This is a genomic window from Nocardia takedensis NBRC 100417, assembly GCF_000308695.1.
Classification (GTDB): Bacteria; Actinomycetota; Actinomycetes; order Mycobacteriales; family Mycobacteriaceae; genus Nocardia; species Nocardia takedensis.
This window is the reverse complement of record NZ_BAGG01000081.1, coordinates 1-98,145: the sequence shown is the minus strand read 5'-3', so window position 1 is coordinate 98,145 and position 98,145 is coordinate 1. Positions and strand designations below refer to the sequence as shown.

91 protein-coding genes and 1 pseudogene are annotated in these 98,145 nt (G+C 70.2%); 60 read left to right on the top strand and 32 right to left on the bottom strand.

What is annotated here, in order from left to right; all coding sequences use genetic code 11:
• The 6 genes from ON30_RS17110 to ON30_RS17085 all read left to right on the top strand — a co-directional run.
• Positions 1 to 733 (top strand): AAA family ATPase (locus tag ON30_RS17110; protein ID WP_040708364.1); only part of this gene is annotated, 733 nt, incomplete at its 5' end.
• Positions 734 to 813: 80 nt separating this feature from the next.
• A complete protein-coding gene (alaS, locus tag ON30_RS17105) occupies positions 814 to 3,477 on the top strand; it encodes an alanine--tRNA ligase (protein WP_040708361.1) in 2,664 nt (887 codons plus the stop codon).
• On the top strand, positions 3,477 to 4,037 hold the full coding sequence (gene ruvX, locus ON30_RS17100; protein WP_040708360.1) for a Holliday junction resolvase RuvX: 561 nt from the start codon (positions 3,477 to 3,479) through the stop codon (positions 4,035 to 4,037). Before alaS ends, ruvX begins: the two co-directional genes overlap by 1 nt.
• Positions 4,034 to 5,620, top strand: coding sequence for an endolytic transglycosylase MltG (locus tag ON30_RS17095; protein WP_040708359.1), 1,587 nt, complete (start codon positions 4,034 to 4,036; stop codon positions 5,618 to 5,620). Before ruvX ends, ON30_RS17095 begins: the two co-directional genes overlap by 4 nt.
• 4 nt (positions 5,621 to 5,624) lie before the next feature.
• Positions 5,625 to 6,464, top strand: a complete 840-nt coding sequence (locus ON30_RS17090) for a shikimate dehydrogenase (RefSeq protein WP_083911456.1) — start codon at positions 5,625 to 5,627, stop codon at positions 6,462 to 6,464.
• A gap of 48 nt (positions 6,465 to 6,512) precedes the next feature.
• Complete coding sequence (locus ON30_RS17085; RefSeq protein ID WP_040708355.1) at positions 6,513 to 6,983, top strand: B-4DMT family transporter; 471 nt, start codon at positions 6,513 to 6,515, stop codon at positions 6,981 to 6,983.
• A 176-nt stretch (positions 6,984 to 7,159) separates the two neighbouring features.
• Here the strand turns inward: ON30_RS17085 and aroB are convergent, their stop codons facing one another.
• From aroB to ON30_RS17065, 4 genes and pseudogenes are all read right to left on the bottom strand, one after another.
• Positions 7,160 to 8,281, bottom strand: a complete 1,122-nt coding sequence (gene aroB / locus ON30_RS17080; protein WP_040708353.1) for a 3-dehydroquinate synthase — start codon at positions 8,279 to 8,281, stop codon at positions 7,160 to 7,162.
• A 1,405-nt stretch (positions 8,282 to 9,686) separates the two neighbouring features.
• Positions 9,687 to 10,205: pseudogene (locus ON30_RS40635) on the bottom strand (shikimate kinase); the annotation flags it as partial.
• Complete coding sequence (aroC, locus tag ON30_RS17070; protein ID WP_040708351.1) at positions 10,202 to 11,410, bottom strand: chorismate synthase; 1,209 nt, start codon at positions 11,408 to 11,410, stop codon at positions 10,202 to 10,204. The gene aroC and the pseudogene ON30_RS40635, both read right to left, overlap by 4 nt.
• A 123-nt stretch (positions 11,411 to 11,533) precedes the next feature.
• Positions 11,534 to 11,965: a prepilin peptidase gene (locus tag ON30_RS17065; protein WP_040708350.1), complete on the bottom strand. Its 432-nt coding sequence runs from the start codon at positions 11,963 to 11,965 to the stop codon at positions 11,534 to 11,536.
• A 212-nt stretch (positions 11,966 to 12,177) separates the two neighbouring features.
• On the opposite strand from ON30_RS17065, the gene ON30_RS17060 reads away from it, so the two are divergent.
• The 5 genes from ON30_RS17060 to ON30_RS17040 all read left to right on the top strand — a co-directional run bounded on the left by ON30_RS17060 (position 12,178) and on the right by ON30_RS17040 (position 15,460).
• Positions 12,178 to 13,305: a M24 family metallopeptidase gene (locus ON30_RS17060; protein ID WP_040708349.1), complete on the top strand. Its 1,128-nt coding sequence runs from the start codon at positions 12,178 to 12,180 to the stop codon at positions 13,303 to 13,305.
• 53 nt (positions 13,306 to 13,358) lie between these two features.
• Positions 13,359 to 13,922, top strand: coding sequence for an elongation factor P (efp, locus tag ON30_RS17055; RefSeq protein WP_040708348.1), 564 nt, complete (start codon positions 13,359 to 13,361; stop codon positions 13,920 to 13,922).
• 2 nt (positions 13,923 to 13,924) lie between these two features.
• A complete protein-coding gene (gene nusB, locus ON30_RS17050; protein ID WP_040708347.1) occupies positions 13,925 to 14,434 on the top strand; it encodes a transcription antitermination factor NusB in 510 nt (169 codons plus the stop codon).
• On the top strand, positions 14,431 to 14,697 hold the full coding sequence (locus ON30_RS17045) for a YciI family protein (RefSeq protein WP_040708346.1): 267 nt from the start codon (positions 14,431 to 14,433) through the stop codon (positions 14,695 to 14,697). Before nusB ends, ON30_RS17045 begins: the two co-directional genes overlap by 4 nt.
• Positions 14,698 to 14,905: 208 nt before the next feature.
• Entirely contained in the window at positions 14,906 to 15,460 is a 555-nt protein-coding gene (locus ON30_RS17040; RefSeq protein ID WP_040708345.1) for a DUF4334 domain-containing protein, read from the top strand.
• A 10-nt stretch (positions 15,461 to 15,470) separates the two neighbouring features.
• On the opposite strand, the gene ON30_RS17035 is transcribed toward ON30_RS17040, so the two are convergent.
• The 4 genes from ON30_RS17035 to ON30_RS17020 form a co-directional block, all read right to left on the bottom strand.
• Positions 15,471 to 16,703 carry an ArsB/NhaD family transporter gene (locus ON30_RS17035; protein WP_051029455.1) on the bottom strand — a complete coding sequence of 411 codons (1,233 nt, stop codon included), beginning with the start codon at positions 16,701 to 16,703 and terminating at the stop codon, positions 15,471 to 15,473.
• Positions 16,704 to 16,899: 196 nt separating this feature from the next.
• Complete coding sequence (locus tag ON30_RS17030; RefSeq protein ID WP_040708344.1) at positions 16,900 to 17,619, bottom strand: HD domain-containing protein; 720 nt, start codon at positions 17,617 to 17,619, stop codon at positions 16,900 to 16,902.
• 42 nt (positions 17,620 to 17,661) lie between these two features.
• Complete coding sequence (locus ON30_RS17025; protein WP_040708343.1) at positions 17,662 to 18,288, bottom strand: alpha-ketoglutarate-dependent dioxygenase AlkB; 627 nt, start codon at positions 18,286 to 18,288, stop codon at positions 17,662 to 17,664.
• Positions 18,289 to 18,321: 33 nt separating this feature from the next.
• Positions 18,322 to 18,882, bottom strand: coding sequence for a TetR/AcrR family transcriptional regulator (locus tag ON30_RS17020; RefSeq protein WP_040708341.1), 561 nt, complete (start codon positions 18,880 to 18,882; stop codon positions 18,322 to 18,324).
• 183 nt (positions 18,883 to 19,065) lie between these two features.
• Between ON30_RS17020 and pyrR the strand changes: the two genes are divergently transcribed.
• The 18 genes from pyrR to ON30_RS16930 all read left to right on the top strand — a co-directional run bounded on the left by pyrR (position 19,066) and on the right by ON30_RS16930 (position 40,554).
• The gene (pyrR, locus tag ON30_RS17015; protein WP_051029453.1) at positions 19,066 to 19,695 is read left to right on the top strand and encodes a bifunctional pyr operon transcriptional regulator/uracil phosphoribosyltransferase PyrR; all 630 of its coding nucleotides are present in this window, start codon (positions 19,066 to 19,068) and stop codon (positions 19,693 to 19,695) included.
• The gene (locus tag ON30_RS17010; RefSeq protein ID WP_040708340.1) at positions 19,692 to 20,651 is read left to right on the top strand and encodes an aspartate carbamoyltransferase catalytic subunit; all 960 of its coding nucleotides are present in this window, start codon (positions 19,692 to 19,694) and stop codon (positions 20,649 to 20,651) included. The genes pyrR and ON30_RS17010 overlap by 4 nt, the downstream gene beginning before the upstream one ends.
• A 40-nt stretch (positions 20,652 to 20,691) precedes the next feature.
• Entirely contained in the window at positions 20,692 to 21,993 is a 1,302-nt protein-coding gene (locus ON30_RS17005) for a dihydroorotase (RefSeq protein ID WP_040708339.1), read from the top strand.
• On the top strand, positions 21,993 to 22,490 hold the full coding sequence (locus ON30_RS17000) for a PH-like domain-containing protein (protein ID WP_040708337.1): 498 nt from the start codon (positions 21,993 to 21,995) through the stop codon (positions 22,488 to 22,490). The genes ON30_RS17005 and ON30_RS17000 overlap by 1 nt, the downstream gene beginning before the upstream one ends.
• Positions 22,487 to 23,614 (top strand): glutamine-hydrolyzing carbamoyl-phosphate synthase small subunit, encoded by a 1,128-nt coding sequence (carA, locus tag ON30_RS16995; protein WP_040708334.1) that lies wholly within the window; start codon positions 22,487 to 22,489, stop codon positions 23,612 to 23,614. Before ON30_RS17000 ends, carA begins: the two co-directional genes overlap by 4 nt.
• Entirely contained in the window at positions 23,614 to 26,952 is a 3,339-nt protein-coding gene (carB, locus tag ON30_RS16990; protein ID WP_040708332.1) for a carbamoyl-phosphate synthase large subunit, read from the top strand. Before carA ends, carB begins: the two co-directional genes overlap by 1 nt.
• 61 nt (positions 26,953 to 27,013) lie before the next feature.
• Positions 27,014 to 27,838, top strand: coding sequence for an orotidine-5'-phosphate decarboxylase (gene pyrF, locus ON30_RS16985; RefSeq protein ID WP_040708389.1), 825 nt, complete (start codon positions 27,014 to 27,016; stop codon positions 27,836 to 27,838).
• Between the two features lie 570 nt (positions 27,839 to 28,408).
• Positions 28,409 to 28,729, top strand: a complete 321-nt coding sequence (gene mihF / locus ON30_RS16980) for an integration host factor, actinobacterial type (RefSeq protein WP_040708330.1) — start codon at positions 28,409 to 28,411, stop codon at positions 28,727 to 28,729.
• 8 nt (positions 28,730 to 28,737) lie between these two features.
• Complete coding sequence (gene gmk / locus ON30_RS16975; protein WP_040708327.1) at positions 28,738 to 29,319, top strand: guanylate kinase; 582 nt, start codon at positions 28,738 to 28,740, stop codon at positions 29,317 to 29,319.
• A gap of 64 nt (positions 29,320 to 29,383) precedes the next feature.
• Positions 29,384 to 29,659 (top strand): DNA-directed RNA polymerase subunit omega, encoded by a 276-nt coding sequence (gene rpoZ / locus ON30_RS16970; RefSeq protein WP_040708326.1) that lies wholly within the window; start codon positions 29,384 to 29,386, stop codon positions 29,657 to 29,659.
• Positions 29,660 to 29,711: 52 nt separating this feature from the next.
• The gene (gene coaBC / locus ON30_RS16965) at positions 29,712 to 30,938 is read left to right on the top strand and encodes a bifunctional phosphopantothenoylcysteine decarboxylase/phosphopantothenate--cysteine ligase CoaBC (protein WP_040708323.1); all 1,227 of its coding nucleotides are present in this window, start codon (positions 29,712 to 29,714) and stop codon (positions 30,936 to 30,938) included.
• Between the two features lie 255 nt (positions 30,939 to 31,193).
• Positions 31,194 to 32,405 (top strand): methionine adenosyltransferase, encoded by a 1,212-nt coding sequence (gene metK, locus ON30_RS16960; RefSeq protein ID WP_083911450.1) that lies wholly within the window; start codon positions 31,194 to 31,196, stop codon positions 32,403 to 32,405.
• Positions 32,406 to 32,492: 87 nt separating this feature from the next.
• Positions 32,493 to 35,171 carry a primosomal protein N' family DNA-binding protein gene (locus ON30_RS41130; RefSeq protein ID WP_245554086.1) on the top strand — a complete coding sequence of 893 codons (2,679 nt, stop codon included), beginning with the start codon at positions 32,493 to 32,495 and terminating at the stop codon, positions 35,169 to 35,171.
• Positions 35,172 to 35,365: 194 nt separating this feature from the next.
• Positions 35,366 to 36,010, top strand: coding sequence for a PadR family transcriptional regulator (locus ON30_RS16950; protein ID WP_040708320.1), 645 nt, complete (start codon positions 35,366 to 35,368; stop codon positions 36,008 to 36,010).
• 129 nt (positions 36,011 to 36,139) lie between these two features.
• Positions 36,140 to 37,114, top strand: a complete 975-nt coding sequence (locus ON30_RS16945) for an esterase/lipase family protein (protein ID WP_040708319.1) — start codon at positions 36,140 to 36,142, stop codon at positions 37,112 to 37,114.
• A gap of 154 nt (positions 37,115 to 37,268) precedes the next feature.
• Positions 37,269 to 37,832 (top strand): peptide deformylase, encoded by a 564-nt coding sequence (gene def, locus ON30_RS16940; RefSeq protein ID WP_040708318.1) that lies wholly within the window; start codon positions 37,269 to 37,271, stop codon positions 37,830 to 37,832.
• Positions 37,832 to 38,755, top strand: a complete 924-nt coding sequence (gene fmt, locus ON30_RS16935) for a methionyl-tRNA formyltransferase (protein ID WP_040708317.1) — start codon at positions 37,832 to 37,834, stop codon at positions 38,753 to 38,755. The genes def and fmt overlap by 1 nt, the downstream gene beginning before the upstream one ends.
• A 275-nt stretch (positions 38,756 to 39,030) precedes the next feature.
• Positions 39,031 to 40,554 (top strand): RsmB/NOP family class I SAM-dependent RNA methyltransferase, encoded by a 1,524-nt coding sequence (locus ON30_RS16930; protein ID WP_083911455.1) that lies wholly within the window; start codon positions 39,031 to 39,033, stop codon positions 40,552 to 40,554.
• 221 nt (positions 40,555 to 40,775) lie between these two features.
• On the opposite strand, the gene ON30_RS16925 is transcribed toward ON30_RS16930, so the two are convergent.
• Positions 40,776 to 41,684, bottom strand: coding sequence for an RNA polymerase sigma factor SigF (locus ON30_RS16925; protein ID WP_051029452.1), 909 nt, complete (start codon positions 41,682 to 41,684; stop codon positions 40,776 to 40,778).
• On the bottom strand, positions 41,684 to 42,106 hold the full coding sequence (locus ON30_RS16920; RefSeq protein ID WP_040708314.1) for an ATP-binding protein: 423 nt from the start codon (positions 42,104 to 42,106) through the stop codon (positions 41,684 to 41,686). Before ON30_RS16920 ends, ON30_RS16925 begins: the two co-directional genes overlap by 1 nt.
• A 133-nt stretch (positions 42,107 to 42,239) precedes the next feature.
• On the opposite strand from ON30_RS16920, the gene rpe reads away from it, so the two are divergent.
• The 5 genes from rpe (at position 42,240) to ON30_RS16895 (ending at position 46,052) form a co-directional block, all read left to right on the top strand.
• Positions 42,240 to 42,893: a ribulose-phosphate 3-epimerase gene (gene rpe / locus ON30_RS16915; RefSeq protein WP_040708386.1), complete on the top strand. Its 654-nt coding sequence runs from the start codon at positions 42,240 to 42,242 to the stop codon at positions 42,891 to 42,893.
• A 188-nt stretch (positions 42,894 to 43,081) separates the two neighbouring features.
• The gene (locus ON30_RS16910; protein ID WP_040708311.1) at positions 43,082 to 43,690 is read left to right on the top strand and encodes a riboflavin synthase; all 609 of its coding nucleotides are present in this window, start codon (positions 43,082 to 43,084) and stop codon (positions 43,688 to 43,690) included.
• Between the two features lie 85 nt (positions 43,691 to 43,775).
• Positions 43,776 to 45,020 (top strand): bifunctional 3,4-dihydroxy-2-butanone-4-phosphate synthase/GTP cyclohydrolase II, encoded by a 1,245-nt coding sequence (locus ON30_RS16905; RefSeq protein ID WP_040708310.1) that lies wholly within the window; start codon positions 43,776 to 43,778, stop codon positions 45,018 to 45,020.
• A 37-nt stretch (positions 45,021 to 45,057) separates the two neighbouring features.
• Positions 45,058 to 45,534: a 6,7-dimethyl-8-ribityllumazine synthase gene (gene ribH, locus ON30_RS16900; RefSeq protein ID WP_040708308.1), complete on the top strand. Its 477-nt coding sequence runs from the start codon at positions 45,058 to 45,060 to the stop codon at positions 45,532 to 45,534.
• Positions 45,534 to 46,052 carry a PH domain-containing protein gene (locus tag ON30_RS16895; protein WP_051029451.1) on the top strand — a complete coding sequence of 173 codons (519 nt, stop codon included), beginning with the start codon at positions 45,534 to 45,536 and terminating at the stop codon, positions 46,050 to 46,052. The genes ribH and ON30_RS16895 overlap by 1 nt, the downstream gene beginning before the upstream one ends.
• 193 nt (positions 46,053 to 46,245) lie before the next feature.
• On the opposite strand, the gene ON30_RS16890 is transcribed toward ON30_RS16895, so the two are convergent.
• Entirely contained in the window at positions 46,246 to 48,189 is a 1,944-nt protein-coding gene (locus tag ON30_RS16890) for a gamma-glutamyltransferase family protein (protein WP_040708306.1), read from the bottom strand.
• 219 nt (positions 48,190 to 48,408) lie between these two features.
• Here ON30_RS16890 and ON30_RS16885 point away from each other — a divergent pair, with 219 nt between their 5' ends.
• The 8 genes from ON30_RS16885 (at position 48,409) to tpiA (ending at position 57,231) form a co-directional block, all read left to right on the top strand.
• Positions 48,409 to 48,813, top strand: a complete 405-nt coding sequence (locus ON30_RS16885) for a hypothetical protein (protein WP_040708305.1) — start codon at positions 48,409 to 48,411, stop codon at positions 48,811 to 48,813.
• 58 nt (positions 48,814 to 48,871) lie between these two features.
• A complete protein-coding gene (gene uvrC / locus ON30_RS16880) occupies positions 48,872 to 50,899 on the top strand; it encodes an excinuclease ABC subunit UvrC (protein ID WP_040708304.1) in 2,028 nt (675 codons plus the stop codon).
• A 113-nt stretch (positions 50,900 to 51,012) separates the two neighbouring features.
• Positions 51,013 to 51,951, top strand: coding sequence for an RNase adapter RapZ (gene rapZ, locus ON30_RS16875; protein WP_040708302.1), 939 nt, complete (start codon positions 51,013 to 51,015; stop codon positions 51,949 to 51,951).
• Complete coding sequence (locus ON30_RS16870; RefSeq protein WP_040708300.1) at positions 51,948 to 52,994, top strand: gluconeogenesis factor YvcK family protein; 1,047 nt, start codon at positions 51,948 to 51,950, stop codon at positions 52,992 to 52,994. The genes rapZ and ON30_RS16870 overlap by 4 nt, the downstream gene beginning before the upstream one ends.
• Positions 52,985 to 53,968 (top strand): DNA-binding protein WhiA, encoded by a 984-nt coding sequence (gene whiA / locus ON30_RS16865; RefSeq protein ID WP_040708298.1) that lies wholly within the window; start codon positions 52,985 to 52,987, stop codon positions 53,966 to 53,968. The genes ON30_RS16870 and whiA overlap by 10 nt, the downstream gene beginning before the upstream one ends.
• A gap of 221 nt (positions 53,969 to 54,189) precedes the next feature.
• Positions 54,190 to 55,209, top strand: a complete 1,020-nt coding sequence (gene gap / locus ON30_RS16860; protein ID WP_040708296.1) for a type I glyceraldehyde-3-phosphate dehydrogenase — start codon at positions 54,190 to 54,192, stop codon at positions 55,207 to 55,209.
• 3 nt (positions 55,210 to 55,212) lie between these two features.
• Positions 55,213 to 56,442 carry a phosphoglycerate kinase gene (locus ON30_RS16855; protein WP_040708294.1) on the top strand — a complete coding sequence of 410 codons (1,230 nt, stop codon included), beginning with the start codon at positions 55,213 to 55,215 and terminating at the stop codon, positions 56,440 to 56,442.
• A 3-nt stretch (positions 56,443 to 56,445) separates the two neighbouring features.
• Positions 56,446 to 57,231: a triose-phosphate isomerase gene (gene tpiA / locus ON30_RS16850; RefSeq protein WP_040708292.1), complete on the top strand. Its 786-nt coding sequence runs from the start codon at positions 56,446 to 56,448 to the stop codon at positions 57,229 to 57,231.
• Between the two features lie 166 nt (positions 57,232 to 57,397).
• Here tpiA and ON30_RS16845 read toward each other — a convergent pair whose 3' ends face one another.
• Complete coding sequence (locus ON30_RS16845) at positions 57,398 to 58,261, bottom strand: META domain-containing protein (RefSeq protein ID WP_245554085.1); 864 nt, start codon at positions 58,259 to 58,261, stop codon at positions 57,398 to 57,400.
• 35 nt (positions 58,262 to 58,296) lie between these two features.
• Here ON30_RS16845 and ON30_RS16840 point away from each other — a divergent pair, with 35 nt between their 5' ends.
• From ON30_RS16840 to ON30_RS16830, 3 genes are all read left to right on the top strand, one after another.
• A complete protein-coding gene (locus tag ON30_RS16840) occupies positions 58,297 to 59,931 on the top strand; it encodes an MFS transporter (protein WP_051029450.1) in 1,635 nt (544 codons plus the stop codon).
• 58 nt (positions 59,932 to 59,989) lie between these two features.
• Complete coding sequence (gene secG / locus ON30_RS16835; protein ID WP_040708285.1) at positions 59,990 to 60,223, top strand: preprotein translocase subunit SecG; 234 nt, start codon at positions 59,990 to 59,992, stop codon at positions 60,221 to 60,223.
• Between the two features lie 104 nt (positions 60,224 to 60,327).
• A complete protein-coding gene (locus ON30_RS16830; RefSeq protein ID WP_040708282.1) occupies positions 60,328 to 61,257 on the top strand; it encodes a LysR family transcriptional regulator in 930 nt (309 codons plus the stop codon).
• Here the strand turns inward: ON30_RS16830 and ON30_RS16825 are convergent, their stop codons facing one another.
• Genes ON30_RS16825 through ON30_RS16805 form a run of 5 tightly spaced genes read right to left on the bottom strand, consistent with a single transcriptional unit; the run spans position 61,258 to position 66,470 of the window.
• Positions 61,258 to 62,070, bottom strand: a complete 813-nt coding sequence (locus ON30_RS16825) for a carbohydrate ABC transporter permease (protein ID WP_040708281.1) — start codon at positions 62,068 to 62,070, stop codon at positions 61,258 to 61,260. It abuts the gene before it with no gap.
• On the bottom strand, positions 62,060 to 63,049 hold the full coding sequence (locus ON30_RS16820; RefSeq protein WP_063719898.1) for a carbohydrate ABC transporter permease: 990 nt from the start codon (positions 63,047 to 63,049) through the stop codon (positions 62,060 to 62,062). The genes ON30_RS16825 and ON30_RS16820 overlap by 11 nt, the downstream gene beginning before the upstream one ends.
• A gap of 4 nt (positions 63,050 to 63,053) precedes the next feature.
• Positions 63,054 to 63,938, bottom strand: coding sequence for a metallophosphoesterase (locus ON30_RS16815; RefSeq protein WP_051029449.1), 885 nt, complete (start codon positions 63,936 to 63,938; stop codon positions 63,054 to 63,056).
• Complete coding sequence (locus ON30_RS16810) at positions 63,935 to 65,308, bottom strand: ABC transporter substrate-binding protein (RefSeq protein WP_040708378.1); 1,374 nt, start codon at positions 65,306 to 65,308, stop codon at positions 63,935 to 63,937. The genes ON30_RS16815 and ON30_RS16810 overlap by 4 nt, the downstream gene beginning before the upstream one ends.
• A gap of 40 nt (positions 65,309 to 65,348) precedes the next feature.
• Entirely contained in the window at positions 65,349 to 66,470 is a 1,122-nt protein-coding gene (locus tag ON30_RS16805) for an ABC transporter ATP-binding protein (protein WP_051029448.1), read from the bottom strand.
• 204 nt (positions 66,471 to 66,674) lie between these two features.
• On the opposite strand from ON30_RS16805, the gene ON30_RS16800 reads away from it, so the two are divergent.
• Entirely contained in the window at positions 66,675 to 67,379 is a 705-nt protein-coding gene (locus ON30_RS16800) for a DUF8020 domain-containing protein (protein WP_040708279.1), read from the top strand.
• Between the two features lie 666 nt (positions 67,380 to 68,045).
• On the top strand, positions 68,046 to 68,324 hold the full coding sequence (locus tag ON30_RS16795; protein ID WP_040708277.1) for a YggT family protein: 279 nt from the start codon (positions 68,046 to 68,048) through the stop codon (positions 68,322 to 68,324).
• Between the two features lie 12 nt (positions 68,325 to 68,336).
• On the opposite strand, the gene ON30_RS16790 is transcribed toward ON30_RS16795, so the two are convergent.
• Complete coding sequence (locus ON30_RS16790) at positions 68,337 to 68,651, bottom strand: putative quinol monooxygenase (RefSeq protein ID WP_051029447.1); 315 nt, start codon at positions 68,649 to 68,651, stop codon at positions 68,337 to 68,339.
• A 184-nt stretch (positions 68,652 to 68,835) separates the two neighbouring features.
• Positions 68,836 to 69,684, bottom strand: a complete 849-nt coding sequence (locus tag ON30_RS16785) for an SDR family NAD(P)-dependent oxidoreductase (protein ID WP_040708275.1) — start codon at positions 69,682 to 69,684, stop codon at positions 68,836 to 68,838.
• A gap of 144 nt (positions 69,685 to 69,828) precedes the next feature.
• On the opposite strand from ON30_RS16785, the gene ON30_RS16780 reads away from it, so the two are divergent.
• The gene (locus tag ON30_RS16780; protein WP_245554088.1) at positions 69,829 to 70,764 is read left to right on the top strand and encodes an alpha/beta fold hydrolase; all 936 of its coding nucleotides are present in this window, start codon (positions 69,829 to 69,831) and stop codon (positions 70,762 to 70,764) included.
• Here the strand turns inward: ON30_RS16780 and ON30_RS16775 are convergent.
• The 7 genes from ON30_RS16775 to tkt form a co-directional block, all read right to left on the bottom strand.
• Positions 70,761 to 71,234, bottom strand: coding sequence for an SRPBCC family protein (locus tag ON30_RS16775; protein ID WP_040708272.1), 474 nt, complete (start codon positions 71,232 to 71,234; stop codon positions 70,761 to 70,763). The two genes, ON30_RS16780 and ON30_RS16775, sit on opposite strands and share 4 nt — an antisense overlap.
• A 22-nt stretch (positions 71,235 to 71,256) precedes the next feature.
• Positions 71,257 to 73,671: a thiamine pyrophosphate-dependent enzyme gene (locus tag ON30_RS16770; RefSeq protein ID WP_373282562.1), complete on the bottom strand. Its 2,415-nt coding sequence runs from the start codon at positions 73,669 to 73,671 to the stop codon at positions 71,257 to 71,259.
• A 234-nt stretch (positions 73,672 to 73,905) separates the two neighbouring features.
• Entirely contained in the window at positions 73,906 to 74,643 is a 738-nt protein-coding gene (gene pgl, locus ON30_RS16765) for a 6-phosphogluconolactonase (RefSeq protein ID WP_040708270.1), read from the bottom strand.
• The gene (opcA, locus tag ON30_RS16760) at positions 74,636 to 75,544 is read right to left on the bottom strand and encodes a glucose-6-phosphate dehydrogenase assembly protein OpcA (protein ID WP_040708373.1); all 909 of its coding nucleotides are present in this window, start codon (positions 75,542 to 75,544) and stop codon (positions 74,636 to 74,638) included. The genes pgl and opcA overlap by 8 nt, the downstream gene beginning before the upstream one ends.
• The gene (zwf, locus tag ON30_RS16755) at positions 75,541 to 77,097 is read right to left on the bottom strand and encodes a glucose-6-phosphate dehydrogenase (protein ID WP_040708269.1); all 1,557 of its coding nucleotides are present in this window, start codon (positions 77,095 to 77,097) and stop codon (positions 75,541 to 75,543) included. Before zwf ends, opcA begins: the two co-directional genes overlap by 4 nt.
• A 3-nt stretch (positions 77,098 to 77,100) precedes the next feature.
• Complete coding sequence (gene tal / locus ON30_RS16750) at positions 77,101 to 78,234, bottom strand: transaldolase (protein ID WP_040708268.1); 1,134 nt, start codon at positions 78,232 to 78,234, stop codon at positions 77,101 to 77,103.
• Positions 78,235 to 78,240: 6 nt separating this feature from the next.
• A complete protein-coding gene (gene tkt, locus ON30_RS16745; RefSeq protein ID WP_040708267.1) occupies positions 78,241 to 80,382 on the bottom strand; it encodes a transketolase in 2,142 nt (713 codons plus the stop codon).
• A 442-nt stretch (positions 80,383 to 80,824) separates the two neighbouring features.
• Here tkt and ON30_RS16740 point away from each other — a divergent pair, with 442 nt between their 5' ends.
• The gene (locus ON30_RS16740) at positions 80,825 to 81,757 is read left to right on the top strand and encodes a heme o synthase (RefSeq protein WP_085999347.1); all 933 of its coding nucleotides are present in this window, start codon (positions 80,825 to 80,827) and stop codon (positions 81,755 to 81,757) included.
• Between the two features lie 16 nt (positions 81,758 to 81,773).
• Here the strand turns inward: ON30_RS16740 and ON30_RS16735 are convergent, their stop codons facing one another.
• A complete protein-coding gene (locus ON30_RS16735; RefSeq protein WP_040708265.1) occupies positions 81,774 to 82,754 on the bottom strand; it encodes a quinone oxidoreductase family protein in 981 nt (326 codons plus the stop codon).
• A gap of 60 nt (positions 82,755 to 82,814) precedes the next feature.
• Here ON30_RS16735 and ON30_RS16730 point away from each other — a divergent pair, with 60 nt between their 5' ends.
• Positions 82,815 to 83,180, top strand: coding sequence for a hypothetical protein (locus ON30_RS16730; RefSeq protein ID WP_040708264.1), 366 nt, complete (start codon positions 82,815 to 82,817; stop codon positions 83,178 to 83,180).
• Positions 83,181 to 83,192: 12 nt separating this feature from the next.
• On the opposite strand, the gene ON30_RS16725 is transcribed toward ON30_RS16730, so the two are convergent.
• Entirely contained in the window at positions 83,193 to 83,426 is a 234-nt protein-coding gene (locus ON30_RS16725; protein WP_157183759.1) for a hypothetical protein, read from the bottom strand.
• 212 nt (positions 83,427 to 83,638) lie between these two features.
• Here ON30_RS16725 and ON30_RS16720 point away from each other — a divergent pair, with 212 nt between their 5' ends.
• Together ON30_RS16720 and ON30_RS16715 are read left to right on the top strand one after the other, a co-directional pair.
• Positions 83,639 to 84,130 carry a MarR family winged helix-turn-helix transcriptional regulator gene (locus ON30_RS16720; protein ID WP_040708259.1) on the top strand — a complete coding sequence of 164 codons (492 nt, stop codon included), beginning with the start codon at positions 83,639 to 83,641 and terminating at the stop codon, positions 84,128 to 84,130.
• Positions 84,123 to 85,772, top strand: coding sequence for an MDR family MFS transporter (locus tag ON30_RS16715; RefSeq protein ID WP_051029446.1), 1,650 nt, complete (start codon positions 84,123 to 84,125; stop codon positions 85,770 to 85,772). Before ON30_RS16720 ends, ON30_RS16715 begins: the two co-directional genes overlap by 8 nt.
• Positions 85,773 to 85,836: 64 nt before the next feature.
• Here ON30_RS16715 and ON30_RS16710 read toward each other — a convergent pair whose 3' ends face one another.
• The 4 genes from ON30_RS16710 to mptB form a co-directional block, all read right to left on the bottom strand.
• Positions 85,837 to 86,808, bottom strand: coding sequence for a COX15/CtaA family protein (locus ON30_RS16710; RefSeq protein WP_040708257.1), 972 nt, complete (start codon positions 86,806 to 86,808; stop codon positions 85,837 to 85,839).
• Positions 86,809 to 86,882: 74 nt separating this feature from the next.
• On the bottom strand, positions 86,883 to 87,674 hold the full coding sequence (locus tag ON30_RS16705; RefSeq protein ID WP_040708254.1) for an ABC transporter permease: 792 nt from the start codon (positions 87,672 to 87,674) through the stop codon (positions 86,883 to 86,885).
• A complete protein-coding gene (locus ON30_RS16700; RefSeq protein ID WP_040708252.1) occupies positions 87,671 to 88,603 on the bottom strand; it encodes an ABC transporter ATP-binding protein in 933 nt (310 codons plus the stop codon). Before ON30_RS16700 ends, ON30_RS16705 begins: the two co-directional genes overlap by 4 nt.
• Positions 88,604 to 88,657: 54 nt before the next feature.
• Complete coding sequence (gene mptB / locus ON30_RS16695; protein ID WP_063719897.1) at positions 88,658 to 90,523, bottom strand: polyprenol phosphomannose-dependent alpha 1,6 mannosyltransferase MptB; 1,866 nt, start codon at positions 90,521 to 90,523, stop codon at positions 88,658 to 88,660.
• A 273-nt stretch (positions 90,524 to 90,796) separates the two neighbouring features.
• Here mptB and ON30_RS16690 point away from each other — a divergent pair, with 273 nt between their 5' ends.
• From ON30_RS16690 to ON30_RS16655, 8 genes are all read left to right on the top strand, one after another.
• Positions 90,797 to 91,603 (top strand): helix-turn-helix transcriptional regulator, encoded by an 807-nt coding sequence (locus ON30_RS16690; protein ID WP_040708250.1) that lies wholly within the window; start codon positions 90,797 to 90,799, stop codon positions 91,601 to 91,603.
• Positions 91,600 to 93,057 (top strand): Fe-S cluster assembly protein SufB, encoded by a 1,458-nt coding sequence (sufB, locus tag ON30_RS16685; RefSeq protein ID WP_040708249.1) that lies wholly within the window; start codon positions 91,600 to 91,602, stop codon positions 93,055 to 93,057. Before ON30_RS16690 ends, sufB begins: the two co-directional genes overlap by 4 nt.
• Positions 93,057 to 94,265 (top strand): Fe-S cluster assembly protein SufD, encoded by a 1,209-nt coding sequence (sufD, locus tag ON30_RS16680; protein WP_040708247.1) that lies wholly within the window; start codon positions 93,057 to 93,059, stop codon positions 94,263 to 94,265. The genes sufB and sufD overlap by 1 nt, the downstream gene beginning before the upstream one ends.
• 34 nt (positions 94,266 to 94,299) lie before the next feature.
• Positions 94,300 to 95,145, top strand: coding sequence for a Fe-S cluster assembly ATPase SufC (gene sufC, locus ON30_RS16675; RefSeq protein WP_051029445.1), 846 nt, complete (start codon positions 94,300 to 94,302; stop codon positions 95,143 to 95,145).
• A 1-nt stretch (position 95,146) separates the two neighbouring features.
• Positions 95,147 to 96,409, top strand: a complete 1,263-nt coding sequence (locus tag ON30_RS16670; protein WP_040708246.1) for a cysteine desulfurase — start codon at positions 95,147 to 95,149, stop codon at positions 96,407 to 96,409.
• A 3-nt stretch (positions 96,410 to 96,412) separates the two neighbouring features.
• Complete coding sequence (gene sufU, locus ON30_RS16665) at positions 96,413 to 96,895, top strand: Fe-S cluster assembly sulfur transfer protein SufU (RefSeq protein ID WP_040708244.1); 483 nt, start codon at positions 96,413 to 96,415, stop codon at positions 96,893 to 96,895.
• Positions 96,892 to 97,284 (top strand): metal-sulfur cluster assembly factor, encoded by a 393-nt coding sequence (locus ON30_RS16660; RefSeq protein ID WP_040708242.1) that lies wholly within the window; start codon positions 96,892 to 96,894, stop codon positions 97,282 to 97,284. The genes sufU and ON30_RS16660 overlap by 4 nt, the downstream gene beginning before the upstream one ends.
• 155 nt (positions 97,285 to 97,439) lie before the next feature.
• Positions 97,440 to 97,859 carry a DUF4189 domain-containing protein gene (locus ON30_RS16655; protein WP_245554084.1) on the top strand — a complete coding sequence of 140 codons (420 nt, stop codon included), beginning with the start codon at positions 97,440 to 97,442 and terminating at the stop codon, positions 97,857 to 97,859.
• Positions 97,860 to 98,145: the final 286 nt, after the last annotated feature.

Sequence of the window (98,145 nt, the reverse complement as noted above, 5' to 3'; positions counted from 1 at the left end):
CACCGAACCGGCGCTCGCGCACCTGGTGCGGATCGCGGGCGGCGACGCGCGCCGCGCCCTCACCGCGCTCGAGGCGTCGGCGGAATCCTCGCTGGACGGAACCGTCGACGTCGACCTGGTCGAGGCGAGCGTGGACAAGGCCGCGGTCCGCTACGACCGCGCGGGCGACCAGCACTACGACGTGGTCAGCGCGTTCATCAAATCCATCCGCGGCTCGGACGTCGACGCGGCCCTGCACTATCTGGCGCGGATGCTCAGCGCGGGGGAGGACCCGCGATTCGTGGCCCGCAGGTTGGTCATCTCGGCCAGTGAGGACATCGGCATGGCCGACCCGAGCGCGTTGCAGACCGCCGTCGCCGCCGCGCAGGTGGTCCAGCTCATCGGCATGCCCGAGGCGCAGCTCACCCTCACCCACGCCACCATCCACCTGGCCACCGCGCCGAAGTCCGGCGCGGTGCCCGCCGCGCTGGGCGCGGCGATGGCCGACATCGGCGCGGGCAAGGCCGGACTCGTGCCCCCGCACCTGCGCGACGGTCACTACGCGGGCGCGGCCGCGCTCGGCAACGCCCAGGGCTACCGGTATCCGCACGACGACCCCGACGGCGTACTGGCCCAGCAGTATCCGCCCGACGAACTGGTCGGCGCCGACTACTACACCCCGACCGACCACGGCTACGAACGCGAGATCGGCCCCCGCGTCGCGAAGTTGCGCCGCATCGTGCGCGGCGGCTGACTCCGCCCGGGTCCGCCGCGCGCCGTCCGGCCACCGGGCGATGGAAAATGGGGTGCGCGCGAACGGTAGGCTGGATATCCGTGCAGACCCACGAGATCCGACGGCGATTCCTGGACCATTTCGTCCGTGCCGGCCACACCGAGGTCCCCAGTGCCTCGCTGATCCTGGCCGACCCCAACCTGCTGTTCGTCAACGCGGGCATGGTGCAGTTCGTCCCGTTCTTCCTCGGTCAGCAGACCCCGCCGTACGCGACGGCGACCAGCGTGCAGAAATGCGTGCGCACCCTCGACATCGAGAACGTCGGCATCACCACCCGCCACAACACCTTCTTCCAGATGGCGGGCAACTTCTCCTTCGGCGACTACTTCAAGCGCGAGGCCATCGCGCTGGCCTGGTCGCTGCTGACCGACAGCGTCGAGGACGGCGGCTACGGCTTCGATCCCGAGCGCCTGTGGGTCACCGTCTACCTCGACGACGACGAGGCCGAGCGGTTGTGGCTCGAGATCGGCGTGCCGCCCGAGCGCATCCAGCGCCGCGGCATGGCCGACAACTACTGGTCCATGGGTATTCCCGGCCCCTGCGGCCCCTGCTCGGAGATCTACTTCGACCGCGGCCCCGAATTCGGCCTCGAGGGCGGCCCCGAAGCCGACGAGGACCGCTACATCGAGATCTGGAATCTCGTGTTCATGCAGAACGAGCGCGGCAAGGGCACCGGCAAGGACGATTTCGAGATCCTCGGCCCGCTGCCGAAGAAGAACATCGACACCGGCATGGGCGTCGAGCGCGTGGCGTTCCTGCTGCAAGGCGTGGAGAACGTCTACGAGACCGATCTGCTGCGTCCGATCATCGACAAGGCCGAGGAGCTGACCGGTCGCTCCTACGGGGTCGAGCACGCCGACGACGTGCGCTTCCGCGTCATCGCCGACCACGCCCGCACCGCCGCCATGCTCATCGCCGACGGCGTCAACCCCGGCAACGACGGTCGCGGCTACGTGCTGCGCCGCCTGCTGCGGCGCATCGTGCGCTCGGCTCGCCTGCTGGGCGCGGAGAAGCCGGTGATGGCCGAGTTCATGAAGGTCGTCAGCGAACTGATGGCGCCGTCCTATCCGGAACTGGCCACCGATTTCGGTCGCATCGAGACGGTCGCGGTCGGCGAGGAGACGGCCTTCCTCAAGACGCTGACCACCGGGTCGGTGCTGTTCGACAACACCGCCTCGGCCGTGAAGGCCGAGGGCGGGGCCACCATCGCGGGCTCCGACGCGTTCACCCTGCACGACACCTACGGCTTCCCGATCGACCTCACCCTGGAGATGGCCGCCGAGGCCGGTCTCTCGGTGGACGAGGAGGGCTTCCGGTCGCTGATGGCCGAGCAGCGCGCGCGGGCCAAGGAGGACGCGCGCTCGCGCAAGCAGGGGCACGCCGACCTCACCGTCTACAAGGAACTCGTCGACCGCGGGGCCACCGAGTTCACCGGCTTCGACGAACTCACCTCCGAGGCCAGAGTGCTCGCGCTCATCGCCGACGGCGTGCGCGTGCCGGTGGCGAGCCAGGGCCAAGACGTCGAGGTCATCCTGGACCGCAGCCCGCTCTACGCCGAATCCGGCGGTCAGATCGCCGACCGCGGGTCGATCACCGCCGCCGGGCTCAAACTGCGCGTCAACGACGTGCAGAAGATCGCCAAGAAGCTGTGGGTGCACAAGTCCACCGTGGAGCAGGGGCAGATCACCGAGGGCGACACCGTGCTGGCCCAGGCCGATCCGGCGTGGCGCAGCGGTGCCACCCAGGGCCATTCGGGCACCCATATGGTGCACGCCGCGCTGCGTCAGGTCCTCGGCCCCAACGCCGTGCAGGCCGGTTCGCTCAACAAGCCCGGCTACCTGCGCTTCGACTTCAACTGGCAGGGCCAACTCTCCGACCAGCAGAAGGCCGATATCGAGGCCGTGTCCAACGACGCGGTCGGCGCGAACTTCCCGGTCAACACCTTCGTCACCGATCTGCCCAAGGCCAAGCAGATGGGCGCGCTGGCGCTGTTCGGCGAGAACTACGGCGACGAGGTCCGCGTGGTCGAGATCGGCGGCCCCTTCTCGATGGAACTGTGCGGCGGCACGCACGTGCAGCACTCCTCGCAGATCGGCCCGATCACCCTGCTCGGCGAATCCTCGGTCGGCTCCGGCATCCGGCGCGTCGAGGCGTTCGTCGGCCTGGACTCCTACCGCTACCTGGCCAAGGAGCGCGCGCTGCTGGCAGGCGTCGCCAGTTCGCTCAAGGTGCCCAGCGACGAGGTGCCCGCGCGGGTCGAGCAGTTGGTGGAACGGCTCAAGGTCGCCGAGAAGGAACTCGAGCGCACCAAGATGGCCGCCGTGCTGTCCTCGGCCGCGTCCTTCGTGGAGCGGGCCGAGCGGATCGGCGGCCTGCTGCTGGTCGCCGTCGCCGCCCCGGAAGGCGTGCAGGCGGGTGATCTGCGCACCCTGGCCACCGACATCCGCGGTCGCTTCGGCGCCGATCCGGCGGTGGTGGTCCTGCTCGGCAACGCCGACGGCAAGGTCCCGTTCGTGGTCACCGTCAACAAGGCCGCCCAGGACCTCGGTGTGAAAGCCGGTGACCTCGTCGCGAGCTTCGGGCCCAGTATCGCGGGCCGCGGCGGCGGCAAACCGGAGATGGCCCAGGGCGCGGGCACCGACCCCTCGGGCATCGCGGCCGGACTGGCCGCGGTGCGCGCGCGGGTGGCCGAACTCGCCGGCTGATGGCGGGCCCGGACATCCCGGAACGGGCCGCGGCGGACCGACCGGACGCCGCGACCGATCCCGGTCGCGGCAGGCGGGTCGCCGTCGACGTCGGCAGCGTGCGGATCGGGGTCGCCTCCAGCGACCCCGACGGCATCCTGGCCACGCCGGTGGAGACGGTCGCGCGCGCCGCCAAGACGCGCGGCGACGCCCCCTCCGCGGATATCGAGAGAATTGCCGAAATTGTGCGGGACTACGAGGCCGTCGAGGTGATCGTCGGCCTACCGCGGACACTACGCGGGGAGAAAGGGACCGCCGCCGACCTCGCCCTGGCATTCGCCGAACGTTTGCGGAATCGCATCGATCCCGTGCCGGTCCGGCTTTCCGACGAACGTTTGACTACCGTGTCAGCTGCACGTGCATTGCGGGACAGCGGAGTTCGCGCGCGTGGCCGACGGCAGGTGATCGATCAGGCGGCGGCCGTGTCGATCCTGCAAGGATGGTTGGACGAACGGAGTGCGGTGTTGAAGTCGGTCGAGGAGGCGTCGGTGCGTGACGCGTCGTTCGGAGACGATGCATGACGGATCGGTGGCAACGGGCCGAGCAACGATACCGAGAGCGCGAAGGCGACCGGCGCTATCGGCGTGACGAGCGGGCCTGGGCCGAACACGAAGCCCGCGCCAGACACAGGAGGGCCGCACCGGACGACGAAGACGACTGGGACGACTACGACGACGAGACGACGGTCATCCCGCGCTACACCGACGAGGACCAGTACTACGCCGAGGACCCCGGCGAGTACGACGACGATCCGGACTACGACGAAGACCCGGAACCCCCGCCCCCGCGCGCGCGGACCCGTCCGCGCAGGCCCGATCCCGACGCCGAACCGGCCCGCGCCCCCCAGCGCGCGCGCCCGCAGCGCACCGGGCCGCGCCGCGAAGCCGCCAAGACCGGCTCCGGGCGCGCGGGCGAACGACGCAGGCGCTCGCGGGCGGCCGAACGCAAAGCCGAGGAACGCAAGAAGCGCAGGCGCACGGTCTGGCTGATCAGCGCCGTGGTGGTGCTGTTGCTGATCGGCGGCGTCGGCTACGGGGCCAAGAAGTTCATCGACTCGATGGCCGGGCCGGAGGACTACGCGGGGCCCGCGGGCCCGCTGGTGGTCGTCCAGGTCCACCCCGGCGACACCGCCCGCCAGATCGCCTCGACCATGGTCGAGAAAGACGTGGTCAAGAGCAGCGGGGCCTTCTACGAGGCGGCCGTGCGCAACACCAACATGAGTTCTGTGCAGCCCGGCTACTACGCGCTGCCCAGCAAATCGCCCGCCGACGAGGCGGTGTCGGCCCTGCTCGGCAAGGGGTCGCGGGTCGGCAACCTGGTGGTCTCGGAGGGGCGGTTGCTCCACGATCAGCACGACGTCAACACCGGGGCCCGCAAGGAAGGCATCTACACCAAGATCGCCGCCGCGAGTTGCGTCGGCACCGGTCCCGAACAGAAATGCGTGAGCGCCGAACAACTCGCCGCCGCGGGCGCGGGCTCGGACCTGTCCGCGCTGGGCGTGCCGAAGTGGGCCGAATCGGAGGTGCTGGCCGCCCCCGACCGCAAACGCCAACTCGAGGGACTGATCGCCGCGGGCACCTGGGATTTCGATCCCAGCGGCACCCCGCAGCAGATCCTCAAACAGCTCATCAGCGCCAGCGCGGCGGGCTACGAATCCACCGGCCTGTTGCAGTCCGGCGCGTCCACCGGGCTCTCGCCCTACGAGACCCTCGTCGCGGCCTCCCTGGTCGAACGCGAAGCGCTGCCCCAGGACATGGGCAAGGTCGCGCGAGTCATCGTCAACCGACTCGAGGTCGGCCAGCAATTGCAGTTCGACTCCACGGTGAACTACGCCCTCGACACCACCGAGGTCGCCACCACCGACGCCGACCGTTCCACCCGCACGCCGTGGAACACCTACGCCATGACCGGACTGCCCGCCAACCCGATCGCCGCGCCCTCGCTGAACGCGCTGCGGGCCATGGAGAATCCGGAGCCCGGGCCGTGGCTGTACTTCGTGACCATCGACATGAAGGGCACCACCTTGTTCACCCAGAGCTACTCCGAGCACCTGCGCAACATCGACAAAGCCCACGAGAGCGGAATCCTGGACAGTGGGCGGTGAGCCGGTGAGCGCCGACGCCCAGGTCCGCAAAGCGGCGGTCCTCGGCAAGCCGATCGCGCATTCGCGGTCGCCGTACCTGCACCTGGCGGCCTATCGCGCACTCGGCCTGCCCTGGACCTACGAGCGCATCGAGTGCGACGCCGCCGCGCTGCCCGCCTTGGTCGACGGCCTCGGCCCCGAATGGGTCGGGCTCTCGGTCACCATGCCGGGCAAGGAGGCCGCGCTGGCCCACGCCGGGGAACGCACCGAACGCGCGGTCCTGGTCGGGTCGGCCAACACCCTGGTCCGCACCGCCGACGGGTGGCGCGCCGACTGCACCGACGTGGACGGCGTGCTCGGCGCGCTGCGCGAAGGCGGGGTCGGCACGCTCGAACGGGCCGTCGTCCTCGGGGCGGGCGGTACGGCGCGGCCCGCGCTGCTCGCGCTGTCCGAACTCGGCGCGCGCGAGGTCACCGTGCTGGCCCGCGACGCGGGACGCGCCAGCGGCGCCCGCGAACTGGCCGAACGTCTCGGCCTGCGCGTGACGGTCGCCGGCTTCGACCGCGCGACGGTCCACGAGGTCTGCGCGGCGTCGGGCGCGGTCGTGAGCACCATCCCGTCCGAGGCCGCGGCGGTCGTCGCGGAGTCGGTGGCCGCCGCGCCGGTGGTGCTCGACGCCATCTACAACCCGTGGCCCACCCCGCTCGCGGTCGCCGTCGCCCGCGCCGGACACACCGTGGTCGGCGGTCTGCGGATGCTGCTCCACCAGGCATACGGGCAGGTCGAACAATTCACCGGTCGCCCCGCGCCGCGCGCGGCGATGGAACAGGCGCTGGACGAGTCCACCGCCACCCGACCTTTCTGATACCGGTTCCAATTCTGTCGCGAGGAACCGGGAGTTAAGGTGGTTGCCATGATCTCTTGGGTACTACGAGCCGTCGTGCTCGGCGCGCTCGTCGTCGGCCTACGCACGGCCCTCGGCTTCGCGATGGTGTACTGGCCGACGCAGGGCGCGTGGATGCGCCTGCTGTGCCTGGCCACCCTGCTCGTCGTCATCGTCGCGTGGGGCATGTTCGACGGCCGCCACGACCGCGTCGCCCACCCCGACCCGGAACACGGCCGCGACCTCACCGTCCTGTGGCTCAAAGCCGCCGTCGTCGGCGGTGTCGGCAGCGGGATCGCCGCCTGGATCCTGGACTACCTGCCCCGTTTCGACCTCGGCGACAACGGACTGCTGTTCGAGGTGACCGCGGGCGCGTCGTTCATCGTCCTGCTGATCTTCATCCCGGCCCTCATCGGCGTCGGCATCGGTCGACTGCTCGCTGGACGCTCCGCCGAGGGCAAGACCGCGCGTCCGCCGCGCAACCTGCCGGTCGCGGTCTGAGCCGCTATCGCGAACCCGCCCGGGCGAACGCGCGGCGTCGAGTCACGTGACTTTCCTCGTCCGACCTCGGTCTGGTCGGGCGAGGAGACACCACGGCGGGAACCGCGACTCCGTCTCACGACCGTGCGGGGCGTGCCTCACGGCACGCCCCGCACTTCGTCGTTCCGGTGGGGTGACTACAGCAGGACCGCGCCGCCCCTCGGGCTCTCCTCCCGGGCGATCGCCGAATACGCCGCCGCGAGCAGGCTCGGATCGGGGCCTTCGAGCCGTTCCGGCTTGGCGAGACCGTCCAGGACCACGAAACGCAGCACACCCGAGCGGGTCTTCTTGTCGGTCTGCATCGCGTCCAGCAGTTGGGGGAGCGCGTCCGCGTCATAGGTGGTCGGCAGGCCGACGCTCGCCAGGATCGCCCGGTGACGGTCGGCGGTCGCGTCGTCCAGGCGACCCGCGAGCCTGCCCAGTTCCGCCGCGAACACCAGACCCACCGACACCGCCGCGCCGTGCCGCCAGCGGTAGCGCTCGCGCCGCTCGATGGCGTGCCCGAGGGTATGCCCGTAGTTCAGGATCTCGCGCAGGCTCGATTCCTTGAGATCCGCGGCGACCACATCGGCCTTCACCTGGATCGCGCGCCGGATCAACTCCGGCAGCACCTCGCCCGTCGGATCCAGGGCGGCCTCGGGATCGGCCTCCACCAGATCCAGGATCACCGGATCGGCGATGAAACCCGCCTTGATGATCTCGGCCATGCCCGCGACGATCTCGTTGCGCGGCACGGTCTCCAACGTCGCCAGATCCACCAGCACCGCCGTCGGCTCGTGGAAACTGCCGACCAGGTTCTTGCCCGCCTCGGTGTTGATCCCGGTCTTGCCGCCCACGGCCGCGTCGACCATGGCCAGCAGCGTGGTCGGCACATGCACGATCGCGACCCCGCGCATCCAGGTGGCCGCGACGAACCCGGCCAGATCGGTGGCCGCGCCGCCGCCGAGGCTGACCACCACGTCGTTGCGGGTCAGCCCGATCCGGCCGAGCACCTCCCAGCAGAAACCGGCGACCGCGAGATCCTTGCCCGCCTCGGCGTCCGGGATCTCCACCCGGTGCGCGTCGAGACCCTTGTCCACCAACGCCTTGCGCACCACCTCGGCCGTTTCGGCCAGCGGCGGCTGATGGAAGATCGCGACCGTGCGAACCCCCTTGGTCGCACCCGTCACCGACTCGACGAGCTCCCCGAGGAGCCCCCGACCGATGATCACCGGATACGGGTCGGCGGTCGCCACCTGGATACGGCTCGGCTCTGTCACGAATTCTCCGATTCTCTCGATGCGATCCGACGCACTCTCGTCACGATCCGACCCGGAACGGCCACTCGGCGCCCGACGGTCACGACCGTCGCTCCGAATCGGTGAGCGTCTGCGCGGCCCTGGCCCGCGCCCGCCGCGCCCGTTGCCTACGCGCCCGCCCACCCGACGAACGCCGCCCCCCGGACTGCTCCTCGGCCGACTCCCCGCCTTCGCCCCGCGCTTGTTCCGCTGCGGAATCCGCGACGCTCGCCCGCGCGGACCGAGGCTCCGAGACGCGCTCGGTCGATTCTCCGACCTCGCCCCGCGTTTCCTCTGACACGGATTTCGCGTCGCCTACCCGCGCGGGCCGAGGCTCCGAGGTGCGTTCGGTCGATTCTCCGACCTCGCCCCGCGTTTCCTCTGACACGAATTTCGCGCCGCCTGGCCGCGCGGACCGAGGCTTCGAGATGCACTCGGCCGCAGCGGTGTTCGCGCCCGACGCCGTCGCGAGTGCGACGCTGCCCGATCTGTCGGCATTCGACATCGTTGCGGCCGAGACGGCTTCGATCGAAGCGGAGTCAGCCGGGGTCGCTTGCCACCCGGCAGAGGCCGATGCGCTCGGAATCGCGGCCGGGGACGTGCCGCCCGCTGTCGGCGCGGCGGCGTGACCGCGCTCGGACTCGCGCTGGCGAGTCGTGGTCGCGATGTCCGGAGTGGCCGGTGCGCCCGCGGGGCGTCGGACTCGGCGCGAGCGGGAGCGCGATGTCGGATCTGGGTCGCCCCCTTCGGGGCGAACCGCGGGCTCGGTTGGTTTCGAGCGGGCGGATGTGAGTGTGTCGGACGGCGTTTCGGGGATGTCACGGGTGGTCGCAGGCGGCGTCGGGTCCGTCGCAGATGCCGCCGTCACGGATGCCGCCGTCACGGATGGCGGTGTCACGGATGCCGCTGTCGCGGATGCGGCCGATACGGATGCCGCTGTCGCTGAGGGCGTTGTCGCGTGTGCCGCCGGCGCAGAAGTTGCGCTCGTGGACGGTGCTGTCGTGGACAGGGCTCTCGCGGATGGTGCTGTTGTGGGCGAAGGGGTCGCGGAGGAGGCGGTGGAGCGGCGGCGGGGTCGGCGGCTCCCGGTGCGCTTCTTGGCGGGTGCGGGGGAATCGCTCTGTGGCACTGCGGTGTTCGCGTCCGGGCCGGTTTCCGGGGTGGGGCTGTTCGGCGTCCGGGCGACTTGTTCCGAGGTCGCGGAGGAGGGGCCGCTCTCGGCCGGGGAGGGGGTGTCGGAACCGTCGGGGTCGGCGCCTCGGCGGCGGGCCGCCGCTCGTGCCCGGGCGCGGCGGCGCGCGCGGGAACGCCTGCCGCTCTGCGGGGCGGCGGTCTCGTCGACGGCTTCCGGTTCGACCTCGGCGGTCGGGACGACCGACTCCATGCCGAGTCGACCCAGGATCATGCGGACCACGCGGCCGGGGCTGCGACCGTCGGTGCGCACGCGCACGGTGGCCACCTCGCGGTAGAGCGGGCGGCGCAGACGCATCAGTTCGCGGTACTTCGCGCCCGGGTCGGCCCCGTTGAGCAGCGGGCGCTGGGTGCTGGCACCGGTGCGGCGCAGCCCTTCGGCGACGCTGATCTCCAGGTACACCACGGTACGACCGCGCAGCAGTGAGCGGGTGCTCTCGGACAGGACCGCGCCGCCGCCGAGGGAGACCACGCCGCGTTCGGCGAGGATCGCCCGCCGCACGACCCGCTCCTCGATCCGGCGGAATTCGGGTTCGCCGTCCTCGGCGAAGATCTCGGGGATGGTGCGGCCGGTCTCGTCCTCGATTCCGGCGTCGGTGTCGTACAGGTCGACGCCCAGTTCCCTGGCGAGTTTGCGTCCGATCGTCGACTTCCCGGCCCCCGGCGGTCCGACCAGCACCACGCGGGGGGCACGCGGGTCGGTCTGCACGATCATCGCGACCGACTGTCCGCCGGAACGTGTGGACGGGTGCCGATGCGCTTGACGTAGCTGTGGACGTTGTCGACCGTCTCGGTCAGCGAATCGCCGCCGAACTTCTCCAGCGCGGCCTGCGCCACCACGAGCGCGACCATCGCCTCGGCGACGACGCCCGCCGCGGGCACCGCGCACACATCGGAGCGCTGGTGGATGGCCACGGCCTCTTCGCCGGTGGTCATGTCGACCGTGGACAGGGCGCGTGGCACGGTGGAGATCGGCTTCATCGCGGCGCGCACGCGCAGCGGTTCGCCGTTGGTCATCCCGCCCTCGAGCCCGCCCGCGCGGTTGGTGGACCGCAGCACGCCGTCGGGGCCGGGCCGCATCTCGTCGTGGGCTTGGCTGCCGCGCCGCCGCGCCGTCTCGAACCCGTCGCCGACCTCGACGCCCTTGATCGCCTGGATGCCCATGAGCGCGGCCGCCAGTCGCGAATCCAGGCGCTCGGCACCGCTGACGAACGACCCGAGGCCGACCGGCAGACCTTCCACGACCACCTCGACCACGCCGCCGAGGGTGTCGCCGTCCTTCTTGGCGGCCTCGATCTCGGCGATCATCGCCGCCTCGGCGTCGGCGTCGAACGCGCGCACCGGACTCTCGTCCACGGCGGCCAGATCGGCGGCGGTGGGAATGACGCCGGTGGTGTTCGCGGCCCCGCCGATCGAGACGACGTGCGAGACCACCTCGACACCGAGGGCTTGGCGCAGGAAATTGCGCGCGATCGTGCCCGCCGCGACCCGCGCCGCCGTCTCCCGGGCACTGGCCCGTTCGAGGACGTTGCGCGCGTCGTCGAAGTCGTACTTCAACATGCCGGAGTAGTCGGCGTGACCGGGGCGCGGCCTGGTCAGAGGGGCGTTGCGGGCGAGATCTGCCAGTTCGGCCGCGTCGACCGGATCAGCGGACATGACGGTGGTCCACTTGGGCCATTCGGAGTTGGCGATCTCGATGGCGACCGGGCCGCCCATGGTGCGGCCGTGGCGCACGCCGCCGACCATCGTGACCTTGTCGGCCTCGAATTTCATCCGGGCGCCGCGGCCGTATCCGAGCCGCCTGCGGGCCAAATTCGCGGAGATATCCTCGGACGTCACCTCGACGCCCGCGACCATCCCCTCGAGAATGGCGACGAGGGCGGGTCCGTGGGATTCTCCAGCAGTTATCCAGCGCAGCACGGGTCCATCCTTCCATGTCGGTGCTCTTTCCAGTGCATCCGGTCGACCGTGATCGGGGGCACGCCACGCGGTAGCCCACCCCTCGGTTCATCGCGCGAGTCGCGCTCGGGCGCAACGCGCGGCTCAGGGCGGTATCGCGAGGACGGCGAGCAGCGTCGCCAGACACATCGACGGCCCGTGCGGCACCTGTCGCTCGGCGCGTCGGGCCGTGAGCAGCGCGATTCCCGCGGCGGCCGTGAGCAGCGGGGCGGCCAGCGCCGCCGCGACCCAGGCGCGCGCCCCGTCCATCGCGGCGACCGCGCCGAGACCGAAGGCGAGTTTGACATCGCCCGCACCGAGGGCCGCCGGGACGGCGAGGTGCACGAGCAGATAGCTCAGGCACAGCAGCGCGCCGCCCACCGCCGCGACGCGTAGCCGCCCGGTGTGCGCGGCGTGCAGCAGGACGACCAGCGCGCCGATTCCGGTGAGCGCGTTGGGCAGTCGGCGGACCCGCAGGTCGAACCAGCACAGCGCGGCACACCAGGTGAGCAGCAGGGCGATCGCCACGGGAGTCATGCGATCCAGCCTCGCCGAGCGCCGCGGCCGCCGCCGGTCCGAACGGGAATTTGTGGAGTAATCAATCACCTGTGGACAACCGATGTTCCACCCCAACGTTTTCCGCTCGCCGCCACGCGCGCCGACCAGCCCATCGGCGGCGCGGCGCGGTCGGCGGCCGCGGTCCCGCGCTCGCGACACCGGCACGGTGACGGGGCGGTAGCTTGGAACCCATGTCTGCTGAGGATGCGAGCCGTGGACCCGACTACGCGGCACGGCGGGGCGCGCTGCGCAGTCTGCTGGTGCAGAACGAGGTCGACGCGCTGCTGGTCACCGATCTGGTGAATATCCGCTATCTGACCGGCTTCACCGGTTCCAACGCGGCCTTGCTCGTGTACTCCTGGGACAGGTTCGGGGCCGAGGAGCGCACCGTCATCGGCACCGACGGTCGCTACCGCGCGCAGGTCGCCGCGCAGGTCCCCGATGTGCGGGCCGAGATCGCGCGGGCGCCGGGCAGGCGGGTCACCGAACTGGCGGGGGAGTGGAAGCTCGGCCGCGTCGGCTTCGAGAGCCACAGCGTCACCGTCGATCAGCACCGGGGTTTCGTCGAGCAGCGCACGGGCCTCGAGTTCGTCGGCGCGCCCGGTCTGGTCGAACAACTGCGGGCGGTCAAGGACTCGTACGAGGTCGAACAGTTGCGGCGGGCCTGCGCGGCCGGTGACGCCGGGTTGGCGAGTCTGCTCGAGCGCGGCGGGCTGCGTCCCGGGCGCACCGAACGTCAGGTCGCGCGCGACTTGGAATGGGCGATGTACGAGCACGGGGCCGAGGCCATCTCCTTCGAGACGATCGTCGCGGCGGGCGCGAATTCGGCGGTGCCGCACCATCGGCCCACCGACGCCGTCCTGGCGACGGGCGATTTCGTGAAGCTCGATTTCGGCGCGGTCGTGGGCGGCTACCACTCCGATATGACCCGGACCTACGTCCTGGGCGCGGTCGCGGATTGGCAGCGCGATGTCTACGAGGTGGTGGCGCGGGCGCAGCGCGCGGGTTGCGCGGCGCTGGCCCCCGGTGTGAAGGCCGCCGACGTGGACGCGGCCTCGCGCGCGGTCATCGAGGACGCCGGACACGGCGAGTTGTTCGTGCACGGACTCGGTCACGGTGTCGGATTGCAGATCCACGAAGCGCCCGGAATCGCCAGAACGGCTACCGGTACACTCCTGTCTGGTGTGGCGGTGACCGTCGAACCAGGTGTGTACTTTCCCGGCCGCGGCGGTGTCAGGATCGAGGACACGCTCGTGGTCCGCGAGGGGGGCCCTGAACTGCTCACCCGCACCGGCAAAGACTTGACCGTCGTCGACTGACGCCGGTTGCCCGAAGACGAACGAAGCAATACGAAACAGGAGATCCGAGGACAGTGGCGGACACCAGCGACTTCAAGAACGGCCTCGTGCTGAAGATCGACGGTCAGCTCCAGCAGATCATCGAATTCCAGCACGTCAAGCCGGGTAAGGGCCCCGCCTTCGTGCGGACCAAGCTGAAGAACGTCGTGTCCGGCAAGGTCGTCGACAAGACCTTCAACGCGGGTGTCAAGGTGGAGACGGCCACGGTCGACCGTCGGGACATGACCTACCTGTACCACGACGGCAGCGACTACATCTTCATGGACGGCGAGACCTTCGACCAGATCTCGATCGCCGAGCCGACCATCGGCGGCGGCGCCCGCTTCCTGCTGGAGAACATGGCCGTCCAGGTGGCCGTGCACGAGGGCGCTCCGCTGTTCGTCGAGCTCCCGGTCTCGATCGAACTGGTGGTCCAGCACACCGACATCGGCCTGCAGGGCGATCGCTCCACCGGTGGCACCAAGCCCGCCACCCTGGAGACGGGCGCGGAGGTCCAGGTGCCGCTGTTCATCAACACCGGTGACAAGTTGCGCATCGATTCGCGCGACGGCAGTTACCTCGGCCGGGTCAACGCCTGACGGTGGCGGAACAGCCTGCGGACAAGAAGTCCACGTTCAAGAAGCTCGGCGCGCGGCACAAGGCGCGTCGTCGGGCGGTCGATCTGCTCTTCGAGGCGGAGGCCAGGGATGTCGATGTCGCCGACCTGCTCGGTGAGCGGGTGGAGTTGGCGACGCGCGATCAGGCGGTTGCCCCGGTGCACGCCTACACCCACACGCTGGTCGAGGGCGTAGCCGACGATCTGGATCGCGTGGACGGCACGATCGAGTCCTACCTTCAGGACTGGGCGCTTTCGCGGCTGCCCGCCGTGGATCGCGCGATTCTGCGGATCGCGGTGTGGGAATTGTTCCACGCCACCGACGTCCCCCCGGTGGTGGCGGTGGACGAGGCCGTGGAGTTGGCCAAGGAGTTGTCCACCGACGATTCGCCGTCCTTCGTCAACGGTGTGCTCGGGCAGGTGGTGCTGGTCGCGCCGCAGGTGCGCGCCGCGGCCGCCGCCACCCGCGCTCCCCGCCAGGAGAACCAGGAATGACCAGGAAGTACCTGGTCATGGTGATGCGGACGCCGCAGTTCGACGAGGCCGTGATCGAACCGCATCGCCGTTTCCTCGCGGATCTGCTCGAACGCGGTCAGCTGTGCGAGAGCGGTCGGTTCACCGATGGCACCGGGGGCGCCTACGTGGTGTTCGCCGACAGTCTGGCCGCCGCGGAGGAAATTGTCTTCCAAGACCCCGTGCATACCACCGGATCGTCGGAGCTGACGGTTCACGAGTGGGAGATCACCGTCTCCGGTTGACCCCTCGCGGGACTCCCGCCGGTGGGTGTACGGAATCCGGCGGGAGCCCCACGGGACCCCGCGCACCGCGTGGACGCGGTGGCTGTGCCGCGTGGGCACCCTTGAATCCTGGTTCCTGAACCGCACTCGAGGTAAAGGGTGTGTCGCGTCACAACGTGAGAGATGACTAGAGTTGTTCTCGCACAGCATCACGTGAGGAGAACGGGATATGACGACCAACGAGGTCGAGTCGGCCACCGCGGAACTGGCCGCGTTGCAGTCCTCGGGGTGCACGCCCGAGCAGGCATGGGCGCTGTTCGACAGCCTGCCCGCCGCACCCGTGGCCGAGATCGTGACCGGCCGCTGGAAGGGGTCGGAGATCGAGACCGGCCATCCGTTCGACGGGGTGCTGGGCGCTTCGGGATGGTGGGGCAAGCAGTTCGACTCCGCCGATTTCGTGCATCCGCTGCTGTTTTCCGACGGGACCGGCAAGATCTTCGCCGTCGACCCTCGTCGTGTGCCGCTGTCGCTGACCGACAAGATTCCGCTGCCCGGTGTGCGCGCGGTCCGCAGATCGCTGCGTGTCGTCGGCCCCGCGCTGCGCACCAAGCGTCCGACGGCGCGGTTGCGCTCGATCGAGCATCGCGGCGTGGTGACCGCCGCGATGGTCTACGACCACCTGCCGATCATCGATCACTTCCGTCGGGTCGACGCCGACACCCTGTTCGGCGTGATGGACATGCGCGGTCTGCGCGAGCCGTACTTCTTCGTCCTGCGTCGCTGAGCGCGTCGGCTCAGCCGAACAGCAGCAGCGCGGTCACCGCGGCGGTCGTCGCCGTGACCGCGACGACGCATCCGGTGGTCACGAAGCGCCCCATCGGCACCCGGACGCCGTGGGTGCGGCAGAACTCCAGGCACAGCAGGGTGGCCAGGGAGGCCCACGGGGTGACGACCGGGCCGACGTTCGTCCCGATCAGCAAGGCGAGCAGGTGGTCGCGGTCGCCGGTCGGGATCACCGCTTCGCCCGCCGTGTAGACCGGCAGGTTGTTCGCCACGTTGGACAGTGTGGCCCCGGCCGCGGCGGCGCGATAGGTCCCGGCCGCGCCGTCGTCCGCGCCGATGAGCGCGTGCATGAGGTCGCCGAGGCCGTGTCGACTCAGCGTCGGCACCACCAGGAACAGCCCGACCACGAACACCAGCAGCCGCCACGGGATCAGCGCGAACCGCAGCGCCGAGCGGTCGAGCAGCGCGAAGGCCAGCACCGCGACGGCGGCGGCCAGGACGGCCGCGATCTCGACGCGGTCCCCGAACAGCGGGATCGCGGCGACGAACAGCAGGCACGCCGCGGCGGTGACGCGGAACAGCGCGCGCTGCCGGGCGTCTCTGGCCGGTGCGCCGTCCGGGATGTCGTAGCGATCCGACCCGCGCTCGCCGCGCCGCCAGTAGAACAGCCACAGGCACGCGGCCGTGGCCGCCATCGAGGCCAGTTGCGGCGCCCACATCGTCGCGGCGAATTCGCGGGTGCTCAGCGCGACCCGATCGGCGGCGAGCAAATTGGTCAGGTTCGACACCGGCAGCAGCAGGCTGGCCGTATTCGCCAGCCACAGGGTCGTCATGGCCAGGGGCAGCGGCGCGATGCGCGCCGGTCCGGCCAGGGCCAGCAGGACCGGGGTGAGCAGTACCGCGGTGGTGTCGAGGTTCAGCAGGGCCGTGGTCGCCGAGGCGAACAGGACGCACAGCGCGAACAGCGCCGGGTAGTTGCCCCGGGCGAGCACGGCGAGTCGGCGGGCCAGCGCGTCGAACACCCCGGCCCGGTTGGTGAGTTCGGCGAGCACGATGACGGCGGCGAGGAAGACCAGCAGGGGGCCGATCCGGCGCATGTTCTCGGCGGCCTCGGCGCGCGGCAGCAGACCGGTCGCCACGCACAGCACTCCGGCGACGAGCAGTGCCGCCCGCACGATGTCCAGCACCGGAATCCGCCGCCGCGCGCCCTCGGGTTCGGCGGCGGAGCGGAGCGGTTCGGGCACCAGGGGATGATCCCAACCCGAGCGGCGGGCCGTGCGCGCGGGGCGAACGGCCCGGTCTTGCGGTGGTTCGCCGCCTGGGGCGTCGGCCTTCGGCAGCCGCGGAGGTGCGGACCGCCCACGCCGCATGTCCGCGAGTTCCGCCCGCGGGCCGTGGTGTCGGTCTTCGGCGGCTGCGGAGGTACGGCCCGCCCGCCGCTCAGGCTGTCTCGGGGCCGAGGATGGCCTCGAACCGTTCGTCGGCACGGGCGAGTTGTTCGAGGATGTGCTGTTTGACGTGTTCGGCCAGCGGGGTGTCCGCCCGGGTGACCAATTCGCGGTAGACGTCGGTGAGCGGACGGTATTTGCGGGCGAGGTAGCTCATCGCCGAACCGGTGGCGTAGAGGATGCCGACGCCGTTGTCGGTGAAGTCGGACAGTTTGACCACCCGCGCCCAGGGGGAGCGGTCGAGGTTGTGCGCGATGTGTTCGCGGTATTGCTCGTGCTTGTCGCGCGCCGGGTCGCGGAGAGGGTTGGTGACGTCGGCGACCAGGTCGGCGACCCGCGTGCCGAACCGGTCGGCCAGTGCGGCCAGCGCGCCGGAGCGCGGATCGGCGGCGTCGGGGTCCGCGAGGTCCTTCGGATGGTCCTCGACGGCGTCGTGCAGCAGTCCGGCCACCACCAGGTCGCTGTCGCGGACCTCGTAGTGGCTGATGATCCGGATCGCCACGCGCAGCAGGTGGTTGAGGTAGGGCTCGCGGCCGTACCGATCCTCGCGGTGCAGGTCGGCGGCGAGTTCCAGTGCCTCGGTGACTCGTTCGGTGTCGGGGAGATCGGCGATCTCCAGCAGTAGTCGTTCGCGCAGTCCGGTTTCGCCGTAGACCTCGCTGATGGTGTGCAGCGGCATCACGGCAAGAACCCCCGCCCCTGGATCGCTCATAGGCGTCAATCTATCCGTGCTCGGTGTCGATCGCGTGGCGGGCTAGCGCACCCCGCGCGGACGGAACTGGATGCTGATGCGCGGCCCGGCGGGCCTGCGGGTCTTGGGGACCGCGTGTTCCCAGCTGCGCTGGCAGGAGCCGCCCATGACCAGCAGGTCACCGTGGCCGACGGTGTAGCGCACGCTCGTGCCGCCGCCGCGCGGGCGCAGCAGCAGTGCGCGGGGCGCGCCCACCGACACGATGGCGACCATGGTGTCGTGGGTCGCGCCGCGGCCGATGGTGTCGCCGTGCCAGGCGACGCTGTCGCGGCCGTCGCGGTAGTAGCACAGGCCCGCGGTGCGGAACGGTTCGCCGAGTTCGTCGCGGTAGTGCGCGCCGAGCGCGTCGCGGGCGCGGGCGAGACAAGGGTCGGGGAGTTCGTCGTCCTCACCGTAGAAGGCGAGCAGGCGGGGGACGTCCACGACGCGGTCGTACATGGGGCGGCGTTCGGCCTGCCACGGCACGCGGGCGGCGAGGTCGGCGAAGAGTTGGTCGGTTCCGCCGAGCCAGGCGGGGCGCAGGTCGACCCAGGCGCCGTCGCCGAGTTCGGTGCGGCGGGTCGGGGTGAGCGAGCCGATCTCGACGTCGCCGAAGCCGTCGAGCAGCGACCCTTGCAGCGGAGTCGACATGCGGGCGACTTTACACTGTATCGAACATATGTGCTAGCACTCGTCCGTGTCGAGGATGCCCAGGGCGATCCGGGTCGCGGCGGCGTGGGACTCCGCGTCGCTCAAACGCAGATCGCCCATCATCGCCAGACTCCAGCTCAGCGCCAGCAGGGCTTGGCGCGCGCGGAAGACCGCGAGCGGCGCGTGCTCGGGCGCGGTCATCAGGTCCGCGAGGGTGCGGAACTGGTAGCGCAGACCGTCGCCGACGCCGAGATGGCGGAAGGCGGGCTGGTTCTCGTGCCAGAAACGCACCATGTCGCGCCCGAGCCCGTGCAGGAGATCGCCGTAGCGCAGCAGGATCGCGCGGGCGCGCTCGGGCCCCGGCTCGGTCTCGCCCGCCCACGCGACGAGGTCGTCCACGCCGCGGCGCAGGTCTTGCGACAGGCTCGCGACGATGTCCTCTTTGGTGCGGAAGTGGTAGTACAGCGCCGCTTTGGTGACCCCGAGGCGTTCGGCGATCTCGCGCAGCGAGGTCTTGTCGTAGCCCTGTTCGGAGAACAACTCCATCGCGACGGCGCGAATTCGTTCCCGCGTATCGCTGCGACGTCCATCCATGGGTCCTCCGTTGTGGCTCGGCGGTCGAAGCCTAGCGCCCGCCGACCGGCGCGAGCGCGCCCGCGCGTGGCCGGGCTCACACCCGGCTGTACCTGGTGAAACCTGTCCGTCGAGCGCTGTTAGGCTGCAAGCCGTAAGACATCCTTTAACGGACCGTCCGGTGAGGCGGGGAAGGAGGTCGGCATGGCTGTGCCCGGAGATCGGGCTGCCAGGTCCGGCGGTGCCGAGGGTTCGCAACGGCACACCCCCGAATGGGTGGCCGCGGGCCGCGAACTGCTGTCGCCCTCGGATGTGGGGCGCACCGTCGCCCGCATCGCGCACCAGATCATCGAGAAGACCGCGCTGGACTCCGGTGCGGCCCCGCGCGTGGTGCTGATCGGAATCCCCACCCGCGGTACCACGCTCGCGGCGCGGCTGACCGAGAAGATCGAGGAGTTCTCCGGCGTGCGTCCCGCGCTCGGCTCCCTCGACATCACCCTCTACCGCGACGATCTGCGCAGTCGCCCGCACCGTCCCCTGGAACGCACCTCGGTCCCCGACGGCGGGATAGATGACGCGCTCGTCGTACTGGTCGACGACGTGCTGTTCTCCGGTCGCACCGTGCGCTCGGCCCTGGACGCACTGCGCGATCTGGGCCGCCCGCGCGCGGTCCAACTCGCGGTGCTCATCGACCGCGGCCACCGCGAACTGCCCATCCGCGCCGATTTCGTCGGCAAGAACGTGCCCACCTCGCGGTCGGAGGACATCTCGGTGCTGCTCACCGAGCACGACGGCCGCGACGGCGTCTACCTGCACCAGGAGGAGGCGCAGTGAGGCATCTGCTGACGGTCGCCGATCTGGACCGCGCCGCGGCGAACGAACTGCTCGACGAGGCCGAACGGTTCGAGCAGGCGCTGCTGGGCCGCGAGGTGCACAAGTTGCCGACGCTGCGCGGCCGCACCGTGATGACGGTCTTCTACGAGAACTCCACCCGCACGCGGGTCTCCTTCGAGGTCGCGGGCAAGTGGATGAGCGCCGACGTGATCAACGTCAGCGCGAGCAGTTCCTCGGTCTCCAAGGGCGAATCGCTGCGCGACACCGCGCTGACCTTGCACGCGGCGGGCGCCGACGCGCTGATCGTGCGGCATCCGGCCTCGGGCGCGGCCCATCAGATCGCCCGCTGGATGGACGCGTGGGCGCTGGCCGAGGGCGTCTCGGCCCCGGCGGTGATCAACGCGGGCGACGGTACGCACGAACATCCCACCCAGGCCCTGCTCGACGCGCTGACCCTGCGTCAGAAACTCGGTGACGTGGCGGGTAAGCGGGTCGTGATCGTCGGCGACATCCTGCACAGCCGGGTGGCGCGCTCGAATGTCTTCCTGCTGAGCACACTCGGTGCGGAGGTCGTCCTGGTCGCGCCGCGCACGCTGCTCCCGGTCGGTGTGCAGGCGTGGCCCGCGCGGATCTCGCACAGCCTGGACGCCGAACTGGCCGGCGCCGACGCGGTGCTGATGCTGCGGGTGCAGGCCGAGCGCATGAACGGCGGATTCTTCCCCTCGGCGCGCGAGTACGCGGTGAACTACGGATTGTCCGAGCGCAGGCTCGCGCTGCTCGAGGAGCACGCGGTGGTGCTGCACCCGGGGCCGATGCTGCGCGGTATGGAAATCGCCTCGGCGGTGGCGGATTCGCCGCGCGCGGCGATCCTGCGCCAGGTCACCAACGGCGTGCACCTGCGGATGGCGGTGCTGTTCCGGCTGCTGGTCGGGACGCAGGAGGCGGTCCTCGCGTGAACGGCGACAACGGATTACAGCGATACGCGGGAGGTGCGGCATGGCCGAACTGGTGATCAGGGGCGCGCGGCCGTACGGCGAGGGCGAGCCGGTCGAGGTGCTGATCCGCGACGGGATCATCGCCGAGATCGCGGCGCGGGTCACCGCGGGATCGGACGCGGAGATCATCGACGCGCGCGGGCAGATCCTGCTTCCCGGCTTCGTCGATCTGCACACCCACCTGCGCGAGCCGGGCCGCGAGGACACCGAGACCATCGAATCCGGTTCCGCGGCGGCGGCGTTGGGCGGCTACACCGCGGTCTTCGCGATGGCCAACACCAACCCGGTGGCGGATTCGGTGGTGGTCACCGATCACGTCTGGCAGCGGGGTCAGCAGGTCGGCCTGGTCGACGTGTACCCGGTCGGCGCGGTGACGGTCGGGCTCGAGGGCAAGCAGTTGGCCGAGATGGGCACGATGGCCGCAGGCATCGGCGCGGTGCGCATGTTCTCCGACGACGGCCACTGCGTGTACGACCCGCTGATCATGCGGCGCGCGCTCGAGTACGCGAATTCGCTGGGCGTCCTGATCGCCCAGCACGCCGAGGAGCCCAGGCTGACCAAGGGCGCTGTCGCCCACGAGGGGCCGACCGCCGCCCGGCTGGGTCTGGCGGGCTGGCCCCGCGCGGCCGAGGAGTCCATCGTCGCGCGTGACGCGCTGCTGGCCCGCGACGCGGGCGCTCGCGTGCACATCTGCCACGCCTCCACCGCGGGCACGGTCGAATTGCTGCGCTGGGCCAAGGCCCAGGGCATCGCGATCACCGCCGAGGTCACCCCGCACCACCTGCTGCTCGACGATTCCCGGCTGGAGACCTACGACGCGGTCAACAAGGTGAATCCGCCGCTGCGCGAGAGTTCCGACGCGGCGGCGCTGCGGCAGGCGTTGGCCGACGGCGTGCTCGACTGCGTCGCCACCGATCACGCCCCGCATGCCGAACAGGACAAGTGCTGCGAGTTCTCCGCCGCGCGCCCCGGCATGCTCGGGCTGGAGACCGCGCTGGCGATCGTGGCGGCGACGATGGTCGAGCCCGGTCTGCTGGACTGGCGCGGCGTGGCCAGGGTGATGAGCGAGCGTCCGGCCGAGATCGTCGGTCTCGACGAACACGGCCGTCCGGTCGAGGTCGGTGAGCCGGCGAATCTGACGCTGGTCGACCCCGCGGCCTCCTGGACGGTGCGCGCCGCCGAGCTGGCCAGCATCTCGAACAACACCCCGTTCGAGAACATGACGTTCCCCGCTCGGGTGACGACGACACTGCTGCGCGGTCGGGTGACCGCGCGCGATGGCAAACCGGTGGGAGGTCCGTAGTGGAGAGAACCCTGTGGGTCGTCGGGTTGTTGATCCTGTTCGTGCTCGCCGTGTGGTTGATGTGGCGCGGCTGGCAGAACCGGGCCGCGCGGCAGGCCGAGCGCATCGGTGAACTGCCCACGGTGCCCGCCGATCTCGGCGCGCAGGTGCTCGAGCCGACGACGGGCGTGTACCTGGGCAGCACGATCGCGCCGAGTTGGCAGGATCGGATCGCGGTCGGCGACCTGGGTTTCCGGGCGACCGCGGAACTGACCCGCTTCGAGCGCGGCATCCTGCTCGAACGCGACGGCGCGACGGTGATCTGGATTCCGGAGGAGTCGATCACCGCGGTGCGCACCGAGCGCGGGCACGCGGGCAAGGTGATGACCGAAGGCGGTGTGCTGGTGATTCGCTGGAAGCTGCCGACCGGAACCGAGATAGACACCGGTTTCCGAGGCGACGACAAGACGGTGTACCCGGCGTGGGCCAGGGCGATGACGGGAGATGAGCAGACATGAGCGAGACGGGCGTGACCGACGCCGCGGCCCTGGTGTTGGAGGACGGACGGATCTTTCGCGGCACCGCCTACGGCGCGGTGGGCCAGACCCTCGGTGAGGCGGTGTTCTGCACCGCGATGACCGGTTACCAGGAGACGCTGACCGATCCGAGTTACCACCGGCAGATCGTGGTGGCCGCGGCCCCGCAGATCGGCAACACCGGGTGGAACGACGAGGACGACGAGTCCGGCCGCATCTGGGTGGCCGGGTACGTGGTGCGCGACCCGGCGCGGCGCGCCTCGAACTGGCGGGCCACCACCACGCTGCCCGAGGCGATGCGCGATCAGGACGTCGTCGGCATCGCGGGCGTGGACACCCGCGCGCTGGTGCGGCATCTGCGCACCAGGGGTTCGATGAAGGCGGGCATCTTCTCCGGCGCCGCCCTCGCCGAACCGGACGAGTTGGTGGGCCGGGTCACCGGGCAGCGGTCCATGCTGGGCGCGGATCTGGCCGAGGAGGTCAGCACCGACGCGCTCTACACGATCGAGCCGACCGGCGAACACCGCTTCACCGTCGTCGCGGTCGATCTCGGCATCAAGACCAACACCCCGCGGATGTTCGCCGAGCGCGGCATGCGCGTGCACGTGGTGCCCTCGACCACCTCGATCGACCAGATCCTGGAACTGGCCCCGAACGGGGTGTTCCTGTCCAACGGCCCCGGCGACCCGGCCACCCAGGACGGCGCGGTCGCGCTGACCCGCGGCGTGCTCGAACGCGGCATCCCGCTGTTCGGCATCTGCTTCGGCAACCAGATCCTCGGCCGCGCGCTGGGCCGTGGCACCTACAAGATGAAGTTCGGCCACCGCGGCATCAACATCCCGGTGGTCGAGCACGGGACCGGCCGCATCTCGATCACCGCGCAGAACCACGGGTTCGCGCTGGAGGGCGAGCGCGGCGAACGGTTCGACACCCCGTTCGGCCCCGCCGAGATCAGTCACGTGTGCGCCAACGACGACACCGTCGAGGGTGTGCGCCTGGTCGACGGCCGCGCGTTCTCCGTGCAGTACCACCCGGAGGCCGCCGCCGGACCTCACGACGCCGCCTATCTCTTCGACCGTTTCGCCGGTCTCATGGAAGGAGCCTGATGCCTCGCCGCGAGGATCTGTCGCACATCCTGGTGATCGGTTCCGGACCGATCGTCATCGGCCAGGCCTGCGAATTCGACTACTCCGGCACCCAGGCGTGCCGGGTGCTGCGCGCGGAGGGGCTGCGGGTCTCGCTGGTCAACTCCAACCCGGCCACGATCATGACCGACCCGGAGTTCGCCGATTCCACCTACGTGGAGCCGATCACCCCGGAATTCGTCGAGAAGGTCATCGAGAAGGAGCGTCCCGACGCGATCCTGGCGACCCTCGGCGGCCAGACCGCGCTCAACACCGCGGTCGCCCTGCACGAACGCGGGGTGCTGCAGAAGTACAACGTCGAGTTGATCGGCGCGGACTTCGAGGCCATCCAGCGCGGTGAGGACCGGCAGAAGTTCAAGGACATCGTCGCCAAGGTCGGCGGCGAGAGCGCGCGCTCCAAGGTCTGCTACACCATGGACGAGGTCCGTGAGACCGTCGCCGAACTGGGCTTTCCCGTCGTGGTGCGCCCCTCGTTCACCATGGGCGGACTCGGCTCCGGCATGGCCTACGACCACGAGGACCTCGACCGCATCGCCGGCGGCGGCCTGGCCGCCTCGCCCACCGCGAACGTGCTCATCGAGGAATCCATCCTCGGATGGAAGGAATACGAGCTCGAGCTGATGCGCGACGGCCGCGACAACGTCGTGGTGGTGTGCTCGATCGAGAACGTCGACCCGATGGGCGTGCACACCGGCGATTCGATGACGGTCGCGCCCGCGATGACCCTCACCGACCGCGAATACCAGAAATTGCGCGATCTGGGCATCGCGATCCTGCGCGAGGTCGGCGTGGACACCGGCGGCTGCAACATCCAGTTCGCGGTGGACCCGGCCGACGGTCGCCTGATCGTCATCGAGATGAACCCGCGGGTGTCGCGCTCCTCGGCGCTGGCCTCCAAGGCGACCGGGTTCCCGATCGCCAAGATCGCCGCCAAACTGGCGATCGGCTACACCCTCGACGAGATCGTCAACGACATCACCGGCGAGACCCCGGCCTGCTTCGAGCCGACCCTGGACTACGTCGTGGTCAAGGCCCCGCGCTTCGCGTTCGAGAAGTTCCCCGGCGCGGACCCGACGCTGACCACCACCATGAAGTCGGTCGGCGAGGCGATGTCGCTGGGCCGCAACTTCTCCGAGGCGCTCGGCAAGGTGCTGCGTTCGCTCGAGACCAAGGCCACCGGTTTCTGGACCCAGGACGACGGTCGCTGGGCTCCGGTGAACGACGATGTCAGCGGCGCGATCGAGGCCGTCCTCGAGGATCTGCGCACGCCCACCGAAGGACGTATCTACCAGGTGGAGCGCGCGCTGCGCCTGGGCGCGAGTATCGAGGTCGTCGCGAAGGCGTCCGGGGTCGACCCGTGGTTCGTCGCCGAGATCGCCGGACTGGTGGAGTTGCGCGGGGAGATCCTCGACGCGCCCGTGCTGGACGAGCCGCTGCTGCGCCGGGCCAAGCACTACGGCCTGTCCGATCGTCAGCTCGCGGCGTTGCGCCCGGAACTGGCGGGCGAGACGGGCGTGCGCGCGCTGCGGCACCGGCTCGGGGTGCGTCCGGTCTTCAAGACCGTCGACACCTGCGCCGCCGAATTCGAGGCCAAGACGCCGTACCACTACTCGGCCTACGAACTCGATCCGGCCGCCGAATCCGAGGTCGCCCCGCAGCGTGAACGCGACAAGGTGATCATCCTGGGTTCGGGGCCGAACCGGATCGGCCAGGGCATCGAATTCGACTACTCGTGCGTGCACGCGGCGCAGACGCTGTCGCAGGCCGGCTACGAGACGGTCATGGTGAACTGCAACCCGGAGACCGTCTCCACCGACTACGACACCGCCGACCGCCTCTACTTCGAGCCGCTGACCTTCGAGGACGTCCTCGAGGTCTTCCACGCCGAATCGGAGTCGGGCACGGTCGCGGGCGTCATCGTGCAACTCGGCGGCCAGACGCCGCTGGGGCTGGCGCAGCGGCTGACCGACGCGGGCGTGCCGGTGGTCGGCACCAGCGCGGCCGCCATCGACCTGGCCGAGGACCGCGGCGAATTCGGTGAGGTGCTGGTCGCCGCCGGGCTGCCCGCGCCCAAGTACGGCACCGCCACCACCGTGGCCCAGGCCAAGAAGATCGCCGCCGGGATCGGGTATCCGGTGCTGGTGCGACCGTCCTACGTGCTCGGCGGGCGCGGCATGGAGATCGTCTACGACGAGAAGTCCCTGGAGGGCTACATCTCCCGCGCCACCGAACTCACCCCCGACCGGCCGGTGCTGGTCGACCGTTTCCTCGAGGACGCCATCGAGATCGACGTCGACGCCCTGTGCGACGGCGAGGAGGTCTACCTCGGCGGCGTCATGGAGCACATCGAGGAAGCGGGCATCCACTCCGGCGACTCCGCGTGCGCGCTGCCGCCGATCACGTTGGGGCGCAGTGACATCGAGGCGGTGCGGCGCTCGACGGTGGCGCTGGCCAAGGGGATCGGCGTCAAGGGTCTGCTCAATGTGCAGTACGCCCTCAAGGACGACGTGCTCTACGTGCTCGAGGCCAACCCGCGCGCCAGTCGCACGGTGCCGTTCGTGTCCAAGGCCACCGCGGTGCCGCTGGCCAAGGCGGCGGCGCGGATCACCATGGGCGCCACCATCGCCGAACTGCGCAAGGAGGGCATGCTGCCCGCCGAGGGCGACGGCGGTCACGTCCCGCTGGACGCGCCCGTCGCGGTGAAGGAAGCGGTGCTGCCCTTCCACCGGTTCCGTCGCGCCGACGGCACCGGGGTCGACTCGCTGCTGTCGCCGGAGATGAAGTCCACCGGCGAGGTCATGGGCATCGACGCCGATTTCGGCACCGCCTTCGCCAAGAGTCAGGCCGCGGCCTACGGGTCGCTGCCCACCGAGGGCACGGTGTTCGTCTCGATCGCCAACCGCGACAAGCGGGCCATGGTGTTCCCGGTCAAGCGCCTGCACGATCTGGGCTTCCGCATCCTGGCCACCGAGGGCACCGCGGAGATGCTGCGCCGCAACGGCATTCCGTGCGAGCAGGTCCGCAAGCACTCCGAGCCCGACACCGAGGGGTCCGACGCGCCGACCATCGTGGAGCAGATCCGCGACGGCGAGGTCGACATGGTGTTCAACACCCCGTACGGCAATTCCGGTCCGCGCGTGGACGGCTACGAGATCCGCACCGCCGCGGTCGGGGTGAACATCCCCTGCATCACCACGGTGCAGGGCGCGGCGGCGGCCGTGCAGGGCATCGAGGCGAGCATCAACGGCGGCATCGGCGTGCGCTCGCTGCAGGAACTGCATTCGGTGCTGCGTGGCTGATCCCACGGCCACCGACCCCACGACCGACATCGCGCGGACGACCCACGAGGAGGCGGGTTCGATGAAGGGCTTCGGCGCCCGATTACGGCACGCGACCGCGCGGTTCGGCCCGGTGTGCGTCGGCATCGACCCGCATCCGCAACTGCTGACCGCGTGGGGTCTGAGTGTGGACGCCGACGGTGTCGAGGCGTTCGCCGAGATCTGCGTGGAGGCGTTCGACGGCACGGTGGCGCTGGTGAAACCGCAGGTGGCGTTCTTCGAGCCCTACGGCGCGGCCGGTATCGCCGTACTCGAGCGCACCATCTCGGTGCTGCGCGCCTCGGGCACCTTGGTGCTGGCCGACGCCAAGCGCGGCGACATCGGTTCCACCATGGACGCCTACGCCCGTGCCTGGCTCGGCAACGGTCCGCTGGGGTCGGACGCGGTCACCGTCTCGCCGTACCTGGGCTTCGGGTCGTTGGCTCCGGCGCTGGAGTTGGCCCGCGCCGAGCATCGCGGGGTCTTCGTGCTGGCCGCGACTTCCAATCCGGAGGGCGGCCAGGTGCAGCGGGTGGTCGCGGCCGACGGTCGCACCGTCGCGCAGTCGATGGTGGACGAGGCGGCGCGGCGGAACGCGGGCGAGGAGTTCGGGTCGGTGGGCGTGGTGGTCGGCGCGACGCTGGCCGAGGCCCCCGATCTGTCCGAACTCGGCGGCCCGATCCTGATGCCCGGCGTCGGCGCGCAGGGCGGCGGCCCCGACAGCGTGCGCGCGCTGGTGCCCGAGCACGTGCTGTCGGCGGCGGTGCCCGCGGTCTCGCGCGAGGTGCTGCGCGAAGGTCCGTCGGTGCCCGCGCTGCGCGCCAGGCTCGCCGCCTTCCAGGAGGAGTTCGCTTTCCTGCGGCGGTGACGGCGGATCGGGGACGACCTGTCGACGGGCGGTGACGATGCGTCACCGCCCGTTGCATTGACGGTGCGCGACGGTGGCCGATCGCGGGTCCCGTGCGCCGTTCTGCGCGGTTTTTCCGGTCGGTCCGGCCCCGGAGTGTGGGTGCGTCCGGTGTGGCTCTCAGCGGCCCGTTCAGGGCGTTCGCGACGGCCGCGCCCGCCCGCGAGGGGGACATGTGTTCGATCCGACACGCGGGAGTTCGCATCGACACGCGGAAAATTCCAGAAAGTTCCTGGTAGGGCGCGTGTGTGCTCCGCGACGCGCCCGGCGGCATCGCCGCTATCGCCCCGCTACCGCTCGCGGATCGCGAAAACCTCCTGGTGGCAGCACCTTTCACGGGAACACCGAGGTGAGCGCGACGGGGAGTCGGTCACCGCGCGCATCCGGGCGCGCGCATCCTTACGGCATCCGGAATCATGCGCTGACCTGGGGGGTGGGTTCGCAATTGGCGGACCACGTGGGTACGGTCGCTGAGACTGTCGGGTTATTCGATGGTTGTTGATATGCAATGAACGATGAGACGGAGGAACCGTGGCCCTTCCCCAGCTGACTGACGAGCAGCGCGCCGCTGCTCTGGAGAAGGCGGCGGCAGCTCGCCGCGCTCGGGCGGAGCTCAAGGAGCGTTTGAAGCGCGGCGGCACCGACCTGAAGAGCGTCCTGAAGGACGCCGAGACCGACGAGATCCTCGGCAAGATGAAGGTCTCCGCGCTGCTCGAGGCCCTGCCGAAGGTGGGCAAGGTCAAGGCTGCCGAGATCATGACCGAACTGGAGATCGCCCCGACCCGCAGACTGCGCGGACTCGGCGATCGGCAGCGCAAGGCGCTGTTGGCCCGGTTCGACTTCGACGCCTGATCACGAGGGTGGTCGAACACACGCGGAAGGGTCGACTGGTAGTACTGGTCGGCCCCTCGGCCGTGGGCAAGTCCACGGTCGTGCGGTGCGTGCGGGAATACCTGCCCGAACTGGTCTTCAGTGTGTCCGCGACAACCCGGGCCCCCCGGCCCGGGGAGGTCGACGGACTGGACTACCGGTTCGTCTCCCGGGACGAGTTCGACGCCATGATCGAGGCGGGCGAACTGCTCGAGTGGGCGGAGATCCACGGCGGACTCCAGCGGTCCGGCACCCCGGCGAGCCCGGTGCGCGACGCACTGGCCCTGGGCAAGAACGTTCTGGTCGAAGTCGACCTCGAAGGCGCGCGCTCGGTGCGCCGCGCCCTCCCCGAAGCCATCCTGGTCTTCCTCGCCCCGCCCAGCTGGGACGAGCTGGTCACGCGTCTGACCTCGCGCGGCACCGAATCGCCGGAGGTGATCGCCCGGCGGCTGGAGACGGCGCGGGTCGAGCTCGCGGCCTGTGACGAGTTCGACATCGTGATCGTGAACGACGAGGTGACCAGCGCCTGTGAGCAGTTGGTATCGTTGTTCGTTAGCACAAATTCGCGATGAGCACCGCGCTGCGCCGTCCCGAGCGCGTGCACCTTCTTCCGACGACAACGCAGGAGCCTGCCCCGTGAGCGATACCAAGACCGTGCCCGCGTACGACACCCCGGTCGGCCTGACCAACCCCCCCATCGACGAACTGCTCGAGCGGACCTCGTCGAAGTACGCGCTGGTCATCTACGCGGCCAAGCGGGCACGGCAGATCAACGACTACTACAACCAGCTCGGCGACGGCATCCTCGAATACGTCGGCCCGCTGGTCGAGCCCGGCCTGCAGGAGAAGCCGCTGTCGGTGGCGATGCGCGAGATCCACTCCGATCTGCTCGAGCATTCCGAAGGCGAATAAGAGCTCTGTCGTCCTTCCTCGCTCGCGCGGGGATCAGCCACCCGGAGGGGTTGTGACCACACGGATCGTCGTCGGCGTAGGCGGAGGAATCGCCGCCTACAAGGCATGCGCACTAGTCCGGCGCTTCACCGAGACCGGACACGACGTCCGGGTGATCCCCACCGAGTCGGCCCTGCGTTTCATCGGTAAGGCCACCTTCGAGGCGCTGTCGGGCAATCCGGTGCACACCGATGTGTTCACCGATGTGCCCGAGGTGCCGCACGTGCGTCTGGGCCAGGAGGCCGACCTCGTCGTCATCGCCCCGGCCACCGCCGACCTGATGGCGCGCGCCGCGCACGGCCGCGCCGACGACCTGCTCACCGCCACCCTGCTGACGGCGCGATGTCCCGTGCTGTTCGCGCCCGCGATGCACACCGAGATGTGGGAGCATCCGGCCACCGTCGCCAATGTCGAGACGCTGCGCGCGCACGGCGCGATCGTGATGGAGCCCGCCTCGGGCAGGCTCACCGGCGCCGACACCGGGCCGGGGCGGCTGCCCGAACCCGAGGAGATCTTCGGGTTGGCGATGCTGTTGCAGGAACGCACCGACGCCATTCCGCGCGATCTGGTCGGCCGCCGCGTGGTCATCACCGCGGGCGGCACCAGGGAGCCGTTGGATCCGGTGCGCTTCCTCGGCAACCGCAGTTCCGGCAAGCAGGGTTACGCCCTGGCGCGGGTGGCCGCCCAGCGCGGCGCCCAGGTCACGCTGATCGCGGGCAACACGATCGAGATGGCCGCGCCCGCCGCCGTCGAACTGGTGCACGTCACCACCGCCGAACAGCTCAAGACCGCCGTGGACAAGCACGCGGTCGGCGCGGACGCGGTGATCATGGCCGCGGCGGTCGCGGATTTCCGGCCCACCAACGTGGCGGCGGCCAAGATCAAAAAGGGCGCGAACGAACCCGACGTCATCGCGTTGACCAAGACCGACGACATCCTGGCCGGTCTGGTGCAGTCGCGTCGCGACGGTCAGTTGCCCGGTACGGCCATCGTCGGCTTCGCCGCCGAGACCGGTGACGAGCACGGCGACGTGCTGACCCACGCGCGGTCCAAACTGGCGCGCAAGGGCTGCGATCTGCTGGTCGTCAACGCGGTCGGCGAGGGCAAGGCGTTCGAGGTCGACACCAACGACGGCTGGCTGCTCGGGGCCGACGGCACCGAACAGGCGCTGGACCACGGGTCCAAGGCGCTGCTGGCGAGCCGGGTGCTCGACGCGCTCGGGCCGCTGCTGCGCCGTTGAGCGTTCACCATCGAATAGTGTTGCCGCACCGGGGGTTCACTCCCGGTCGCGGAGGTCGGGCACGGTGTCCGGATCGTGACGCCACGCTGTCTGGGACGGCATGGACGCGACAACAACCTGCCGGCCGTCGCGACCCTGACCAACGCGTCGGTGGTTTGCAATAGTCTGGGATGAGACCGCACGGGGGTCGGCTCGGTGCACTACCGTCGCGGTCCCGAGAAATACGAGAAACCCGTTGAGGGAGAGGGAACAACTGTGGGTACGACTGGCAGCCGCCTATTCACCAGTGAGTCCGTGACCGAAGGTCATCCGGACAAGATCTGTGACGCCATCAGCGATTCCATCCTCGACGCGTTGCTGTCGGAGGATCCCCGTAGCCGGGTCGCGGTGGAGACGCTCGTGACCACCGGTCAGGTCCATGTCGCGGGCGAGGTCACCACCTCCGCCTACGCCGACATCCCGCGCATCGTCCGGGAGAAGGTCCTCGAGATCGGATACGACTCCTCGGCAAAGGGTTTCGACGGCAACTCCTGCGGCGTCAACATCGCCATCGGGGCCCAGTCGCCCGATATCGCCCAGGGCGTGGACACCTCGCACGAAGCCCGCGTGGGCGGCGAGGACGACGCCATCGCCAAGCAGGGCGCGGGCGACCAGGGCCTGATGTTCGGCTACGCCACCACCGACACCCCCGAACTCATGCCGCTGCCCATCGCGTTGGCGCACCGGCTCTCGCGCAGGCTCACCGAGGTACGCAAGTCCGGCGTGCTGCCCTACCTGCGTCCCGACGGCAAGACCCAGGTCACCATCGAATACGAAGGCGACCGCGCGGTGCGGCTGGACACCGTCGTCATCTCCACCCAGCACGCCGCCGACATCGACCTGGACAATCTGCTCGCGCCCGACATCCGCGAGAAGGTCCTGGAGTCGGTGCTGGCCGATCTGGATCTGCCCACCCTGGACACCGCCGACGTCCGGTTGCTGGTCAACCCGACCGGCAAGTTCGTCCTGGGCGGCCCGATGGGCGACGCCGGCCTGACCGGCCGCAAGATCATCGTCGACACCTACGGCGGCTTCGCCCGCCACGGCGGCGGCGCGTTCTCCGGCAAGGACCCGTCGAAGGTCGACCGCTCGGCCGCCTACGCCATGCGCTGGGTCGCCAAGAACGTCGTCGCGGCCGGTCTGGCCGAACGCGTCGAGGTCCAGGTGGCCTACGCCATCGGCAAGGCGGCGCCGGTCGGTCTGTTCGTCGAGACCTTCGGCACCGAGAAGGTCGATCCGACGCGCATCTCCTCGGCCATCACCGAGGTGTTCGACCTGCGTCCCGGCGCGATCATCCGCGACCTGGACCTGCTGCGCCCGATCTACGGCCCGACCGCCGCGTACGGCCACTTCGGCCGCACCGACATCGACCTGCCCTGGGAGCACACCGACCGCGCCGACAAGCTGCGCGCGGCCGTCGGCCTCTAGGCCGCCCGTGCGTTTCCGGGTTGCGGCCGCGTGACTCGGCCCCAGCGCACAGCGCCGACGACAACAGCGGGACACCCCATCGCGCGGGTGCTCCCGCTGTTGTCGCCCGCGCACCTGGACCGCGACTTCGACTACGTGGTCCCGCCGGAACTCGACGACATCGCCCGCCCCGGGGTGCGGGTGCGCGTCCGCTTCGCCGGCCGCCTGGTCGACGGCTACCTGCTCGAACGTCTCGAACACACCGAGCACACCGGCAAGATGGTGAACCTCGAACGCGTGGTCTCGGCCGAACGCGTGCTCACCCCCGAAATTCTCACCCTGGCCACCGCCGTCGCCCACCGCTACGCGGGCACCCGCGCCGACGTGCTGCGCCTGGCGATCCCGCCGCGCCACGCCCGCACCGAGAACGGCGTCAAGCCCTCGAAATCCCCTCGCGGTGACGCGGATTCCGAAGAACCCGCCGCGGACGCGGGCGAGAAACCGCCGGGAGACGGCGAGTCGGTTGCCGACGTCGAGGGGGCGGGTACCGATGAAGGCACGGTGACCGCCGAAGGCTCGCCGGCGGCGATGGTCTCGCGCGTCGACGCTCCGGGTGGCGCGGAACCGCCCACGGCCGCCGAGTCGGAAGCAGGCGGAGTGGATGCCGAGCCCTCGGCTGCGTCGTCACGCGTCGCCGACGCCGAACCATCCCGTGTCACGGACAGATCGGACTATGCCGACCGATCAGCCGAGCCCGGGACTACTTCGGAAGTCGCGGGGTCGGCGGTGGTCACGCAGGCGGGGTCGGCGGGCGAGATGTCGCACACCGGGAAGGCCCGATCGGCCGAACCTCTGCAGCCGACGGCAAACCAGGGTGGTCGGGCCACCGATTTCGCGGGTTCGGCCCCGGGCGCGGGAGATGCGCGGGGGGAGGAGGACGCGGATTCGGCCGGTGCGAGGGGCCGAGGTTCGGTGCGGGAGAGCGGTGTCGGGGGAGTCGCGGAGGGGGGATCGGGCGAGGCGGAGGGGTTCGAATCAGCGTGCGCTGAAATATCGGCGGTGCGGCGGGGTGACGGGGAGATCGCCCCGGGGGCAGCGGGCGGGGAGGTACGTGCACCGTCTCGGACAGTTAGGGCGATGCGGGCCGTGCCGGAGGTCGGGCCGCCGTCGGAAGGGGCCTTCGATCCGCGTCCGTGGGAGCGGTATACGCACGGCGGGGCGTTTCTGACGGCCCTCGGGGAGGGCAAGGGGGTGCGCGCCGCGTGGCAGGCGCTGCCGGGGGAGGACTGGGCGCGGCGGTTGGCCGAACTCGCGGCGGCGGTGGTCGCGACGGGGCGCAGCGCGATCCTGTTGGTGCCCGATCAACGTGACCTGGATCGGGTGCTCGCCGAATGCGTTCGGCTGGTGGGGGATTCGGCGGTCGGGCTGGCGGCCGGGCTCGGGCCGGCCGCGCGGTACCGGCGGTGGCTGGCGGTGTTGCGCGGCAGCGCGCGGGTGGTGGTCGGCACGCGCGCGGCGGTGTTCGCCCCGGCGGTCGACCTCGGTCTGATCGTGATCTGGGACGACGGGGACGACACCTACGCCGAACCCCGCGCGCCGTACCCGCACGCCCGCGAGGTGGCGATGATGCGCGCGCACGAGGGCGGCACGGCGTTCGTCGCGGCCGGATTCGCCAGGACGGCGGAGATCCAGGCGGTCGTGGAATCGGGGTGGGCGCACGATCTGGTCGCCGACCGCCACCAGGTCCGGCACAGTTCGCCGCGCATCAGCGCGCCCGGCGACTCCGACATCGCCCTGGAGCGCGACCCGATCGCCAAGGCCATCCGCATCCCCGGTGTCGCCTTCGCCGCCGCGCGGGCCGCGCTGAAAGAAGGCGCGCCGGTGCTGGTGCAGGTGCCGCGGCGCGGTTACGTGCCCGCCCTGGCGTGCGCGAAATGCCGGACGCCCGCGCGCTGCCGCCGGTGCAACGGTCCGCTGACGCTGCCGGAAAGCCGTTCTCGGCAGGACGATCCGCAGGCGGCCCGCAGTCCGGCCTGCCGGTGGTGCGGGATCACCGAGGCCGCGTTCCGCTGCCCGACCTGCGCGTCGCGCGCCTTGCGCGCGGTGGTGATCGGCGCGGCCCGCACCGCCGAGGAATTGGGCCGCGCCTTCCCGGGAGTTCCGGTGCGCGGTTCCAGCGGTGGGGCGCTGTTGGATTCGGTGGAGCCGGGGCCGCAGGTGGTGGTCGCGACGGTCGGCGCGGAACCGACGGTGCGCGGCGGCTACGGCGTGGCCCTGCTGCTCGACAGTTGGGCGCTGCTCGGCCGCGCCGATCTGCGCGCCGCCGAGGACGCGCTGCGCCGCTGGTTCGGCGCGGCCACGCTGGTCCGCGCGCACGGGCAGGTCATCGTGATGGCCGAACCGTCGATCCCGACGGTCCAGGCGCTGCTGCGCTGGGATCCGGTCGGCCACGCGCGCGCCGAACTCGAGGCCCGCGCTGAGGTCGGGTTCCCGCCCGCCGTGCGCATGGCCGCGATCGACGGCGCGACCGAGGCGATCGACGACCTGCTGACCCTCGCCGACCTGCCCGCGAACGCGCAGGTCCTGGGCCCGGTCCCGCTGCCGCCGTTCGCCCGCAAACCCTTCACCGGCGATTCGCCCGCCGAGGTCGAACGCATGATCCTGCGCGTCGACCGCCGCCACGGCGCCGCCTTGGCCCGCGCTCTCACCACCGCCCAGGCCCTGCGCAGCACCCAACGCTCCGACGCCCCGGTCCGCGTGCAGATAGACCCCGCCGACATCGGCTGATCCGCCGCCTCGCCGACTTCGGTCGGTCTGCTGTCTCGCCGACTTCGGCCGCTTCGCCGTCCCGCCGTGAGGTGGCCGTGCCCCGGGTTCGTGCTTGCCGTCACTCGGGAATTTCCGGCGGTTCCTTGCGTTGGATGTATTGTCGATATATCGTCGATACTGTGAGAAGAACACAACAGCCTCAGGAGGCAGTCATGGAGAACATCGAGAATCGAGATTTCGGGCGACGTGGTCGCAGGCGTCACCCGGGCGGCGTCGAATTCGGTCCGGAGCAGCGCCTGCACCGTCGCGGTGGACGGCACGGGTTCGGTCCCGAGTTCGGACCGGGTTTCGGCCCGGGGCCGCATTTCGGGCGCGGTCGGGGTCGCGGAGGTCGCGGCAGGCGCGGTGACGTGCGTGCGGCGGTCCTGCTGCTGCTGGCCGAAGGGCCGATGCACGGCTACGAGCTGATCCAGCGCATTCGCGAACGGACCGAGGACATCTGGCGTCCCAGCCCCGGTTCGATCTACCCCGCGCTGGCCCAACTCGAGGACGAGGGCCTGGTCATCATCGACAAGGTCGCCGGTCGCAAGACGGCGGAACTGACCGAGGCGGGCCAGACCTACGTCACCGAGCACAAGGACGAATTGGGTGATCCCTGGACCGATGTCACCAACGACGTCGGCGCCCAGGCGGTCGATCTGCGTGGACTCGTCGGACAGTTGATGGGTGCGGTCGGGCAGGTCGCCGCGGCCGGAACCCCGGAGCAGGCGACCAAAGCCGCCGAGGTGCTGACCGAGGCGCGGCGCGCGCTGTACCGCATTCTGGCCGACGACCCCGCCGAGCCCACCGAGAAGTAACGGTCGCGGAACATTCTGTCGCCGAAACACTCTTTCGGCGTACGGATTTCAGGTCCCTCGGGAGACCATGATGACATGCGACAAACAGTGGGGATCGGGCGCAGTGACATTTCACGATGGAGGCGGGTGATGCTGGTCTGCGTGCTGGCCGGAGCCGGGTTGCTCGGTTCCGGCGCAACGGCGGCGCGGGCCGATGTCGACCTCGACGCTTCACCCGCCTACCACTCGGCCGAGATCCCGCGCGAATACGCTCCGCCGCAGGCGGATCACCTCGCCGCGGCCTTCTATCAACGGGCGCATCCGAACGTCGTCCCCGCCGGGGTCAACGATTTCGGCTGCGTGCCCGACCAGGCGCATCCGCGGCCGGTGGTGCTGGCGCACGGCACCGATTCCACCGCCTACTCCGACTGGTCGGCCATCGGTCCGAGTCTGGTCGAGGCCGGAATGTGCGTGTTCGCACTGAATTACGGGGGCGCGCCCGGCGCGCAGAGTTACGGCACCGAGGATCTGCGCGTCAGCGCCCGCCAACTCGGCGAATTCGTCGACCTGGTGCTCGCGGAGACGGGGGCCGCGCAGGTCGACCTGGTCGGGTTCTCCCAGGGGGCCAACGTCACTCGGTACTACGTCAACAAGTTGGGGGGTGCGCCGAATGTGGGGACCTGGGTCGGGTTGGCCTCGCCCAGCTACGGCGGCGTCATGTACGGACTCGTGCCGGTGGCGCAGGCGATTCCGGGGGCGCTGGAGGTCTTCGCGCGGGTGACCTCGCCCGCCGCGGTCCAGCAGGCCGCCGGTTCGCCGGTGATGGTCGATCTCAACGCGGGTGGGGACACGGTGCCCGGTCCGCGATACGTGACCGTCGGCAGTCGGGTGGACGAGATGATCCAGCCGTTCGCCAATATCGCGCTGCGCGGCCCGGGGGCGGACAACATCGCGATCCAGGACCTGTGCCCGGCGAATCTGACCGGCCACTTCCACATGGTCTACGACCCGTTCGTGCGGGGGCTGCTGCTACGCGCGCTCGATCCCGCCGCCCCCGCGCCCGCCTGCGTCCCGGTCCCCCTCGGCACCGGCATTCCGCAGGTGGTCATCGCGGGCAATTCCTGATCCGGTCGGCTCGGCCCCGCCGAGCCGCACGACCGCGATCGCGCGGCAACCGCACCCACGGGGGCGACGACGGGTCGGCGCGGCTCACTAGAATGGGACGATCCCGTCCTGGACCGCCCGTCCCGAGACCCGTCGAACGCTTCTGGGAGCTGCCGTGACCATTCAGCCCGTTCGCCTATTCGGCGATCCGATCCTGCGTGCCCGTGCGGAGGAGGTCACCGAATTCGATCGTGAGCTGCGTCAACTGGTCACCGACCTCACCGACACGATGTACGACGACGGCGGCGTCGGCATGGCGGCGCCGCAGATCGGGGTCGGGCTGCGGGTCTTCGTCTACGACACCCACGACGCCAAAGGGCACCTGATCAACCCCACCTACACGGTGGTCGGCGACGAGGAGCAGGTCGGCCCGGAGGGCTGCCTGTCGATCCCGGGCGTGCGCTACGACACCCGCCGTGCCCTGCGGGTGCGCGCCTCGGGTTTCGACGTGACGGGCGCGCCGGTGGAATTCGCGGCCGAAGGGCTGCTGGCCCGCTGCGTGCAGCACGAGACCGATCACCTCGACGGCGTGCTGTTCCTGGACCGCCTCGACCCGGCCTCGCGCAAGGAGGCGATGCGCACGATCCGCGAATCGGACTGGTTCACCGCGGGCGTCACCGTGCGCGGTTCGCGGTCGCTGAGCGCGGGGCAGCCCGGACCGTTCGGTCAGGTGCGCTGATGCGGATCGTCTTCGCCGGAACCCCCGAACCCGCGGTGCCCTCGCTGCGCCGCCTGCTCGACTCCGAGCGCCACCAGGTCCTCGCCGTGGTGACCAGGCCGGACGCGGTCGCCGGTCGTGGTAGGAAGGTCACCCGGTCGCCGGTCGGTCAGCTCGCCGACGAGCACGGCATCCCGGTGCTCACGCCGCGCAAGCCCGGCGATCCCGAGTTCGTGGCGCGTCTGACGGAGTTGGCTCCCGACTGCTGCCCGGTCGTCGCCTACGGCGCGCTGCTGCCCGAACGGGTGCTCGACATCCCGCGCTTCGGCTGGATCAACCTGCACTTCTCGCTGCTGCCCGCGTGGCGCGGCGCGGCCCCGGTGCAGGCCGCCATCGACGCGGGCGACGAGATCACCGGCGCGTCCACCTTCCGCATCGAAGCCGGTCTGGACACCGGCCCGGTCTTCGGTGTGGTGACCGAGAAGATCGCCGTCACCGATACGGCGGGCACCCTGCTGTCCCGGTTGGCCGACACCGGCGCGCGCCTGCTGGAGACCACCCTCGACGGGGTGGAAGACGGCACCTTGCAAGCGGTTCCGCAGCCCACCGACGGTGTGTCCTACGCGCCGAAGGTGGATCAGGAGGACGGGCACATCCGCTGGGATCAACCCGCGCTGGCCATCGCCCGCCGGGTGCGCGCGGTCACGCCCGCGCCCGGCGCGTGGACCGAGGTGAACGGCGTGCGCCTCAAGGTCGGCCCGGTGGAGATGGTCGAGGAGGAACTGCCGCTCAAGACGATCGAGGTGCGCAAGTCCGGCGTCTTCGTCGGTACGGCCACCACCGCGGTCCGCCTGGATCAGGTACAGCCCCAGGGCAAACGGATGATGGGCGCGCTGGACTGGGCGCGCGGCGCGCGACTGGCACCGGGCGCGGTGGTCGAGTGACCGGGCGCGAGCAGGGTTCCGGGGGCGGATCGGCGCGCGGTCGGCGCACCGACGGTTCGCCCCGGCCGGACCGCCGCACCGACGAGTCGGACCGGCGTACCGGTCGGCCCGCCCGGCCGGACGGGCGCGACGGCCGTTCCGCCGAGGCACGGCCGCGCAGGGCGAACGGCGCTGCCGCGCAGAATGACTCGCGCGGCGGATCGGCCCCGCGCGGCAAGGAGGAACGGTCCGGCGGGGAACGTCGTGACTCGACCGGCGGATCCCGTCCCGACCAGGTGCGGAGGGACGCGGCGTCCGGTGCGCGAGGTTCGCGGGCCGACGGTCGTGGCGCACGCGGCGGCGCGGGTGACGGCAAGCGTGCTCCGACGGGCGGACGCCGTGGGGCCGAGAGTGGTTCGCGGCGTGGCGGTGCGGATTCCGCAGCGAGCGGGCAGCGCTCGAAGTCGCCCGGGCGTCCGCGTGCGGGGACCGGCGATCCGGTCCGCACGGCGGCCCGTGACGTGCTGCGGGCGGTCCGCGAACGCGACGCCTACGCGAATTTGGTGCTGCCCGCGCTGTTGCGTGAGCGCGGGATCAAGGACCGCGACGCCGCGCTGGCGACCGAACTCGCCTACGGGGCCTGCCGGTCGCTGGGCATGTTGGACGCGGTGATCGCCGAGGGCGCGGGGCGTCCGGTGTCGGAGATCGACGGCCCGCTGTTGGACGTGCTGCGCCTCGGCGTCTACCAGTTGCTGCGCACCCGGATCGGGGCGCACGCGGCCGTGGACACCTCGGTGGAGTTGGCGCGCGCCGAATTCGGTCAGGGCCGTGCGGGTTTCGTCAACGCCGTACTGCGGCGGGCGGGGGAGCGCTCGGCCGAGGAGTGGGTGGCGGCGTTGGCTCCGCGAGATCCGGTGGGGCGGCTGGCCTTCGAGTACGCGCATCCGGTGTGGATCGCGCAGGCGTTCGCGGACGCGCTCGGCGCTCGCGCGGGCGAGCTCGCGGATCTGCTGGCGGCCGACGACGCGCGTCCGGCCGTGCACCTGGTGGCTCGCCCGGGCGCGATCTCCGCCGAGGAGTTGGCCCTGGTCACCGGGGGTGAACCGGGGAAGTGGTCGCCGTACGCGGTCTATCTGGACGGCGGTGATCCAGGTCGGCTGGAGGCGGTCCGCGAAGGATTGGCGGGCGTCCAGGACGAGGGCAGCCAACTGGTCGCCCGCGCGCTGACCCGCGCCGAACTCGACGGCCCCGACACCGGCCGTTGGCTGGATCTGTGCGCGGGACCGGGCGGCAAGGCCGCGCTGCTCGGCGCGCTCGCCGATATCGACGGACACCGCGTGGACGCGGTGGAACCCGCCGAACATCGCGCGGACCTGGTCCGCAAGAGCACCGCCGACCTTCCCGTCGACGTGCACGTGGTCGACGGTCGCCGCAGCGGGCTCACTCCCGGCTACGACCGCGTCCTGGTCGACGCCCCGTGCACCGGGCTCGGCGCGCTGCGTCGCCGCCCGGAGGCGCGGTGGCGGCGCACCCCGGGCGACGTGGCCGAGTTGGTGGTGCTGCAACGCGAGTTGCTGGCCGCGGCCTGGGAACTGCTGCGACCGGGCGGTGTGGTCGTCTACTCGACGTGCTCACCGCACCTGTCCGAGACCGTGGCGGTGGTGGCCGACCTGGTCCGCCGCACCGGCGCGATCCAACTCGACACCCGCGACTGCCTTCCCGGCGTTCCCGACCTGGGCGACGGTCCGGCGGCGCAACTGTGGCCGCACCGCCACGGCACCGACGCCATGTTCCTCGCCGCCCTGCGCAAACCCGTCTGACCCGCGCGCCCGCCGGCGGCCGATGATGGCCGCGAGCGCGCGCCGCGGGAAACCCGCCTGACCCGTGCCGGCCGCCGGGCACGAACCCGGGTCTGTCGGCAGAGGATGGCTGCCCGGGTATGGCACGTTGCGGGGTTCCGAATGTCCAAGACCGGGCGGGCCGGACGCGGCAGACTCGGCGCGTGGCGTCGAACCGGCAGCGGGTGATCGCGTCGGCGACTTCAGTCGCGCTGGGACAGTTCGCGCAACCGGGCCAGCGTCTTGGCCAGGATTCGCGAGACGTGCATCTGCGAGATGCCCATCTGCTGGGCGATCTGGGTCTGGGTCATGGACTCGAAGAACCGCATGGTCAGGATGCGGCGTTCGCGTTCGGGCAGCCCGGCCAGCAGCGGGCGGATCGCCACGTACTCCTCCACCCGGTCGAATTGGGATTCCTCCTCGCCGAGGGTGTCCAGCAGCGAGGCCTCGGTGTCGCGGCCGAGGGAGGCGGCGTCGATCGAACTGGGCTGGTAGGCGTTGCCCGCGATGACGGCCTGGGTGACCTCGTCGGGGTCGACGTCGAGTTCGGCGGCGATCTCCTTGGCGGTGGGCGAGCGGCCCAGCGTCTGGGAGAGGGTGTCGATGGCGGCGCCGATGCGCAGGTGGGTCTCCTTGACCCGGCGCGGCACCCGCATCGCCCACGTGTTGTCGCGGAAATAGCGTCTGACCTCGCCCATGATGGTCGGCACCGCGAAGGACAGGAAGTTCGAGCCGCGGGCGACGTCGAAGCGATCCACCGCGTGCACCAAGCCGACCCGGGCGACCTGGGTGAGATCGTCGAAGGGTTCCCCGCGCCCGCTGAACTTGCGGGCGATGTGGTCGGCGAGCGGGATGCAGCGGCTGATCAACTCCGCGCGGATCGCGGTGTGCTGCGCGGTGCCCGCCTCGGTGGCGGCGAGTTGGGCGAAGATGCCGGCGAGATCGTCGTAACCGCCCGCGACCGAACCGACTTCCTGCACGGTGTCGGCGTCCTCGGCCGAGTCCGCGTCGTCGGGTTCGGGCTCGGCGGGGTTGTGCTTGTCCGGATTCTCGGTGTCGATCGTGTCGGGGGCCGACGCGGCGCGAGTCCGGTCGATGTCCTGCTCCGCCACTACGCCTTCCCCCGGACCCGACGGAACTCGACCGTCGTCGGATATCCGGAAGCCGCCGAGTCGTACGGGTGCTGGGTCGCTTCGACCGAATCGGTGAGGGTGCGCAGCACGTGCCAGCCGAAGCTGCGCTGATCGGGTAGCCCCTCGGTGGCGGCGATCCCGCCGACGTGCACGAGCAGTTCGGATTCACCGATGGTGAACCGGCACAGCAGGCTGCTCTCGGGTAGCGCGATGGCGATCAGCGTCGAGCACACCTCATCGACGGCGAGGCGGATGTCGGCCACCTCGTCGAGGGTGAAATCGCTCAGTAGGACGAGAGTTTCGGCGAGCCCGCGCACGATGGGCAGCTGTGTGACCGACGCGGCCACCCGAATCTCCACGGGGGTGCTGTAGATCCCCTGTTCCGCCGAAATGTTGATCACCCTGTGAAGGCTACCCATTCCGGCGTCGGGCAATCAGCGTCCGGGGGGTGTGCCGCGCCCCGGTCGCCGGTCGCGGGGGGTTCGCCGATCGGTACACTGCCGCGTCGTGACGTTCACCCGCCCGGCCGTGCCGATGATCGCCCCGTCCATCCTGTCCGCGGATTTCGCGAATCTCGCCGAGGAGGCCCGCGCGGTGGCGGGGTCGGACTGGTTGCACGTCGATGTGATGGACGCGCATTTCGTCCCCAACCTCACCCTCGGCCTTCCGGTGGTGCAGAGCTTGGTCAAGGCGACCGACATCCCGCTGGACTGCCATTTGATGATCGAGGACCCGGCGCGCTGGGCCCCGCCCTACGCCGAGGCGGGCGCGCACAACGTGACCTTCCACGCCGAGGCGAGCGACGACCCGATCGCGGTGGCGCGCGATATTCGCGCGGCGGGCGCCAAGGCGGGGCTGTCGGTCAAGCCCGGTACCCCGATCGAGCCGTACCTGGAGATCCTGCGCGAATTCGACACCCTGCTGGTGATGAGCGTCGAGCCGGGTTTCGGCGGCCAGTCGTTCATCCCGGAGGTGCTGGCGAAGGCGCGGGTGGTGCGCAACCTGGTCGACGCGGGTGAGCTGCGGCTGATCGTGGAGATCGACGGCGGGATCAACGCCGACACCATCGAGCAGGCCGCCGAGGCCGGGATCGACTGTTTCGTGGCGGGCTCGGCGGTCTACAACACCGCCGATCCGGGGGCGGCGGTGCGGTCGCTGCGCAGTATCGCCACCTCGCACCGCGGCTGAGTCGCCTGCGCGGCTCCCTGGCCGTACCGTGGATCGCCGTGTCGCACGTCTGTGACGCCGCACATGTTTTCCCCGAACTCCCGTCGTTACGCTGGCGCGGGAGACCGACCGGCGAGTAAGCAGGGAATAGCGATCCGGGATCCGACTGTTCGGTAACGGTAGGTACACAGGCGACAGGAGTGTCAGGGATGTTCACAGGCATCGTCGAAGAACTGGGCGAGATCGTCGCCGTCGAACGGTTGGCCGACGCCGCCCGCCTGACGATCCGCGGCAAGCTCGTGACCTCCGATGCCGGACACGGCGATTCGATCGCCGTCAACGGCGTCTGCCTGACCGTGGTCGACGTGCTCGACGACGGTTTCACCGTCGACGTCATGCAGGAGACGCTGAACCGGTCGAGCATCGGCGGCCTCGGCGAGGGCTCGGCGGTGAACCTGGAGCGCGCCGCGGCGCTGAACAGTCGGCTGGGCGGGCACCTGGTGCAGGGCCACGTCGACGGCACCGGCGCCGTCCTGTCGCGCACGCCGTCGGAGAACTGGGAGGTCGTGCGCATCTCGCTGCCCGAGTCGCTGGCCCGCTACGTGGTGGAGAAGGGGTCGATCACCGTCGACGGCATCTCGCTGACGGTGTCCGGGCTCGGCCGCGAAGCCGGGGCCGAGGGCGACTGGTTCGAGGTGTCGCTGATCCCGACCACGCTGTCGCTGACCAACCTGGGGTCCGCGGGCGTCGGCACGAAGGTCAATCTCGAAGTGGACGTGATCGCCAAGTACGTGGAGCGGCTGCAGCAGCGCGGGTGAACACCCGCGCGGGTGGGTCGCCGGGGGCGCACCACCCAGGCATTACTGTAGTGAGGCACCTATTTCGAGATGGAGCACAGCAGACGTGACCAGGTTCGACACCATCGAGCGCGCAGTCGCCGATATCGCCGCGGGTAAAGCGGTCGTCGTCGTCGACGACGAGGACCGCGAGAACGAGGGCGACCTCATCTTCGCGGCGGAGAAGGCCACCCCCGAACTGGTGGCGTTCATGATCCGCTACACCTCGGGCTACATCTGCGTTCCGCTCATGGGTGACGACTGCGACCGGCTGGGCCTGCCGCCGATGTTCGCCACGAACCAGGACAAGCACGGTACCGCCTACACCGTCTCGGTGGACGCGCGCGAGGGCATCACCACCGGCATCTCCGGCGCGGACCGCGCCACCACGATGCGCCTGCTGGCCGATCCCGACGCCAAGGCCGACGATCTGACCCGCCCCGGCCACGTGGTGCCGCTGCGCGCCAAGGACGGCGGGGTGCTGCGCAGGCCCGGGCACACCGAGGCCGCGGTCGACCTGGCCAGGATGGCCGGGCTGCGGCCCGCCGGGGTGATCTGCGAGATCGTCAGTCAGAAGGACGAGGGCTACATGGCCCGCACCGAGGAACTGCGCGTCTTCGCCGACGACCACGACATCGCGCTGATCTCGATCGCCGACATGATCGCGTGGCGGCGCAGGCACGAGAAGCAGGTCGTCAGGGTCGCCGAGGCGCGCATCCCGACGGCGCACGGCGAGTTCATGGCCGTGGGCTACCAGAGCATCTACGACGAGGTCGAGCACGTCGCGTTGGTGCGCGGCGACATCACCGACGGCGAGGACGTGCTGGTCCGGGTGCATTCGGAGTGCCTGACCGGCGACGTGTTCGGTTCGCTGCGCTGTGACTGCGGCCCGCAACTGGACGCGGCGCTGGAGATGGTGGCCCAAGAGGGCCGCGGCGTGGTGCTCTACATGCGTGGGCACGAGGGCCGCGGCATCGGCCTCATGCACAAACTCCAGGCGTATCAGCTCCAGGATTCCGGGCACGACACCGTCGACGCCAACCTCGAGCTGGGTCTGCCCGCCGACGCCCGCGACTACGGCACCGGCGCGCAGATCCTGGTCGACCTGGGGCTGCGGTCGATGCGGTTGCTGACCAACAATCCGGCCAAGCGGGTCGGCCTGGACGGTTACGGCCTGAAGATCACCGAGCGGGTGCCCATGCCGCTGCGCGCCAACGCCGAGAACCTGCGGTATCTGCGGACCAAGCGGGACCGGATGGGCCACGACCTGATCGGCCTGGACGAGTTCGACCTGGGCGAGACGGCCCAGTGACGGCGACCGGCGGCACGGAACGAGAGAGCGGACAGCGATGAGCGGCACCGGCGTACCCAGTTTCGAGTTGGCGGATGCCAAGGACCTGAAATTGGGCATCGTCGCCTCGCGGTGGCACACCACGATCTGCGACACGCTGGTGGCCAACGCCGAGCGCGTCGCGAAGCAGGCCGGCCTCACCGAGGTCACCGTGGTGCGTTGCGCCGGGGCGATGGAGTTGCCGGTGGTCGCGCAGGAATTGGCCCGCACCCATGACGCCGTGGTCGCGCTGGGTGTGGTGATCCGCGGCGGCACACCGCATTTCGAGTACGTCTGCGACGCGGTGACCGCCGGGTTGACCCGGGTGTCGCTGGACGCGGCCACGCCCGTGGCCAACGGCGTGCTCACCACCGACACCGAGAAGCAGGCGCTCGATCGCGCGGGTCTGCCGGGTTCGGCCGAGGACAAGGGCGAGCAGGCGTGCGCCGCCGCCCTCGACGCCGCGCTCACCCTGCGCGCGCTGCGGCAGCGCTGATGCCCGACGCACGGATCTGGCGCAGGGGCGCCCCGGAGTCCGCGGCCGCCGCGGAGTGGGAGATGCGGGTGCGTCCGCGGCGCGCGGTGCGCACGGCGTGGATCGTGGCGGTGCTGCTGATCGTCGTGTTCGCGATCGGCGGCATCTGGCTCAAGTCGGGCTCGACCGGGGTGAAGTTCCGTTTCATCGACCAGGTGGCGATGGTCGGGATCGGCGTGCTGCTCGCGGGCTGCGTGCTGATGCTGACCCGGCCGCGGGTGCGCGCGGGCGCGGCGGGCGTGTCGGTGCGCAACGTCCTGGGTGACAGTGATTTCGCGTGGCAGCACATCCGCGGCGTCAGTTTTCCCGAGCGCAAATCGTGGGCGCGGCTGGAACTGGTGAACGACGACTACGTGCCGATGCTGGCGATCCGGTCCAACGACGGCGAGCACGCGGCGCGGGCGATGGAACGACTACGCGAGCTGGGGGCGAAGTACGCCGAGCCGAATCCGCAGGGGGAGAACGACTCCGGCCGGTGACGCGCGTCGCGGGCCCGGATATCCTCGCGGAATGACTCCGGCCGCCGACCTGCTCGCCGCCGCCTTCGCCGACGATCCGCTGATGATGTGTCTGATCTGGCCCGATCCGCGGCGGCGGCGCTTAACGCGTCCACCCCACGCACCGGGACCGGCGGCGTCGAGGGGTTTCCGCCGCCGGTCCCGGCGCGACGTCTCAGCCGCTGTCGCCGAGGACGAGCCCTTCGCGGCGGGGATCGGCGCCGCCGATCCAGCCGGGGCCGTCGCGTCGGATCGCGCTGAGACCACTGGTCTGCGGCGCGACCGAGACCTGATGGCCCAGTTCGCGCAACCGCCGCACCAGCGGGTCGTTGTCACCGTTTCCGGTGGCGTCGATGAGGGGGTGTTCGCCGCCGACTCCGGTGGCCGCGGAGTTGGCCGATCCGAAGGAGACCGCCGAGACGGCCTGCTGTGGGTCCAGTCCCCAGTCCAGCATGTTGACCAAGGTCTTGACGACGAACTGGATGATGACCGCGCCGCCGGGCGAACCGGTGACCGCGGTGAGTTCGCCGCGCGCGCCGTCGGGTCCGCGCTCGAAGACCAAGGTCGGGGCCATCGAACTGCGCGGGCGTTTGCCGGGTTGCAGTCGGTTGGCGACCGCGACCCCGTCGGAGCCCACCGGATCGGCGGCGAAGTCGGTGAGCTGGTTGTTGAGCACGAATCCGTCGACCATGTGGAACGACCCGAAGGCGGATTCGACGGTGGTGGTCATGGCGGCGGCGTTGCCGTAGCGGTCCACGACGGAGATGTGGCTGGTGCCGTGTTCGGGCGGTTGCGGGCCGAGGCCGAGCGGGACCGGGCCGAGGTCGCCGGGCTGGGCGGTCCCCATGCTGCGGCCCCGATCGATGAGCGCGGCGCGCTGCTTCAGATAGGTCGGATCGACCAGGGCCTGGGGCGAATTGCCGGGCAGCGGCACGAATTCGGGATCGGCCACGTACTTGTTGCGGTCGGCGTAGGCGAGTCGCTCGGCCTCGGCGATCAGGTGCACGGCCTCGGCGCGCGGGACGCCACCGTCGGCGTCGACACGTTCGGGACCGAGGGCGGCCAGGTCGAAGTTCTCCAGGATGCCGAGGGTGGCGGCGACGGTGGTGCCGCCCGAGGACGGCGCGGGCATCCCGCAGATCTCCCGACCGCGGTAGCCCGTGCACAGGGCGGTGCGTTCCACGGCTTTGTACGCCGCGAGGTCGGTGGTGCTCAGCTGACCCGGTGTGCGTCCGCCCGCGGTGGACCCGACCGCGGCGACGATGTCCTGGGCGATCTCGCCGGTGTAGAACGCCTGCGCGCCGTCGGAGGCGATGGCTCCCAACGTCTTCGACAGCGCCGGGTTGGTCAGCATCGTGTCGGCGGCCTTCGGGCTGCCGTCCGGATTCAGGAAGTAGGCGCGCGCCGTCTCGTCGCGGCCGAGTTCGGCGGCCGATTCGGCGATCTGGCCCGCCAGGCGCGCGCTGATGGGGAAGCCGCGATCGGCCAGGCCGATGGCGGGGTCGAACAGCTCGCGCCATCCGAGCCGGCCGTGGGCGGCGTGGGCCTGTTCGAGCATCCGCAGCACGCCGGGCACGCCGATCGAGCGGCCGCTGGCGCGGGCGCTCGGGGTGGGTTCGACGCGCTCGGTGTCGCTGATCCAGCGCAGGTAGTTCTCGGTGGCCGCGGCGGGGGCGGTCTCGCGGCCGTCGTAGGCGGCGACGGTGCGTTTCGCCGCGTCGTAGTACACCAAGAACGCGCCGCCGCCGATGCCCGAAGCCTGCGGTTCGACCAGGCCGAGGACCATCTGCGCGGCGACGAGCGCGTCGGCAGCGGTGCCGCCGTCGCGCAGGACCTCGCAGGCCGCTTTGGTGGAGATCGGGTTGGCGGTGGAGACGGCGAAGGTGGCGGTGCGCACGGGAGTCATGCCGGTGCGGTAGCCCGAGGCGATCTCGGGATCGGTGGCGAGATTCGTGGTCGTGTTCGCACCGCGCGGCGCGGCGGTGATCGGGGTGCCGTTGGGGGTGGCCACGCAATCGATCGCGGCCGGATCGTCCTCGATGGAGCAGCCCGCCAGTGTTCCGGCGACGAGCAGCGTGGCCGCCAGAGCCCCGATCCAGGCGTGTCGCGCTCGGTTCATCTCGGAACTGTAACCCCGGATGGCCGGTGAGGCAGCGCTTTCCGTGGGCATCGGCCGAACCGCGTGGTCGGGCGCGAACTGCGGACAAGCAGCGAACCGACCGGTAAAATTGTGATGCGGATCACATGAGGTGGAACTGCCTGTTCGCTGACGAGAACTGCATTACCGTTCGCTGGCAGACGTCCGATGAGGGACGAAGGCCCGACCCTGGGGGTTGCGATGACAGTCGTCGACACGTTCACCTACGAGCGGGCGGCCGCCCTGCCCGCCGCTGTCCGCGAAGCACGGGAGGCGGCCTTCGGTCTGGCCGCCTTCGGCATCGCCTATCCCGTCGTCCTCGGCGTCACCATCGGCGGCGGCGCGGCGGGCACGGGCGCCCTGCAATTCGCGCCCGGCGTGCTGCTGGGGATCGTGGCACTCGGCTTCGGCAGCGGCGACGCCCTGCTGCGCCGCCTCGCCCTGATCCTGGCCGCCGTGCAGATCGTGCTTGGTCTGCGAGTCGCGGGCGAGGTCGATCTCGGAGTGATCCCGGTGCTGACGGTGTTCTACGCGTGGATCGTCTCCGGCGCGGTGGTCCACCTGCTGCGGCGACCGCAGGCGAAAGAGTGGTTCGGCGTGAGCTGAACGCGCCGCCGACCGCGCCACCGGCGGACCTGTCGGGGGCCGTCGATACGCTGGTCGGGTGGCAGATCCAGCGACCTACCGGCCCGCCCCGGGCACGATTCCCGTCGAACCCGGCGTCTACAAATTCCGGGACGCGCACGGGCGGGTCATCTATGTCGGCAAGGCCAAGAGTCTGCGGTCGCGTCTGAATTCCTATTTCGCCGACGTGGTCTCGCTGCACCCGCGCACCAAGCAGATGGTCACCACCGCCGCCGCGGTCGAATGGACGGTCGTCTCCACCGAGGTGGAGGCGTTGCAGCTGGAATACAACTGGATCAAGGAATTCGATCCGCGCTTCAATGTCCGCTACCGCGACGACAAGTCCTACCCGGTGCTCGCGGTCACGCTGAACGAGGAATATCCGCGGTTGTTCGTCTATCGCGGCGCGCGCAAGAAAGGGGTCCGCTATTTCGGTCCCTACGCGCACGCGTGGGCGATCCGCGAGACCTTGGACCTGCTGCTGCGGGTCTTCCCCGCGCGCACCTGCTCGAACGGGGTCTTCAAGCGGCACAGCCAGATCGGGCGGCCGTGCCTGCTCGGCTACATCGACAAGTGCGCCGCGCCGTGCGTCGGCCGGGTCAGCGCCGCCGAACACCGCCGCATCGTCGAGGATTTCTGCGACTTCCTGGCGGGGCGGACCGACCGGATGGTGCGTGAACTCGAGCGCCGGATGCACGAGGCCGCCGAGGATCTCGACTTCGAGAACGCCGCGCGACTGCGCGACGACGTCCAGGCCCTGCGGCGCGCGCTGGAGAAGCAGGCGGTGGTGCTGGGCACCGGCACCGACGCCGACGTGATCGCCTTCGCCACCGACGAATTGGAGGCGGCGGTGCAGATCTTCCACGTCCGCGACGGGCGTGTGCGCGGCCAGCGCGGCTGGGTGGTCGACAAGGCGGGCGACGCGCTCGACGCCGCCGAGGCCGGCGGCGTCACCGCCGCGTTGGTCGAACAGTTCCTCACCCAGTTCTACGGTGAGCAGGCCGCCTACGCCGACCAGAGCCCCGGCGAGCAACCCGCCGCGCTGGTGCCGCGCGAGGTGCTGGTGCCCGAACTGCCCGCCGACGTCGAACAACTCCAGCAGTGGCTCGGCGAATTGCGCGGTTCGGCCGTCACGCTGCGGGTTCCGCAGCGCGGTGACAAGAAGGCGCTCGCCGAGACGGTGCAGCGCAACGCCCAGGAAGCCCTCGCCCAACACAAACTCAAGCGCGCGGGCGACCTCACCTCGCGCTCGGCCGCGCTCCAGGACATCCAGGACGCACTCGAACTCGATTCCGCGCCACTGCGGATCGAATGCGTCGACATCAGCCACGTGCAGGGCACCGACGTGGTGGCCTCGCTGGTCGTGTTCGAGGACGGCCTGCCCCGCAAATCCGAGTACCGCCACTACGCGATCAAGGAGGCCGCGGGCGAGGGCCGCTCCGACGACGTGGGCAGCATCGCCGAGGTCACCCGCAGACGCTTCGCGCGGTTGCGCCGCGAACGCGACGAGGCCGAGCGCGAGGAACTCGACGGCGCGCAGGCCCCCGAGAGCGCGCCGGGGCCGGGGGAGACGGCGGATCTGGTCAGCAGGCCCGGCATCGACCCGAACACCGGGCGACCGCGTCGGTTCGTCTATCCGCCGAACCTCTACGTGGTCGACGGCGGCGCGCCCCAGGTCGCCGCGGCCGCCGAGGTCCTCGACGAACTCGGCATCACCGACGTCGCCGTCGTCGGTCTGGCGAAAAGGCTCGAGGAGGTGTGGGTTCCGGGCGAACCCGATCCGGTCATCATGCCGCGCAACAGCGAAGCGCTGTTCCTGTTGCAGCGGGTGCGCGACGAGGCGCACCGATTCGCCATCGCCTTCCACCGCAGCAAACGCTCGCGCCGGATGACGGCCTCGGCGCTGGATTCGGTGCGCGGACTCGGCGCGGCGCGCCGGACCGCGCTGGTCACCCATTTCGGCTCGGTCGCCAAGTTGAAGGAGGCCACCGTGGAACAGATCGTGGAGGTACCGGGCATCGGCGTGGCAACCGCCAAGGCGGTGCTCGCGGCCCTGCGCGAGGAATAGGCCCCGTATCGGTGCACCCCGCGTCGTGCCATCGCGTACGTTGTGTGTCTGCGCCCGATACCGAAACCCGGTGCGAGATGATCGAAAGGCACCCCACACAGATCCGGTAGGACATGACACGCGTCGAATCGAACAGTAGTGCGGGCATCCGGCCCGCGGCGGGCAGTGGAATCCAGGTCGAGGTAGTCATCGTCACCGGGCTCTCCGGTGCGGGTCGCGGCACCGCCGCGCGCGTGCTGGAGGACCTCGGGTGGTACGTCACCGACAATCTGCCGCCGGAACTCTTCGGCCGCATGGTCGAACTCGGTGTCTCGGCCGAGCCGCCCATCACCCGCCTCGCGCTGGTGATGGATGTGCGCAGCCGATTCTTCACCGACGACCTCACGGTGGTGATCGAGCAGTTGCGCGCCCTCGGGGTGCGCACCAGGGTGTTGTTCCTGGAAGCCTCCGACGACGTGCTGATCCGGCGGTTCGGATTCGCGCGACGGCGGCATCCGTTGCAGAGCGAGAGCGCCGACGGCACGCTCTCGGCGGGCATCGCGGCCGAGCGGGTGCGCCTGTCGCCGGTCAAGACGGCCGCCGATCTGGTGATCGATACCACCGAACTGTCGATCCACCAGTTGCACCGCAGGATGGAGGAGGCCTACGGCGGCGGCGCACCGGCCGCGCTCCAGGTGACGGTGCAGTCCTTCGGCTTCAAGTACGGGGTTCCGCTGGACGCCGACATGGTGTTGGATGTGCGTTTTCTACCCAATCCGCATTGGATTCCCGAGCTCAGGGAACATACCGGACAGGAGAGCGTGGTCAGCGAGTACGTGCTGTCGCGTCCCGGCGCGGCGGACTATCTGAAGACCTGCCACCACCTGGTCGACCTGACGACGACGGGTTACCGCCAAGAGGGGAAGCGATACATGACGGTGGCAGTGGGCTGCACCGGAGGCAAACACCGCAGCGTGGCGATCGCCGAGGCGCTGGGTGAGGCGATGAGCGCCGAATCCGACGGCGCCGCCGACGTCGTCCGCGTGGTCCACCGGGACCTGGGGCGCGAGTGACGGGGCGCGAGGCCGACCCCGCGATCGTGGCGCTCGGCGGCGGACACGGCCTGTACGCGACGCTGTCGGCGGTGCGACTGCTCACGGCGAAGATCACCGCGGTGGTGACGGTGGCCGACGACGGCGGCTCCTCGGGGCGGCTGCGCTCGGAACTGGGCGTGCTACCGCCGGGCGACCTACGCATGGCGCTGGCCGCCTTGGCCGAGGATACGGAGGGCGTGTGGGCGCGCACGGTGCAGCACCGGTTCGGCGGAACCGGTGCGCTGGCAGGACATTCGGTCGGTAACCTGATCGTCGCCGGCCTCACCGAGGTGCTCGGCGATCCGGTCGCCGCGCTGGACGAGGTCGCGAAGATGTTGCGTATCACCGGCCGCGTGCTACCGATGTCACCGATCGCGTTGGACATCGAGGCCGATGTTTCTGGCCTCGAAGCCGATCCCCGGGTGAGCCGCTGCATTCGCGGACAGGTTGCTGTGGCGACGACGCCGGGGAAGGTGCGCCGGGTCCGGCTGATCCCCTCGGATCCGCCCGCGAGTCCGCAGGCCACCTCGGCGATCGAACACGCCGACGTGGTGGTTCTCGGCCCGGGATCGTGGTTCACCAGTGTGATACCGCACGTTCTCGTACCGGAACTACGCGACGCGCTGGTGTACACGCGTGCCAGAAAAGTCCTGGTCCTGAACCTGGCGGCGGAACCGGGGGAGACGGCCGGTTTCAGCGCCGAGCGGCATCTGCATGTATTGTCCCAGCACGCACCGGAATTCGTGGTCGATGAAGTTCTGGTCGACGCGGGCTCGGTTCCGGAGGGCCGGGAACGCGAACATGTGGCCAGGGCTGCCGAACAGTTGCGGGCACGAGTAACCTTCTCCGAAGTCGCCGAAGCGGGAACGGACCGGCATCACCCCGGAAAGCTTGCCGCCGCACTGGATCAGCTGATCCGGCAACCTCGGCCGCAAATGGCAGGGCTTCGAGTCGAAGGACGGCACATGGGCGCGGATGTGCGGTCCGGGTTGGGTGGAAAGGAGCGCGTCTCGTGGCGATGACAGCCGAAGTGAAAGACGAGCTGAGCAGGCTCGCGGTATCGCAGGTGAGTTCCCGCAAGGCGGAGTTGTCCGCCCTGCTGCGGTTCGCGGGCGGCCTGCACATCGTCGGCGGACGAGTGATCGTCGAAGCCGAGGTGGACATGGGCTCCATCGCGCGTCGCCTACGCCGGGAGATCTTCGAGCTGTACGGCTACGGGTCCGACGTGCACGTCCTCGGTGCCGGCGGGTTGCGGAAGACTTCGCGCTACGTCGTGCGCGTGTCCAAGGAGGGCGAGGCGCTGGCCCGCCAGACCGGACTGCTCGACGTGCGGGGGCGTCCGGTGCGCGGTCTGCCCGCCCAGGTGGTCGGCGGCAGCATCTCCGATGCCGAAGCCGCTTGGCGCGGTGCGTTTCTCGCGCACGGCTCGCTGACCGAACCGGGCCGGTCCTCGGCGCTCGAGGTCAGCTGCCCGGGCCCGGAGGCGGCGCTGGCGTTGGTGGGTGCGGCCCGGCGGCTCGGCATCACGGCCAAGGCCCGCGAGGTGCGCGGCACCGACCGGGTCGTGGTCCGCGACGGCGAGGCCATCGGCGCGCTGCTGACCAGGATGGGCGCCCAGGACACCAGGCTCACCTGGGAGGAGCGCCGGATGCGCCGCGAGGTGCGGGCCACGGCGAACCGACTGGCGAACTTCGACGACGCGAACCTGCGGCGCTCGGCGCGCGCGGCGGTGGCCGCGGCGGCGCGCGTGGAACGCGCGTTGGAGATCCTCGCCGAAGACGTGCCCGATCATCTGGCGGCGGCGGGCCGGTTGCGCGTACAGCACCGGCAGGCGTCCCTGGAGGAATTGGGTCAGCTCGCCGAACCGCCGATGACCAAGGACGCGGTCGCGGGCCGGATCCGTCGCCTGCTGTCGATGGCCGATCGGCGGGCCAAGGATCTCGGGATTCCCGACACCGAATCCGCGGTCACCGCGGAACTGCTCGACGACGCCTAGGCGCGACGTACGGGACACGGCCGGCTCCACGGAGCCGGCCGTGTCCGTTTCGTCCGGGATCGTTCCCGGTGTCGCGCGCCGGTGAACTCGCCGTTCGCGGGGCGGCGGGCGCACGTCTTAGGTGCTCACGAATGCCAGGTGCATGTCGGAGAGGTTCCCGGCGGGCATTAGGGTGAGGGGGGCATCGGAATGAATCCGCTTGAAAGCTGAGGAGCGATAACGTGACTGTCCGGGTAGGCATCAACGGCTTCGGTCGTATCGGACGTAACTTCTTCCGGGCGGTGGAGGCGCAGAAGGCGCTGGGCACCACCGACATCGAGATCGTCGCGGTCAACGACCTCACCGACAACGCGACCCTGGCCACGCTGCTGAAGTACGACTCGATCCTGGGCAGGCTGCCGCAGGACGTGTCGCTCGACGGTGACGACACGATCGTCGTCGGCGACCAGCGGATCAAGGCGCTGGCCATCAAGGAGGGCCCCTCGGCCCTGCCGTGGGGCGATCTGGGCGTCGACGTGGTCGTCGAGTCGACCGGCATCTTCACCGACGCCACCAAGGCCAAGGGCCACCTGGCCGCGGGCGCGAAGAAGGTCATCATCTCCGCGCCTGCCAAGGGCGAGGACCTGACCGTGGTGCTCGGCGTCAACGACGACAAGTACGACGGCAGCCAGAACATCATCTCCAACGCGTCGTGCACCACCAACTGCCTCGGCCCGCTGGCCAAGGTGCTCAACGACTCGTTCGGCATCGAGCGCGGTCTGATGACCACGATCCACGCCTACACCCAGGACCAGAACCTGCAGGACGGCCCGCACAGCGACCTGCGTCGCGCGCGCGCCGCGGCCCTGAACATCGTGCCCACCGGCACCGGCGCGGCCAAGGCGATCGGCCTGGTGCTGCCCGAGCTCAACGGCAAGCTCGACGGCTACGCGCTGCGCGTGCCGATCCCCACGGGTTCGGTCACCGACCTCACCGTGACGCTGACCAAGTCGGCCACCCTCGACGAGATCAACGCCGCCTACAAGGCCGCCGCCGAGGGTCCGCTCGAGGGCATCCTGAAGTACAACGTGGACCCGATCGTGTCCAGCGACATCGTCACCGATCCGCACTCCTCGATCTACGACGCGCCGCTGACCAAGGTCATCGACGATCAGGTGAAGGTCGTGTCCTGGTACGACAACGAGTGGGGCTACTCCAACCGCCTCGCCGATCTCATCGGCCTCGTCGGCAAGTCGCTCTGACGCATGGCGATCAGGACACTCCAGGATCTGCTGGCCGAGGGTGTCGAAGGTCGGGGCGTACTGGTGCGCTCCGACCTGAACGTCCCTCTGGACGAGGACGGGCAGATCACCGATCCGGGCCGGATCATCGCCTCGGTGCCGACGCTGAAGGCGCTGGTCGAGGCGGGTGCGAAGGTGGTCGTGACCGCGCATCTGGGCAGGCCCAAGGGCGAGCCCGATCCGAAGTACTCCCTCGCGCCGGTGGCGGCGAAGCTGGCCGATCTGCTCGGCCGCAACGTGCAGTTGGCGGGCGACGTGGTCGGCTACGACGCGCTGTCGCGCTCGGAGGGCCTCACCGACGGTGACGTGCTGCTGCTGGAGAACGTGCGCTTCGACGCGCGCGAGACCAGCAAGGACGCGGGCGAGCGCGGCAAGCTGGCCGCGGCGCTGGTCGAACTGGTCGGCGAGGACGGCGCGTTCGTCTCCGACGGGTTCGGCGTCGTGCACCGCGAACAGGCTTCGGTCTACGACGTGGCCAAGTTGCTGCCGCACTACGCGGGCACGCTGGTCGCCGCCGAGGTCGAGGTGCTGGCGAAGCTGACCGAGGATCCCCGGCGGCCCTACGCGGTCGTGCTCGGCGGTTCCAAGGTGTCGGACAAGCTGGCCGTCATCGAGGCGCTGGCCCCCAAGGTCGACACCCTGGTGATCGGCGGCGGCATGTGCTTCACCTTCTTGGCCGCACAGGGTCTGCCGGTGGGCTCCTCGCTGTTGCAGCAGGAGATGATCGACACCTGCAAGGGCCTGCTCGATCGCTACGCCGATGTCATCCACCTGCCGCGCGACATCGTGGTGGCCGAGAAGTTCGCCGCCGACGCGGAGTCGAAGGTGGTGCACGCCAACGAGATCCCCGAGGACTGGATGGGCCTGGACATCGGCCCGGAGTCGGTGGACCGGTTCGCGGCGCTGCTGACCGAGGCGAAGACGGTGTTCTGGAACGGCCCGATGGGCGTGTTCGAGTTCGAGAAGTTCGCCGCGGGCACCCGCGGGGTGGCCGAGGCGATCGTGACCGCGACCGGCAAGGGCGCGTTCACCGTGGTCGGCGGCGGCGATTCGGCCGCGGCCGTGCGCAGCCTCGGACTTCCCGAGGACGGTTTCTCGCACATCTCGACCGGCGGCGGCGCGTCGCTGGAATACCTCGAGGGCAAGCAACTCCCGGGCATCAGCGTGCTCGCCGACGAAGCCGCGGAGGGCTGAGCGATGGCACGGACACCGCTGATCGCGGGCAACTGGAAGATGAACCTCAATCACCTCGAGGCCATCGCCCTGGTCCAGAAGATCGCCTTCGCGCTGCCGGAGAAGTACTTCGCGAAGGTCGACGTGACGGTCATCCCGCCGTTCACCGACCTCCGCAGCGTGCAGACCCTGGTCGAAGGCGACAAACTGCTGATCACCTATGGCGCGCAGGATGTCTCGACCCACGAGTCGGGCGCCTACACCGGTGAGATCAGCGCGGCCATGCTGGCCAAGCTGGGCTGCTCGTTCGTGGTGGTCGGCCACTCCGAGCGTCGGCAGTACCACGGCGAGGACGACGCGACGGTGCTGGCCAAGGCCAAGCAGGCGTTGAAGCACGCGATCACCCCGATCGTGTGCATCGGCGAGGGCCTGGACATCCGCGAGGCGGGCACGCACGTCGCGTACAACCTCGAGCAGTTGCGCGGTTCGCTGAAAGGGCTCTCGGCCGAGGAGATCTCGAAGGTCGTCATCGCCTACGAGCCCGTGTGGGCGATCGGCACCGGCAAGGTCGCGAGCGCGGCGGACGCCCAGGAGGTCTGCGGGGCGATCCGCGGCGAACTGGCGAAGCTGGCCTCCGCGGAAGTCGCGGCCGGGGTGCGGGTGCTCTACGGCGGTTCGGTGAACGCCAAGAACGTCGGCGAACTGGTCGGGCAGACCGATGTCGACGGCGCGCTGGTCGGCGGGGCCTCGCTCAAGGGCGACGAATTCGCCACGCTCTCGGCGATCGCCGCGGGCGGGCCGCTGCCCTGATCGGGGAACCGGTGCCGCAGCCCTGATCGGGCGATGGTGCCGCCGCTCGCTCAGGCGAATGGTGACCGCCGCCCGGATCGGGCGACAACAGCGTGCGAAGGCCCGCGGATCGTAGGATCCGCGGGCCTTCGCCGTCTCCGGGAACGCTGTCGTTCGGGGAACGAAACTAGGCGGCGCGCAAGGTGAGTCCGCTGCCGTTGGCGTTGCGCAGGACGAGGGTGTCACCCTCCAGGGTGGCGGTGGCCGTGCCGTCGAGGGTGCGCAGGACGGCGTTCTCGACCTCCATGACCTCGGGCGCGCAGGCCATCCGGGTCGTGGCGACCCGGAAGGTGATCGGCGATCCGGACGGGTCGACCTCGGCCCCGCCGGTGATGCGGTTGCACCCCGTCGTGCCGGTGACCGCGCCGTCCTCGGCGATGGTCAGGGTGGGGCGCGCGTCGGTGAGGGCTTGGGAGGTGGTGAAGGCGTCGGCGGTGCTGTAGCCGGTGACGACCCACTCGGTGCCCTTCAGCGGTTTCTTCGCCTCGCCGGCGTTCTTGTCGGACAGAGTGACGGTGCGGTCGGCGGTGCGCAGCGTCAGCGTGCTGCCGTCCAGCCGCCAGGCCGGGGAGGCGCTGAGCAGGCCCTCGACCCACCCGTCCGCGTCGCCCTGCGGCGGCGGGCAGCTCATCAGGGTGGCCGAGAGCTGACCGGTGCGCAGGACGCCGTCGTCGAAGGTCACGGAGCCGGCGAAGGTGTTGCAGCCCGCGTTGGCGCTGAGTTGGTCGGCGGCGAAGACGAGGGTCAGCTGTCCGTCCCCGGGGATGGGGTCGCCTTCGACCGAGGTGGAGACGTAGGAGTGGCCCATGGGCGTGTCGGACGCCGGGGGTGCGGTGGTGGTGGGGGCGGCGGTCGTCGATTGCGTCGGGGTGGGGGTGGTGCTGGGTTCCGCGGTGGATTCGGTGTCGGAGCAGCCCGCGACGAGCGCGGACGCCAGGAGCAGCGGTGCGAGACGTGCCAGCAGTGCCGTCATGGGTGCGATGGTACTCACGCCCCGGATGGTCGGACCCGTGGTGACCGGGGATTATGCTCGATCGAGTGACCACAGCCGACGCGACGACCCCGTTGTCGACCTGGACGCCGTTGCGCTCGCCGATCTATCGGGCCCTGTGGATCGCGCAACTGGTCTCCAACATGGGGACCTGGATGCAGACCGTCGGCGCGCAGTGGATCCTGGTGGACGAACCGAACGCGGCGACGCTGGTATCGCTGGTCCAGACGGCGATCACCCTGCCGGTGATGTTGCTGTCGATTCCGTCGGGGGTGCTCGCGGATCTGGTGGACCGGCGCAGGCTGCTGCTCTCGGCGCAGACGACGATGGCCGTGCTGGCCACGGTCCTGGCGGTGTTCACGGCGACCGGCAACACCACCCCGGCGGTGCTGTTGACGCTGCTGTTCCTGCTGGGCTGCGGTCAAGCGCTGACCGCGCCCGCCTGGCAGGCCATCCAGCCGGAATTGGTCCCGCGCGCGCAGATCCCCTCGGCCGCCGCGCTGGGCTCGATGAACATCAACATCGGCCGGGCCGTGGGCCCCGCGCTGGCGGGCGTGCTGGTGTCGCTGTCGGGTCCGACGCTGGTGTTCGCGCTGAACGCGGTGTCCTTCGGCGGCATCGTCGCGGTGCTGCTGTTCTGGAAGCGCCCGCCCACCGACCGGGTCCTGCCCAGTGAGCGACCGTTGGCGGCGTTGCAGGCGGGCACCCGGTTCATCCGCGCCGCGCCCGCGATCCGGCGGGTGCTGCTGCGTTCGATCCTGTTCATCGCACCGGCCAGCGCGCTGTGGGCGCTGCTGCCGGTGATCGCCCGCGACCGGTTGAACCTGTCGTCCTCCGGTTACGGCGTCATGCTCGGCGCGCTCGGCGTCGGCGCGGTCCTGGGCGCGCTGCTGCTGGCGCGCATCCGCACGGTCCTGACGCCCACCCAGCGTCTGACCGCCGCCGCGGTCCTGTTCGGGGCGGCCAGTGCGGGCGCGGTGCTGCTGCGCTCGCTGCCGGTGGTGCTGGTGCTGCTGGTCGGCGCGGGCCTGGCCTGGCTGTTGGCGATGTCGACGATGAACTCGACCATGCAGTTGCTGCTGCCCGCGTGGGTGCGGGCGCGCGGGCTGTCGGTGTACATGCTGGTGTTCATGGGCGGTCAGGCCGTCGGCTCGTTGGTGTGGGGTCTGGTGGCGGGCGCGGTGGGCACGGTCTCGGCGCTGCTGATCGCCGCCGGACTGCTGGCCGTGTGCGCGGTGAGCACGATCTGGCTGCCGATCCGGCACAACGCCGAGGAACTGGACCTCACCCCGTCGGCGTTCTGGCCGGAACCGCAGTTGGTGGTCGAACCCGATCCCTTGGACGGTCCGGTGCTGGTGCTGCGGACCTACGACGTGCCCGCCGAGCACACCGAGGACTTCTTGGCGGCGATGGTCTTCGTCGGCCGTTCCCGCCAGCGGACCGGGGCGATGGAGTGGCGGCTCTACCGCGACGTCGGCAGTCACGACCGCTATGTGGAGGCGTTCGTGGTGCGGTCCTGGGCCGAGCACATGCACCAGCACCAGGTGCGCCTGACCGCGCAGGACCGGTTGCGCGAGCAGGACGTGTCCCGATTCACCACCGGCGAGGACCGGGTGACCCACCTGGTCGCCGTGCAGCCGGGCCGACCCGCGGGCCGACCGGCGCGTTGAGGAAAAAACGGGCGGGGGCGGTGTGCGAGCAGGTCGAGGGCACCCATAGACTGAGCCCATGCGGATGTTCCTGGATATCCTCCTGATCATCACCAGCCTGCTGCTGGTGCTGCTGGTGCTGCTGCACCGCGCCAAGGGCGGAGGCCTGTCCAGCCTTTTCGGCGGCGGCGTGCAGTCGAGCCTTTCGGGTTCCACCGTCGTGGAGAAGAACCTCGACCGCGTGACGGTCTTCACGGGTGTGGTGTGGCTCATCGCCATTCTCGGAATCGGCCTGGAGATCAAGTTCTCCTGATTACCGGCAACCGGTCGGCCACCTGAAGGGTCTCGGCCGTTACCGGCAGATTCATTCCCGGTTACTCGGCGGCATTACGGTGGCGAGCACGGGAAGGAGTCGGTATGGAGCTCCGGCATATTGTTTCGTTCCTCGCACTCGCGGAGGAATTGCATTTCGGTCGCGCGGCGCAGCGACTACATCTCACCCAGCCCAGTCTGAGTGCGCAACTCCAGAAACTGGAGCGCTCGTTGGATGTGCAACTGGTGTCGCGCAATTCGCACGAAGTGCGGTTGACGGCGGCGGGACGGGAATTCGAGGGGCAGGCCCGGCTGATCGTGGCCCAGATGGACCGCGCCGCCGAAGTCGCCAAAGCCGCGGCGGCGGGCCGTTCCGGCTCGCTGAGCGTCGGCTACAACCTGCCCGCCAGCAGACATGTGCTGCCCGAGGCGCTGACCAGGATGGCCGACGAGCACCCGGACGTGGTGATCTCGATGTGGGAGAAGCGCACCGGGCCGCAGTTGGCGGCCCTGCGTGCGGGGACCTTGGACATCGCGCTGGTCTACGGGCATCCGACCACCGCCGAGTTCCGGCACCGCCGCCTGTTGAACCGTATCCCGCTGGTCGCGGTGGTGGGGCGCTCGCACCGGTGGGCGGGCCGTTCGGGGGTGCGGTTCGCGGAACTGGCCGAACAGCGCTGCGTGCTGTTCGCCCGCGAGCAGTGTCCGGCCATGTACGACTCGATCTTCCGCGCCGCCGCCGACAATCGGATCAGCCTGGACGTGGCGCAGACCGCCGATGATCCCGGCGCGACGATGCACATGGTGTCGGTGCGTCCTTTCGTCGGGTTCGCCTCGCTGCCGCGGGCGCAGTCGATGCAGATGGGCGGTCCGGACAGCGCCGCGGTGGCGGTGAAACTGCTCGACCCGGTGCCGACGCTGGACCTGTTCGCGGTGTGGCGGGCCGAGGAGCCCAATCCCGCGGTGGAGTTGTTCCTCGACTGCGTCGCCGCGGTGCGCGACGACGCGGCCGAGGAGCGCGCGGTCCCGGTGTGATCACTTCAGGCCGGAGCGGACGAACGCGTTGACCACGTGCCGCTGCAGCAGCAGGTAGAGCACCAGCACGGGCAGGCAGGCCAGACCGGCCAATGCCATCATCGGACCCCAGTCGTCGCCTTCGGTGCCCATGAAGCTGCGTAGTCCCAGTTGCAGGACGCCGTTGGAGCGGCGCATCACCACAGCGGGCCAGAAGTACTCGTTCCAGGCGTTGATGAACAGCAGGATCGCCAGCGCGGCCAGTGCGGGCCGCAGGTTCGGCACCACCACCGTCCACAGGATCGACCACGACGAACGGCCGTCGATCTTGGCGGCGGCGACCAGTTCCTTCGGGAAGGCGGCCATGTGCTGGCGCAGCAGCAGCACGCCCAGCGCCGAGCACAGTGTCGGCAGGACGGTGCCGATCAGGGTGTCGATCAGGCCGAGTTGGTTGAGCAGCACGTAGTTCGGCAGCATCGTCACCTGGAAGGGCACCAGCCAGATCCCGACGAAGGCCAGGTAGAGCAGGCGCTGCAACGGGAAGGTGTACATCACGAAGGCGTAGGAGGCGAACAGCGCGATGAGCAACTGGGCGATCGCGGCGAACGAGGCCACCGCGAAGGTGTTCAGGATCAAGCCGGTGACGTCGACCTTGTGCGCGGCGTCGGTGTAGTTGTCCACCGACATCGGCCAGGGGAACGGCGAGAGGGACATGACGTCGCCGGGCCTGCGCAGCGAGGTGGCGAACAGCCAGTAGATCGGGAACACGCACACCAGCGCGGTCACCGCGAGCAGCGCGTGACTGGCCAGGCCGCGCAATCGCTCAATCATCATGGAAGGACAACCTTTCCGACAGCCACACCAGTGCGCCCGCGAGGATGCCGAATCCGACGAACAGCAGGACTCCGGCGGCGGCGCTGAGGCCGGCGTCGAAGCTGTGGAAGGCGTAGTCCCACAGCAGGTAGTAGATGTTCGTGGTGGCCTGCGCGGGCCCGCCCTGGGTCATCGAGTCGATGAGCGGGAAGGTCAGGGTGGGGGTGAGCAGGACCGTGGTCAGCACCAGGAACAGCAGGGTGGGCGAGAGCAGCGGCATGGTGATCCAGCGCCGGATCTGGCCGGGGGAGGCGCCGTCGACGCGGGCCGCCTCGTCGTAGTCGGGGCTGATGCCCGCCAGTCCGGCCCACACCACCAGCACCGCGAAGCCGAGCAACTGCCAGCCGGTGATGACGATGATGACGCCTTGGGCGGTGTCGACGTCGTAGACCCAGTTGCGGTCCGAGCCGAGCAGTCGGCCGACCACGCCGCCGCCGGGATGCAGCAGCCAGCGCCAGACCGCGGCCGCCGCGACGCCCGCGACGAGGAAGGGCGTGAAGATGAACGCCTGGTAGATCGTGCGGGCGCGGGGGCTGACCCGACGGCCGGCCAGCGCCAGCGCGACCGGCAGCACGACGGTGAACGGGAGCAGGCCCAGGATCAGCACGGCGGTGCGTGACAGGGAATCCCAGAACGCGGGAAGTTCCAGCAGCCGTTCGAAGTTCGCGGTGCCCACCGGTTTCATCGGCTGGCTCGGCAGCAGATTCCACGAATAGGTGGAGAGTTCGAAGGCTTGGACCAGCGGGCGGTAGGTCCAGATGACCAACATCGCCAGCGCGGGCGCGAGATACAGGTAGGGGACCAGTCCGCGCAGTCCGCGGCGCAGCAGCGACCGCCGTCGGGCGGAGGCGGGCCGCGCCGCGGGCAACGGGCGGTCCCCGTCCGCCGCCGGTTCGACCTCGAGGTCTACCGGCGCGGACGGGTACGCGAGGACGAACATCGGATCACCGCTGCTCGGCGAGTGCCGCGAGCTGGTCGAGGACCTCTTGCTCGGGGCGGTCGTAGACCTGCGTGGCGGTGGTCAGCTCGACGGCCGAGGCGACCATGGACTCGCCGAGCACGTCGACGCGGGTGAAGCCGAACCCGGCCCAGCCGCGGTGCCGTCCGACCGGAGCGAAGGTGTCGATCCGGTAGGACAGCGCGGGGCCGAGCCAGATGGGCACGCCCGCCAGGGACGCCGCCCCGGTCAGATGGTTGTGCCCGCAGATGATCAGCCCGACATCGGTGCCGCGAATCACCTCGGCCAGTTCCCGCGGCTGTTCCAGACGCAGGAAGTCCGGGCCGGGCAGCGGCGACGGCGCGGGCGGGTGGTGCAGCACCAGCAGGGTGCCGCGCGGCGCGGGTGTGCGCAGCTGCTCGGCCAGCCAGGTGAGCTGTTCGGGCAGCAGCCGCCCGTGGTGGTGATTCGGGATGGTGCTGTCCAGGGCGACGATGCGCAGTCCGGCGACCTCGACGACGCTGTCGTGGGTGGTCGTCGGATCGACCTCGCGGTCGAGCAGTTCCGCGCCGAACGCCACGCGTTCGTCGTGGTTGCCCATGACGTAGACCAGGCGTGCGCCGAGCGTCGCGGCAACGGGTTCGACCGCCTCCCGTAACCGTTGATAGGCCCGGGGAGCGCCGTTGTCGGCCAGGTCGCCGGACAGCACGATCGCGTCGACGCGCCGTCCGGCATCGGTGAGTCTGTCCAGGACGCGGAGCAGGTTGGCGTGGGTGTCGACCACGCCGTGCACCAGCTCCCCTTCGGCCCGTAGGTGGGTGTCGGTCAGTTGGATGACCGTGACCGGGGCCGTGTGGTCCTCGACGGTCGACCCGTTGCCGCGCGCGCTCATGCGGCCGGGAGGAGTTTGCGGCCCTGATCCTGCGCGGCGGTCAGGGTGGACTTGGGGTCCTTGCCCTGGAAGACGACCGCTTCGACGGCGTCCATCATGCCGTCGCGGATCTGCAGGTAGTTGGTGCCGGGCATGGAGATCCAGGGTTCCATGTTCGCCAGCTGGGCGACGTTCGGCTCGAGCAGCGGGTTCTTGCGCGACCACTCCTGCAGGCCGTTCGGGTCGGTCAGCAGACCGGTGCGCAGCGGCAGGTAGCCGATGCCCTGGGAGATCTTGACGTAGGCCGCCTCACTGGTGAGGAACTTGATCAGCTCCCACGACGCGCGCTGCTTGGCCGGGTCGTTGGAAAGGATGTAGAGCGAGGCGCCGGAGTTGGTCGGCACCGCGGGCTTGTTGCCGAAGGTCGGCATCGGGGCCGAACGCAGGTCCCACTTGCCTTCGGCGCCCTTGACGAAGGTGCCCTGGATGGCGCTGGTCTCGAGGATCATGCCGACCTCGCCGCGACCGAACGCCTCGTAGCCCTGCTTCTGCTGCAACGCGGGCATGCTGCCGCTGGTCACCAGGTCCTGGGCCATCTTGGTCACCTCGACCACGGCCGGGTCGGCGTAGGTGAGGGTAGTGCGGTCCTCGGAGATGACGCGTCCGCCGTTGGAGCGGACCATCGACTGGAAGCACCAGTCCTTGGCGGTCTTGGTCAGGCAGTCGATGTAGACGCCGCCCTTACCGGTCTTGGCGGTGATCGCCGCGGCCGCCTCGGAGACCTGCTGCCAGGTCTTGGGCGGGTTGGCGGGGTCCAGGCCGGCCTCGGTGAACAGCGAGGCGTTGAAGTACAGGACCGGGGTGGAGAACACGAACGGCACGCCGTAGGTGGCGCCGTTCCAGTCGGCCAGGGTGCGGGCCTTGGGGGCGAAGGCGTGCTGGGCGCCGTCGAAGTTCTTCTGCACCGCGTCCTTGCCGACGAGCGCGTCCAGCGACTTGGCCTGCAACTGGTTGATGGTGAAGTCCAGGTCGCTGAAGCCGAGCTGGGCGACGTCGGGCGGGGTGCCCGCGACCATCTGGTTCTGGATGCTGGAGATGGTGTCGGTGGCCGGGTTCGGGCTGTTGCCCTGCGGCTTCTGCGCCGTCACCGTGATGTTGGGGTGCTTGGCCTGGAATTCGGTGATGAGGGCGTTGAAGGTGTCGGTCCACGCGCCCGCGAGGCCGTAGTTGTAGGACTCGAAGACGATCGAGACCTTCTGGTCGGCCCCGAGTTCGGGGATGGTCGCGGTCGGCGCCGCGGAGTCGTTGCTGGTACTGCCGAGTCCGCCACAGGCGCTGGCCGCGAGTGCGGTGCTCAGCGCGAGGCAGATGGCGGCCAGTGTGCGTTTCACGGGTGTTGCTCCTGATTGTGATGTGCTACCGGGGGTGACTTCAGGCGACCGGGAGTTCGGTGCGCGCTGGTAACGGGTCCGGTTCGTCGGCCTGCCATGTCAGGCGGAGTCCGGATTCGGCGTGGAACAGGTGGATGTCGGCCGGGTCGAGGTCCAGGGCGACGGTCTGCCCGACGGCGACCGCGGCGGGGCGGGGGATGCGCGCGGACACCTGCGCGGCGCCGACGGTGACGTGCACGACCTCCTCGGCGCCCAGGTTCTCGACCATCGTCACCGGTCCGCGCAGCACGCCCGCGCCGCTGCTCAGGCGCAGGCGCTCGGGCCGTACGCCGAAGGTGACGGCGGTGTCGTCGGCGGTGTCGGCGATGCCCAGCGGGGCGTCCAGGCCGTCGGCGATCGCGTACAACCGGCCGTCGCGGGCGGTGACGGTCGCGGGCAGCAGGTTCATCGGCGGTGCGCCGAGGAACGCGGCGACGAAGGTCGAGCGCGGGTGATCGTAGAGTTCGGTCGGCGCGCCGACCTGCTCGACGTGTCCGTCGTTGAGCAGGGCGATGCGGGTCGCCATCGTCATCGCCTCGACCTGGTCGTGGGTGACGTAGAGGAAGGTCGAGCCGAGCCTGCGGTGCAGCGCGATCAGTTCCGCGCGGGTCGCGCTGCGTAGGCGGGCGTCCAGATTCGACAGCGGCTCGTCCATGAGGAACGCACCGGGATCGCGAACCATGGCGCGCGCCAACGCGACTCGCTGCCGCTGGCCGCCCGAGAGTGCGGCGGGTTTGCGTTCGAGCAGCGGCGTCAGCGCCAGCGTGCCCGCGACCTCGGCGACCCGCTCGGCGATCTTCGCGCGCGGCGCCCGCCGCGACTTGAGCGGGAAGCCGATGTTGCGTGCCACGCTCAGGTGGGGGTAGAGCGCGTAGCTCTGGAACACCATCGCCAGATCACGCTGCTGCGGTGCGACGTCGGTGATGTCGCGGCCGTCGAGCAGGATCCGGCCGGAGGTGGGCGATTCGAGTCCGGCGATCATGCGCAGCAGGGTGGATTTCCCGCAGCCGCTGGGGCCGAGCAGCACCATGAATTCGCCGTCGGCGATGTCGAGGTCGACGTCGCGTACGGCGTCGGTGCCGCCGAAACGCTTGCACACCGCTTCGATCTGCAACCGGGCCACCCGGGATCTCCTTCACTCGGTCCGCCTTCGTGACATCGGCCAGTCTCGGACGGCCCGGTCCGCGCGCGTGTGTGCGATAGGCAACGCCGATCGCGCGAATCGAGGCGGTCTCGCGGGCGCGCGCGAGGTCGTGGAATCGGTGACTGTGTTGTCGCTCTATGCACCCGGGTTCGCCCGGAATTCCAGAGATGAGGAAACAACCAGATGAAGGTCAAGCTGACCGCGACCGCCGCGTTACTGATCGCGGCACTGGGCGTCGCCGCCGGTGGCGCGCACGCCGCTCCGGAGCCCGAGGGCGTCGGATTCACCGCCTCGGCCGACGATCGGTCGACCGTGATCACCACCGACGCGGGCTCGATGTCCGTCGAGGACAACATCTTCAAGATCAAGGCCGCGAACGGCACCGTCGTGGCGGGTACCGAGCTGGCGTTTCGCCTCGACGAGTTCGAGTTCCCGATCGCGGCGCAGATCTCCGATCGCACCGCCACTCTGACCCCGCAGCTCGATCCGGCCAAGGCCGTCTACAAGCCGGTCGCGCTGCCCTACGAGGATCAGGCGCCGTGGAAGACCGAGTACGAGCGTGAGCAGGCTGCCTGGAGCCGCCTGACCAGCACCATCAGCATGGGCGCCACCATCGGCACCCTGATCGGTGGCCTCGGTGGCGGCGCGCTCGGCTGCGTCTTCGGCGGTATCGCCGGCGCCGGCATCGCCTCCTCGACGATCGCGGGTCTGTTCGGTCCGTTCATCCCGGCCGCCGCGCTGGGCTGCCTCGGCGGCATCGTCGCCGTGGGCGCGATCGGCACCATCGTCGGTCAGATCTTCGTGACGGCTCCGGTCGCGATCGCGGCCGCGATCCAGTACTTCACCACGATCAACCAGCCCGCTCCGAAGCCCGCGCCCGCCAAGTGAGCGTGAGCTGAGATCTCGGGGGCGGTTCGCCGGGAAGTGGCCCATCCGGGTCGCCGACACGCAAACGGCGGATCGTCCCCGAATCCGGTTCCTCGCGGAACCGGGGCACGGGCGCGGCGGTCCCTCGGAAGGGACGCCGTAGAGCTCATCGTGTGAGTGCGGGATCGCCGCGCCTCGTGCCCGCCCGATCCTGTCATCCCCCCGGCCGCACGTCTGCCGGGCGCGGGAAAATCAGCCCCCCGTCATCCGGGGTTCAGGCGCTCGACAGAACGGTGAACAGGACTTTTCCAGCCCGTCGTCCGCGCCGCGGACTCGCGCGGGGGTCCGACCACGCCCGTACAGTGCTGAATGCACCGGGGCGAGGGGATCAGGGTGCTCGGGAAAGCTCCTCGCCCCGGTGTAGTTCCAGCCGTCGGTGACCGACACGGGAGTGTCGCCCACCGGTGGTTCCGATTCGGGCGGAACATGGTCGAGTGTACAAACCGCTCGGTCTGCGTGGGGTGTTTGCCCGAAGTATGCGGGAAATCTCTCCTCGATTCCGTTGCGGTGTCTGATTTGTCCGTTCATGGGAATCGGCTGAGAATCGTGTCGTCCGGGCACCCCGCCGGGACCGGCATCGTTGACATCGGTAGGACGGCCGCACGGCCACCATCGAAGGAGAAGAGCATGAGCCTCATCGGGACGGTGCTCGGCTACGCCCTGACGCTGTTCATCGTCATCCTGATCGCCCGCATGATCCTGGACTGGGTGGTGCTGCTGGGGCGGACCACCAACCCCTGGGTGCTGCGCGCCCGCGACCTGACGCAACGGGTCACCGAACCGGTCATCGCGCCGGTGCGCAAACTGCTGCCGCCGATGCGCGCGGGCGGCGTCGCGATCGACCTGGCCTTCACCATCGTGTTCATCCTGGCGCTGGTGCTGCGCTCGATCGCCTTCAGCCTCTGAGTCCGCGGGCGGTCACGATCGGGCCGGGACGCCCTTGGCCGCCAGCGGTTCGCCCACGATCAGTTCCGCGCCCGCGATGAGCTCGCCCAGGACCGGCGTGGCCGCGGCCATCGCGGCGCTGTCGCGATGCGCGGCGAAGGCGTCGTCGTCGGCGTAGATCTCCGAGACCCAGAACAGTTCCGGATCGTCCTTGGAGCGGTTGAGCACGTAGAGCAGCGTGCCGGGTTCCGCGGCGACCTGGGCGAAGACCGGGGCGAACGCGGCCACCAACTCCTCGGCCCGGCCCGGCTTGGCTTTGACCCGGGAGACCAAGGCGACCTGTGGCATTCACGCGCTCCTTCGGAAGATGCTGACGGGACAACGGTTTCGCGAGTCCGCACCGTCGCGCCGCGGTGGTGGGCGGGCGCGCGATCCGGCATCGGCCGAGCACAGACTAGCACCGGGTCCGGGAGCGGCCCCCGCCCGTGAGCGCGGTCGTAACATCCGCGAAGGCAACAGCTTTCAGATGGAATCAGCTCTGCCGCGGCACCCGTCCGTCGACGTCGGTGAATCCGTAGTGATCGGCCAGATCGGCCACCCGCCAAGCCGTTCCGGTGCGTTCGCGGCGCGCGGGATCGGTGGCCAGTGCGACCACGGCGCGGCCGGGGAAGCGCGGACTCTCCGCGGCCTCGAGATCGTAGGTGCCCTCACCGGGCAGGGTGACCAGGCGGCGGCCCTCGGCGTCGGCCGGAACCATCTGCAACAGTTCGGTGTTCACGATGCCGGGCCACAGCGACACCACCGTCACCGCGCTGTCGGTGAGGTCGTGGGCCAGGTCGGCGGTCAGTCGGTCCAGGGCGGTCTTGGCGACGCCGTAGACCGCGTTGTGCATGTAGCGCCGCGCGCCGGGGGAGGAGATGTTGACGATCAGCCCGTGGGATTCGATCAGCAGGGGCGCGGCGAACACCGCGGCGGCGTAGTGCGAGCGGACGCCGACGTCGAAGGTCTCGTCCCAGGCCGTCGGCGGCACCTCCCAGAAGGGTTTGCCGAGCCATCGCGCGGCGGCGGGCGCGTTGTAGACGTTGTTGACCAGGACGTCGAGGCGGCCGTATTCGTCGCGGACCCGCTCGAAGAGGCGCTGCACGGCGTCGTCGTCGCGGTGGTCGCACACGAAGGGGATGCCGACCCCGCCCGCGGCGTCGATCTCGGCGGCGGTGCCGTGCACGGTGCCGGGCAGTCGTCCCGGTGTCGCGGTCCGGCCGGTCACGAATACCGTCGCCCCCGCGGCGCCCAATTCCAGGGCGATGCCTTTTCCGATCCCGCGACTCGCGCCGGTCACGACGGCGACGCTGCCGCCAAGTTCCTGAGGTATTCCGCTCACGACTTCGGGACATTACCGTGAAATAGGAACACGTTCTAAGTTTTGGCCGTTCCGGACCCCGGCGACGGCAGTGCGGAGGTAATGGTGGAACCAGGGACAGCGGCGCGGACCTCGGAGCGGTTCGTGCGGACCGACGGGGCGCGGATGCACGTGGTCGAGCAGGGCGACGGGTACCCCGTGGTGTTCTGCCACGGCTTCCCGCACACCTGGTACATGTGGCACCGCCAACTGCCCGCCGTCGCGGCCGCCGGCTACCGGGCCATCGCCCCCGACCTGCGCGGATACGGTCGCACGGAGACCGTCGACGGACCGGACGCCTACACCAACGCCGCCGTCGTCGGCGATCTGCTGGCCCTGCTCGACGATATCGGCGCCGAGCGCGCGATATTCGTCGGCCTGGATTTCGGGGCGCAATTGGTGTGGGAGTCGGCATTGCGCGCGCCCGAACGCGTCGGCGGGGTGATCGTCCTGAACAATCCCTTCCAGCCGCGCCCGCCGCGCGCCCCGTCGCAGTTGTGGGCCAACGCGGCGCGACGACACTTCCTGCACCTGGACTATTTCCAGCGGCCCGGCGTCGCCGACCGCGAACTCGCGGCCCGTCCGCGCGAATTCCTCGCCCGGGTGTATTACGCGCTCAGCGGCGACTACCACTATCTCGACACCTGGCAGCACCCCGCCGAAGGAACCGGCTACCTCGACGTGCTGCCCGAAGCCCCCGCCCTGCCCTGGGCGTGGCTGTCGGAGGCCGACCTCGACGTCCTGACCGCCGAGTTCACCCGGACCGGATTCACCGGCGGCCTGAACTGGTACCGCGCGCTGGACCGTAACTGGGAACTCACCGCCGACTACGCCGACGCGAAGGTGACCGTGCCCGCCTACTTCCTCTACGGCGAACGCGACACCGATATGGAGGGTTTCAGCGGGCGCGACCCGTTGGGCATCCTGCGCGCCCACCTCACCGATCTGCGCGGAGTCACCGAACTCGCGGGCGCGGGTCACCTGCTGCAACTCGAGCGCACCGCGGAGGTCAACGCGCTCCTGCTCGACCACCTGCGCGATCTGGCGCCCGTAGGGGACTAGCGGTACTCGCCCGCCAGTTCCGGATAGTCGGCCCAGCGCGGCAATTCGCGCCTGTCGAGGTACGCCTCGAGCCGATCCAGCAGATACTGCCAGCGCGGGCCGAGGGTCTCGGCCTGCTCCGGCGACAGGTGCCTGCGCACCAACTCGACGGTCGTCACGACCCCGACCTGGTTCATCCGCATCTCCACCAGCGAACCGTCCACGTGGGCCACCAGTTCGCCCGGCGCGGCGCAGTGCGCGACCCGGACCGCCAACGGACCGACCACCGGCCCGTCGAGCAGGTCGAGCAGCAGGGTGCCGCCGGTGTCGGTCACCGTGCCCAGCCACCGCGCCAACTCGCCGCGCCGGGTGCAGGCCGACCAGACCTCGCGGATCGGACGGCGGAACGAGCGCTGATAGCGCAGCAGTACGGCCTCGACGGGGCGGTCGTGTTCGGGGCGAATCTCGCCGAGGGTCGATATCGTGCTCACGGCCGTATCCTTCCGCTGCTGGTCAGGAGTCCTCTCCCACTGTATTTCCGCGGGCGGCGCGACCGAATCCGAATCGCCGCAACAGTGTGGGCCGCGCCTCGCCGCGCTCGCGCTCGGCCACCAGGTCACGCGCGGCCCGCTCGATCGCGGTCTCGTCGAGCAGGACGTGGGCGGCGGCGGGTCCGAGCGGGACGAAGCTGTCCGCGCTGGTTACCCGGGCGATCCGGCCGGTGAACCCGGCGTCGACCAGCGCAGCCACCACAGAATCGGACACCGCGCCGCCGCGCCTGGTCTCGTCCGCGATCAGCACCCGACCGGTGGCGCGCGCGTGGTCGAGCAGATCCCGCGTCGGCAGCGGGTTCAACCAGCGCAGATCCAGTACCCGGACGCCGATCCCGTCGCGCGCGAGTCGCCCGGCCGCCCGTAGGCTCATCGGGACGCCGTTGCCGAAGCTCACCACCGTCAAGTCGCCGCCCGCGCCGTGCACGCCCGCTCGGCCGACCGGGATGTGCGGACCGTCGGCGGCCGCGAGCCACGCGCCGTCCCCGGGGTGCAGATCGCGCGTGTGATACAACGCGATCGGCTCCACGAACACGCAGACCCGCCCGTCCACGCGAGCCGCCGAGACGCAGGTCCGCAGCATGGCCGCGGCGTCGTCGGCGCGCGACGGCACGGCCACGATCACCCCCGGGATGTCGCGCAGCGCCGCCAGCGAGTTGTCGTTGTGGAAATGTCCGCCGAACCCCTTCTGGTAGCCGAGCCCCGCGACCCTGACCACCATCGGGTTGCGGAATCGCCCCGCCGAGAAGAAACCGAGTGTCGCCGCCTCACCGCGGATCTGGTCCAAGGCGTTGTGCGTATAGGCCAGATACTGGATCTCGGGAATCGGGACGAAACCGGCCAGGCCCGCCCCCAGCGCCGTGCCGAGCACGCTCTGCTCGTCCAGCAGGGTGTCGAAGACCCGCCGCGCCCCGAACCGCGCACGCAGCCCCTTGGTGACCCCGTACACCCCGCCCTTGCGACCCACGTCCTCCCCGAAGACCAGCACATCCCGGTCGCGCTCGAGCAGGTCGGCCAGGGTCCGGTTGATCGCCTGCGCCATCGTGACGGGCGCGCCCATCGCCGCATCGCGCGGCGATCCACCGGGGCGACCCGCCTCGGACTCCCGGCGGCCTCCCGACGCCTCGGCCCGTCCCGGTGCCGACTGTTCCTCGCCGCCGCCGACGTGTGTCTCGACCTGCGCGGGTTCAACGGGAGCGGTGGGTGTCGAGTGAGGACGCAGGACATCGGCGCGCACGCGGTCGGGGGATGTGGGGGCCAGCGGTTCGATGACGGCGGCGGCGGAGGCGAGGGGCGGTTGCTCCAGGACGTCCGCGGCCGTTTCGCGGACCCGTTCGGCGATCGCGTCGTAGCGCCGGATGACCTCCTCTGCGGTGGCGACCCCGGCGGTGACCAGCAGTTTCGCGGTGGCCAACACGGGGTCGCGGGTGAGGTCGGCGGTGATCTCGGCGGGGGAGCGGTAGGCCGACTCCACGTCCGAACCCGCGTGGCCCAGCAGCCGGACCGTGCGCAGGCGCAGAAAGGTCGGGGTCCGGTGGGTGCGCGCGAACTCGGCGGCGGCCGCGCAGGTGGTCAGCGCGTCGACCGGATCGCAGCCGTCGGCGTCGAAGTAGCGCAGGCCCGGACGGGTGCCGTAGGCGGACTCGATCCAGCCCGCCGGGGTGGGCACGCTGATCCCGAGACCGTTGTCCTCGCAGACGAACAGCAGCGGCACCGGCACGCCCTGATAGGCGGTATGCAGGGCGGCGTTGATCGCGCCGACGGCCGTGGAGTGGTTGGCCGAGGCGTCGCCGAAGGTGCACAGCACCACCGAATCCGCGGGCCACCCGCTCGCCAGACCCAGTCGCGCCGCGCGGCCCAGCGCGAAGGCCAGACCGAGCGCGCGCGGCAGATGCGAGGCGATGGTGGAGGTCTGCGGGACGATGTGCGCCGCGACGCTGCCGAAGACCTTGTGTCTGCCGCCCGAGATCGGATCGGCCGCCGCCGCGACCACTCCCAGCAGCACGTCGCGGATCGGGTCCGCCCCGACCCGCGCGGCCCGGTGCGCGAACAGCGCGCCCGAACGGTAGTGCAGCAGTGCGGGATCGGTCACCCGCAGCGCCGCCGCCAGCGCGGCGTTGCCCTCGTGCCCGGAGGACCCGATGCTGTAGTACCCGCGCCCGGACCGGCCCAGTTCCCGCGCCGTCAAGTCCAGGTGCCTGCTGATCGCCTGCGCCTCGAACAACTCCAGCAGCGCAGGGCCGGACACACCGGGCGCGACCTCCGATTCCAATGCGCGGGGCGGGAATCCGGCCAGCGCGGCGATCTCGGTACGCCAACGGCGGTCCAGGTCGACGCCGCGATCATCGGGCGCGGACCGACCCCCGTCGGTGCTCACTTCGACATCCCGCGTTCCTGACAACGGCTACTTCCCTCTCGGAGACGATGATCCGGGCGGCGGTCGAATCGCGACTTCGGCCGCTTCGCGCCCGCGAGCATGGCGGTAGGCCCCAACGCGGCCGAGGACCGGCCAGGGTCCCAGGGTTCCCGGCTGCCCGCGTTGTGCCGGCGTCGGGTCGGGGGCCGGTGTCGGGTGGGGCCGACACCGGAGAACACCGTGCGGCCCTTCGGGTCAGGACTCCCCGGCGGCCGCGCGATCGAGCAGCCACGTGGTCGATTCCGTCCCCAGCGCACCGGCGGCCGGGATGTCCACCGGATCGGCCCCGGCCCGCGCGGCGGCGACCGCCTCGGCCTTGGCGGCCCCGCCCACCACCAGCACCACGTGGCGGCTGCGGCGAATCGCGGGCAGCGTCAACGTGACACGCACCGGCGGCGGTTTCGGCGAATCGGTGACCGCGACGACCAACGCGTGCTCCTCGCGCACCGCGTCGGTGTCGGGGAACAGCGAATTCACGTGCCCCTCACCGCCCATGCCGAGCAGGTGCAGGTCGAAGGCCCCGTGCTCGGCCAGATACGCGTGCACGGCGGCCGAGTACTGGCCCGCCGCCTCGATCGGGTCCGGATACTCGCTGTCGGAGGCCGCGACCGGACGCACCCGGGCGTGGTCGACCGGCACGTGGTCCAGTAGCGCCTCGCGGGCCTGCAACTCGTTGCGTTCGGCGTCGTCACCGGGCACGAAACGTTCGTCACCCCAGAACACGTCGAGCGCGGACCAGTCGATCCCGCCCGGATTCGCGCGCACCCGCTCCAACAAGCCGATCCCGGTGCCGCCGCCGGTCAACACGACCGAGGCCGAACCGCGCGCGGCCTGCGCGGCCACCACGACCTCCACGAAACGTGCCGCCGCCGCCGCGACCAGCGCCTCGGTGTCGGCGTGCACCTCGACGGCGCTCGTTCCGGTCTCACTCATAGGTCACCCTCTCGATTCCGGCGAGCGCCTCGGCGTAGATCTCGTCGGCGTCGAGCCGACGCAGTTCCTCGGCCAGGCAGTCGCGGGTCTCCCGGCGCGCCAACGCGATCCGCTGCTCCGGGTCACCGGTGCGGGTCAACGTCGCCGTCCGGCCGGTCTGCGGACGCGCGATCGCGATCGACACCGACGGGCGGTGCAACTCCACCGACAGCGCCCCGGAACGCCTGCGCACCGGGCAGTCCAGGCGCGCGGCCAGCCAGCCGGCGAGCATGTCCAGCGCCGGTTCGTTGCGCAACCCCGACACCGTCACCGAATCCACCGCCTCGTAGGGCGGTTCGTCCATCGCCGCGGCAAGCAGCGCCCGCCAGTAGGTGATCCGGCTCCACGCCAGATCGGTGTCGCCCGGCGCGTACGCGCCGCGCCGCTTCTTGATCGTGGCCTGCGGATCGGCCGCGAAGGTGGCGTCGGTGATGCGCCGGGTGGCCAACTTGCCCACCGAATCCTTCGACGGATGCTCCGGCGCGCCGCGCGGCCACCACGCCACCACCGGGGTGTCCGGCAGCAGGAACGGGATGACCACGCTGCTCTCGTGATTGATCAACTCACCCTGCAAGCGCAGCACGATGACCTCGGCCGCGCCCGCGTCGCCGCCGACGCGGATCTGGGCGTCGAGTCGGTTGGCCGCCTCGCGGTCGCCGCGCGCCAACACGACCACCCGGCACGGGTGTTCGCGGCTGGCGTCGTTGGCGGCGTCGATGGCGTCCTCGGCCTCGGAGCTGTCCAGCGTGCACACCACCAGGGTCAGCACCCGGCCCATGGTGATGACGCCGTTGCTCTCGCGCAGTTGCAGCAGTCGTTTGGTGACCGCGCCGGTCGTGGTGTCGGGCATGTCGACGATCACGGCCGCCGCCATTCCCTGCCGGTGCGCTCGAGCATCTCGTCGGCCGAGTCCGGGCCCCAGGTGCCCGCTTCGTAGGATTGCGGTCTGCCGCCCTCGGCCCAGTGCGCGAGCACGGGATCCAGGATGCTCCAGGACAATTCGACCTCCGCGTTCACCGGGAACAGCGACGGCTCGCCCAGCAGCATGTCCAGGATGAGTCGTTCATAGGCCTCCGGGGAGGATTCGGTGAACGATTCGCCGTAGCTGAAGTCCATGTTGACATCGCGCACCTCCATGCTCGAGCCCGGCACCTTCGAGCCGAAGCGCATGGTGATGCCCTCATCCGGCTGCACCCGGATGACCAGGGCGTTCTCGCCCAACTCCTCGGTCATTGTCTGGTCGAAGGGCAGGTGCGGCGCGCGTTTGAACACCACCGCGATCTCGGTCACCCTGCGGCCCAACCGCTTTCCGGTGCGCAGGTAGAACGGCACGCCAGCCCAGCGCCGGGTGTCGACCTCCAGCGTGATCGCGGCGTAGGTCTCGGTGGTGGACTGCGGGTCGAAACCCTCCTCGTCCAGCAACCCGACCACGTGTTCGGCGCCCTGCCACCCCTCGGCGTACTGACCGCGGGCGGTCGTCTCGTCCAGCGGTTCCACGAGTTTGGTGGCCGAGAGGACCTTGATCTTCTCGGTCTGCAACTGCTTGGGCTGGAAGCTGATCGGCTCCTCCATGGCCGTGAGGGCCAGCAGTTGCAACAGGTGGTTCTGGATGACGTCGCGCGCCGCGCCGATCCCGTCGTAGTAGCCCGCGCGCCCGCCCAGGCCGATGTCCTCGGCCATGGTGATCTGCACGTGGTCGACGTAGTTGGCGTTCCAGATCGGGTCGAACAACTGGTTGGCGAAGCGCAGCGCCAGGATGTTCTGCACCGTCTCCTTGCCGAGATAGTGATCGATGCGGAAGACGGTCTCCTCCGGGAATACCCGGTTGACCAGCGCGTTGAGTTCGACCGCGCTCTCCAGGTCGTGGCCGAACGGCTTCTCGATGACCACCCGTCGCCACGGGGTGTGGCCCAGGGCGTCGGTGGTCTCCGGTTGCGCCAGTTTGTGTTCGGAGAGCTGATCGAGCACCACCGGGAACATGTCCGGCGGAATCGACAGGTAGAAGGCGTGATTACCGCCGGTGCCGCGCTCCTTGTCCAGTGCGGCCAGGGTGTCGGAGAGCCTGTCGAAGGCGGCGTCGTCGTCGAAACTGCCCTGGACGAAACGGATGCCCTCGGCCAGGTGATCCCACACCTCTTGGCGGAAAGGCGTGCGGGCGTGGGCTTTGACCGCGTCCAGCACGACCTTCGCGAAATCCTCGTCGGCGTAGTCGCGCCGAGCGAAGCCGACCAGGCCGAAACCGGGAGGCAACAGCCCCCGGTTGGCCAGGTCGTAGATGGCAGGCATCAGTTTCTTGCGGGAGAGATCTCCGGTCACGCCGAAAATCACCATGCCGCAGGGGCCGGCGATGCGCGGGACGCGCTTGTCCCGCTGGTCGCGCAGCGGGTTCTTCGAGAACTCGGCTGTGCCCGCCATCGGTCAGCGGCTTCCGCCGGCCGCGCCCAATTCCTCGGCGGTCGCCGACAGCAGTTCGTCCCACGACTTCTCGAACTTCTCCACGCCCTCGCGCTCGAGCACCGCGAAGACGTCGGTCAGGTCGATGCCCGCCGCGGCCAGGTCATCGAAGACCCGCTGCGATTCGGCCGCGGTGCCGCTGAGGGTGTCGCCGTGCACCTCGCCGTGATCGGCGACGGCTTCCAGCGTCTTCTCCGGCAGCGTGTTGACCGTGTTCTTCGCGACCAGTTCGGTCACGTAGAGGGTGTCGGGGTAGTCCGGGTTCTTGACGCCGGTCGAAGCCCACAGCGGCCGTTGCCGATTCGCGCCCGAGGAGGCGAGATTGTCGTAGGTCGAGGTGTGCGAGCCGCCGTCGAAGACGTCCTGGTACTCGGCGTAGGCGAGCCGGGCGTTGGCCACGCCCGCCTTGCCGCGCAGCGCCAGCGCCTCCGGGGTGCCGATGGCCTCGAGCCGCTTGTCGATCTCGGTGTCCACCCGGGACACGAAGAACGAGGCGACCGAATGGATCTTCGCCGGGTCGTGGCCCGCGATCTTGGCCTTGCGGATGCCGTCGAGGTAGGCGCCCATGACCGAGCGGTAGCGCGGCACCGAGAAGATCAGCGTCACGTTCACGCTGATGCCCTCGGCCAGCACCGCCGTGATGGCGGGGACGCCCGCCTCGGTGGCGGGGATCTTGATGAACAGGTTGGGCCGGTCGACGATCTTCCACAGCTCGACGGCCTGGGCGACGGTCTTGTCGGCGTCGAAGGCCAACCGCGGGTCGACCTCGATGGAGACCCGGCCGTCCACGCCGCCGGTGGCCTCGAAGACCGGGGCGAGCACGTCGCAGGCGGCCCGGACGTCGTCGGTGGTGATGGTGCGCACGGCCGCGTCGGCGTCGGCGCCTTGCGCGGCGAGTTCGCGGACCTGCGCGTCGTAGGCGTGCCCCTGGCTCAGCGCACCCTGGAAGATCGTCGGATTGGTGGTGACGCCGACGACCCCGCGGGTCTCGACGAGTTCGGCGAGATTGCCGGACTGGATGCGGTCGCGCGACAGGTCGTCGAGCCAGACCGACACGCCCGCCGCCGAGAGGGCGGCGATGGCGGGGTTCTGTGTCATGGGCGGTTATCCCTTCACGTTTTCGAGCGTGCGCTGCGCGGCCGCGACAACGGCGTCCGCGGTGATCCCGAACTCGCGGAACAGGGTCTTGAAATCGGCCGAGGCGCCGAAATGCTCGATCGACACGATCTCGCCCGCGTCGCCGGCGAAGCGGTACCACGGCATCCCGATACCGGCTTCGACGGTGACCCTGGCGCGCACCGTCGGGGGCAGCACCTCGTCCCGGTAAGCCTTGTCCTGCGCGTCGAACCACTCGACACACGGCATCGAGACCACGCGGGTTCCGATGCCCTGCTCCTCCAGCGTAGTGCGGGCGGCGACCGCGAGTTGGAGCTCGGAGCCGGTGGCGATCAGGATCACCTGCGGGGTGGGGGTGGAGGACTCGGCCAGCACGTAGCCGCCGCGCTTGACGCCCTCGTAGCTGGTGCCCTCGAAGATCGGCAGGTCCTGGCGGGTCAGCGCCAGCGCGGACGGGCCGTCCTGGTGCGGGCCGTCGGCCGGGACGAAATGCGAGACGCGCTCGCTGGAATCGCGTTCCAGGATGGTGCGCCAGGCGTAGGTGGTCTCGTTGGCGTCGCCGGGCCGCACGACGTTCAGGCCCGGGATGGCGCGCAGCGCGGCCAGGTGCTCGATCGGCTGGTGGGTGGGGCCGTCCTCGCCCAGGCCGATGGAGTCGTGGGTCCAGACGTAGATCGCGGGCACCCGCATGAGCGCGGCGAGGCGAACGGCCGGGCGCATGTAGTCGGAGAACACCAGGAAGGTGCCGCCGTACGGGCGGGTCGGGCCGTGCAGGGCGATGCCGTTGAGGATCGAGCCCATCGCGTGCTCGCGCACACCGAAGTGCAGGGTGCGGCCGTACGGGTTGGCCTTCCACATCCCGGTGGAGATCTCCTCCGGGCCGAAGCTGGGCACGTCCGGCATGGTGGTGTTGTTGGATTCGGCGAGGTCGGCCGAACCGCCCCACAGTTCCGGCAGCACCGGCGCGAGCGCGGCGAGCACCTTGCCGCTGGCCTTGCGGGTGGCCATACCCTTCGGATCCGCCTCGTGGACGGGCAGATTCGCCGTCCAGCCCTGCGGCAGGTCACGGGCGAACAACCGATCGAACAGGGCCTTGTTGGCCGGATTGGCCGCCGCCCACGCGTCGAAGCCCTCCTGCCACTCCCGGTGGGCCCGCTGCCCGCGCTCGACCGCCTTGCGGGTGTGCGCGATGACCTCGTCGGCGACCTCGAAGGTGCGCTCCGGATCGAAGCCGAGGATCTTCTTGGTGGCGGCGACCTCGTCCACGCCTAGCGCCGCGCCGTGCGCACCGCCGGTGTTCATCTTGGTGGGTGCCGGGAAGCCGATGATGGTGCGCAGCACGATCAGCGAGGGCTTGCCCGTCTCGGCCTTGGCCGCGGCCAGCGCGGACTCGATCGCGACCACGTCCTCACCGCCCTGCACGACCTGCACGTGCCAGTCGTAGGCGCGGTAGCGCGCGGCCACGTCCTCGGTGAAGGCGATGGTGGTGTCGTCCTCGATGGAGATCTTGTTGTCGTCGTAGATCACCACGAGATTGCCCAGTTGCTGGGTGCCCGCCAGCGAGGACGCCTCGGCGGTGACGCCCTCCTCCATGTCGCCGTCGGAGGCGATGACGTAGACGAAGTGGTCGAACGGGCTCGCGCCCGGCGCGGCGTCGGGGTCGAACAGCCCGCGCTCGCGGCGCGCGGCCATCGCCATGCCGACCGCGGAGGCCAGACCCTGGCCCAGCGGGCCGGTGGTGATCTCGACGCCGTCGGTGTGGCGGTATTCCGGGTGACCCGGGGTCAGCGAACCCCACTTGCGCAGTGTCTCCAGATCCCGCAGTTCCAGGCCGAAGCCGGCCAGGTAGAGCTGGATGTACTGGGTGATGCTGGAATGTCCGCAGGACAGCACGAAGCGGTCGCGGCCGACCCAGTGCGGGTCGCTCGGGTCGTGGCGCATCGTGCGCTGGTAGAGGCTGTAGGCCAGCGGTGCCAGACTCATCGCGGTGCCGGGGTGGCCGTTGCCGGCGTTCTGCACCGCGTCGGCGGCGAGGACGCGGACGGTGTCGACGGCCTTGGTGTCGAGCTCCGTCCAATCGTTCGGAAGGTTCGGCTGGGTGAGGGCGCGGATGTCGTCTGTGACTGACACGACCGAGGTTCTCCTGACATTGGTTTCGTCGGCGGCGGGACTGCGGCGGCTGCGCGATGCGTGCCGGATGTCTCCACCACCCTAGATGTGCCCGCTGAGCGGCAGGGCGGTAACCCTCGCTACCGCGCCCGTGTCGCGCGCGACGGCGGTACGGGAGCGTCCCGAGTGTCCGTTTCGTGGCCGTCCGGTGACCGGTTTCCGGGGTTTCGGGCGGCGGGCGGGCAGGGGCGAGGGGCGGAGCGCCATCGGCGAGGGTCTACCATCGCCTGTAGTAGTAGCCGCGCCGGGCTGTGCTGTGCACCGGATCGGAGGCCGAGACAGCGGCCGAGCGTGCTGCTCGTTCCATTGCCCGGATGCGAGGCACAGCGTGCGAGGAGAGACAGTGCGGATCGGTCGACAGCCGGGTGGCGATGGCGCGCACGGCGGCTCCTCCGCCACGGCGATCGCCGAGCGGTTCCAGGGCGACGGGGTTGGCTCGCGACTGCTGCGCAGGGTGCTGGCCTATATCGCGTTGACCAAGCCGCGGGTCATCGAACTGCTGTTGGTCGCCACGATCCCCACCATGCTGCTGGCCGATCGCGGCACCGTCGACATCCGGCTCATCCTGGCCACGCTGTTCGGCGGCTGGATGGGCGCGGCGAGCGCGAACACCCTCAACTGCGTCGCCGACGCCGATATCGACAAGGTCATGAAGCGCACCGCCAAGCGGCCGCTGGCCCGCGACGCGGTGCCCACCCGCAACGCCGCGGTCTTCGGGATCGCGTTGGGGCTGGGCTCTTTCGCGTGGCTGTGGTGGCAGGCGAATCTGCTCAGCGGCGTGCTCGTGGTCGCGACGATCCTGTTCTACGTCTTCGTCTACACCCTCGGGCTCAAGCGCCGCACCTCGCAGAACGTGGTGTGGGGCGGCGCGGCCGGGTGCATGCCGGCCCTGGTCGGCTGGTCGGCGGTGACCGGCACGATCGGCTGGCCCGCCCTCGCCCTGTTCGGCGTGATCTTCTTCTGGACGCCGCCGCACACCTGGGCGCTGGCGATGCGCTACAAGGAGGACTACCGCGCGGCGGGCGTGCCGATGCTGCCGGTGGTCGCCACCGAGCAGACCGTCACCAAGCAGATCGTGATCTACACCTGGCTGACGGTGCTGGCCACGCTCGCTCTCGCGCCCGCCACGGGTGTCGTCTACACGGCCGTCGCGCTGGTCGCGGGCGCGTGGTTCCTGCTGATGGCCCATCAGCTCTACGCCGGGGTGCGCCGCGGCGAATCGGTCAAGCCGCTGCGGCTGTTCCTGCAATCCAACAACTACCTGGCCGTGGTGTTCTGCGGCCTGGCGGTGGATTCGGTGCTGGGCTGGCAGACCATCGGCGACTTCCTGAGCTGACGGCCCGCCCGCCCGGCTACGTCCGCGCGGTCTCCGGGATCAGCACCAGCGCGCCGGTGGTGGCGCGGGCCTCCAGGTCGCGGTGCGCCCGGGCCGCCTCGGCCAGCGGATAACTCGCCCCGATCCGGACGTGCAGCGCGCCTTCGGCGACCGAGTTCAGGATCGCCTCGGCCCGGCCCAGCAGCTCGGCCCGATCGCGGGTGTAGTGGCCCAGCGTCGGTCTGGTGACGAACAGCGATCCCAGCCCGTTGAGCCGTTGCAGGTCGAACGGCGGCACCGGCCCGCTGGACGCGCCGAACAGCGCCAGGGTGCCCCGGACGCGCAGCGCGGCCAGACTCGCCTCGAAGGTGGCCTGCCCGACGCCGTCGTAGACCGCGGCCACGCCTACGCCGTCGGTCAGTTCGCGGACCCGCTCGGCCAGATCGTCGCCGTAGCGCAGCACTTCGGCCGCGCCCGCCGCGCGCGAGAGGGTCTCCTTCTCGTCGGTGGACACGGTCGTGACGACCCGGACCTCGCGCGCGGCGGCCAGTTGGGTCAGCAACAGCCCCACCCCGCCCGCACCGGCGTGCACCAGGATCGTCTCGCCGGGTTCGGGGCGGTACGCCGATTCGATGAGGTAGTGCGCGGTCATGCCTTGCAACAGCGCCGAGGCGGCGACGGGGGAGGGGACCGCGTCGGGCACCGCGACCGCCACGGCCGCGTCGACGGCGACCCGCTCGGCGTAGCTGCCGGGCGCGTCGGCCCACGCGACCCGCTGTCCGACCGCGAATTCGGTCACATTCGCGCCGACCTCGGCGACCACCCCGGAGCCTTCCGAGCCCGGAATGATCGGCAGCGGGCCCGGATATCGGCCGATGCGCCGGTAGACGTCGATGTAGTTGATCCCGATCGCGTCGGTGTCGACCAGCAGCTGGTCGGGTCCGATCCGCGGATCCGGCAGGTCGGTGGGGACGAGGACCTCGGGGCCGCCGTGTTCGGTCACCTGGATGGCTCGCATGGGTCCAGTTCTACACCGGGGGCTGCCGCGCGCGGTCTACCCGCCGGTAGACTCTGCGGAATGAGCGTTGAAGCTGCTGCCCCCGCCGAATCCGCCCCCGAGGTCCGGGTTTCGGCGTCCGTGGTCGATTCGGTCAAGGGATTCGTCGCCGAGCACGGCGGTTCGGCGACGGCGGTCCTGCAACCGGTCGGTCGGCTGGGCGTGCGGGTCACCCTGGTCGGCGGTGACGGGATCCTCGGCGATCGGATGGTCGGCGATCTGGCCGCCGCGAAGAAGCTGGTCGAGATGGTCGACGGGCTCACCGAGGCCGACGAGTGGGATCGCGAGCTGACCTCGGTGGTCACCCCGCGTAAGGGACACTGGGCGCGGATGGCCGGCTGGGTGGCCGGTCAGAAGCGGTTCCCGAAGGCCCGCAACGAACGCTGAACGCGCGCGGCCTCAGCCGCGTCCGTCGACGGGGTCGAGCAGTTCGCCGATCCCCCAGTGCAACACGCGTGCCGCCACGCCCAGGTAGGCCGCGATCGCGAGCACGATCAGCGCCGTGCCGTGATCGGCGGCCAGGCCGGGGATCCGGTCGGATTGGCTGACGCCCGCCAGCAGCATGATCGCGCCCAGCAGCACGGCCAATGAGGCCAAGGGCGCCATATCGGGGCGGGGTGGGCGGTTGGTCATCGGACGGCCTTCCTGCTGACACGTGATCGCGGCCCGTCCGCCGTGATCATTCGGTTGATCGCTCGATGTCGCCGTTCTGTTATCGGTGACACGTCTTGTTCCTTCTCGTCCGCGACGTGACGGGTAACACTGCGCCCAGATAGTTGCTTACTGCAAGCAATCAGAATATAGTTGCATTCTGCAAGTAAGTAATCTCGCGTGGGGAGTGATCCATGGCGGTGTCGCCCGATACGGCGCAGAGCCTCGTCAAGGAGCTCTACCTGATGGGAAGGGCGATGCGGGTCCTGCTGCTGCATCCCGAGGAGGGCGAACTGCTTCCCGGGGGCGTCGGGGTCCTCGGAACCCTCGAGGGCAAGGGTCCGTGCAGGCAGGGCGATCTCGCGCTCGACCTGTGCATCAGCCCGTCGGCGCTGAGCCGCCACGTCGCCGAACTGGTCGCGGCGGGCTACATCAGCCGCCAGGCCGACCCCGGTGACGGACGCGCCAGCCTCATCCACATCACCGACGAAGGCAGGGAACTGCTGCGCCGCGTCCGGGTCTCCCGGCCGGGGTTGCAGACCGCCCTGGCCGACTGGGACGACGACGCGGCCGAAGACGCCTGCGCCGCCATGGAGCGCCTGCGCACCGCGCTCACCGCCCACGCACACCATTCCGCGTCGCCGCAGCGCGCCGACGTGTCACAGAGACAGGAACAAGATGTCTAGTCCGGTCGAGGCGGTGACACCGCGTGATCCCTTCGCGATGACCCACCGCGAAATCCTCGAGGCGATGACGGGCTTGCTCGCCGCGTTGTTCACGGCGCTGCTGAGCACCACGATCGTCTCGACCGCCCTGCCCACCATCATCGGTGACCTGCGCGGATCGCAGACCGCCTACGCCTGGGTGATCACCACGGCACTGCTGGCCAACGCCGCCTCCACGCCGATCTGGGGCAAATTCGCCGACCTGTTCAACAAGAAGGTGCTGGTCCAGTCGGCCATCGTCATCTTCGTCGTCGGCTCGATCATCGCGGGCTTCGCCCACAACGTGCCGCTGCTGCTGGTGGCGCGCGTCATCCAGGGCATCGGCATGGGCGGGCTGACCGCGCTGGTGGTCGCGATCATCGGCTCGATCGTGTCCCCGCGCGAACGCGGCCGCTACTCCGGCTACATGGGCGCGGTCATGGCGGTGTCGATGTCGGGCGGCCCGATCCTGGGCGGCGTGATCGTCGACAGCCCGCTGGGCTGGCGCTGGTGCTTCTTCGTCTGCGTCCCGCTCGCGGTGATCGCCCTGGGCCTGTTGCAGCGCACCCTGCGCCTGCCCACCGAGCGCAAGACCGGCGTGTCCATCGACTGGTTCGGCGCGGCGCTGCTGACCGCGGGCGTGTCGGTCCTGCTGATCTGGGTGTCCTTCGCGGGCAAGGCGGGCTACTACGACTGGATCTCGCGGGAATCGGCGCTCTACGTCGGCGCGGGCGTGCTGTTGCTGCTGGCGACGCTGTGGGTGGAGACCCGGGTGAAGTCACCCATCATCCCCCTCCCGATCGTCACCGAACGCACCACCGGCCTGGCGATCATCGCCTCCATCGCCGTCGGCGTCGGCATGTTCGGCGCGACCACCTTCCTCGGCCAGTACTTCCAGACCGCGCGCGGCTACTCGCCGACCGCGGCGGGCGTGCTGACCATCCCGCTGGTCGCGGGCATGCTCCTGGGCTCGGTCGGCTCCGGTCAGCTCATCACCCGCTTCGGCAAGTGGAAGCGCTTCGTGGTCTCGGGCGGCGCGCTGCTGGTCGTCGGCTTCGGCCTGCTGTCCACCATCGATCACGCCACCAACCTGTGGCTGGTCGGCTGCTACATCGCCGTCGTGGGCCTGGGCGTCGGCATGATGATGCAGAACCTGGTGCTGGCCGTGCAGAACACCGTCAGCGTGCACAACATCGGCGCGGCCTCGAGCAGCGTCGCGTTCTTCCGCACCTTCGGCGGCGCGATCGGCGTCTCCGTGCTGGGATCGGTGCTGGCGACCCGGGTCGGCGAACTGTCGGCCGAGGGCCTGTCCAAGCTCGGCATCCCGGCCGGTTCGGCGGGCGGGGGCAGCCTCGACCTGAGCGCGCTGCCCGCCCCGGTGCTCGAAGTGGTGCGCGCCTCCTACGGTGACGCGACCGGCCGCATCTTCCTCATCGCGGCGGGCGCGACGGTGATCGCCCTGATCGCGACCCTGCTGCTGCCGAACAACCCGCTGCGCCGCACCATCGACATCGATCCCGCGCTGGACCCGATGCGCGCGGACGCCGCGGTCGACCCCTCCGATCTGGAGACCGCCCGCGCGGTGCTCGGCCGCGAGAAGGTCGACTCGGGTTCGGTCCGCTGAGTCCGACGAGAAAGAAGCTGCCCGCCGCGAATTCCGCGGCGGGCAGCTTTTTCGTCGGTGCCGCTCAGGCGGCCGAGGTGGCGGTGGGCAGATGCGCGGCCACCTGTTCGCGGGTGCGCAGCGACGCCCACAGGGCCGCCGTGGCGGCCGTGCAGGCGGCCGCGCCCGCGACGTGGCAGATCACCAGCACGGCGGGCACGTCGGTGAAGTACTGGACGATGCCGATCAGGCCCTGCGCGCAGACGATGCCGATCAGCGTGAACAGGCGGGTGCGCACGGCCGGGCCGACACCGACGGCGAACAGGCCGAAGCCCAGGCCGATCAGCAGCGCCAGGTAGCCGACCAGCAATTGCGAGTGCAGGTGCACCAGCGTGACGATCTCGACCTCGAGGCGGGCCACCGGGCGGTCGATGCTCTTGTCGCCCGCGTGCGGTCCGGCCCCGGTGACCAGGGTGCCCGCGATCAGGGTGGCGGCCAACGCGACGCCGCTGAGCCCGGTGAGCCACCGCAGCGGCGCGGGGGCCTGCACGGCCTCGATGCCGTCGTCGGGTTCGCCGATCTTCGCGTAGAGCACCGTGGCCAGCCAGACCATGACCATCGACACCAGCAGGTGGATGGCGACCGTCCACCACAGCAACCCGGTCAGCACGGTGATGCCGCCGATCACGGCCTGGGCGACGGTGCCGCCCGGCATGAGCCAGGCGTAGATCCGCACCTCGCGGCGACGGCGCGCGCGCAGCACGGCGAGCACGATCAGACCGGCGAACAGGCTGACGACGAAGGTCAGCATCCGGTTGCCGAACTCCACGGCCTGGTGCACCACCGCGACCTCGGAGACGCCGACCGGGGTGAAGCTGCCCGGGAAGCACTGCGGCCAGGTGGGGCAGCCCAGACCCGAGGCCGTGACGCGCACGACCGATCCGGTGACGGTGATGCCCGCCTGGCTCAGGATCACCGCGAACGCGATCCAGCGCTGCACCCGGAGCGAGGGCAGCGGGAGTCGATCGACCAGTCCCAGGAAGGCTCGATACAGCACCCGACGATGGTAGCCCGCGCGTATCGGCCCACCGCACCCGGTCTACTACGAGACGTCGTTGAATTCGGGGCGGCTCAGTGGAAGCGGAACCAGCGACCCGCCAGCACACCGCTCACCGCGCCCCACACCGCCAGCACGACGACGCCGAACCAGTCGATGCTGCCGAGCATCGCGTCCTCGAGGGTGACCGCGAGCGCGCCCGAAGGGATCAACCGGGCCAGCACGTCCACCGCCGTCGGCAGATCGTCGGCGGCGAAGACCACGCTCGCGATCCCCAGCATGACGAACCAGAGGATGTTGGCCAGCGCCAGCACCACCTCGGCCTTGAGCGTGCCGCCCAGCAGCAGGCCCATCGCCGCGAAGGTGCCCGTGCCCAGGGCGATGATCAGCGCGCCGAGTCCGAGCCCGCCCAGATCCGGCCGCCACCCCAGCGCGACGCCGATCGCGCCCAGCAGCACCGCCTGCAACACCACCACGATCGCCACCGCGGCGCTCTTGCCCGCGATCACGCCCCAGCGCGGCAGTGCGGTCGCGCCCAATCGCTTCAACGCGCCGTAGCGGCGGTCGAACCCGACGGCGATCGCCTGGCCGGTGAACGCGGTCGACATGATCGCCACCATCATCACCGCGGGCACGATCTTGTCGACGCGGGTGTCGCCCAGATCGCCGAAGGGCAGCAGGGTCAGTCCGACCAGCAGCGTGATCGGGATGAACATCGTCAGCAGCAACTGTTCGCCGTTGCGCAGCAACAGGATCAGCTCGAGGCGGGTCTGCGCCAGCAGCATCGCCGCGCGCGGGGCCCGGCGCGGCTCGGGCGCGAAGGTGCCCGGCTCGAACCGGTTGGCGAGGGGCTCGACGTGGGTCATCCGCGCAGGTCCCGTCCGGTGAGTTCCAAGAAGACGTCCTCCAGGCGACGCTGATCGATGCGGATGTCGGTGGCCAGCACGTTCAGTCGCGCGCACCACGCGGTGACCGTGGCCAGCACCTGCGGGTCGATCTCGCCCTCGACCAGGTAGGCCCCCGGCGTGGTCTCGCGCGGCGCGAACCCCTCGGGCAACGCCGAGCGCAGCAACTCCAGATCCAATTTCGGCGGGGCGCTGAAGCGGAGTTGGCCCGCCGCGCCGTGCGCGGTGACCTCGGCCGGACTGCCCGCCGCCACGATCCGGCCGTGATCGATGATGACCAGTTGGTCGGCCAGTTGTTCGGCCTCGTCCATCAGGTGGGTGGTCAGCACGACGGTCACCCCGTCGCGGCGCAGCGCGTCGATGAGTTCCCACACGATCAACCGCGCCTGCGCGTCGAGTCCGGCCGTCGGCTCGTCGAGGAAGACGATCTCGGGCCGCCCGACCAGCGCGCAGGCCAGCGCGAGCCGCTGCTGCTGACCGCCCGAGAGCCTGCGGTAGGGGGTGCGGCGGGTGTCGGCCAGGCCGAGGGTGCGCAGCAGCCATTCCGGATCGAGGGGATCGGCCGAGTAGGCGGCCACCAGTTCCAGCATCTCGCCTGCGCGCGCGCCCGGATACGCGCCGCCGCCCTGCAACATGACCCCGATGCGCGGACGCAGGCGCTCGGTGTCGGCGATCGGGTCCAGACCCAGCACGCGCACCGACCCGGCGTCGGGCGTGACGAACCCCTCGCACATCTCGACGGTGGTCGTCTTGCCCGCGCCGTTGGGGCCCAGCAGGGCCAGCACCTGCGCCCGTTCGACGTCGAAGGACAGGCCGTCGACCGCGGTGGTCTCGCCGTAACGCTTGACGACGCCGTCGACACGTACGGCGGGTCCGGGGGCTGCGGTCACGGTGTCACACGGTATGCGGTCGACCGATGTGACCTGGAAGACACCCCTGTCCGCTCACGTCCCGGACGGCCCGGAACGCGGTGCCGCGCCGGACGCCCCGGCCGTCGCGGACGGTTCGGCGCGGGTGTCGGCTCGCGGACCCGACGCGGCCGGCGGCGTCACCTGCGCAGACTCGTGGGTTTCGGATTTCGCTACCCGGGGCGGTGCGTCGGTCTCCTCCGCCGGACGTTGCAACCGCCACGGCAGCGACCGGCGGGTGGCCAGGATCATCAGCAGGCAGGTGACGATGGTGATCGCCGCCGCGTAGACCAGCACGAACGGCGTGATGTCGCTGCCCGAGGGCATCAGCAGGACGCTGACCACCGCGGAGGCCACCGTGGCGGGGACGCGGAAGGCGGGACGGTTGGCCCACGCGGCCAGCGGCACGATGCCCCACAGCAGATACCAGGGCTGCACGACGGGGAAGAGCAGCACGACCGCGCCGAAGGCGACGCCGAGCGCGCCGACCGGGTGCAGCCGTCCGTTCCAGGTGGCGATCAGCAGTCGCACGACGACCAGGGTCGCGGCCGCGGCGGCGATGGGACGGGTGATGCTCAGCAGCGCGGTGGTGTGATCGCCCAGACCCAGCAGTACGCCGCCGAAGCCGGTGACCACGCCCAGCGCCGTCGGCAGCGACATCCACGAGCGCACCGTGCTGGCGCCGTTGAGGGTGTCGATCCAGCCGAATCCCAGTCCGCTGCCCAGGCAGACCGCCAGCATCACCGTCCCCGTGACGGTCCCCAGCAGCAGCGCGGCGGTGAAGGTGGCCCGCCATCGGCCGCCCCAGCGTCGGCTCAACGCCATCCAGACGAAGGCCAGCGCGAGCATCGACGGGATCTTGATCATCGCCGAGAGCGCGAGCACCGTCGCACCCCCGAGGAACAGGCCGAGGGTGCGCCCGCGCAAGGGGCCGACCCGCGCCAGCGCGGCCAGGCAGAATTCCAGGCCGACCAGCATCAGGCCGATCATCATCGCCTCGTTGTGCACGCCCGAGACCAGGTGGAAGATGACCAGCGGGTTCGCCGCGCCCAGCCACAGGGCGGCGACGGGCGAGACCCGGCAGCGCTGGGCCAACCGGGGCAGGGCCCACACGATGCAGGCGATGCCGACCAGCGCGAGCAGTCGGTGCAGCAGGACGCCCGCCAGAATGTTCTCGCCGGTGAGTTCGGCGATGCCCTTGCCGAACCAGATCGACAGCGGCCCGTACGGGGCGGGGGAGTTCTGCCAGATGTTGGGGACGCTGCGGGTCAGCACATGGTCCTGGCCCAGACCCTGCACCGGTCCGACGTCGTAGGGGTCCAAGCCGCGCGCGGCGATCTCGCCCTGCGCCAGATAGGAATAGACGTCCTGGCTGAACATCGGCGGCGCCAGCGACAGCGGGATGATCCACAGCAGCAGCGTGCGGTCGAGTTGGGAGCGGCTCAGGCGGCGGACCCGGCCCGATTGCAGACCCAGGGCGAAGCGGCCGAGCAGCAACCAGGCCAACATGACGACCACGGTGCCGAGGATGGTGACCGCGAGGCCGGAACTGTGCACGCGGGCGGGCAGGCCGATGATGGCCTTTCCATACGTGGGGTTCTGCAAGGTGGGCTGCGCGCCGAGGCCGAGCGCGCCGATCGCCATCATCACCGCGCCGGTCGCGCCGAGCAGGCGCACGCGGCGCAACTGCGCCGTCTCCTGGGGGTTGAGCCCCGCGGCCTCGGGTTCGTTGACGTGCAGCGCCTCGCTGACGGTGTGGTCGGGCGGGACGTCGAGTCCGACGATCCGTCTGCCGTAGGCGACGGCGGTGGCGAAAGGCGCGCTCGCACGCAGTCGGGCCAGGGGGCCGGAGCCTGCGGGCCGATCCTCGTCGACGCGGGTTCCGCCCTGTTCGCCTGACATCACCGGGCCAGCGTAGCGGATGGTCCGACCCCTTCCCGGCCAGGAACCGAAGGCCCTTGGACGCCTTCGGACGGGTGGAAATACGGACATTACGGGCGGTTTCGGTGTGCGGTGCGTCACCCGCTCGCGCGACTGTCGCCGCGCCGTCGATCATGAAGCAGGCGTTTGCGGCGGTCACGCGCCTTGCGGCCGGGTACCCGCAGGTCACGGCCCGCCGGTGAGGTCAGGGCACCCTTATTAGATTTCGGGAACGAATTCCGCCACACTGATGTTGTGAAAACCGTGGGTTTGCGCAACGACGACGAAAGGGCCGGTCGTGGGGCCGGCGCCGCGTCCTCGCACGCCCCGGCCGCGACCGAGGGGCACACCAGGGCCGCGATCGTGCGGTTGCTGCTCGAGGAAGGGCCGATCACCGCCAACGCCATCGGCGCGACACTGGGCCTGGCCACGGCGGGAGTGCGCCGTCATCTCGACGCGCTCATCGATTCCGGGCAGGCGAGGGCGGCGCGCTCCGCGCCGTGGCAGCAGAAGGGCCGCGGCCGACCGGCCAAGCAGTACCAACTCACCGCCAAGGGACGCGGTAGCCTCGGCCACGCCTACGACGATCTGGCCGGCGCCGCGCTGCGGCATCTCGGCGAGGTCGGCGGCGAAGCGGCCCTCACCGATTTCGCGCGCAAACGCGCGCGCACCATCGTCGAGGGAATCGACCCGCTCGACGAGCACACCCCCGAGGGCACCGAGGCCAAAGCCGAGGAGATCGCCGAGGCGTTCACCGGCGCGGGCTTCGCGGCGACCACCCGCAAGGTGGGCTCCGGTGTGCAGATATGCCAACATCACTGTCCGGTCGCCCACGTCGCGGAGGAATTCCCGCAACTGTGCGACGCGGAACTGGAAGCCTTCCGCGAACTGCTCGGCACCCACGTCCAGCGGCTCGCGACGATCGCCAACGGCGACTGCGCCTGCACGACGCACGTCCCGCTGCTGGTCCCCCCGAACACCGGGACACCCCGATCCTCGAACACCCCCGCCGCACAGCCCGCGGCGGGACAGACGAACGACTCCGGAAGGAGTGGCGAATGACGACGTCCGCGGCGAGCCGCGAATCTGGCGCGACCCAGGTTCAGCCCTTGACCCAGGAGGAGACGATCGCCTCGCTGGGCACCTACGGTTACGGCTGGTCCGATTCGGACGTGGCCGGCGCCAGTGCCCAGCGCGGCCTGTCCGAAGCCGTCGTCCGCGACATCTCGGGCAAGAAGAGCGAACCGGCGTGGATGCTCGAGCAGCGACTCAAGGCCCTGCGCATCTTCGACCGCAAGCCGATGCCGAACTGGGGCTCCAACCTCGAGGGCATCGACTTCGACAACATCAAGTACTTCGTGCGCTCCACCGAGAAGCAGGCCGCTTCCTGGGAGGAACTGCCCGAGGACATCAAGAACACCTACGACAAGCTCGGCATCCCGGAGGCGGAGAAGCAGCGCCTGGTCGCCGGTGTCGCCGCGCAGTACGAGTCCGAGGTCGTCTACCACCAGATCCGCGAGGATCTCGAGGCCCAGGGCGTGATCTTCCTCGACACCGACACCGGTCTCAAGGAGCACCCGGAGATCTTCCAGAAGTACTTCGGCTCGGTGATCCCCGCGGGCGACAACAAGTTCTCCGCGCTCAACACCGCCGTGTGGTCGGGCGGGTCGTTCATCTACGTGCCGCCGGGCGTGCACGTCGACATCCCGTTGCAGGCCTACTTCCGGATCAACACCGAGAACATGGGCCAGTTCGAGCGGACGCTGATCATCGTCGACGAGGACGCCTACGTCCACTACGTCGAGGGCTGCACCGCGCCGATCTACAAGTCCGACTCGCTGCACTCCGCGGTGGTCGAGATCATCGTGAAGAAGGGCGGGCGCTGCCGCTACACCACGATCCAGAACTGGTCCAACAACGTCTACAACCTGGTCACCAAGCGGGCCAAGGCCGAGGCGGGCGCGACCATGGAATGGATCGACGGCAACATCGGCTCCAAGGTCACCATGAAGTACCCGGCGGTCTGGATGACCGGCGAATACGCCAAGGGCGAGGTGCTCTCGGTGGCGTTCGCGGGCGAGGGCCAGCACCAGGACACCGGCGCCAAGATGCTGCATCTCGCGCCGCACACCTCCTCGACCATCGTGTCCAAGTCGGTGGCCCGCGGCGGCGGCCGCGCCTCCTACCGCGGCCTGGTCCAGGTCAACAAGGGCGCGCACGGCTCGAAGTCGACGGTCAAGTGCGACGCGCTGCTGGTCGACACGATCAGCCGCTCCGACACCTACCCCTACGTCGACATCCGCGAGGACGACGTCACCATGGGCCACGAGGCGACCGTCTCGAAGGTGTCCGAGGATCAGCTGTTCTACCTGATGAGCCGCGGTCTCACCGAGGACGAGGCGATGGCGATGGTGGTGCGCGGCTTCGTCGAGCCCATCGCCAAGGAACTGCCGATGGAATACGCGTTGGAACTCAACAGGCTCATCGAGCTGCAGATGGAAGGAGCCGTCGGCTGATGGCGACCGGTGTGATCGGAGCGGTCGAGGGCGAGAACCCGGTGCGGTCGACTCCGAATCGGGGTGCCGCGGCCGCGGTGAACAAGGGTGAGGTCTTCACCTCCTACGACGTGAACGCCTTCGAGGTTCCCTCGGGCCGCGACGAGGAGTGGCGCTTCACCCCGCTGCGCAGGCTGCGCGGCCTGCACGACGGCACGGCGGCGCGCGACGGCGCCGCCGGCGTCGAGATCACCGCGCCCGAGGGCGTGCTGGTGGAGACGGTGGGCCGCGACGACGAGCGTCTCGGCGCGGCGGGCGTGCCCGCCGACCGGGTGGCCGCGCAGGCGTACTCCGGCTTCGAGTCCGCGACGGTGATCTCGTTGGCCGCCGAGACCGAGGCGGCCGAACCGGTGCTGGTCACGGTGACCGGCCCCGGCGAGGGCCACACGGCCTACGGCCACTTCCAGATCCGGCTGGGGGCCTTCGCGGTCGCCACCGTGGTCATCGACCAGCGCGGTAGCGGAACCTACGCCGAGAACGTCGAATTCGTGCTCGGCGACAGCGCCAAGCTGACGGTGGTCGCGGTGCAGGACTGGGCCGACGACGCGGTGCACGCCACCGCCCACCACGCCCGCCTCGGGCGCGACGCCACGCTGCGCCACATCGCGGTCACCCTCGGCGGCGATCTGGTCCGGCTGACCGGCACCGTGAAGTACGACGGTCCCGGCGGCGACGCCGAACTACTCGGCCTGTACTTCGCCGACGCGGGCCAGCACTTCGAGCAGCGCCTGCTGGTCGACCACGCGCAGCCCAACTGCAAGTCCAACGTGCTCTACAAGGGCGCGTTGCAGGGTGATCCGGATTCGCCGAAGGGCGACGCCCGCACGGTCTGGGTCGGCGACGTGCTGATCCGCGCCGCCGCGGAGGGCACCGACACCTTCGAGGTCAACCGCAATCTGGTGCTCACCGACGGCGCGCGCGCCGATTCGGTGCCCAACCTGGAGATCGAGACCGGGGAGATCGCCGGCGCCGGACACGCCTCGGCCACCGGACGCTTCGACGACGAGCAACTGTTCTACCTGCGCGCGCGGGGCATCCCGGAGGACGCGGCGCGCCGGTTGGTCGTGCGCGGCTTCTTCCACGAGATCATCCAGAAGATCGCGATCCCCGAGATCAGGCAGCGGCTCGAGGAGGCCATCGAGGCCGAACTCGCCGCCATCGGCGCCTGACCGAAACCACACTCCCGCAAAGGAATCCACCCCGATGACCACCCTGGAAATCAAAGACCTGCACGTCGAGGTCGCCAACCCGGACGAGTCCGGCGAACCCATCCGCATCCTCAAGGGCGTCGACCTGACGGTCCGCTCCGGGGAGACCCACGCGATCATGGGCCCCAACGGCTCGGGCAAGTCCACGTTGTCCTATGCCATCGCGGGCCACCCCAAGTACACCGTGACCAGCGGTTCGATCACCCTCGACGGTGAGGACGTGCTGGAGATGTCGGTGGACGAGCGCGCGCGGGCGGGCCTGTTCCTGGCGATGCAGTACCCCGTCGAGGTGCCCGGCGTCTCGATGTCGAACTTCCTGCGCACCGCGGCCACCGCGGTCCGCGGCGAGGCCCCCAAGCTGCGCACCTGGGTCAAGGAGGTGAAGGAGTCGATGAACGAACTCGAGATCGACGCCGCCTTCGCCGAGCGCAGCGTCAACGAGGGCTTCTCCGGTGGTGAGAAGAAGCGCCACGAGATCCTGCAACTGGGTCTGCTCAAGCCGAAGATCGCCATCCTCGACGAGACCGACTCGGGTCTGGACGTGGACGCGCTGCGCATCGTCTCCGAAGGCGTCAACCGCTACAAGGAGCGCGGCTGGGACGACGGCACCGGCACGCCGGTGGCGGGCGGCGTGCTGCTGATCACCCACTACACCCGCATCCTGCGCTACATCCAGCCGCAGTTCGTGCACGTGTTCGTCGGCGGCCGCATCGTCGCCGAGGGCGGTGCGGAACTGGCCGAGGAACTCGACGCCAACGGCTACGTCCGCTTCACCCAGAGCTCACCCGCCCCGTCGGCTTCGCCGACTGCCATCCCCCAGACCGCATCCACCGGAGTCTGATATGACCGCAGCGCCTGTCAAGGGCAGCACCCTCGACGTGGCCCGGGTCCGGGCCGACTTCCCGATCCTGAGCCGCACGGTCCGGGACGGGAAGCCGTTGGTGTACCTGGACTCCGGCGCGACCTCGCAGCGGCCCGTCGAGGTGCTCGAGGCCGAGCGGAACTTCCTGGTCACCAGTAATTCCGCGGTGCACCGCGGCGCGCATCAGCTCGCCGAGGAGGCCACCGACGCCTACGAACAGGCGCGCGGACTCATCGCGCGGTTCGTCGGCGTCGACTCCGACGAGATCGTGTTCACCAAGAACGCGACCGAATCGCTGAACCTGGTGACCAACGCCTTCGGCGACGACCGGTTCCCGTTCCATGTCGGCGCGGGTGACGAGATCGTCATCACCGAACTCGAGCACCACGCGAATCTCGTTCCGTGGCAGGAACTCGCGCGTCGCACGGGTGCCACCCTCAAGTGGTACGGGGTCACCGACGACGGGCGCATCGACCTGGATTCGCTGGAGCTGTCCCCGGCCACCAAGGTCGTAGCGTTCACCCACCAGTCCAATGTGACCGGCGCGGTCGCTCCGGTGGCCGAACTGGTGCGCCGGGCCAGGGCCGTCGACGCGCTGGTCGTGCTCGACGCCTGCCAGTCGGTGCCGCACATGGCCGTCGACTTCCGCGCGCTCGGCGTCGATTTCGCCGCCTTCTCCGGTCACAAGATGCTCGGCCCGTCCGGTGTCGGCGTGCTGTTCGGGCGTCGGGAACTGCTCGAACAGACGCCGCCGTTCATCACCGGCGGTTCGATGATCGAGACCGTGTTCATGGACCACAGCACCTATGCCCCGCCGCCGCAGCGGTTCGAGGCGGGCGTGCCGATGACCTCGCAGGTGATCGGCCTCGGCGCCGCGGTGCGCTACCTGGAAGACCTCGGCATGGACGCCGTGGCCGCCCACGAGCAGACGCTCACCGCCGCCGCCCTCGAAGGGCTCGGCGCGATCCCCGGCGTGCGGATCATCGGTCCCACCGACACCGAGGAGCGCGGCGGGGCCGTCGCGTTCGTGGTGGAGGGCATCCACGCCCACGACGTCGGGCAGATCCTCGACGACCAAGGCGTGGCGATCCGGGTCGGGCACCACTGCGCCTGGCCGCTGCACCGCCGCTTCGGCGTCGCGGCGACCGCGCGCGCCTCCTTCGCGGTCTACAACACCCTCGACGAGGTCGAGGCGCTGGTGGCGGCCGTGCGGAAGGCTCAGGACTTCTTCGGAGTTGCATAGAACATGCGCATGGAGCAGATGTACCAGGAAGTGATCCTGGACCACTACAAGCATCCCCACCATCGCGGGTTGCGGGAACCGTTCGGGGCCGAAGTGCACCACGTGAACCCGACCTGCGGTGACGAGGTGACCTTGCGCGTGCACATCGACGACGCGGGCGATGTGGCCGATGTGTCCTACGACGGGCAGGGCTGCTCGATCAGCCAGGCCGCGACCTCGATCCTCGCCGATCAGGTCATCGGGCTGTCGGTGCCCCAGGCGCTGAAAGTGGTCGACTCCTACAGCGAGATGATCTCCAGTCGCGGCACCGTCGAGGGCGACGAGGACGTGATCGGCGACGGCATCGCGCTGGCGGGCGTCGCGAAATACCCGGCGCGGGTGAAATGCGCGCTGCTGGGCTGGATGGCGTTCAAGGACGCGGTGGTCAGGACAACCTCGGCCCAGCAGGCCGGACCGACGATGGGCACGAACGGGGCTACCTCATGAGCGAGACCGACACGACACCGCAGACCGACACGACACCGGCCGCCGAGGCCGCGCCCGTGGAACTGTCGGCCGAGCAGATCAAACACCTCGAGGACATCGAGGAGGCCATGCGCGATGTGGTCGACCCCGAACTGGGCATCAACGTGGTCGATCTCGGCCTCGTCTACGGCATCGCGGTCGAGAACGAGATCGCCAAACTCGACATGACGCTCACCTCGGCGGCCTGTCCGCTGACCGACGTCATCGAGGACCAGACCCGCAACGCGCTGGTGCGCGGCGGCCTGGTCGAGGATCTCGAGATCACCTGGGTCTGGATGCCGCCGTGGGGTCCCGACAAGATCACCGAGGACGGCCGCGAGCAGTTGCGCGCGCTCGGCTTCACCGTCTGATTCGACGGTCACCCGCGAAACCCCCGGTCCGCGACCGGGGGTTTCGTCGTTTCCGGGTGGGATCGGCTTGTCGCCCAACAGCATTGCTGGACATTTAGCCCGGGGCGGTTCAAGATCTTCCCGTAGTCGTTTCGAAACGGGGAGATAACGTGTCCGTGCTGCGCAGATCGGCCCTGGCGGTCGCCGTCACCTCCTCGGCCCTGGCCGCCGGATTCGCCCCCGGCTCGGCGGGCGCGGCGGGCAGCCTGTACGGCACGCTGGGGCTGTCGCCGTCCACGGGGCGGGTCGTCGCCGCCGTCGACCACAGCAGTCGCGTCAAGGCCGACGCCGAGGCCATCCGCGAATGCGGCGTCTACGACTGCGATCTGGTGCAGCGCTTCGCCGACGGGTGCGCCGCCATCGCCCGCGGCGCGGACGGCCGCTACGGCTGGGCCGCGGCGGGCACCCGCACCGACGCCGAACGGATCGCCGCCGACTCCCTCGGCGAGGCCGCACCGCCGTTCCCCGATCTCGGCAGCGCCCAACCGCGTCGCGCCGAGATCGCCATCTCGGCGTGCACGAAGAACGCGAACTGATTCCCGCACGCCGAGTCGGGATCGACTGTCGCACAGCCGATCTGTATCGCGGATAACTTCGCGCGTCGCCGTGCCCATGTTACGTGCGGGTTCCATCTCGTATTCATCTACGTGACTCGGGAAGTTCAGTTTCGTGCGTTCTAATCGCCGTCGATCCCGAATCAGGAGGTACTCGGCGGTGGCGAGGGCGGCCAAGACCTCCGAAGTCGTTCGGCGATGAGTCTCGAGCTGCCCGAGGGGTTGCATTGGTTGGGGTGGGTGGCGGGTGCGCCGTGGCCGAAAGGGG

Bases quoted from the DNA above. Each gene is read 5' to 3' on its own strand.
- fmt (WP_040708317.1), top strand. From the start codon at position 37,832: ATGCGGATCGTCTTCGCCGGAACCCCCGAACCCGCGGTGCCCTCGCTG.
- sufD (WP_040708247.1), top strand. From the start codon at position 93,057: ATGGCGACCGGTGTGATCGGAGCGGTCGAGGGCGAGAACCCGGTGCGG.
- ON30_RS16840 (WP_051029450.1), top strand. From the start codon at position 58,297: ATGCTCGATCGAGTGACCACAGCCGACGCGACGACCCCGTTGTCGACC.
- ON30_RS16885 (WP_040708305.1), top strand. From the start codon at position 48,409: ATGACAGTCGTCGACACGTTCACCTACGAGCGGGCGGCCGCCCTGCCC.
- sufU (WP_040708244.1), top strand. From the start codon at position 96,413: ATGCGCATGGAGCAGATGTACCAGGAAGTGATCCTGGACCACTACAAG.
- ON30_RS17020 (WP_040708341.1), bottom strand. From the start codon at position 18,882: ATGGATGGACGTCGCAGCGATACGCGGGAACGAATTCGCGCCGTCGCG.
- carA (WP_040708334.1), top strand. From the start codon at position 22,487: ATGAGCGAGACGGGCGTGACCGACGCCGCGGCCCTGGTGTTGGAGGAC.
- ON30_RS17025 (WP_040708343.1), bottom strand. From the start codon at position 18,288: ATGTCGACTCCGCTGCAAGGGTCGCTGCTCGACGGCTTCGGCGACGTC.
- ON30_RS17040 (WP_040708345.1), top strand. From the start codon at position 14,906: ATGACGACCAACGAGGTCGAGTCGGCCACCGCGGAACTGGCCGCGTTG.
- tpiA (WP_040708292.1), top strand. From the start codon at position 56,446: ATGGCACGGACACCGCTGATCGCGGGCAACTGGAAGATGAACCTCAAT.
- ON30_RS16735 (WP_040708265.1), bottom strand. From the start codon at position 82,754: ATGCGAGCCATCCAGGTGACCGAACACGGCGGCCCCGAGGTCCTCGTC.
- ON30_RS16715 (WP_051029446.1), top strand. From the start codon at position 84,123: ATGTCTAGTCCGGTCGAGGCGGTGACACCGCGTGATCCCTTCGCGATG.
- pyrR (WP_051029453.1), top strand. From the start codon at position 19,066: ATGGCTGTGCCCGGAGATCGGGCTGCCAGGTCCGGCGGTGCCGAGGGT.
- ON30_RS16950 (WP_040708320.1), top strand. From the start codon at position 35,366: ATGGAGAACATCGAGAATCGAGATTTCGGGCGACGTGGTCGCAGGCGT.
- carB (WP_040708332.1), top strand. From the start codon at position 23,614: ATGCCTCGCCGCGAGGATCTGTCGCACATCCTGGTGATCGGTTCCGGA.
- ON30_RS16815 (WP_051029449.1), bottom strand. From the start codon at position 63,938: ATGAGCGCGCGCGGCAACGGGTCGACCGTCGAGGACCACACGGCCCCG.
- tal (WP_040708268.1), bottom strand. From the start codon at position 78,234: ATGACACAGAACCCCGCCATCGCCGCCCTCTCGGCGGCGGGCGTGTCG.
- ON30_RS17085 (WP_040708355.1), top strand. From the start codon at position 6,513: ATGATCTCTTGGGTACTACGAGCCGTCGTGCTCGGCGCGCTCGTCGTC.
- ON30_RS16725 (WP_157183759.1), bottom strand. From the start codon at position 83,426: ATGACCAACCGCCCACCCCGCCCCGATATGGCGCCCTTGGCCTCATTG.
- ON30_RS16660 (WP_040708242.1), top strand. From the start codon at position 96,892: ATGAGCGAGACCGACACGACACCGCAGACCGACACGACACCGGCCGCC.
- zwf (WP_040708269.1), bottom strand. From the start codon at position 77,097: ATGGCGGGCACAGCCGAGTTCTCGAAGAACCCGCTGCGCGACCAGCGG.
- pyrF (WP_040708389.1), top strand. From the start codon at position 27,014: ATGAAGGGCTTCGGCGCCCGATTACGGCACGCGACCGCGCGGTTCGGC.
- ON30_RS16825 (WP_040708281.1), bottom strand. From the start codon at position 62,070: ATGATGATTGAGCGATTGCGCGGCCTGGCCAGTCACGCGCTGCTCGCG.
- ON30_RS17060 (WP_040708349.1), top strand. From the start codon at position 12,178: ATGTCTGCTGAGGATGCGAGCCGTGGACCCGACTACGCGGCACGGCGG.
- mptB (WP_063719897.1), bottom strand. From the start codon at position 90,523: ATGTCAGGCGAACAGGGCGGAACCCGCGTCGACGAGGATCGGCCCGCA.
- ON30_RS16795 (WP_040708277.1), top strand. From the start codon at position 68,046: ATGAGCCTCATCGGGACGGTGCTCGGCTACGCCCTGACGCTGTTCATC.
- ruvX (WP_040708360.1), top strand. From the start codon at position 3,477: ATGGCGGGCCCGGACATCCCGGAACGGGCCGCGGCGGACCGACCGGAC.
- ON30_RS16855 (WP_040708294.1), top strand. From the start codon at position 55,213: ATGGCGATCAGGACACTCCAGGATCTGCTGGCCGAGGGTGTCGAAGGT.
- ribH (WP_040708308.1), top strand. From the start codon at position 45,058: ATGAGCGGCACCGGCGTACCCAGTTTCGAGTTGGCGGATGCCAAGGAC.
- ON30_RS16895 (WP_051029451.1), top strand. From the start codon at position 45,534: ATGCCCGACGCACGGATCTGGCGCAGGGGCGCCCCGGAGTCCGCGGCC.
- ON30_RS17005 (WP_040708339.1), top strand. From the start codon at position 20,692: ATGGCCGAACTGGTGATCAGGGGCGCGCGGCCGTACGGCGAGGGCGAG.
- pgl (WP_040708270.1), bottom strand. From the start codon at position 74,643: ATGAGTGAGACCGGAACGAGCGCCGTCGAGGTGCACGCCGACACCGAG.
- ON30_RS16730 (WP_040708264.1), top strand. From the start codon at position 82,815: ATGAGCGTTGAAGCTGCTGCCCCCGCCGAATCCGCCCCCGAGGTCCGG.
- ON30_RS16800 (WP_040708279.1), top strand. From the start codon at position 66,675: ATGAAGGTCAAGCTGACCGCGACCGCCGCGTTACTGATCGCGGCACTG.
- ON30_RS17045 (WP_040708346.1), top strand. From the start codon at position 14,431: ATGACCAGGAAGTACCTGGTCATGGTGATGCGGACGCCGCAGTTCGAC.
- rapZ (WP_040708302.1), top strand. From the start codon at position 51,013: ATGACACGCGTCGAATCGAACAGTAGTGCGGGCATCCGGCCCGCGGCG.
- ON30_RS16720 (WP_040708259.1), top strand. From the start codon at position 83,639: ATGGCGGTGTCGCCCGATACGGCGCAGAGCCTCGTCAAGGAGCTCTAC.
- ON30_RS16670 (WP_040708246.1), top strand. From the start codon at position 95,147: ATGACCGCAGCGCCTGTCAAGGGCAGCACCCTCGACGTGGCCCGGGTC.
- ON30_RS16910 (WP_040708311.1), top strand. From the start codon at position 43,082: ATGTTCACAGGCATCGTCGAAGAACTGGGCGAGATCGTCGCCGTCGAA.
- ON30_RS16830 (WP_040708282.1), top strand. From the start codon at position 60,328: ATGGAGCTCCGGCATATTGTTTCGTTCCTCGCACTCGCGGAGGAATTG.
- ON30_RS16820 (WP_063719898.1), bottom strand. From the start codon at position 63,049: ATGTTCGTCCTCGCGTACCCGTCCGCGCCGGTAGACCTCGAGGTCGAA.
- ON30_RS16790 (WP_051029447.1), bottom strand. From the start codon at position 68,651: ATGCCACAGGTCGCCTTGGTCTCCCGGGTCAAAGCCAAGCCGGGCCGG.
- ON30_RS17030 (WP_040708344.1), bottom strand. From the start codon at position 17,619: ATGAGCGATCCAGGGGCGGGGGTTCTTGCCGTGATGCCGCTGCACACC.
- ON30_RS17095 (WP_040708359.1), top strand. From the start codon at position 4,034: ATGACGGATCGGTGGCAACGGGCCGAGCAACGATACCGAGAGCGCGAA.
- sufC (WP_051029445.1), top strand. From the start codon at position 94,300: ATGACCACCCTGGAAATCAAAGACCTGCACGTCGAGGTCGCCAACCCG.
- ON30_RS16945 (WP_040708319.1), top strand. From the start codon at position 36,140: ATGCTGGTCTGCGTGCTGGCCGGAGCCGGGTTGCTCGGTTCCGGCGCA.
- secG (WP_040708285.1), top strand. From the start codon at position 59,990: ATGCGGATGTTCCTGGATATCCTCCTGATCATCACCAGCCTGCTGCTG.
- ON30_RS16890 (WP_040708306.1), bottom strand. From the start codon at position 48,189: ATGAACCGAGCGCGACACGCCTGGATCGGGGCTCTGGCGGCCACGCTG.
- ON30_RS16705 (WP_040708254.1), bottom strand. From the start codon at position 87,674: ATGACCCACGTCGAGCCCCTCGCCAACCGGTTCGAGCCGGGCACCTTC.
- rpe (WP_040708386.1), top strand. From the start codon at position 42,240: ATGATCGCCCCGTCCATCCTGTCCGCGGATTTCGCGAATCTCGCCGAG.
- ON30_RS16780 (WP_245554088.1), top strand. From the start codon at position 69,829: ATGCACGTGGTCGAGCAGGGCGACGGGTACCCCGTGGTGTTCTGCCAC.
- ON30_RS17065 (WP_040708350.1), bottom strand. From the start codon at position 11,965: ATGACTCCCGTGGCGATCGCCCTGCTGCTCACCTGGTGTGCCGCGCTG.
- sufB (WP_040708249.1), top strand. From the start codon at position 91,600: ATGACGACGTCCGCGGCGAGCCGCGAATCTGGCGCGACCCAGGTTCAG.